Origin of the sequence: Alkalimonas sp. NCh-2, from assembly GCF_039631345.1 — a bacterium.
GTDB classification, from domain to species: domain Bacteria; phylum Pseudomonadota; class Gammaproteobacteria; order Enterobacterales; family Alteromonadaceae; genus Alkalimonas; species Alkalimonas mucilaginosa.
Genome location: NZ_JBDIUV010000006.1, coordinates 168,741 through 284,083, shown reverse-complemented (window position 1 = coordinate 284,083; position 115,343 = coordinate 168,741). Strand labels below are relative to the sequence as shown.

Genomic DNA, 115,343 nt, shown 5'->3' with positions numbered 1-115,343 from the left:
CGGTCTACCTGACGCAAACGGTACGGCTAAATGGCGACAACCAAATTTCGCGTGGCGATATCCGTAATGGCATGAACCCGGAAGTGAACAGCTTTGGATTTGAAGCCATCTTTGATCTGGACGATCACTGGACGCTGGAAAACCGTTTTCGCATCAATTCCGTTAGCGGGAATTTTATTACCTTGTTCCCGGCCGAAGTGGATAGCGCCCAAAGCATTGCCAACAGCATCGCCGGTGATGATGCGGTGGTGCGATACGCGGTCGGGCCAAATACCGGTGAGCGCTTCACGGCAGAAAATGCCATGCGCATTCACACCTTTGATGTGGAGCTGAATGACTTTGGCTCCATCGTCAATGATTTGAAGCTATCGCGCCGCTTTGGCGAAGTGGATGTCACCTTTGGCTACTATCTGGCCGATCAAAGCATTCGGATGTCCTGGTTGTGGAACTCTTACCTGATGGCGTTAAAAGGCGACAATGCCGAGCTGCTGGATGTGTATGCGGCCGATGGCACTGCTTTCTCCGAGCAGGGTCTGCTGGCATACGGTGTGCCGTTCTGGGACAACTGCTGTCAGCGCAACTACGATACCGACTACAGCATCAGAGCGCCGTACCTGACGGCCAGTTGGGCCATGGGCGAGCTGTCGCTGGATGCCAGTGTCCGCCGTGATATTGGTAAAGCGCGTGGCAGCTACGCCGGCGCCGTGCAAAGCAGCCGCGATATGAATGGCGATGGCATCATCAGCCAGGTAGAGCAAAGTGTCTCGGCCATTGATCTGGCCAATCCCAGCCTGGTCAATTACAGCTGGGGCTACAACTCTTATTCTGTGGGTGCCAACTATCAATTGGATAATGATTGGGCTGTGTTTGGCCGAATCAGTAAAGGTGGCCGCGCCAATGCTGACCGTTTGTTGTTTGGCAAAGTCAATGCCGATGGCAGCGTGGCCAGAGAAGACGCCATCGATGAAGTCAAACAGTACGAGCTTGGCAGCAAAAGCCGCCATGGCAATCTGAATTTGTTTGCCACGCTGTTTTTTGCGAAAACCGAAGAGCAGAACTTTGAAGCCACCACCCAGCTGTTTTTTGACCGGGTGTACCAGGCCAAGGGCATTGAACTGGAAAGCAGTTACCGCATCGGTGATTTTGACCTGCGCGGCTCGGTCACCTGGACCGACGCCGAGATCACCCGTGATGCGCTGAACCCGGATGTGGTGGGCAATACGCCACGGCGTCAGGCGGATTTTATTTACAGCCTGATTGCCCGCTACACCTTTGATCAGGCACAGCTTGGCCTGAGCCTGATTGGCACCACGGCCGCCTACGCTCAGGACAACAATGATCTGAAGTTCAGTGGTTATACTCAGGTTAATGCCTTTGCCAGTTACGACCTGGCAACCAACCTGACGCTGTCGTTAAACGTCAACAACCTGTTCGATACCATCGGCATTACCGAAGCCGAGCAGGGCAGTGTGCCAGCCAATGGCATTATCACGGCCCGCACCATCAATGGCCGCACCGCCTCCTTGGGGCTGCGTTATCAGTTTTAATGGATCGCAGTTGGACGGGTAATCGTTCTGATAAGGAACAAAAGAAAACGGGGCCTCACTAAGGCCCCGTTTTGTTTGATGAGGTGATAAGTAGGCGCTTAACCAGCCAAACCCGCATAGACATTTTGCACATCGTCATCGTTGTCGATGGCATCCAAAAAAGCTTCCACTTCGGCCAGCGCATCGCCGCTTAATTCAACCGGATTGTTGGCGCGGTACACCAGTTTGGCGGATTGGACTTCGTAGCCAAATTCCGGCAGGGCTTTGCTGACGGCATCCAAATCGGTCGGTTCGGTTAAAAACACCACGTCATTGCCTTCACCGGCTTCAAAATCCTGCGCACCGGCTTCAATGGCGGCCAGCTCTAAATCAGCATCGTCGCTGGTTGGGGTGGCCTCAATTTGCCCAAGATGCTTAAAGTCCCAGGATACAGCGCCTGAGGTAGCCAACTGGCCTTTACGAAACAGCAAGCGCATGCTTTGGGCCGAGCGGTTTTTATTGTCGGTTAAGCATTCGACAATCACCGGCACCTGATGTGGGGCGAAGCCTTCGTAGGTGACGGACTCGTAGTTGACCGGGCCATCCAGCAAGCCGGCACCTTTTTTGATGGCGCGCTCCAGCGTGTCTTTGGGCATCGAGGCCTTCTTGGCGGCATCAATGGCCGAGCGCAGCTTGCTGTTCATATCCGGATCGGCGCCGTTGCGTGCTGCCACCATAATTTCTTTGGCCAGCTTGGTAAAAATACGTCCTTTGGATGCAGCTGCATCCATTTTGTGTTTGGTTTTCCACTGCGCGCCCATAAATAGTCCTGTACGAAAGCTAAAAAAAGTGGCTTAGTCTAGCCAAAGCAGCCCTGTTCGCGCAAGTCAGACGCTCATCCAATCACGCAAGGACTAACAATGTCTCAATCCTCCACCGTTAACGCCACTGTCTCAAATAAGGCTGTATTGCCCTGGCTGTTGGCTTTTTTAAAGCCTTACCGCTGGCAGGTAGCGGCGGCGGTGTTTTTCCTGCTGGTGGGTTCCTTGGCCTGGCTGGCGCTGGGGCAGGGCGTGCGGCTGCTGGTAGACGAAGGCTTTGTCGCCGGCAATGCCGGGCGGTTGAATCAGCTGGTCGGCTGGGTGTTGCTTATCAGCGCCATCAGCGCCAGCGCGGTGTTTTGCCGCTTTTACCTGATGACCTGGCTGGGCGAGCGGGTCAGTGCCGATATCCGCAATCGGGTGTACCGGCATTTACTGAAACTCTCACCGGCTTTTTACAGCGAAACCCGTACCGGCGAAGTGATTTCCCGCTTTACTGCCGATACTACCTTGCTGCAATCGGTGGTGGGCTCCAGTTTGTCGATGGCACTGCGCTCAGGCGTGAGCGCCATCGGCGGCTTACTGATGATGCTGCTAACCAGTTTCAAATTGACGGCTTTGGTGCTGTTGGCAGTGCCTTTGGTGTTGGTGCCTATCATTGTGCTGGGCCGCAAAGTGCGGCGCTTATCGCGGGCCAGCCAGGATCGTCTAGCTGATATTGGTGCTCATGTCGATGAGAGCCTGCACGAAATTCACACCGTTCAGTCTTATGGCCATGAACGGCTGGATCAGCAGCTGTTCGCCGGCAAAATTGAGCAGGTGATCCAGGCAGCCAAAAAGCGCATTTTTTACCGTGCTTTGTTGATTGGGCTGGTGATGCTGCTGAGCGTCAGTGCCATCACCTTGATTGGCTGGGCAGGGGCGCTGGATGTGTTGCAAGGCCGAATGTCAGCCGGTCAGCTTACGGCATTCTTGTTTTATGCGGTCTTGGTGGCGGGCGCGACTGCGACCATCAGCGAAGTGATTGGCGAGGTGCAGCGTGCAGCTGGTGCGACCGAACGTTTGATTGAATTGTCAGAGGTGCCGGTGCACATTGAGACGGTCGCACTGCCTCAGGCATTGCCACAGCTGGTGCAGGGACGTTTGGAGCTGCAACAACTGAGCTTTTCCTACCCGCAGGCTGGCAGCAGCGCTGCATTGAGCGGACTTGATCTTAGCATAGCGCCAGGTGAGCGCATTGCATTGGTTGGGCCTAGCGGCGCCGGTAAAAGTACTTTGTTTCAGTTGCTGCAACGGTTTTATCAGCCGCAGCAAGGCCGCATTTTGCTCGATAACATCGATATTGCCGAGCTGGATCTGGCCAGCTTACGGGCCCAATTTGCCCTGGTACCCCAGGATGCGGTGATTTTTGCCGATTCGGTGCTGGAAAATGTGCGTTATGGCCGGCCAGAGGCAACCGAAGCTGAAGTGATAGCCGCCTGCAAAGCGGCCAGGGCGGATGCCTTTATCCAGGAATTGCCTGAAGGCTATCACAGTCAATTAGGCGAGCGCGGGGTGCGTTTATCCGGTGGGCAGAAACAACGGCTGGCCATCGCCCGGGCTATTCTGGCGGATAGGCCGGTATTGCTGCTGGATGAGGCAACCAGTGCGCTGGATGCGGTCAGTGAGCATGCGGTGAAAGAAGCGCTGCAGCACCTGATGCAAGGCAAAACCACCCTGATCATTGCGCATCGCTTATCGACGGTGCTGCATGTGGATCGCATCGTGGTGCTGGACAAAGGCCGGGTGATAGCCAGCGGCAGTCACAGTGAGCTGATGGCCAGTTGCCCGCTTTACAAAGAGCTGGCAGAGCTGCAGCTGCTCAATCCCGGCAGTGCAGATTAAGATTGTTGCTGTTGCAACTGCTCAATTTGTTGCCATAAGGCTTCGCTTTCATCGGTTAAATCGGCAAAGAGCCGCATATCGCCTTTGCGCTGTGCCAACATGGCTTGCTCCAGCTTTTGATCGTAGATTTTACGCAGTTTTTTGATAGGGTCGCGTTTAAATAATCCAAACATCGGCTTTGCTCCTGAGTGTTAAGTGTTTAAGTGCTAAAGTACAGGGTACGGCCTTATGCCGTATCCTGTTCACTTTTATTCACCAGCAGGCATCAAAAGTGCGTCAGCGCCAGAGCCATTTCTTCTCCAGCTCAATCAGCAGCATAATCGCCAGGCCCAGACCGATCGGGAGCAGCCAGTAAGCAAGGGGCAGGGCGCTGGTGCCGAATAATTGCTGCATAAAGGGCAGGTAGACGAATGCGAGCTGTAACAGCAGCAGAACTCCCATTGCCAGCCAGGCCACTTTGTTGGCAAACAACAAACCAAACCGTAAGCTGCACTCGGCCAGATAGCGGCTGTTGATCAAATAAAACGCCTGCGCCATCACCAGCGTATTGACCGCCAGGGTCCGGGCTGTACTGAGATCCACCTCAGCAGCCATGGCCGATAAAAACATCAAAATCGACACCCCACCAATCATCAGCGACACCAGACTGATGCGCCATAAAAACATCGCGCTTAAAATGGCTGCTCTGGGATCGCGTGGTGGCCGCTTCATCACGCCCGGCTCGGCCGGCTCAAACGCCAGCGCCAACGCCAGGGTTACCGCCACCACCATATTGACCCAGAGGATCTGCACCGGCGTTAGCGGCAAGGTCAGACCAAACAGCACCGCTGCCAGCATCACCAGACCCTGAGCACCATTGGTGGGTAAAATAAACAGGATGGCTTTACGCAAGTTGTCGTAGATGGTGCGCCCTTCGGCTATCGCTTGGGCGATGGTGCTGAAGTTGTCATCGGCCAGTACGATATCGGCCGCTTCTTTGGTAGCCTCGGTGCCCTTGATGCCCATGGCGATGCCCACATCGGCGCGCTTGAGCGCCGGGGCATCGTTAACACCATCGCCGGTCATGGCCACCACCTCGCCATTGGCTTGCAGTGCTTTCACCAACCGAAGCTTATGCTCAGGGCTGGTGCGGGCAAAGATGTTGCTGCGTTTGGCGATGGCTTGAAGTTCTTCATCGCTGGCGGCCTCAATTTCAGCACCTGTGACCACACACAAAGCACCATCGGCTGACAGCTGCATGGCTTTGCCGATGGCTTCGGCGGTGCCGGCATGATCGCCGGTGATCATTTTGACCCGAATACCAGCCTGATGGCACTGGGCGATGGCCTCAATAGCCTCGGGTCTGGGCGGATCGATGATGCCAATCAGGCCAATCAATGTCATCTCACACAATTCATCCAGCCCCAGCTCACTGTGCCCGGTGCTCTTACGGGCGGCAGCCAGCACCCGCAGGCCCTGGCTGCTAAGTGCATCCAATTGCTGTTGCCAGAAGTCGCTATCCAGCGCTTCGGTTTCCCCATTGGCATCCAGCTGGCTTGTGCAACGTTCCAGCAAGCGATCCGGTGCGCCTTTCAGCAAAATCTGCCGGCTGCCATCCGGCCGTTGCTCCAGGCTGGCCATAAACTTGTTTTCAGACTCAAACGGGATCACCGCCAGCCGCTGGTAGCGTTCACGTTCAAAGCCGGCTTTCTCTGCCAGGCACAGCAAGGCGCCCTCAGTTGGCTCGCCCTGGACGCCCCAGTGTTCATTCTGCTGGGTCAACTGGCTGTCGTTGGCCACTGCGACCACTTCAATCAGCGCGGCCAGAGTTGGCTGTTTAAGCGCAGTTAGGCGCTCGCCTTCCCGCTCGAAATCACCTTCCGGCTGATAGCCCAGGCCACTGATCTGGTAGTTTCCGGCGGTAGTGATCACCTGACTGGCGGTCATCTCATTACGGGTTAAAGTACCGGTTTTATCTGAACAAATCACGGTAATGGAACCTAAGGTTTCCACCGCATTTAACCTGCGGGTAATGGCATTGCGACGGGCCATTTGCTGCACGCCAAGCGCCAGTGTGATGGTTAAAATGGCCGGCAGGCCTTCAGGGATAGCGGCAACAGCAAAGCCGATCGCCGCTAAAAACAGTTCGCCAATGGCAAAATCATGCAGCAGATAGCCAATCAGTAGCATCAGCAGCGCCAAAGCAACAATCACCACCGATAGCCATTTACTGAACTGCGCCATTTGGCGGGTCAGCGGCGTCGCAATGGCCTGCACCGATGAAAGCATGGCGTTGATTTGGCCTATTTCTGTATGGGCACCAGTTGCAGTGACCACCGCGGTACCGCGCCCGGCGGCGACTAAGGTGCCGGAAAACGCCATGCAAAAACGGTCGCCGACACCGGCATCTGCTGCTACAGCCTGAGTATTTTTTTCGGTGGGCACCGACTCACCGGTCAGCGCCGACTCTTCAATCCGCAGGTTGTTAGTTTCCAGCAGCCGCATATCGGCCGGTACTTTGTCGCCGGAGCGAAGCCGCACTATATCGCCAACCACCAATTGCTCGGCTGCCAGCTGCTGCCAGCTGCCATCCCGCTTTACGGTGGCATGCAAAGACAGCATGTTTCGAATGCCGGCCAGTGCTTTTTCGGCTTTGCCTTCCTGCACAAAACCGATGCTGGCATTGATCAGTACCACCGCCAAAATCACCCAGGTGTCCAGCCAGTGCCCCAGCAAGGCGGTAATGCCGGCTGCTGCCAGCAAGATGTATATCAGCGTATCGTGGAAATGCTTAAAAAACCGCTGCATGATACCGGGCTGGGGGGGCTCGGGCAATGCATTGGTACCATGTTTGCTTAGCCGTTTGGCGGCTTCAGCCGTGCTTAGCCCCTCGATAGTACTGTGCTGGTGAGCAAGCAACTCTTTGGCGTCAACTGCATGAGCTGGCGGGCGGCCTGATTGCTCAGGTGAACCAGATGGTGTCTTGTTGGGCATACATTCTCCTGATAAATCAGTCGGAATCCCTTAGTGTGACGGCTCTGTTTCCAAACTGCAATGTGCTGGATCAAGCTTAGGTTTTAGCCTGACAGCTTGCCATCCGATGTTCGGACAAGGCAGGCTGCTCAGTTATCGGGTTGTAGTGTCTGCAGCTCGCCTTGCCGAATCTGGCTGGTTTTTGGGCAAAAAAACACACTAGAGTACTGCTGATAATAATAACGTCAGAACATTCATAGCTTTGCCTACACAATTTTTTTGCCCAAACAACAATAAGACGACAAGAGCCCGGGGAGGGTAGACATGTACAAGTTAAACGCCATTACACTGGCCATGCTGATGGCCGGTGCACTGCCGGCCATGGCCGCACAAAGTGCGAGCGATAATGACAATCAACCAGTGGCTGAAAGTGATCGCGCCATTGAGGTAATCTCAGTCACTGCCACCAAGCGCCGTACTGCCTTGATGGAAACGCCAGTGGCCATCATGGTATTGACGCAGGAGCAACTGCGGCAAAGCGGTATCCACAGCATCAAAGACATGGCCGATCTGGTGCCGGGGCTGGATATCTCCATGGCCACCGATCAAGCCGCGCCGGTTATTTCGATGCGCGGGGTACGTTCAACCAATATTACCGAGCTCGGAGATCCGGCAGTCGGCGTACACCTGGATGGCATCTACTCGCCCCGGATGCAGGGTGCTTTAGCGCTGATGTACGATGTCGAGCGGGTTGAAGCCCTGCGGGGGCCTCAGGGCACGCTATTTGGCCGTAACTCGACGGTGGGCAGCATTAATGTGATTTCTGCCAAGCCTGATTTTTCCGGTACTTTTGGCAACGTCAATCTGGAAGCGGGCCGCTTTAACACCCGAAGCGCCGGTGGTTTTGTCAATCTGCCGGTGAATGATGAGTTTGCTATTCGCATTGCCGCCAAGGGCTTAAAGCGCGATTCCTACCTGGAAGGGTACTGGGATCCAAATCAGTACGATACCCGCCGCTTAAGTCCGGAGGTGTTGAACGCACCAGTCATCTCAGAAAATTCCTATCAGGGCATTGGCTCTACCGTCACCCAGCGTGAGAACTGGTGGATTGATAGTGCTGGTACCGATCCAGAAGCGCAGCGGGTGCGGGCTTTAACGCCGGCCAACAAAAAAGATTTTTACCACAACGCCAATGAGTACTCTTACCGAATCAGTGCTTTGTGGGAACCCAGTCATGGCCGCTTTAGCAACCACACTGTGTTTCAGCAGTACAGCAACAACAGTGGTGGCAGCCTGGATTTGGTGAACTGCGATCAGTTGCGGGGCCGCCCCGACGAGTTTGGTGGTGATTGCAGCTCCTTTTTGCCCAGTGACAATACCTATCAGGCGGTGGTCAATGTGCCGGGTGAGTTGAAACTGGACATTACCTATTTACGCAATAACCTGAATTACAACCTGACCGATGAGCTGAGCCTGGTGTGGCAACTTGGCTACGAGAATATGGATCGCGCTTCGGCGCAGGACAGTGAAGTTGGCCTGGATCCCTGGGATGGCGCCATTTATTTCTTAAAAGGCACCGGGGCTAAGTCCTATTCCACTGAATTGCAGCTGCAATCCGATGAGTTTAGCGATCTGGTGTGGATTGCCGGGGTGAATTATTTCTTTGAAAAAACCACCACTCTGGGTTACTACGACAACCCGATGGATGACAAGGCGTTCTGGGATCAGCCGGATCGTTCCACCAAAGCCTATGCGGTGTTCGGGCAGGGCACCTACAAGCTGACCGATAATCTACACGGTACCCTGGCTATCGCTACAGCAATGAAACCAAGCAAGACAAGGGGGGCCGCACCTATCGTTGCTCCAATGCCGATGGTTGTGCGCCTGGCTGGTTTAACCGCACTGTGCTGAGCAACCTGCCGGTTGATTACTTTCATGATAGTTCTTTGTACGGCTCGTATTTTGAAAACGACAACAAAGGCCAGTGGCAAAACCACGATTTTCGCAAATGCGCCGGAGCATCGTGAGCTGGCACGGCGGGCAGTGCGCCAGTCGCTGGTCCTACTAAAAAATAATCAGCAACTGCTGCCATTGGCGCCAAACAGCCGGGTGTTGATTGCCGGGGATGGCGCCGACAACATTGCCAAGCAAGCCGGTGGCTGGAGCGTGTCCTGGCAGGGTACTGACAACACCAATGCCGACTTCCCCAATGCGACTTCCATCTATCAGGGGCTACGCCAGCAGATCATTGCAGCGGGTGGCAGCGCTGAGCTTAGTGTTGATGGGCATTTTGAAGAAAAGCCCGATGTTGCCATTGTGGTGATTGGCGAAGAGCCTTACGCCGAGTGGTATGGCGATATTCAGCGGTTGGAGTACCAGTACGGCAATAAGCAAGACTTGGCATTGTTGCAGCGGTTGCAAACCCAGGGGATCCCTGTGGTGACGGTCTTTTTGACTGGCCGGCCGCTCTGGGTCAATAAAGAGCTGAATGCATCCGATGCCTTTGTTGCCGCCTGGTTGCCAGGCTCGGAAGGTCAGGGCATTGCCGATGTATTGCTGCGTGATGCGAAGGGCAACATTCAGTACGATTTTAGCGGCACCCTCAGCTTTTCCTGGCCGAAATACGACGACCAGTTCTTGCTGAATGTGCACGATGACGACTATCAGCCACTGTTCGCGTACGGCTATGGTCTGACGTACGCCGATGCGGTGGAGCTTGAGCCTTTGCACGAAAAGACCAGCCCTGCGCCAGAGCCTGAAACGGGCACAGGTGTAGCACTGTTTGTCCGCAACCTGGCCGAGGGCCTGCGCTGGCAATTGAACGATGGCAGTGCCGATAAAGTGGCCACCACGGCTTCCTCAGCCGTCAGTGCCGACGGCCGCAGTCTCTCGATGCAGTCAGTAAACCTGGCTTATCAGGAAGATGGCCGCAAGTTTGTCTGGAATAGCCAGCAGCAACCAGCCGTGGCCAGCTTACAGTACAGCATGCCACAGCCATTTAGCGTGTTGCAGGTGTCAGGCGAGCCAGACAGCGCTCAATGGCTGCAAATGAGCATCCGGCTGGATCAGGCACCGACGGCCGCTGTGCAACTGGAACTGTTGTGTCAGCAGCAGGATTGCGCCCGCTCCGAGTCCTTGTTGCCACTGCTGGCTGGTCTTGAGCGTGGGCAATGGGTTAGGATGGCATGGCCGCTTTATTGCGATGCAGCAGCAGCTTCAGGTTCGGCAGCATCGCAAGCACCGGACAAAGTAGAAGATCTGCTGCGCATTCGTGCCGGTGGCACCTTTAGCCTGGCCATCGCCGAGCTTGCTTTGGTGCACAGCCCGGCAGAGTCGGCGCTGTTTCAGGCGTGTAAATAGTAACTAGTGCCCGTCCTGAAAGGCGGGCGAAGGAATACAGCAAGAGTGATAAAACTGGAGTCCAAAGATCAGTTGTTCTGGCTGTGCCAGTGCTGCGGCTGGGCGGCCTATGCGCTTTTAACTGAGTTATTGATAAAAATTCCAGGGTCAGAGCCCTGGAACATTCATCTTGGGCACTTGGTGCTCGATACCAGTTGCGGCTTTTTGATCACCCTGTTGCTGCGCCGGCTGTACGCCACTGCCCGGCGACACCAGGCCCGCCTAAGCATCGCGTTGCATCTGGGCTATTTGATGACCGCCTCTTTGCTGTGGACGCAGTTTAAATGGTTCACCCTGCAAGGGTTTTACGGCAGTTGGTGGCAGCCGATGACCTGGTTCGATTTTGGTACCTGGACCTCGGCCTCCTTGACCATGCTGGCTACCTGGACGGCAGGGTATTATGGCATCAAGATTTATCTGGACAATGTCGAGCAGCGGCACAAAGCAGCAGAAGCCATGCACCTTGCCAAAGAGTCACAGCTAAAAATGCTGCGCTATCAGCTCAATCCTCATTTTATGTTCAACAGCATCAACGCCATTTGCACCCTGATTTTAAAGCAGCACAATAGCCAGGCGGTGGGCATGCTGGAAAAACTGTGCGATCTGTTGCGCTACAGTTTGTATACTGATCCGCTGGCAAAAATTACCGTGCGTGAAGAAGTCACCATTTTGCAAACTTATGTCGATATAGAGCAGTGCCGCTTTCAAAGCCATTTGAATGTCCAGATTCACTGCGACACCGTTTGTGAGCAGTTGTTGATCCCATCCTTATTGCTGCAACCGCTGGTTGAGAATGCACTGAAACATGGCATGAGCCAGCAGAGCAGCATGGAGATTTCGGTGACCTTTGGCTGTGTTGGTGAGCATTTGCAGATTGATATTCGCGACAATGGCAGCGGTTTTGGTGATCCTGGTTCTGAAGTCGGCGGCATTGGCATGAAAAACTGTCAGGAGCGCTTGCAGCTGATTTACCCTGAGCACAGTGAATTTCACTGCGGCAATCAGCTTGAAGGTGGTGCCTGGATCCGTATCCGGCTGCCGCGTGAACAGGCATATCAGCAAAAAGCAGCAGCGCTGACCGCCAGAGAATCGCTATGAACACACTGAAAACCCTGTTGGTGGATGACGAACCCAGCGCCATTGAAGGGCTGGCTATTCGGCTTGCGGCTTTTGCTGAGGTTGAGATCATCGGTCAGGCCGGCACGGTGGATCAGGCCCTGACATTCATCAATCAGTGCGCTCCTGACTTGATTTTTCTTGATATTGAAATGCCCGGCAAATCCGGTTTTGAGCTGGTCAGGCAGCTGCAACCAGAGGCCTGTCCGGCGATTGTCTTTGTCACCGCCTTTCATCAGTATGCGGTGCAGGCGTTTGAAGTGCGGGCGCTGGATTACTTGCTTAAACCGGTGAAAACAGAGCGGTTGGCCGAAGCCATCGCCAGGGTCAGCGATAGCCTGTATCGGCCAGCCAGCAAGCAACAACTGCTGGCCGCGGTGGATCAGTTGCAGCAAAGGGAGCAACAAATAACGCCTGGGACAGAGCCAGACTATTCCATTCACCAGGACAAGCTGGTGATCCAGGATGGCCACCAGCCGGTGCAGTTGATACCTTATACTGATATTTTGTGGATAGACGCCGCAGGCGATTACATGTGTGTACACACTCAAAACGATACTTTTGTGATGCGTGCTCGAATGAAAAGCTTGATCAAAGAAACCCTGCCAGCCTGTTTTTTAAGGATCCACAAATCCACTATCGTCAATCTTAAGCACATTACTCGTTTAGAACCGCTTAACAACTCTGAATATCATGCCATCCTAAGCAACCAAAAGGCGCTTAAAGTCAGCCGAACTTTCAGCCGTGAACTCAAAGTTCGGTTAACATAATAGCAGCATAAATTAGCGTTGCATCATGTTGTGTGATTCTTGTACCATAGCCCTTGTTTGCAAAAGCGTTTCCGGCAATGCAAACCTATTTTGCAGTGTTGTTTGTAGTTCTGCTATCAGGACCCGCCGCATTGCTGTACAGCCCTTCCGTTCAGGTTTGGGTTTTCACCATCTGACAAGGAGAGATCCAGATGAAATTTCGCTTTTGCTTCACCGCCGCCGCTGTTTTGGCTGCATCCATGGTTAGCCAACAGGCCAGTGCAAGTCTGATTGTTGAAGCTAATTATGCGGACATGAATGGCCAGTCTGTGCAATTGAGGCATAAAGGGGCTAACTCAACCGTCGATGCTGGCTTGATGCAGTTTAATTTGCGCGCTGACACTGATCTTTCGGCGCTACCCTTTGATGTGAATGGTATGTCGGTTGATGCTTTTTGCGTTGAGTTTACACAAGGTGTCCGGTCCGGCTGGCATAGCTATAATCTGGTAGAAACTTCTCAGGTGTTTTCAGCGACTCAATCTCAAGCCATTGAGCGTTTATACACTGCCTATCATCCGGTAGTGGGTGATGCGACCAGCAATGCTGCATTTCAGTTGGCATTGTGGGAAATTGTGCACGAAACATCGGCTAACTGGAATCTTCGTACCGGTGATTTCAGAGTACGGACCGGTGGCGCAGTGCGCGATTTAGCCACGAATTGGTTAGCCAGCCTGGATAGCATTGAAAGTCAGTTTAGCCTGTATGTGCTGACCAATCCTTTGTCCCAGAATCAACTGGTGTTTTCGGGCGTGCCTTTAAATACACCAGATCCAGTGACGTCTGTACCAGTGCCAGCAACTCTGGGGTTATTCGGCTTGGGCGCTTTAATGTTATTCCGCCGTCGCAAAGCCTGATTCTTCTACCAAACAGAGACTTTGAGTGGTCTCTGTTTGGTGAGATCTGCTTTTGGTTGCAGCTAAAACGACAGTTACCCATCTTTGTAACTTTTCACTCCGTACCAACCAGTCACCATAAACGCCTGAAAAAATCGCACTGGTATTTCAATGCCGCATTGTCTCAGCAACTTTTCAGTTTCCTCTGGCGAAATAACGGTAAGCTCCTTGTGAAGAGCTACTGCAAGTTTTGCCAATGACTCAGGAGTGGCACCCATCAGGGATTGCACCGCTTCCCAGTTTTTTAGCATCAAGGGAAAGGCTTCGGCATGCAAGTCATAGCTGATTTCAGCACTCACAAAAAAACCTTTATTGAGCAAACGCTGCCACATCGCCTGATAAAAGCCGCTGCGGTCTTCGCGTGCCACAAAGTGTGCAACCAGAAAACTTAAAACAATGTCGAAACTTGCAAGCTGAGGCAGGTCCTGGACATAGCCATGAATCAACTCGCAGCGATCCAGCACGCCTGCCTGCTCAAGGCGTTTGCTGCAAACTTCAAGCATGCCTTTAGCAGGATCAACACCGACAAAGGACCAGCCTGGGTTTGCTTGTGCCAATGAAAGTATTTCAGCGCCGGTGCCAACCCCAACACACAATACACGAGCCTGCACTGGTGCTTGTTGTAAAATAAGACCAGTCAGAAAGTGCAGGGTAGTGGCAATGGCTGATAATGGCTGGTTCCTTTTATCGTAAACAGCTGCGGTTTCAGAAAAGTATTCAATCATTGGAGAATTGGCTTTCATACTCCACTATTCAGCGTGTCAACAAACATCGTCTGCTCCAGTCTATTAAGGTAACTTTTATTGTTACATGAGGTGTCAGGACAGCGCAATACATGTAACCTCAAAAGTTTCATGATAAAATATTGCCTTGTCAGCGCTTTTGAATACAAGGTGGCTCATGAGGAAAGACAGCAGACTGTCCAGGGTATTGCACATATTGGTGCATATGGAGGCCATTGGTAGGGCGGTGACGTCCGAAGAAATGGCAGAAATGATATCGACCAATCCTGTAGTGGTGCGCCGTACCATGGCGCTTCTGCGCACCGCTCATTACGTCTCATCAAGCAAAGGACACCATGGCGGCTGGCAACTAGCCATGCCTTTGGCCAGCATTACACTACTGGATATTCACCTGGCTCTTGGTGAGAGCAGTCTGTTCACCATTGGCTTAACCGATGAACACAGTCATTGTGTGATTGAGCACGCTGTGAATGCTGCATTGAAAGATGTGATGAATGAAGCCGAGGCGTTAATGTTGCAGCGATTTGGGCAAATCACACTGGATCAATTAGGCTCTGACAGGATATCCCGTTACTTAAATAAGGAGCAATAAATGACAAGGCCGGTAAACAATTCATCGACAAAAAAGCTCTCTGGCAGGTCGCTAGCCCAGGCAATTAAAGCCCAAATGGGCTCAGAATACCATGGTATTTTTCCTCCGTACTTTGCGATTGCGGCCATGGGATTCCTGGCTGCCATGGCATCCAGCTTTCTCATACTATTAATTTGTGGCATGGTGTGGTTTGGCGAGTCTCAACTCATGATGCTTGCCATGACGGCTGTATTGTTTGTGGTGATGTCACTGATGCTGAAACCGATTCAAGGACAGGCATCGCTAACAAGCATCACCTGGTTACAAGGTTATGCCGTTGTGTGTACCACTGCCGGACTGATTTGGGCGGCCGTTAGCTATTTTCTTTTGCATTCGCAGCTATTTACAGTGCTTGCACTACTGGCGAGTCTGGCAGGCCTGGTCGCTACGCTATTATTCAAGACCAGAGGTTTCAAAGAGTTGGTGCGATATCAGATAAAGGTTCGTCGTATTATGCTTGACTGCACAGCAAGAAATGAAAAACAGCTTTGAGTGGCCTGTTGTGATGTTTGTATCAGCAAGACAGTTTTAACCCCAACCAACGCAAGTGGTCAAATGCCTGGGCAAACGTGATGTCAGATAGTGACTTTGCCCACCATTGCTTTGGCAAATGATGGCGCTGCTAACGGGGCCTGAAAGGGAACAGGCGGCTAAAAGTAGGGCGCAGGTTTATACAGTACCAGCACTGTATTTGCCATTTTTGTCAGTTCAAAACCGCAAACAAAAACAGCACCGATTAAGGTGCTGTTTTTGTTTAGGAATTTGGTGCGTCCTAGTGGATTCGAACCACCGACCCCCACCATGTCAAGGTGGTGCTCTAACCAACTGAGCTAAGGACGCAGAGTGTTGTCGCTGACAACGGCCGCTATCTTAGTGGGCGGTCGGTAGCTTGGCAAGTGTTTTTTTAACAGACTGAACTGTTTGGCGGATTTTTGCCCGTGTCACCTTGGGGATTGTGAGGTTGGCAGCGCATCACTGCTGTTTATCCCGTGCTTTTGCTGCTTGATGGGGTTTTTCTGCCGGGTGGTTTTGGCCTGTGGTAAGGTTGAATCATGACTATTTATAAGAAAACATCATGAAAAAACACTTGCAACCTGGGCGTCGTTTGGCGCTTTGTTTGGCCCTGGCATTGGGTACCTTTGCCTGCAGCCAGTTACCAACCAGCGTAACGCCAGCACCCACTGCTGTGGTGATCCCATCCAGCGCTGTGGTGACCGATGCGCTTAAGCCGCTTAGCTTTAGCGATATCATGCAGTTTCGTGAAATCAAACAGCGTAGCGTCAGCAGCAACCAGCAGGCGATGGTCTATACCGCAGAACCGGACTATGGCGACAGTACCGGCTATCTGGTGAATGTGCTGACCGGGCAGCAATTTTCAGTGCCCTATGCCGATCGTGGTCAGTTGAATGCCGATGGCAGTTTTGCTTTGTTTCGTCAGCGCTCGCCCTTGCTGCTGCGCGAGCAAGCCACCGACAAAGCCGCCCGTGATGCCTTGGCGCATGATGCGGTGTTGCTAAATGCTGTGACTGGCGGGCAGCAGCTGTTTACCGCTATCGACCGCTTTGCCTTTACCGGCGATGGCCACCAGGCGCTGCTGCTGGCCCGTAAAGCCGACAGCAAAGACAAAACGCAGCTGCTTAGCGCGCTGCAGCTGACCAACACGGGCCGGATGGAGCAAGGCAAGACGGTTGAGCTGGGTCAGGTCAGCGAATTTGCGGTGGCTGAGCAGGGCACTCTGGTCGCCTATGTGCTGGAATTTACCGATAAAGACGATGACAGTCTGCAACTACAGCAAGTGATGTTGTGGGACGCGGCATTTGACCGCCGGTTTGAACTGACACCACCTTCTGCCGCCCGGTACCAACAGCTGACCTTTAGTGCGGATGGCAGCCAACTGGTGTTTTTTGCTGGTGACCGTGCTGAAAAAAATCAGCAAGTCGCGCAGCAGCTTTGGCATTGGCCGTCGGAGCAAAACCAAGCCGCCCCGCATGAACTAAAGCATGAAGGCTGGCAGCTCAGTGCACAGCAGGTACCGCGTTTTTCCGAGGATGGCAAGCGGGTTTTTGTCGGCTTTCGACCCGAGCCAGCCTCAGCAACGCAAGATATTGAACCGCCGCAAAGCGAAGCCGAGCTCTTTGATACGGAACGTTTGCTAAGTGACCGTCGCCTGCAGGTTTGGCATGGCCAGGACGATCGCATTAATTCGCAGCAAAAAGCCGAGCACCAGCAAGCACAGCGGCGCACGGCACCTGCGGTATTCTGGTTGCAAGACGAGCAGTTGGTGATGCTGGGAGAGGATGTGGAAGACCGGCTCTATGAGAGCGAGCACAGTGAAGCGGCACTGGTCAGCAATGGCCGGCCTTATCTGCAGGACATGACCTGGGATGGCCGCTTTCATGATGTCTGGCACGTCAATTTACGCACCGGAGCGCGCCAGCAGGTGTTCGCCCGTAATCGTACTGTTGAACGGGCCCATTTATCACCGACGGGCCGTTATGCGGCCTATCAGCAAGGAGGCAACTGGCAGTTGTTTGACAGCCAAACCGGTGAGCGGCGCACTCTGGGCATCGATGCAGGTGTTTCCTGGCTGGATGAAACCCACGATCGGCCAGAGCCTGCGGCCAGTTATGGCGTAGCCGGCTGGTTGGCCGATGAAACGGCCGTGTTTGTGTATGATCGGTTTGATATCTGGCAGTTGTCGCTTGATGGCAGCAGTACCAATCTGACCGCAATCGGCCGGGAGAACCGGCAGCGCTTTCGGGTTGAGCGCACCGATCCGAAAGCCTTTGCGATAGCACCTGATGCCGGGCTGCTGCTAAACCGCTTTGATGAAGAAGATAAAAGCTATGGTTTTTATCAGTTAAGTCTGAGCAATCAACACCTGCAGCAACTGCTGGCGGATAATAAACGCTTTGACCTGGTAGAGGCGCTGCCTGAGCTGGGTGGCTACTTGTTCACCGAGCAAAGCTTTCGGCAGTTCCCTAATATCTGGTTTGCCACTGCTGATTTTTCCAAGCGGCAGCAACTGACCGATCTCAACCCACAAAAAGCCCAGTTTGTTTGGGGCGACAGCCATCTGATTGACTGGTTTACTGAGGATGGTGAGCGCTTGCAGGGTGTGGTAATCACGCCGGATGGCTTTGACGCCAATCGTCGCTACCCGGTGCTGGTGTATTACTACGAGCAGTTTTCTCAGCGGCTGCATCACTTTAATCAGATGAAAGTCAATCACCGGCCGAATTTCCCGTTTTATCTGGGGCAGGATTATGTGGTGTTTTTACCGGATGTACGCTTTCGCGAAGGCGCGCCCGGGCCCAGTGCTACGGAGTCCTTGCTGCCGGGCATTGATCGCTTAATTGAACTTGGCATTGCTGATCCCAATGCCATTGGTTTGCATGGTCACAGCTGGTCGGGCTATCAAACGGCTTTTGTGGTGACCGAAACCGACCGTTTTGCTGCTGCTGTAGCCGGCGCTCCGGTATCCAACATGACCAGTGCCTACAGTGGCATCCGCTGGCAAACCGGTTTGGCACGTCTGTTTCAGTACGAAACCGGCCAGAGCCGTTTGGGAGTGTCGATGTTTGAAGATAGGGCGCCGTACATCAAAAATTCGCCGGTGTTCTTTGCCGATCGCATCAACACACCGTTGCTGATCCAATTTGGTGATAAAGATGGCGCTGTACCCTGGGAGCAGGGCATTGAGCTGTATTTAGCCATGCGCCGTTTGCAGAAGGATGTGGTGATGCTGCATTACGAAGGGGAGGGGCATCACTTGCAGCGCTTTGCCAACAAACTGGATTACAGCATCAAGATGCTGGAGTTTTTTAATCATTACCTAAAAGGTGAGCCGGCGCCGGAGTGGTGGCTGCAGGGCATGCCGTATCAGGCGTACGACTAAACTCACTTTGATGACTGAAGTTTTGAAACGGCATGGAAGCCGTTTCAAAATAAACATTAGCCGGGTCGGCAAATAATGGTCAGCACACCGCACCAGTCCAAACCGCGGGGCTTTCCCAGCACAGGTGCTATCTCTACACCGGAATAAAATCCCAGCAACGGGATCCCTGCTGCGGTTAATTGGCGTTGGATTTCCAGGGTTTCTGCCCGCTCATTTGGTTGGCCCAGTTCTATGCGACCGCCACAATTGATGTAAAGCGCAAATAAAGGTTTTTGACCACTTTGTTGTATTTTCCTGAGCAGTGTACTGGTTTTCTCGCCGACCGATGACAACATTGCTGCGGGATCATGGTGCATCAACAGCACTTTATCACCCAGTTGGTAATCATCTTCAAACAGGATCAGGCCATCATTTTCTGGGAGTAAGCCACTGATCAGCCGGTTGATATAATGCGTCTGGCCACTATCTGGATCTGTTATTTTGCGGCCCAGGCAGACGGTATGTACCGGAGAGCTCTGTCGCCACTCGCTGGTACCAAGAGCTTGCTCAATGACCTGTACTGCCGGTTGGTTGTCCAATGCATACAAAAACTGACCATGAATGTTGCTGATGGTGTACTCCGTATCAGCTACCGGGTGGCAGCCATGCAGTACCGTGGTATGACTGTGCAGGGGGCCAGAAAGCAGCAGACCCAATGCTTCTTGCTGGTTTACCCCGAAGCCCGTAAATTGCCAACAGCGTTGAAAGCTGTGGTCGCCCAGTAAGCCGGCGCCAATAATGGTTGAAACGTTTAACTGGCTCTCTGCCAGACCTTGTAGCAGCAGGTTGGATGGGTTTAATACGGCAGGGCATTGCTTAGTCGCTGGATGCTTGATTGAGTCATACAGCAGCAGCAAACAACTGGGATCGGCAATTGAAGACAACTGATTACCCAATGCTATGCCGCTAAGTTTGGCATCTTTAAACAGCGCTTTACTGCTGGCATAGTGACAACGCAGCTGATCGCTGCGAAGTGCTGCAACTAAGACAGCTGGGCCATCTGTTTGTACGAAATCATTGCCAATAATGCCAATGACAGAGCCGCCAATGATAGGGACCTGATCGCCTACTTCTGCTCGTATACCCAGATAGACATCATGTGGATTTAACTGGTGATTACAGAATGCCAGTATCAGCTCGGGGTGTTGCTGGAGCTGACCAGCAAGATTGGCGGCTTCTTGCCCGGCATGCAATGAGCTGGCCTGACAACTATAACCCAATCCTATATTCATTTGTTCCCTCAAATTTAGCTACAAAAGGCGTCTTGCCTGCTATGTAATTATTATGGCATGTAGACATCAAAATAAATACGACTATTGGTTAATTTCTTTGGGTTAGCCCCGCGGGGCACTCAGCATTAAGTTGCTGCCACCAGCCAATATGTGCCAGGATTTCCTGTTGTAATTGCGCTGCGCTGCCAGCATAGCGCTGCTCCAGGAGCGGCAGCAGCGGGCTGTGCCGATACAATTGTTGCAGCTCGGGCCAAAGTGCTTGCATATGACGTTGGTGCTGGTTGAAGTAAGGCTGCAGCTCTTCAGCAAAAAACTTCAAAAACACTGTGGTGAGGATGCTGAGCTGCTCTGTTGAGCGCTGGCTTGGGCAAAACTGTGTAGGCTTAAGTGCCAGCAGAGCTTCATTCAGACTGCTTAACCAGCCGCTTAAGTAACGCTGACTGTATTGCAGTACCGCCAGGGTATCGAAACGATGCAACACGCTGAGTGCCGCTTCAATGTCGATAGCGGCGGCCGCTGGCCAGTCTTGCGCTGTGATAGCGTTTTGCAGTTGGTTTAGCTGTCGCAGTGCTGCCTGAGTCTCAAGCAGTGCCTCCTGGCTGGCTATTGGCAACAGCAGAGTTTTGCCATGCAGTTGCTGGCGCAGAGTTTGCTCTGCATGCAGCATATTGAAAAAAGACAGCTCAATGCTGTTTCGTTTGCTGTGCAAAATATCGGTAAGTTGTTGTTGCAGTGAGGCGCTGATGCTGTTCTGTTGCAGGCAGAGCTCTAATTGCTGCAGTAACCGCAGTTCGTAGTTTAGCCGCAGGCTATGGCTTTGCACCCGGCCCAGGCTGGAGTTGCGTTCAGCGATTAATGCGTCCAGCCCGCACTGGCGGCTGGCCCAGGCATCCAGCAGATCCAGCCGCAGATCCGGCAACGGGTGCAGTAAATCACGGGCTGCAGGCAGCGTATCGACTTGCAAAGGCTGCCACCGCTCAGGGGCAATACCAGCAACCCGCTCCAACCGGCTTTGGTAATTAGTTAACTGGCGATCATTGGCCGGGCTGCATGCCAGCAGGGCCAGACTGATGCTGATCAGTAGGATCCAGCGGTAAGCCATCCCGTTCAAACCTCCGTAATGAATGCTGCAACAACCAGAATAGCAACACAGCTGCCACGGTCAAACCAACGATGATGCCGGTCCAGAAGCCTTTTACGCCCATGGCCGGTACCAGCCAGTCGGTTAATCCCAATACGGCGCCAAGGCCAAAGCCGATCGGCCAGTAGGCGATTAAGGTGATAAAGAGCACCGGCTTGGTGATTTTCATGCCGCGCAAAGCGCAGGCCGACACCACCTGAATGGCATCGGACAACTGATACAAAGCAGCCAGCACCATAATGCCTGCCGCCAGCGCCAGCACTTCAGCATCTTTGCTGTAAATTTGCGGTACCTGAAAACGCATCAAGTAGGTGAAAGCGGCAATACAGGCTGCTAGCAAAAAAGCAACTATGAGTATGGTACTGATAGCGGTGCGAAGTGCCTGCAGGTTGCGCTCACCGATCAGGTGGCCCACCCGAATGGTTGCGGCCATGCCAAGGCTGAGTGGGATCATAAAGACAATGGCGCTGTAGTTGTGCGCGACTTGATGGCCAGCGACTACCACAGGGCCAAGATGAACGATCATCAGCGGAATGCAGGCAAAGAGGGTCACTTCAAAGAAGATCGACATGGCTATCGGTGTGCCGATACGTATTACCTGCCAGATGGCTTTAAAATCTGGTGTAAGGCGAGCGGGCCAGAAACGGTAGGGAGCGGTACTTCGACTGAACCAGCCATAGACCAGCATGGCAATAAACATCGCCAACAGTACCAGGCTGGTGGCGATACCACAACCGGCACCGCCGTAGGCCGGCATGCCCAACTTGCCGTAAATAAACACATAGTTGGCCGGAATGTTTACTAAAATACCGACAAAGCTGATCCACATGCTGGCTTTGGTGTTACCAATGCCTTCAAACAGGTTGCGCATGACCATGTAGCCGGCGGCCGGGAACAGGCCGTAACTGACAAAGGTCAAGTACAAGCTGGTTTTCTCCCGCAGCTCTGCTTCCATATTCAGCAAGTCCAGCAAGTGATCGGCAAACTGCATCACTACGAATAAACTAGCTGCCAGCGCTAGCCCAAGATACAGGCCTTGCACGGTATAATGCGTCACTGGCTCGGTCTTTTTGCTGCCAAAATACTGGGCAATAATGGGAGTGAGCGCCAGCAGTAAGCCCTGCAAAGTCAGCATCACCGGTAGCCATAAGCCAGAAGCCACTGCGATTGCCGCCATATCCAGTGCACTGACCCGGCCGGCCATGACGGTATCGACAAAATACATCAGGGTTTGTGTCAGCTGCGCCAGCACAATGGGGCCGGATAATTTAAAAATTGTTCTGGCTTCAAAGCGGGAAAAAGGTAGCATAGTGATCAATGAGTTGCCCTTATCGGAACGGGCGCATACTTTAGCACAACCGAGGGTGTATGTTTACAGGTATTGTTCAGTGTCAGGCCCAAATTGCCGCCATAGCTTCTGCCCCCAATTTTCGCCAGCTAACTCTTGCTGTAGCGTCTGATAAATTGCAGCAGTTAACTTTGGGTGCCAGTATCGCCATCAATGGGGTCTGTTTAACGGTCACCGCCTTTGATGAGGCCGCTGGCAGGGTCACTTTTGATGTGATTGATGAAACCCTGGCAAGAACCAATCTGGGTGCCTTAGCACAGGGAGATTGGGTCAACTTTGAGCGCTCATTAAAGTTTGGCGATGAAATTGGCGGTCATCTGGTGTCTGGTCATATCCAAACCACTGCGGAGCTGATCGAGCTTGAGCGCACCAAGCACAACTGCCGTATGCGACTGCGGTTGGAAGCAGAGTATCTACCTTATGTTCTGGCCAAAGGTTTTATTACAGTGGATGGTGCCAGCCTGACGGTAGGAGTGGTGCATGCCGATGGTTTTGAATTGCACTTAATTCCGGAAACGCTCAGCATCACCACACTGGGGCAGCGTCAAGTAGGTGATCGGCTCAATATTGAGGTGGATCAGCAAACCGTCACCATTGTACAAACGGTTGAGCGGGTGATGCAGCAGCGGCAGCAGACTTAGTAGTATTGCTCATCATCGGCATCGACAAACAATTGCACACTGTGGTGCAGATCGTCTTTATGCACGCGTAAATGGATCGGATTGCAGCAATTGCTGCAGTCTTCGATGTAATCTTGATCCTCATCGGTCACCTCAAAACTAATGTGCAAATGGTGACCGCAAAAGGGACATTCAATGGTGCGACGTAATACCGACATACCGCCTCCAATTGTAACAGGCTGTTAGGCTTTTTTTGTTCCCCCCAGACTTCTGCCGCCATCGACCGCAATAATTTGTCCGTTCACATAACCCGATTCAATCAAAAACAAGGCGGTATCGGCAATATCGTCCGGAGTGCCGAGTGTCTCCAATGGGATTTGCTGCAGGATCATTTGTTTGTCTGTTTCTGCAATGTCGTTGCTGGGCCAGAGTATGGCGCCAGGTGCTATCCCATTCACTCTTATTGTAGGCGCTAATTCACGTGCCAGCGACTTTGTCAGCATCAAAAGTGCAGCCTTGGCCATGCAGTAGATCGGGTGTTCCAGCAAGGGGCGCTCGGCATGAATATCCACCATATTGATAATGCAGCCGTTTTGCTTTGAAAGCACTGGAGCCAATGCCTGGCTTAAGAAAAACGGTGCCTTGGCATTCGAACCCATCAGTTGATCCCAGTCGTCAAAGCTGGCGCTACCGAGCCGGGTAGGGTAAAAAGCCGAGGCATTGTTAATAAGTACATCCAGCCGGCCAAAAGCCTGCTCTGCTTCCCTGGCAATACGCAGCAAGCTGTTGTTGTCGGTCAGATCCCCTTGTACCAGATGGGCACTGTCCGGCCGCAGCTGATTCAGACTGGCTGCGAAGCTCTGTGCTTCGTGTTCAGAGCTGTGGTAATGAATAACGACGTTATAACCATGGCGATGCAGCCGTTCTATCATGGCGCGACCAAGCCGCTTGGCGCTGCCGGTGATCAGGGCTACCGGGGAAGTTGTTAAGCTCATTGAAACATCACTTTTGCTGGTAAAGGCAGTATTCTATCAGTCGAATCGTATTTTGGATCAATACAAAGTGATTAATAGAACAGGTGCTTTACCATATCCTGGGCTTGCAGCAGGTAACTGCCGCGGAACATATAGGCGTGGTTTAGTACATGGTAGAGGTTGTATAAATGTTTACGCTCACCGTAGTTTTTATCCAGCGGGTACTGATTTTGGTAGCTGTGATAAAAGTGCTCGGGGAAACGGCCAAACAACTCGCTAAAGGCAATATCGACTTCCCGGTCACCATAGTAGCTGGCCGGATCAAAGATGACGGCTTCATCAGCCATAAAGCCGACATTACCGCGCCAAAAATCGCCATGCACCAAGCTAGGGAGCGGTTCATAGTGGTGCAGTCGCTGCCGGCACTGCTCGACCAGAAAGTCTATTTTACCAAAGCCAAAGCCTTGCTCTTGCAGCAGTTGCAGCAACCAGCCAAGGCGCTGCTCCGAGAAAAAGCTGCTCCAGCTACCTTGCCACTTATTGGGCTGACTGGTACGCCCCAGGGAGCTGTCCCAATCAAAGCCATACATGGCCTGGCCACTGTCTTCATGCAGCCTGGCCATGGCAAGCCCCAAAGTCTCCCAACCCGCATTATGTTCATCGACTAAAGGCAGATATTCCAGTACCAGAAAAGCTTTGTCCAGCGTTTGGCCATAGCAAATCACCCTCGGCACCCGGATGGCGTGACGCTGCTCTATGCAGTGCAGGCTCATAGCTTCCGAGATAAATTGCTCCAATTGTTCTTTTTCGTTCAGTTTGATGAAAAAGTCGTGTTTATCATCCGATATATGGTAAGCCAGATTGATATCACCACCACTCAGTTGCTGTTTTTTTTCCACTTTAAAGTCGATATCCAGCTCACTGTTAATGTGTTCTGCAATGGCTTGCCACATAATTTTCGCTCCGGCTTGAATTTGGTGTATTGAGTATGGCGCAAAATCAAGAAAATTCACCCATGGCCATGACTTTGTATGGAGCTTAGCGGGTGCAGGTGTTATCATAACGCTGCTGAAAACAAGCGGTATTCCGCGTTGTGTATCAAATGGCTCTTTGTAGGGGTCATCGACTGGTCCGCAAGGCATATCGTCTCAGCTTTACCCGTTGTGTTTCATCCGATACGGGTAAACATTATATTGAATTCATATGTGACCCTTGGTATGGGCCACCACTGGAAAAAGGACAAGTCATGCCTGTTATTACTTTGCCTGACGGCAGTCAGCGCGTATTCGACCACTCAGTTTCTGTGATGGATGTTGCCAAAGACATTGGCCCTGGTTTAGCGAAGGCGACCATCGCCGGCCGTGTTAATGGTCAGCTGGTTGATGCATGCGATCTGATTGAGCAGGACGCAGAGCTGCAAATCATCACCGCCAAAAACGAGGAAGGCCTGGAGATCATCCGCCATTCCTGCGCGCACTTGCTTGGCCATGCCATCAAGCAACTGTGGCCCAATGTAAAAATGGCCATCGGCCCGGTGATTGACAAAGGTTTTTATTACGACGTGGATATGGAGCATTCGCTTAGCCACGACGATTTACAGCGGCTTGAACAGCGCATGCTGGAGCTGGCAAAAACCGAATACGACGTGATCAAGAAAAAAGTCAGCTGGCAGGAAGCGTTTGATACCTTCAAAGCCCGTGGCGAGAATTACAAGCTGCAAATCCTGCAGGAAAACGTCAGTAAAGACGATCAGCCAGGCCTGTATCACCACGAAGAATACATCGATATGTGCCGTGGTCCGCATGTACCCAACATGAAGTTTTGTCAGCATTTTAAAGTAATGAAAGTTGCCGGTGCTTACTGGCGTGGCGACTCCAACAACAAGATGCTGCAGCGCATTTATGGCACTGCCTGGGCGGATAAGAAACAATTAGCGGCTTATTTAACGCAGCTCGAAGAAGCGGAAAAGCGCGATCACCGTAAAATTGGCAAGGCATTGAATCTGTTCCACTGGCAGGAAGAAGCACCTGGCATGGTGTTCTGGCACGATGATGGCTGGAAAATCTACAAGACCATCGAAAACTACATGCGTGACAAGCTGGTGGAGTACGACTACGAAGAAGTCCGTGCACCGATGATCATGGATGTCTCAATGTGGGAAAAATCCGGCCACTGGGACAAGTACCACGACAATATCTTTGCCACCGAGTCGGAAAAACGCACCTACGCGGTGAAGCCGATGAACTGCCCGGGCCATGTGCAGATTTTTAATCAGGGCTTAAAAAGCTACCGTGACCTGCCATACCGCATGGCGGAATTTGGCATTGTGCATCGCAACGAGCCGTCGGGTGCTTTGCATGGCCTGATGCGGGTGCGTTCCTTTACCCAGGACGATGCCCATGTGTTCTGTACTGAAGCGCAAATCCTGGATGAAGTGACCAGCTGCATTAGCATGGTGTATGACGTCTACAAAGATTTTGGTTTTAGCGACAACATCGATATCAAGCTGTCGACCCGGCCGGAAAAGCGTATTGGGAGCGATGAAAGCTGGGATAAATCCGAGCAGGCATTGGCCGAAGCCTTGCAGCGCAATGGTCTGGAGTTCCAGTACCAGCCAGGTGAGGGGGCTTTCTATGGCCCTAAGATTGAATTTACTTTGTACGATTCCATTGGTCGGGCCTGGCAATGTGGTACCATACAGCTCGACTTTTCGATGCCAGCCCGTTTGGGCGCACAATTTGTCGATGAAGATGGCGAGCGTAAGCCGCCAGTAATGATCCACCGTGCCATTTTAGGCTCGCTGGAGCGTTTTATCGGTATTTTGATTGAAGAGTACGCTGGTTTATTCCCGGCCTGGTTAGCACCAACCCAGGTGGTGGTGATGAATATTACCGATCATCAGGCCGATTATGTGCAAAAATTGGTAAAAACTTTCAAATCTCAGGGCATTCGTGTGATAAGTGACTTGAGAAATGAGAAAATAGGCTTTAAAATCCGCGAGCATACCTTAAAGCGGATCCCGTACCTGATAGTTGTCGGCGATAAAGAGATGGAAGCCGGTGATGTGGCGGTGCGCACCCGTAAGGGGGAAGACTTGGGCAAAATGTCGGTAGAAAGCTTTATTGACAAGCTGCAGACAGAAATTGCTACTAAGTCGTAATTATTCTTTTCTTGGAGGAACGAACCATTAAAGTTGGAAAAAAGAATCAGGCAGCACCGCGGGCGAACCGCTTAAATGAAGAAATCAATGTACGTGAAGTACGTTTGGTAGGTGTCGAAGGAGAGCAGTTGGGTGTTGTGGTGACTGCTGAAGCTTTGACCATGGCAGAAGAAGCCGGCGTTGATCTGGTGGAAGTAAGCCCAAATGCGGAACCTCCTGTCTGTAAACTAATGGATTATGGTAAGTTCCTGTTTGAAAAAAGTAAGGCTCTGAAAGAGCAGAAGAAAAAGCAAAAGCAGATCCAGATTAAGGAAGTAAAATTCCGGCCTGGAACTGATGAAGGCGATTACCAGGTCAAACTACGCAACCTGCGTCGCTTTATTGAAGAGGGTGACAAAGCCAAAGTCACACTGCGTTATCGTGGTCGTGAAATGGCGCATCAGGAAATCGGCATTGAGATGCTAAATCGGATTAAAGCCGATATGGAAGACATTGCTGTGTGCGAATCTTTCCCCAGCCGGGTGGAAGGTCGCCAGATGACCATGATGCTGGCCCCAAATAAGAAGTAATAAGGCTTTCAAGCGCATGCCGCTGGCCCAGGTCAGTGGCTGACGCCTTATTATTCGTTGTTAACTACAATGCGAGTTTTAATACTATGCCAAAGATGAAAACCAACAAAGGTGCCGCGAAGCGTTTCAAAAAAACAGCTTCTGGTAGCTTTAAGCGCAAGCAATCACACCTTCGCCACATTCTGACGAAGAAAAGCTCCAAGCGTAAGCGTCAACTGGGTCCTAAAACCCTGGTTGCTAAAGTTGATATTGCCGGTCTTGACCGCTGCATGCCATACGCATAACGAATAGGAGCTTGACATGCCAAGAGTAAAACGTGGTGTAACGGCGCGCGCGCGTCATAAGAAGGTGTTAAACCAGGCCAAAGGTTACTACGGTGCCCGCAGTCGTGTTTATCGTGTTGCTTTCCAGGCGGTAATTAAGGCAGGCCAATACGCCTACCGTGACCGTCGTCAGCGTAAGCGTCAGTTCCGTCAACTGTGGATTGCCCGTATCAATGCGGCTTCCCGTCAGAACGGTCTGTCTTACAGCCGCTTCATTGCAGGCCTGAAAAAAGCCTCTGTGGAAATCGACCGTAAGATCCTGGCGGATATCGCTGTGTACGACAAGGCGGCATTCACCGCTTTGGTCAACAAAGCAAAAGAAGGTCTGGCTGCGTAAGCTAGCACCCATCTTTAAAAAAGCACCTTCGGGTGCTTTTTTTGTGTCCGGGTGTTTTTAGCAGATAAAGCACGGTTAACTGGTATAAAAAAGGGCAGCACAAGCTGCCCTGGTTTTATCAGTTTTACTTAATTACGGGCATCGGCACTGGCATCGCGGATGGCACGGAACTCATTGCCCTGGTACCAGTTCGGCCACTGGCGGCTATTTGCCAGCTCGTTGCCAACCCGGAAGTACAGGAACATGTCCTGCTGCGCACCGCGCAAGTCAAAATCATCGCTCCATTCATCCTGCACCTTGTGGTAGCAGCAGCGGTTGTATTCTGCGCGCTGGGCGGCACCCCATTCAGCACCATGCTGGTAGTGGTCATTGCCACCTTTGGCATACAAAATAGGCACGCCTTTTTTCGACAGGCTGAAGTGATCCGAGCGGTAGGCGATACCGGCTTCCGGGTTCGGCTCAGGCACGGCATAACGGCCTTGTTGCTCGGTGTACTTCACCAGAATTTCTTCCAGATCGGTGTTACCCAAACCGACGATGACCATGTCTTTCATCGGGCCATACACATTCATTACATCCATATTGATGGCAGCAACGGTGGTTTCCAGTGGGAATACCGGGTGCTCAGCATACCAGGCAGAACCCAGCAAGCCCCGTTCTTCAGCTGTGACCAATACAAAAGCAATACTGCGTTCAGGTTGTGGCTGCTGTACAAAGTACTCGGCCAGGGCCATCACGGCGCCTGTGCCACTGGCGTTGTCCTGGGCACCATTAAACACAGGGTTGCTTGGGTTGGAGAAGTCCATGCCAAGGTGATCCCAGTGCGCCATATAGACAATGGTTTCATCCGGGTAGGTACTGCCTTCAATGAAACCAACCACATTGCTGGAAGTCAGCTCCCGCAGATTGTTTTTCACCGAAATGGACGCTGTGGTATTCAGCGGTACCGGCTTAAATTCGCCTGATAAAGCCTGAGCCCGTAAGGCCTCAATATCGGTATTGTTGGCGGCAAATAAGCGGCCTGCGGTTTCGGCAGTGATCCAGCCTTCGATTTGCGAGCGGTCCATGTTTTTGTTTTCGCTGATCAAATCAAACTTGATTGGGGAACCATGCGCCACAACGCCCCAGCCATAACTGGCCGGTTCGGTTTCATGAATAATCAAAGCCCCGGCCGCGCCCTGACGGGCCGCTTCTTCGAATTTGTAGGTCCAGCGGCCGTAGTAGGTCATGGCATTGCCATTAAACAGCTCCGGGTTTTGGGTGGCGTAGCCCGGATCATTGACAAACATCACCACGGTTTTGCCTGCGACATCCAGGCCTTCGTAATCGTTCCAGTTGTATTCTGGTGCGACGATACCATAGCCAACAAACACCAGCTCGCTGTCCTTGAGTTCGACACCATCCACCACCCGGGTGGTCCAGGCCATCATATCATCCCGGTAGGCCAGGGTAGTATCCAGGGCGCCGCTTAAGGTCATACCGCTTACTTGTACCGGATCAATCTGCACCAGCGAGACAGGTTGTTTGTAGCTGTCGCCATCAATCGGCTTTAAACCAATGCGGCGAAAATGATCTTCCAGGTAAGCGACGGTTTTGGTTTCTCCTGCTGTGGCCGGTGCCCGCCCCTGAAACTCATTTGAAGCCAGGGTTTTGATGTACTCAGCCAGGCGAGGATTCATGTCGGTATCTTGCTGATACCAGGGGGTGTCGTCGGCTGCTGCGACGTCGGATTGCAGGGCTGGTTGACCACAGCCACTTAGTGCAAGGCAGCAACTGGCTGCCAGGGTTCCTGAAAACCAATGCGTAGGTTTCATAAATGGACTCCAGTGAAGTTCGTTGTAATTATAATGGGTGTACTGCAAAGCTATACTAACCTGAACGGGACAAAGGCGCCAACAACTCAGGCTGAGTTGCTGGCTCTGGGCGTTTTACTGGTAGCCCCATGGCGTTGGTGGCAGATCCACTGGCTTGGTTAAGTCGAAGTCAACACGGAACTCGCGGCCCTCACGGATCAGGCGGTAGGTAAATTGCTCCGGGTAAATGTACATTTGCCAGGTGTTGGTGTTGGATGCGGGTATGCCGGCTTTAACAAATTCTTCAATCGAATATTGGTCGACCGGGAAGGATTGCACCCGATCAAAGCCTGCATCCACCGTATGGCCACCGTACATGGTCATAGGGTCATTGCTACCATCTTCTAAGCGATGATCATGCTTTAAGCTGATGCCAGAGCCGGTCTTGGTTAAAATCCATGTCCGGGAGTGGTTATCACCGACATGAAAAGGGATCTGCAACTGATTGTCTTCACAGACCCGGACATGCATGATTAAACGGCCCTCAAATCCAGATGATGCCGGATTGTTAACTGTTACCTGACCTTCATAGGCTTTACCGCAGTGAGCGCGCAGATGATCAAAAAAAGCATCGTGGGTTGGAATGGAGACCAAGGGCGCTGGTGCAACAATGTTAGCCTGGGTTGCAAAGGATACGGCAAGAGCTGCAGCTGAAAGCAGCATAGGTTTGGTTGTTTTTTTTGTCATGGTATGTTCCATTGATTTGTAGGTTTGCAGGCACTATACCCAGAACTGCACTCAGGTTCAAATACAGGAAAACTGGTTGAACGACTTGCTCGTATCTTTGCCAAACAAAAAAGTTGTCACTATTGGAGTTGCCGATGGAACACAAAATAAACAGTAAATTCCTGATGGATGTTTACAGCAAAATTGAAAAGCATGGTTCGGCTACTGAAACTGAATGGGGTCAGGGGTATTTGCTGGATGGCGTGCAGGTATCCTCTGGTTTTGATGGTTACGAACTGTTTTTCGACAACAGTCGGGTGCAACTAACGTTAGGTTTTCACAATACCTGGCACAGCAATGCCGACAGTGAAAAGCTGCTGGATGAGTTTTTCCAGCAGCTTGAAAAGATTAAACAAAAATACGATTAGACTTAACCCTGGCTCAGGCCGGTTTCATCCAATGGGTTACGCTGGCTTAGAGCAAGGGCTTCAGGCTCAGCTTCTGTGGTCGGTGTTTGTTCTTGCTCGGCGGCAGTTGTTGTGTCAGGTGCATCACTTTCTGTCGCCGGGGCTACTTCAGGCTCGGCTGCAACAGCACGCTCCACTGGCTCACTGAGTTGCGCTTGCCGGTTGTCATTCAAACGCTCGGCCAGACTGTTTAATCGGGCCAGAGCATCGGTCAGGGATTGATTGCCGCTGCCGGCAGCATCATCAAACAAGCTAGCCACCAGTTGTGCCGGTTGTTGTGCACTTTGGTTGCGAAAATCCTGCAGAGCTTGTTGAAAGTCAGCATTGTCCTGTTCAAATGCGGCTCTGGCTTCTTGGCTGATATCGACCGAAGAAACATCGTTGTTGGTATTGGCGGTATCATTCGCCCTAAGGTCAGGCTGATTGGCTGGTTGCTCTGCGGTTGCCGAGCGCTCAGGCCGGGTGTTACCTAGCAATTGACTGGCTTCGAACGCGACCGGGTTGGTACTTTCCACCGTTGCCATGATAAACCTCCTGAGAACGACTTTGCTTGAACCTACAGTATACTTTTTGTACAGGTTAATTCAAGTTTACTGTGCTAACTGAGCTGCCAAGATTGATTTATGACAGCGTTTTCGTGGTGCTAACTTGTTATCTGATGTACTATTTTCACTGAGTTCAGCTTGGGCTCAGCTTGATTGGCATAACGTTGTGCACTGAGTTGATATGGAGTTGTATGCATGCAGACAAGTAGTCATCGGTTTTTTTTGATTTCTTCAGCTGTTTTTCTTGGTTTATCTACCATCGCTTGTTCACCCATTAATAGTGATGAAGCCAAAGCTCAGCAGGGTACACCTGTGAGAGTACAACCTGTGCACATCACAACGGTGGTAGAAACAGAGCGCTCCATGGCGCGCAGCGAGGCTTTTTCCAGCCCGCAGGTATCACCCGAGGTGGATGGTCGTGTGGTTGAAGTGCTGCATGATATTGGTGATGAAGTGGAAGAAGGGGCCATTCTTGCCCGATTGGATGATAGCTCCTATACCCTGGCGTTAGCAGCTGCTCAGGCAGATGAAGCAGCTCTGAAAACACGTGCAGAGCAGTTTGCCCGAGACCTCAACCGTCTGGAAATGGTAGGCGGTGGGCAGTACGTTAGCCAAATGGACTTGGAGTCTGCCCGGGCAGACTTGTATACCGCACGTCAGGAGCTGAAAGCGGCCGAAAGCCGGCGGGAAGCGGCACAGCGGAAGGTCGCTCACACCCGTATTCAGGCGCCTATTGCCGGGCGTATTGATGAGCGCCATATTTCCGAAGGCGATTTTGTCAGTGCCGGTGACCGTGCTTTTCGGATGATCCCGCAAAGCAGTGCCAGAGTGTCGTTGCCCTTTCCTGAGCGTGTTGGTGGTCGTCTTGAAACGGGCATGCGAGTGAAGTTACGCCGCTTAGGCAGCGATGATTACTGGATTGATGGCAAGGTAACCCGTTTGCGCCCATCGGTCGAGGATGGTATGGGTGTTACGGCTGTGGTCGAGTTTATTCCCCCATCATCCTGGCCATCCGGGACCATGCTGGAAGGTCTGGTTGAAGTAGCGCAGCGATCGAATGCTCTTCAGGTTCCATCCGTCAGTGTCGTCGACAGGCCAGGGCGGACCGTGGTGTATGTTCTACCTGGCCATGAGGATTACGGCAAGGTTGAAGAGCGTCGGGTCGAGCTTGGTCAGCGTTCAGCAGATCGCGTGGAAGTTTTGTCTGGTGTCAGTGCCGGTGAGCGCGTGGTGGTGGATGGAAGTGCCTATCTGACGCATGATGCCGAGGTGCGTATTCAGGGAGGGCGCTAATATGTCCCTACCTCAGTTTTTTATTCGCCGACATGTCATGGCGGTGATGATGAGCGCTGTGCTGGTGTTGTTTGGCCTGATTGCTTACCAGGATATTGGTAATGATCGGGTACCGAATGTTGACTTCCCGGTGATCTCGGTCAGTACCTCCTTATCTGGAGCCGATCCGGATACGGTGGATGCCAATGTGACTCAATTCATTGAGCGGGCTGTCAATACGGTGCCAGGCATCGATAATATAAGCTCAGTCTCCGCACCTGGAAGTTCGACGGTCAATATTACTTTTATGATGGGGCAGGACATCGATGTCGCATTTTCTGAAGTACAAACCCGGGTCAGTGAAGTGGTTGGCAGCTTGCCCAATGATGCCGACTCGCCTGTTATTAAGAAAGTAGAGGCGGACTCGCAGCCTGTTCTGTGGCTTATTGTCAAAGGCGATCGTACCATTCAACAATTGACGGAGTATGCCCGCACAACACTCAGACCTCAGCTTGAGCAAATCAACGGTGTCGGTGAAATTCGCCTTGGCGGCAGCCGTAATCGTCGGATCCGGGTTGAACTGGATGCTGATGCGATGAGTCGTGAAGGCGTTACTGTTGCCGATGTGCGTTCGGCGATAAACAACGAGCATGTGTTGGCGAGTGGGGGCTTTCTGGTTGGTGGCCGTCAGGAACGGATGTTACGGCTGGATTTGGAGTACCACAATGTTGATGCGCTTAACGAGCTGATTATCCGCCGCAGTGGTGAACGCTTGGTCCGCTTGCAGGATATCAGTACGGTGATAGATGGTCTGACCGATTTTCGGCGACTGGCTCGCTTCAATGGCCAGGAGAGCGTCGGGCTTGGAATTATTAAAGTTGCAGGCGCTAATACCCTGGAGGTGGTGCAGGAGATTGAGCGGCGATTGGCAGAAGAGATCAGGCCGTCATTGCCGGCCGGGATCGAACTGGCTGTGACCTCGGATCAGTCTACTTTCATTAAAAGCATGATTGACAATCTGGAGAGAACCTTATTGCTGGCCGTAGTGTTGGCAGGTTTGGTTATGTGGTTATTCCTAAAAAACCTGCGTTCAACACTGATCATTATCGTCGCCATTCCGGTCTCTTTACTGGCAGTAACTGCGGTGATGTATTTTGCGGGTTACACCCTGAATTCGATGACCATGCTGGCAATCCTGCTATTGATTGGTCTGGTGGTGGATGATGCCATTGTAGTGCTGGAAAATATCTGGCGACACCGCGAGCAGGGGGAAACGGATGCGGTTGCTGCAGCTGGTATTGGTGCCAATGAGGTCTTTACTGCGGTGATTGCATCCTCGTTGTCGCTTATTGCTATTTTTGGCTCGGTCATTTTCATGGAAGGCATTATCGGGCGTTTCTTTGAATCATTTGCCGTGGTGGTGGTGTTTGGCGTAGCGGTATCTACTTTCATTGCCCTTAGCTTAATTCCGATGCTGTGCGCTCGCTTTTTATCAGTCCCCAAAGTACATGGCAAAGCCTACCATCGTTTAGAAGCTGCGTTTCAGTGGCTGGATAATCATTACCAACGCATCCTTATCTGGGGGCTGGCCCATAGAAGCAAAGTGATTACCCTGTCCGGCCTTGCCATACTGGCCAGCTTATGGCTGGGTATGCAATTGCCAGCAGAGTTTGCTCCGGAAGAAGATGAAGGCCAGTTTGTGGTAACCATGCGGGCTCCTTTAGGCGTTTCTATCCATTATATGGATGAGAAAGTCGCTGAAATGGAAGCCATTCTGACGCAGGAAGCCTTGGTGGATAATTACTTTGTTTCCATTGGTACCGGCAGTGCCGGTGTCAATGAAGCGACGGCTTTTGTGAGGCTCTTGCCCTGGCAGCAGCGCAGTGTTAGCCAACAACAAGTGATGCAACGCCTGGACCGGGCATTTGCAGAAGTAACCGGGGTGCGGATTTTTACGTCTTCCCAGGGCTTGTTTGGTGGCCAGCGTGGCGAAGCATTACAATTCAATGTGCGCTCTACCAATCAGGAGCAGTTAGCTATTCAATCCGAGCGCTTGTTCGAGGCGTTGCAGCAACGAGGACTTGGCCGCATTGATATGGATTTGCGCCAGAATCAGCCTCAGCTGCAATTGCGGGTGGATCGGGAACGAGCCCACTTTATGGGGTTACAAACTTCTGATGTGGTGCAGGCAGTAAATATTTTCATTGGTGGGGCTGATGTTGCCCGCTTTGATGATGATTTTGGTGGTGGGGAGCGTTTTCGCATCCGTTTAAAAGGCCGCGATGACCAATTTACTACCCCTGCGGACTTAAGCCGGATTTGGCTGCGCAACAGCGAGGGACAGCGGGTTCGATTGGATGCAGTGGCGCATTTTGAACAAAGCCATGCACCTGCCGTGATCAGCCGATACAACTTGCAGTATGCAGTGCCCTTTTACATCGCCCCGGATATGCCGTTATCGGATGCGATTGAGCAGCTCTATACCACGGCAGCGACAACATTGCCGAATGGGTTCAGCATTGCATTGACCGGTCAGGCCGAAGAGTTAGGGCGAACCGTCAATGCCATGTTGTTTGTCTTTATGATTGCTATCGTCCTGGTCTACATGGTGTTGGCCAGCCAGTTTAATTCCTATTTGCAGCCGGTGATTATTATGACTGCGATGCCTTTGGCTGTGATGGGAGCTTTTCTTGGTTTGGGTTTGACCGGTTATTCACTGAATATTTATTCGATGATTGGGATGGTGCTGTTAATTGGTGTCGTGACCAAAAACTCAATTTTGCTGATTGACCTTACCAACCAATACCGGGAAACACATAGCATGAGCATCAATGAGGCGCTTAGAGCGGCTTGTCCGGTGCGTTTACGGCCTGTGCTGATGACATCCCTTACCCTGATCCTTGCCATGATCCCTGCCGCTTTCGATTCGGGGCCAGGTGGCAATGGCAACGCCTCTTTGGCCATTACGGTGATTTTTGGTATGTCGATAGCAACCGTACTGACTTTATTGCTGGTACCGGCTGCTTACAGTGTGCTGGAGGAGTTAAAACTGCGGTATTACCGCCCGGAAAGCACGGCGGAGTTAACCGGCTGAGGCTGTAAGTTCTGCCATTAAACCGCTATACTAACGGCCTGTAATTTACCAGGCCGTTTTCATGTCGCAATCAGCTCCTTCACTCCGCCCCCGCACTCAGGTAGCCCGCATGGCTCCAGAGCGTGATCTGTTTTCCTACCCGAAGTATTGGGCGGAGTGTTATGGCACAGCACCCTTTTTGCCGATGACACGCAAAGAGATGGAGCAACTGGGTTGGGACAGCTGCGATATTATTCTGGTGGTCGGCGATGCCTATGTCGATCATCCCAGCTTTGGCATGGCGGTGGTCGGGCGTATGCTAGAACAACAGGGGTTTCGGGTGGGTATTATTGCTCAGCCAGACTGGCACAGCAAAAGCGACTTTATGCGCCTCGGTAAGCCCAATTTGTTTTTTGGCGTTTCCGCCGGCAACATGGACTCGATGATCAACCGTTACACCGCCGATAAAAAACTCCGGCATGATGATGCCTATACCCCTGGCGATGTCGGCGGCAAGCGGCCCGATAGGGCGGTGCTGGTGTACTCGCAGCGCTGCAAAGAAGCCTACAAAGAAGTGCCAGTGATCATTGGCGGTATTGAGGCTAGCTTGCGGCGTATTGCTCATTACGATTACTGGTCGGAAAAAGTACGTCGCTCGGTGTTGTTCGATGCCAAAGCCGACTTACTGATTTATGGCAATGCCGAACGCCCTTTGATTGAAGTAGCCAGCCGGATTGCTGCTGGCGAGCCTGTTAGCAGCATTCAGGATGTGCGTGGTACCGCTGTCATTCGTAAAGAGCCGCTGCCTGGCTGGCGTGGCGTTGATTCCACTGCACTGGATAAAATCGGCAAAATTGATCCCATCCCAAACCCCTATGGTGCCGATGATGTTGGTTGCAGCAGCTACTCCGAATTTGCCAAAGCCGGTATTGACTTAACCAAGCCACAGTCCGTCGAGGCCAAAGCCGTGGTGGTGCAACCAGCCAAGCAAAAGCCGTGGGAGCTTACTTATGTCAAGCTGCCCGCCTTTGAGCAGGTCTCGGTCAATAAGCCACTCTATGCTCATGCCTCACGCATCGTGCATCAGGAAACCAACCCGGGTTGCGCCCGGGCCATTATGCAGCGCCATGGCGATCGCCATATCTGGGTTAACCCGCCGGCTTTTCCGCTGAGTACCGAAGAAATGGATTTGGTGTTTGGTTTGCCTTACCAGCGGGTGCCGCATCCAAGCTACGGCAAGGCGAAAATACCGGCCTATGAGATGATCAAAACCTCGGTCAATATCATGCGTGGCTGCTTTGGTGGTTGCAGCTTCTGCTCCATTACCGAACACGAGGGGCGGGTGATTCAAAGCCGCTCAAAAGACTCCATTATGCGGGAAGTCGAACAAATTCGCGATAAGGTACCGGGTTTTACCGGCGTGATATCGGATTTAGGCGGCCCAACGGCTAATATGTATCGGCTGCGCTGTAAAAACCCACGGGCCGAGCAAACCTGTCGCCGACCATCCTGCGTCTATCCCAGCATTTGTGAGCATATGGATACCGATCAGAGCCCGACGGTAGAGCTGTACCGCGAAGCGCGGGCTTTGCCGGGCATTAAAAAAGTGCTGGTGGCATCCGGTGTACGATACGATTTAGCGGTGGAAGATCCGAATTACGTCAAAGAGCTGGTGCAGCATCATGTCGGTGGCTACTTAAAAATTGCCCCAGAGCACACCGAAGAGGGGCCTTTGTCAAAAATGATGAAACCGGGCATGGGCGCTTACGACAAGTTCAAAGCCATGTTCGAGCAATACAGCAAAGAAGCGGGCAAAGAGCAGTACCTGATCCCGTATTTTATTTCGGCGCATCCTGGTACCACTGATCTGGATATGATCAATCTGGCATTGTGGCTAAAACAGCGCGGCTTTAAGTTGGATCAGGTGCAGAATTTTTACCCCAGCCCAATGGCCAATGCCACCACCATCTACCATACGGGCTTGAACTCGCTGAAGAACATCCACAAGTCCAGCACCGACGATGTACCGGTGCCTAAAGGCGAGCGCAACCGGCGCTTGCATAAAGCGCTGCTGCGTTACCACGATCCGGCTGGTTGGGGGCAAATCCGCGAAGCCTTAGTTGCGCATAAAATGGAGCATCTGATCGGTCGTGGTAAAGATTGCCTGGTTCCACCGGATGATCACAAGCCAGCGGTTCGCCGACCGGCCAAGCCCAAGCCTGGCCAGCAAGCCCTGACCCGCCATACCGGTCTGGATCCGGCAAAAAGAGTCGCAAGTAAGCACAAACTTGCTAAGGGTAAAGCCAAGCACCGTCCAGCCCATAAAGCCTAAGCTTACTTTTCCGACAATGCATCCTGTCTTTGGCCTTGTCCAGGGCAGGAGGCGCATCCGACGCACTTAAGGCTATAGCCAAGCCTGTATTTTTCGCCAAAAATCGGTATGATTGAGCAAAAAAGGAGCGCTAATGAAACAAGGCAGTTTGGTCTGTGTCGGTACTGGCATGACATTAGGGGCCCATATCAGCCCACGCAATCGAAGTTACATTGAACAGGCCGATGTGGTCTTTGTGCTGGTGGCTGATGGCATTACCGAGCAATGGATTGAAGGCATGAATGCCGATGTGCGCAGCTTGCAGCCGTATTACTGCGAAGGGCAATCCCGCATGATCACCTACCGGCAAATGGTGGCGGCTATGCTGGCTGAAGTGAGGGCTGGTAAGAAAGTCGTCGGTGCTTTTTATGGCCACCCTGGGGTCTTTGCCTGGGTGCCGCACAATGCCATTGTCACAGCGCGCGACGAAGGCTATCACGCTCATATGGAGCCGGGGATTTCAGCCGAAGATTGTTTGATTGCCGATCTGGGGATTGATCCAGGCACCTACGGCTGCCAGCATTACGAAGCCAGCCAGCTTATGTTTTATAAGCGTATTATTGATCCGTCTGCCTATCTTATCCTGTGGCAAGTCGGAGTTGCCGGCGATCGTTCTTTGACAAAATTTACCACTGGCCCGGCTTACAGACGGCTGTTAGTCTCGTTATTGACCGAGTATTATCCTGCCGAGCATGAAGTTATTCTGTATGAGGCTGTTTGTTTGCCTATCCAAACCCCCAGAATAGAGCGCTTAGCTTTGCATGCGCTGCCTGAGGCCTCAATGGATTTAAAAACCACCTTAGTTATTCCTCCTTGTCGAAAGATGGAACCCAATGATGTCATGCTGGCCAAATTAAAAGCTTTGTTGGGGCAGGAGTGCAAACTCTAATGTCTGAATCTTTGACTTTGGTCGAGGCTAGTAAGTTCTGTTTTGAAACAACCCACTTACGGTGCAGATTACTATCCGAAGATGATGAAGCACTTTATCGAGGTTTATACAGTAGCGATAGCATTATGCGTTACATTATGAAGCCGCTAACCAAAACCTCTGCAAATAAGAGCTTTCGTAGTGCTATGCGTTGCTTTGAGCAGTTCCCACTTCAGCGGTTATTTTTTGTAGTTGAACACAAAGCAGATGAAGTTGCTTTGGGGATCCTGGGTATCAGCTCGTTGGACTGGCAGCAGTACAGTTGCGAGTATGGGTTAATGTTAACGAGGTCAGGGCAAGGCAAAAATTATGCTTTTGAAATCACCCAGGCCTGCCTGTATCACCTTACTGCGGTGCTTGGTATGAAGAGGATCTGGGTTGATATCTCTGAGCAAAATAGTGCAGCTCTGAAAGTTGCCCATCGGGTCGGTTTTAAGCCATGCAGAACGAATTTACGCCTTCATGAATATCTTAGTGGATAGAGCAATCTTTTTCAGTAATACTTTTCAACAAGCTATGCGTTTTAAATTTACATAAAACCATTGATTCATTAGAAAGAATAAGGGTAGAGTAGCGAACTAAGAGCGAGTTGCAATCTATATAAGGAAACAAACTATGTCGGACGTTATTAGCTTTCTTGATAAAATCGCCGTTGATCCTATGCTAATACCCGATAGAGCCGGACTGCTTAATGCCGTCGGTAATACAGACTTTACGCCGGAGATGAAAAAAGCTCTTTTAGACGGTGATTTAGAGGTACTTGCCATCGAACTGAAAGCGAGACAGGATCTCGTCTGTGGGATCATGCCTGCTGAAGATCCTGAGAAACAACCTGACGAGGAACCGGAGCAAGACCCTCAGCCGGAGCCGGAGCAAGATTCTGTTGAAAGTATCAACACTGAGGGTTACTTACTAAAAATAGCTTAATACAAATGCGACTATGGGTTTTCAGCTTAAAGTGTGTTGCAACACTATTCACTTTATTGTTGAATGTGTCCTGCCATGTTGCTGCTTCAGAATCACCGCAATCACTGGTTACTCGGCTTGCGATTGCGGATGAGCTTAAAACTGCTGACTTTAGACGATTTTCCAGAGAGTTGGAAGCCCTCGAGCTAGAGCAAGATGTTTTTGAAAAAACTGAACGTCAGTATTTTTACTACCTAAAAGGGTATTACTATGCTTTTACTGGTAAATACCCTGAGTCTACTGAACGACTGCATCAAGCCATCGAACAATCAGCCGATCCTAAAATCACTTTGAAGGCTAAAACAACACTGTTAAATGTCTATGTAGTTGCAAAAAAGTATCACGAAGCCTTTATTTTATCCGATGATATCATTCGGCACCTTAACGAGAGCCATGACCCCGATTTATACGCATACTCAACATTAGCTATTGCAATGATTTACAGCAGTTCAGCACTGTATGAGGAAGCTCAATTGTATCTATACTCAGTTTTTAACGCCCCCCAATATTCCGCACGCTTTCAATGCATCGCTAGTCAGTTATTAATTGAGTCGTATTATTATTTAAATGAGTTTCATAACATGTTGGAACTTATGGATAAAAATGAACAAGCTTGCCTGTTGGCGAATGACTCTATTTTTCGAAATATTTCCAAAGTGTTCTACAGCCGTTATTTATTGGAACAGGGAGAATATAGCAACGCTTTGAATTTCCTGAAAGAGCTATATCCTGTTGTGATCGAAGAAAATTATATGATGCTGGTTTCAAGTGTTGAAGCTTTATTGGCGAAGGCATTATTGAATACTAAGCAACTGGACGAGGCTCGCTTATATGGAGTTAAAGCTCTGGAGAACGCATCATTCAGTGACTTTAATCAGGCAAAAATATTCTCTTTAGAAGCGCTTTATCTTGTAAGTAAAGCAGAGGGTGACTATCAGCAGGCACTGCAGTTTTTTGAGCAATTAAAAGACATCCAGCGTGGTTATCGCGATCAGCAACAACAACAACAGATATCGTACCATCTAGCTCGGGCTCAAGTTCAGACCAAAAATCAGCAAATTGAACTGTTAAGTAAAGACAATCAACTGCTATACCTGCAGCAGCAGGTATTGGGGCAAGAGGCTCAAAATGCCCGTTTATTGCTAGGCCTCTTTGTACTGCTGCTGCTGGTGCTTGGTTGTTTAGCCTATCAAGGCCTGATGGGGCGCCACCGCTTTAAATTTATGGCCGAAAACGACGAGCTGACAGGGATCAGTAATCGCTATCACTTCAACAAACTGGCAGAGCGGGCACTGCAGCACTGTAAAAAACGTGATATGACGGTAGGGGTCATTCTATTTGACCTTGATCATTTTAAACAAATTAATGACAAATTTGGCCATGCCACCGGTGACTGGGTACTGCAGCAAGTAGTACGTACTTGCCGCAACTTTATGCGATTGGATGATGTGTTTGGCCGCCTGGGGGGCGAAGAGTTCGCCATTCTGCTGCCTGGCTGCCATGCGGATAAAGCCCTGATGCTGGCAGAGATATGCCGTGATGCCATTGAGGAAATCAATACAAAACCAAGCAGTTATGAGTTTCGGTTAACAGCTAGCTTTGGGGTTACGTCCAGTGATAATTCAGGCTTTGAATTGAAACAGTTGTTGGCAGATGCGGATAAGGCGATGTACAAGGCTAAGCAAAGTGGGCGTAATCAAGTGCATTTTTTTAGTGGACCCAGCGAGCCATCTTCAGTTGCTGGAACAAGCAGCAGTTAGCCGACTTACTCTGTTGTTTTTATTTACCGCTGGTATAGTGGTTTGCGAAAACCTCGCCATAGCAACGCTGATTTGATTTCTAGGAGTAGCAGGCATGAGCCAGCAGTTAATCCCGAACGATGACTTTCTTCGTCATACCCTGAACAACCCAACAGGGCTTTCCCCTTGTGAATTTCGTCTGGATAATGGCGTAACCGTGCAGGTATGGGATACCGGCGTGATTTGTTTTGAGCCAGCTACGGCCGGTGACAAAGACATCGTGCTCTCATGTGGCGTGCATGGCAATGAAACGGCGCCTATCGAGATCTGTGCCGAGCTGGTACAAGACATACTGCAACAAAAACTAGCACCCAAGCAGCGTACTCTGGTGTTGATTGGCAACCCAGCCGCTATCAATGGCGGCAAACGCGAAGTGGAAGAAAACCTCAATCGCTTGTTCTCCGGCCATCACAGCAAAGGTGCTGGCCTGATAAACGATGAACGCAAGCGTGCACTGGCTTTGGAGCAATACGTCACGCGTTTTTATCAGCAGGCACCGAACGGCACGCGCAAGCGTTATCTGTACGATTTGCATACCGCCATTCGTGGCTCACGCTTTGAGAAATTTGCGGTGTATCCGTTTTTGCACGGCAAGCCATGGCAGAAAAATCAGTTGGAGTTTTTACAGGCCTGTGGTGTCAGTACTGTGCTGTTGATGCAAACGGCAGCTTCAACTTTTAGTTATTATGCCTCCAATACCCATGGTGCCGATGCCTTTACAATCGAGCTTGGCAAGGTGCGGCCTTTTGGCCAAAACGATATGAACCGTTTTAGCGAAGTACGCACCAGTTTGCGTGCTTTAGTGGCTGATGCAGCGCTTAAAACCCAAGATTTTGATGAAGCCAACTTTCATCTGTACGAGGTGTACCGCTCGATCCATAAGCAAACACAGGATTTTAAACTGCACTTTGCTGATGACGTGGAAAACTTTACTACTTATCCGGTGGGTACTTTGCTGGCGACTGATGGCGATACCGAATACCGGGTCGAGCAAGAGGGGGAGGCGCTGATTTTCCCCAATGCCAAAGTGGCGGTTGGTCAACGCGCTATGCTGATGGTGATCCCGCGCTCGGTCAAAGGGCAATTGGCCTAAGCAAGCCTCCATCTAAAGCACAATGCCCGGTTTTACCGGGCATTGTGCTATCTTGGGGCCGGGTTCGTACGTGCAAGAAACAGTACAGCAAAACTGACACTGAATCCGTTGTTTGCCACAGAAAAGGCGCTGGCCGGAGTTGCAATGCAGTTTACGTAAAGGTAAAGTTGGCGTCGACAATAACAACCATAACAGTGATCTGTTGCTTAAAGTAGCAGACGAAATGGGGAAGAGCAGGCCTGTACAGCTATACTATAGCCGCTTAATGTGAGTGGCTAATCGTTTCGTAGCTTTACTGGAGCTTGCTTAGCATGTTCAACCTCGGGCTTTGCTTTACGTCTACGTAAAGTCGGCTGGAGTAAACAACCAAGAGAAACCCTATGACCAACCCAAATAACGCCACCATTACCACGGTGCATTCGGCAGAATTCACCAGCGGTCATGCGTTAAGTATTCCCACGCTTCGCTTACTCAAAGACGATGGTACCTTGTATGAAGGGGCCAAAGAGCCCGAGCTGGATAAAGCCACCGCCTTAAAAATGTACGATACCATGGTATTTATCCGGGTACTGGATGAACGGATGTTAGCCGCCCAGCGCCAGGGCCGTATCAGCTTTTACATGCAGTGTCTTGGCGAAGAGGCCGCTGTCGTTGGCAGCGCTGCGGCGCTGGATGATAAAGACATGATCATGGCGCAATACCGTGAGCAGGGTGCTTTGCGCTACCGCGGCTTTTCGCTGGAGCAGTTTATGAACCAGCTGTTTTCCAACGAAAAAGATCTGGGCAAAGGCCGGCAGATGCCGGTGCATTACGGCAGTAAAGATATTTACTACATGACGGTCTCATCCCCGCTGGGTACCCAAATTCCCCAAGCCAGTGGCTATGCCTATGCTCAGCGCTTGCGTGGCCTGAAAAATGTCACTCTGTGCTACTTTGGTGAAGGGGCAGCGTCGGAAGGTGATTTCCACGCTGGCCTCAATATGGCTGCGGTGCACAAGGCTCCGGCGCTGTTTTTCTGCCGCAACAACGGTTATGCCATTTCAACCCCTGCCAATGAGCAGTTTGTCGGTGATGGCATTGCTTGCCGCGGTGTTGGTTATGGTATTAAAACCATGCGGGTGGATGGCGCTGATATTCTGGCGGTCTATCAGGCCACCAAGATGGCGCGTGAGCAGGCGTTGGCCGGCAACGAGCCTATCTTGCTGGAGTCGATGGCCTACCGCCTGGCGGCGCACTCCTCATCGGACGATCCAAGTGGCTATCGCTCGAAAGAAGAAGAAGAGTTGTGGCGCAAGAACGACCCCATCAGTCGTTTCCGTTTGTGGTTGATCAACAAAGGCTGGCTGGATGAAGCCGCCGATACTGAACAAACCAGTGCCTTGCGTCAGGAAATTCTGGATGCACTGAAAGTAGCCGAAAAAGTCGCTAAACCTGGTATTGAACACATGATCACCGATGTGTACGCCGAGCCCACTGTGCAGTTGCAGCAACAACTGAAGGAGCTAAAAGCGCACATTAAAAAATACCCGGATGCCTATCCGGTGACGGCGGGGAGAATCGACTGATGGCAAAAATGAATCTATTGCAGGCCATTAACAATGCGCTGGATTTGGCGATGGAAAAAGACGACAGCGTCGTCTGTTTTGGCGAAGACGTCGGCCACTTTGGTGGTGTTTTTCGCGCCACCAGCAAGCTGCAGGAAAAATACGGCCGTGATCGTTGTTTCAACACTCCGCTGACCGAGCAGGGCATTGCTGGCTTTGCCAACGGCATGGCGGCTCAGGGCATGAAACCGGTGGCTGAAATCCAGTTTGCCGACTACATCTTCCCGGCTTTTGATCAGATCGTCAACGAAACCGCCAAGTTCCGTTACCGCTCCGGCAATGAGTTCAATGTCGGTGGCCTGGTGTTCCGTACCCCTTATGGCGGCGGCATTGCCGGTGGTCATTACCACAGCCAGTCGCCTGAAGCCTATTTTGCCCATACGCCGGGACTGCAGGTAGTGGTACCGCGCGATCCCTATCAAGCCAAGGGCTTGCTGCTGGCTTCGATTAACAGCCCGGAACCGGTCATTTTCTTCGAGCCTAAGCGTTTGTACCGTGCCGCTGTGGGTGAAGTGCCGGAAGAATACTACGAGCTGCCGATTGGCAAAGCCGAGGTGGTGCAAGAGGGCAGCGATCTGACCTTGCTGGCCTGGGGTGCGCAGATGGAAATCGTGCAAAAGGCAGCTGATATGGCGAATGAAAAAGATGGCATTTCTTGTGAAATCATTGACTTGCGCAGCATTTTGCCATGGGATGTCGAGACAGTCGCCAACTCAGTGCTAAAAACCGGCCGCCTGGTGATCAACCACGAAGCGCCGCTGACCGGTGGTTTTGCCGGTGAAATAGCCGCCACCATCCAAAAAGAGTGCTTCTTGCATCTGGAAAGCCCGATTGAGCGGGTCTGTGGTTTGGATACGCCGTACCCGCTGGCGCTGGAAAAAGAATACGTCGCCGATCATCTGAAAACCTACGAAGCCATTGTGCGTTCAATGAACTTCTAAGCGAGGGCAGCATGAAAAAAGATTTTATTCTGCCAGATATTGGCGAAGGCATTGTCGAGTGTGAAATTGTCGAATGGCTGGTGGCCGAAGGCGATACCATCAAAGAAGATCAGCCGGTTTGTGATGTCATGACCGACAAAGCGCTGGTGCAAATTCCAGCAGTACATGATGGCGTGGTGTCCAAGCTGTACTACCAAAAGGGCGACATCGCCAAGGTACATGGCCCCTTGTTTGAAATGGAACTGGCCAGTGATGGTGCTGCTGATGCCAAAACCAATGAGCCAGCTTCCGGCGCTGCACCAGCCAGCAGCCAGGCCGAAGCCGAAGAAGACTTTATTCTGCCGGATATTGGCGAAGGCATTGTCGAGTGTGAAATTGTCGAATGGCTGGTGGCCGAAGGCGATAGCATCGAAGAAGACCAACCCGTCTGTGATGTGATGACCGACAAGGCGCTGGTGCAAATCCCGGCCAAATACTCCGGCACCGTCACCAAGCTGTATTACCAAAAAGGCGATATTGCCAAGGTGCATCAGCCGTTGTTTGGCATGCGTATCGCCGGCTCTGTGGCTGCGGCCAGTGTTAAGCCCGCAGCCAGCGCAAGCAGCAACGCCAGTTGCCCTGTGCAAAGCAGCGAAACGCAACAAGCCGAGCTGCGTCCGGGGAAAGCCGTGGCGAGCCCAGCAGTACGACGTTTGGCCCGTGAGCTGGATGTGGACATCAGCAAGGTACCAGGTTCTGGCGATAAAGGCCGGGTGTTTAAAGAGGATGTGCGTGCCTTTGCCGATGGCAAAACCACTGCGACCAGCTCCAGCAAAGCTGCTGCACCGGCTAAAGCCAGCAGCACGATTGTGGCAACGGCTACAGCTGAAGACAGAGTCGAGTCGATTAAAGGCGTCAAAGCGGCGATGGCCCGGCAGATGATGGAGTCGGTCAGCAGCATTCCACACTTTACCTACTGCGATGAGATTGATTTGACTGAGCTGAGTGCACTGCGCAACCAGCTGAAAGATCAGTACCGTGAGCAGGGCGTGAAACTGACCATGATGCCGTTCTTTATGAAAGCCTTGTCGATGGCCATTCGGGAATTCCCGATTTTGAACAGCCAGGTCAATGCCGATTGCAGCGAGCTTATCTACAAAGCAGCGCACAACATTGGTGTGGCGGTGGACTCTAAAGTGGGCCTGTTGGTGCCGAACATCAAGCACTGTGAGCAAAAATCCATTGTCGATATTGCCAAAGAACTGACTGAACTGACCGATCAGGCCCGTGTAGGGCGGGTTAGCCCGGATCAGCTCAAAGACGGCACTATCAGCATCTCCAACATCGGCGCCATTGGTGGCACGGTGGCAACGCCCATCATCAATAAGCCGGAAGTGGCGATTGTGGCGCTTGGCAAGGTGCAGACCTTACCGCGCTTTAATGCCAAAGGTGAGGTCGAAGCACGGCAACTGATGCAAATCAGCTGGTCGGGCGATCACCGGGTGATTGACGGCGGCACCATTGCCCGTTTCTGCAACCTGTGGAAACAGTACCTGGAGCAACCAGCAGCCATGCTGGTGGCGATGAAGTAACACCTGCACAGCTGCTGCAATCAAACCCATGCTCCGGCATGGGTTTTTTATTTCTGTGCGACTTACTGTACAAGTCAGAGCTGGCTATTTATACTTGTTCTGTTTACTGTACAGGTGATCTTTATGAAAATCGTCTCTTTTACTGAAGCTAGAAATAGCCTGAAATCGGTGTTGGATGAAGTGGTTAATAATGCCGATACCACGGTGATCACGCGCCGTGATGCGGACGATGCAGTGGTCATGTCGCTGGATTACTACAACAGCCTGATGGAGACGGTGCATTTACTGCGATCACCTGCTAACGCTGAGCACCTGCAGCGCTCGATAGCCCAATTTAAAGCAGGCAAAGCAAGCCAAAAAGAGCTTATGGATGACTAGCCGTTTGCTCTGTTGGACGGATGAAGCATGGCGCGATTACCTGTATTGGCAGCCCCAGGATAAGAAAACCCTCAAACGCATCAATAAGCTGATCCAGGATACAAAGCGCACTCCTTTTGCTGGCATTGGGAAACCCGAGCCATTAAAAGAAAACCTGGCTGGATTTTGGTCCCGCCGTATCGATGATACCAACCGATTGGTCTATGCAGTCGACGATACAGCTATTACTATCATTTCATGCCGTTATCACTATTAGCATTGCTAAATAAGGCTTAACACCAGGAGTTATCATGCCATTGCTATTTTCCTACGGAACCCTGCAGCAAACCGAAGTGCAACTGGCGAATTTTGGTCGTGTGTTATCCGGTCGGAAAGATTGTCTGCAAGGATACCGAGTTGGTGAAATCAAGATCACCGACGAGCGGGTGCTTAGGGAAAGCGGCAAAGCCATGCATCCGATTTTGCGTTTTACCGGTAAGATGCACGATGAAGTGGCTGGGACTGTGTTTGAGATAACGGATGCGGAGTTGGCGCAAGCAGACGACTACGAGGTATCCGATTATGTTCGCACCAAGGCCACCCTGAAATCCGGCATCGAGTGTTGGATTTACGCGGCACCAGTATCCAATTAACCAAACGCTACAGATGGCCGGCAGAGGAGCCTGAGGTTGACACATCGTACAAAAACCAAGTCAAAGTTTGCGTTGTTCTTGTTGTTAGGCTGTTTTGCCGGCTCTGCACAGCTATCCGCTGCTGAGCGCATGGTTTCCTTATTCGAGGAAGTTCAAGCGCATTTCGACCGGATGGTGCCTGAGTTGATGGAAAAATACCAGGTTCCAGCGGTTGCTATTGCCATTGTGGATGCAAATGGCCCCATTTACCAAGCTGGTTTTGGCTACAGTGATGCATCCAGGTCAAGAGCCGTTGATGAGACAACCCTGTTTGAAGGGGCATCACTGGGTAAGCCACTCTTTGCTCACACGGTGTTGCATCATGCTTCAGCGGCTTCTTTTGATGTGCAAAGCCCAGTAGCTGACTATTTGGCAAGGCCATTTATGGCTGAGCCCGAAGGAATGAAGATCAGCTCAAGTCAGTTGCTTAGTCACTCATCCGGCTTGGCATACTCTGAATCTGCAGGGCGACGCTATCTTGCTTTTTCACCTGGCTCACAGTGGCAGTATTCAGGATTAGGTTTCATCGTACTGCAGCAAGTTGCGGAGGAGCTTTGGCGGGGTTCTTTGCACGAGCTTGTCTCTCAAACCGTCACTGGCCCGCTCGGCATGGAGTCGACTTCGTATCTTCCTCCGAAAAATGATGCCTTGTTATTGGCTGAAGGCCATGATCGGCAAGGGCAGCGCCTACAACCAACCGCTTGGCCATCTGCAAATGCAGCATCGTCTTTGCACACAAGTGCCCGGGACTATGGGCGTTTTCTTAGTCTGGTATTGCGTGAGTATATCTCTGGTGAGAACAGCCGCGTAGCTCAAATGATGGACGTACAGGTCGAGGTGGATAGGGCGCGTCATCTTTGGTGGGGACTTGGCTGGGCTATTTCACAAGAGGAATCGCAGCCAATGTTCTTACACTGGGGCTCAAATCCAGGTTATAAATCCCTGGCTGTAGGTTCTTTGCAGCAAGGGATAGCCATGGTGGTACTGACCAATGGTGATAACGGACTAGACATCGCAAGGTCGCTGGTCCCCATTGTTTTTGGTAAAGACTACGCCTTTCTGGGTTTCTATATGCTCCATCCGGATGACTAAGCAGTTATGGTACGCAAAGCGCAATTAATCAGCACCAATGGCCAGCCTGAATTTGGCTATTTCCCGGATGGTGTTGAGACCATCAACTACCTTGATTATGACTTGCGCAGTACCATGGATAAGCCCTTGGGCGCTTTTGCCAAGCACTTCAAATTTAATCAGTTTCAATTCATCGGTTTTAGCAGCCAGAGTTTGCTGATTGGTGTGGCTATTGTGGATTTAAAGTGGCTTAGCAATGCTTTTGTTTATTGCTACGATGTGCAAACACAACAGTTCGAAGAGTTCAGTTTTCTGCAGCCCTTAGCGCTTAACACCCGGATAGAGACTCAGCCCGGTCAGGGTAAAGCCCTTTTTCGTAAAGGCGCGAACTACCTGAGCATAGATGCCTCGTCGCAGCCAGGCAGGCGCCTGGTCGAGGTGCAATTAAAACAGCTGCAACTCACAGCCTGCATTGATGAGAGCACCACTTATCAGCCTTTGGCTGTTTGTACCCGCGCCGGCTATCAGGGCTGGGTCTTTACCCAAAAAGCCACCGCCTTGTCTTGCAATGGTCAGCTGAAGTGGCAAAACCGTCGCTATGATTTGCAAGCCCTTAATACCCTTGCTTGCGTCGACTGGACGGCTGGCTATATGCGGCGGGAAACCTTCTGGAATTGGGGCAGTTTGTCGTGCTTTTTACCCGATGGTCGTCGCCTTGGTTTTAACTTAGCCGCAGGAGTCAATGAGACGGGCTTTACGGAGAATGCGCTTTGGTTGGATGGTCGCTTAATAAAAATTGCTATGGTTGATTTTCAGTTTGATCGCTATCAGCCCGACACACCTTGGTCGATGGTATCGAGCGACGGTATTCTCCGTTTGCAGTTTGAACCGCAAGGCCGGCGCCAGGAAAAAATCAATCTGGGGTTGCTGGCTTCCAATTTTACTCAGCATTTTGGCCGCTATTCTGGCCAGATCCAAGTCGCGGATGAAATCATTCAACTCGAAGGTGCCTGGGGTTTTAGCGAGGACCATTACGCCAAGTGGTGAGTCCTGGCAGGGGCCACTACCAAGTGAGAGCGCAATTGCTTGATGCAAGAGCCTTTTTAGACATAGTAGTCAGATGACGAGAAAAAGCATGAAGATAACCAAAAAATCATTAACGGATGCCGTGCAGCAACACATCATTTCATCTGAGCAAGCAGAGAAGCTGTATGATTTTCTACAAGCTAGCGCAGCAGACAGCCCACGTTTTACTTTCACGCATGTGCTTTATTACTTCGGGGGCTTTATTGCCATCGGCGCCATGACATTGTTTATGACTCTTGGCTGGGAAAGCTTTGGTGGTGCAGGCATTGTATCTATCGCAGTTTTGTACGCTGCAGTAGCTCTTATTATTACAAACCACTTTGCAGCGAAACAGCTGGCTATTCCGGCAGGTATCTGTGCCACTTTTATGGTGTGCTTAACACCACTGGCTATCTATGGCCTGCAGCAGTGGCTGGGGCTCTGGCCGGATGATAGCGTGTATCGGGACTACCATCGCTACATCAAATGGAATTGGCTCTATATGGAGCTCGGCACTTTAGCTATTGGAGCCATCGTTGCCTGGCGTTATAAATACCCTTTTTTATTGATGCCTGTTGCGGTAACTCTGTGGTATCTGAGTATGGATATTACGGTACTGATTTCAGATGAGTATTTTAGCTGGAGATTAAGGAAGCTGGTCTCAATGTACTCAGGGTTAGTCATCATCGCCTTGGCATTTTGGGTTGATCTGCGAGCTAGGGGGAAAGCTGATTATGCTTTTTGGTTGTATCTTGTCGGTGTGTTAGCGTTCTGGGGCGGACTGAGCTTGCAAAACTCGGATAATGAGTGGTCAAAGTTTTTCTATTTCTGCATCAATCTGTTGATGATAGGAGTAGGTGTAATGCTGATTCGTCGGGTTTTTGTGATTTTTGGCGCTTTGGGGGTTTTTATTTACCTGAGCTACCTTGCATCCGATGTACTCAAAGACAGTTGGCTGTTTCCAATAGCGCTGACTGCGATCGGTCTGGGTATTATCTATGCGGGGGTGCTATGGCAAAAGCATGAGAAGTCGCTGACTGAAAAACTGCGAAAAATCTTACCAGCGCCTTTAAGAGAGCTGCTTGAGCATAAAGTGTAGGTAGTGAAAGGCTACCAAGGTAAGTTTTCGTGATCAGCTGGGATGATCAAACGTTGTGTGCTTTGAAAGCCATGGTGCGCAAAGCTATCTGTCAGGTGGGTAAGGTAACCAGGCATTATCACAGCAGTAGCTGAGCGGCATCTCCGGGTGATGCCGCCTTAAAGCCTGCGCAATGGAAAGACCACCTACACCAGAGTCAAAAATCAATACGGGTCCTATCATAAGCTGCTACCTGAGCTGAGCAGGCTGGCGCTGATAACTGACCAGCCAAAGTGCCAGTAGCATGATGCCTGCTCCTACCGACAGGCGCAGTAAGTCGGTATCCCGGTTCCACAATAGTAAATTGACGATAAGTCCTGCCGGGATCAGCACATTGTTCATGGTTGCTAACTGGCCGCTGTTGACCTTGGTAGCTCCAAGGTTCCACAGAAAATAACCCAGACCGGATGCTACTACTCCCAGCCAGAGCAGGATGCTCCATTGCAATACTGTGGTTGGGTATTGAGGGGTACCGAGCAGCAGCCAGGCTGGCAGAGCAATCAGCAGAGCACCTAGATAAAACCAGCCAAAAATCGTATGCTGCGCAGGTTGTGTTGCGGCAGGCCAATGTGCCAGCCGGTATTTGTACAGTACCTGGCCGCTGGCAAAGCAGAGGTTGGCTCCTTGCACCACCAGAAAGCCCAGCCAGAAATCGTCTGTCAGGCTGTTCCAGCGCATCACCGCAGCACCAGTGATGGCCAGCACAGCGCTGAGCAAATAGCGGCGATGAAAGCGTCCCTCCAGCAGATCATGCAGCAAAGTAATGTAGACCGGCGTGAAGATGGTAAACACCAGCACCTCGGGCACACTCAGCAGCAAAAAAGACTGATAATAGAACAGATACATCAGTCCAAGCTGAATGGCACCAATAGCCATCAGTTGAGCGGCTATGTGCGGGGCAACTTTATGGCGCAGTAACCAAGGCAAAAACACCACCGCAGCCAGCACGACCCGGCTTAGTACCGAGAAATATGCATCCACCTGACCGGCCAGGTAGACCCCAATCAGCGAAAATGAAAAAGCCCAGAGCAGGGTAACGACCCAAAGGTACAGCATGCTATGTGTTCCGGCATGGTTAAAGTGCGGGCGCTAGCATGCCGTAAAGCCGGCTTTAGATCCAGCACCAAATTGTATCACGCTGTCCCGCTGTACCGGAACTTACGTTGTGGTTACCAGTTGGTATCGGAGCAAACGGAAGGACGGCGCCCTTGGGCGCCGTTGTTACGGGCGGAGTGCGCTGTTATTGCTTCGGTAGTTCCTCATACCCCATGTTGTACAGGATAAAGGAAAATACATCGGCGGCCTGATCGATGATCATCGATACCGGCATACCCGCACCATGGCCGGCATTAACATCTACCCGGATCAGTTGCGGGTGCTTACCACCGTCTTTGGCTTGCAGCTCTGCCACGTACTTGAACGAGTGGGCAGGGACCACTCGATCATCATGATCAGCCGTGGTGACCATGGTAGCCGGATGATTCACACCTGCCCGCACATTGTGTACCGGCGAGTAACCAAGCAAGTATTCGAACATGGCCTCACTTTGATCCGCGGTACCGTAATCGTATGCCCAGCCGGCGCCGGCAGTAAAGGTGTGGTAACGCAGCATATCCAGCACTCCAACTGCCGGGATAGCGACTTTGAACAGTTCAGGGCGCTGGGTAGAAGCTGCAGCAACCAGCAGGCCTCCATTGGAGCCACCACGAATCGCCAGCTTTTCGGCACTGGTGTACTTACTGTCAATCAGGTATTCAGCGGCAGCAATAAAGTCATCAAACACATTTTGCCGGTTCATCTGACGGCCTGCATCGTGCCAGTCTTTGCCATACTCACCGCCACCACGGATGTTGGCGACGGCATAAATACCGCCCATATCCATCCAGACCGCATTGGAAACACTGAAGGAGGGAGTAAGGCTGACATTAAAACCACCGTAACCGTACAGAATGGTCGGGTTGTTGCCATCGCGCTGCAGATCAGTACGGTAGCTGATGATCATTGGGATGCGGGTGCCATCTTTCGAGCTGTAAAATACCTGCTCCGAAGTGTAGTTGGCAGGATCGAAGCTGGTGTCTGGTCGGTTATACAAAGCGGTTTCACCGCTGTGTGGATCCAGTTGATAGATGCTGCCAGGGCTGATGTAGTTGGTAAAGCTAAAATAAAGCGTTTCAGCATCGGTTTTGCCGTTAAAACCGCCGGCACTGCCAACGCCAGGCAGTTCAATTTGGCGAACCAGTTTACCCTCGTAATCAAACTGCTTTACCTTAGCGACAGCATCGACAATGTAATTGGCGAAGATGAAACCGGCGCCGGTAGAGGCTCGGAGTACATGTTCGGTTTGCGGGATCAGTTCCTGCCAGTATTCAGGCTGAGGTTTGGCCGCTTTTGCAACCACCACACGGCGATTTGGTGCATCACGGTTGGTCACTAAAAACAGTTGATCGCCTTTTGATGTCAGGAAGTTGACATCGTGTGTGGGTGTATCAACAATCGCTGTAAAGCCGTCGGCTGGTTTGGTTAGATCTTTGATGAAAAGCTTATTGCCCGAGGTAGATACTGCTGCTGAGACCAGCAAGTAGCGATCATCTTCCGTCACGGTGGCACCGACATAGCGGTGTTGCTCTGCTTCGGCAGCGCCAAAAATCACCTGATCGTCTGATTGTGGTGTCCCAAGCTTGTGGTAGTACAACTTGTGCTGATCGGTCATGGCAGAGAGCTCGCTGCCATCCGGCTTGTCGTAGCTGGAGTAGTAGAAGCCTTCATTACCAAACCAGCTGATACCACTGAATTTGATATCGACCAGTACGTCGCCGATTTGCTGGCCGGTCTTGGTATCGATTACAATAATTTTACGCCAGTCGCTGCCGCCCTCGGAGATAGCATAAGCAGCCAGACTGCCATCACGGGAGAATCGAATCGTAGCCAGTGAGGTGGTGCCATCTGCACTGAATGTGTTGGGATCGAGAAACACTTCTGGTTCACTACCATCTTTTTGCCGGTAGAGCACAAACTGGTTTTGCAGGCCATCGTTGCGGTAAAAATAGGTATAGTCTCCTTCCTGAAAAGGAGCACCTAAGCGTTCAAAGTTCCAGGAGTCCTGCAGGCGTTGTCGGATGTTGCTTCGATAAGGGATGTGTTCCAGATAAGCGAAGGTCAGTTCATTCTGGGCTTTTACCCAGGCTTCGGTTTCGCTGCTGCGATCATCTTCCAGCCAGCGGTATGGATCGGCGACTTGCCGGCCAAAGTAGTGGTCTACCACTGAGCCGCGATTGGTCTCTGGGTAGCTTAGATTGTGTGGACTTTGGCTGTTGTGGTGTTGGGATGCATCGGTAATGGATTGGCCTCCACTGCAGGCGGTTAACAGCGCAGCTGTAATCAAGGGCAGGGTGTATTTCATGCAGGTATAAACTCCAATGATTGTTGTTATTTTTTAGCAAGGTTAACAAAATAAAGGCATAAAGCCCATGCTGGTTGGGTGCTGCTGGCCGCAGAAAGTCTACGGACTATGGCTTTGTGGCTACCTTGGTGTAAAAAAGCCGGACCATCAAAGCATGTCCGGCTAGCTGAGAGAGGCTAGTGGTAGCCTTTACTCTTCATCTTCTACCAGCGTCATCAGCGAGGTATTACCACCGGATGCAGTGGTATCGATGCTGATGGTCTTTTCTGTGACCAGGCGTTTGATCAAAGTATCGTAATATTCGGCACTGATCACCGGCAAAATGGCACCCTGGCGTTGAGCCAGTTGCTGGCTGAAGTAGCCCAAGCGTGAGGAGCGGGCGGCAACCACAGCCCCTGCCAGGTGTGGGTGGGCCAAAATAGCTTGCAACTGATTGGGCCTGGCAACCTGAAAGACGCCCTCAGCAACACCGGTGGCGATAAACTTGTCTTTAAAGGCAACGGCTTCTTCGTAAAACAATTCTGATGCAACAGTGATGACTGTATTACCGGCCGCAAGGGCGGTGATAATAGATATCGCCCAGAAGTTAAAAGAAGTACTCTTATCGGCATAGCAGACCACACAACCACGAGGTTCAATATGCAGAGTATTCGATTCGCCGGTCGGTCCTGGCAAGGTGATAGACTTGCGCATGTGTTTTTCCAACCGGTTGAGCTGTGCGCGGGCATCGGCCAGCGTCATGGCCAGATCATCCGCCAGCTCGTCGATTATATCTACCGTCGCGATTTTTGCTAAAAGCTGGCGAACAGCGGAAACCCGGTCATTCAAGGGGGTGGAGCGCCAGATTTTTTCATCACGCAGCGAGTTTGCCATCAGAATAGCTACCTGCTCATCCGCATCCTCGGTATGGTGCAAGTCCAGCTCGTCTGGAGTCAGGCTGGTCATTTGTACATTATCCGGTGAGGCTTTCTCTTTCACCAGTCGCTGCAGGTAGTTCGGGCCGCCGGCTTTGGGGCCAGTACCGGATAAACCACGGCCACCAAAAGGTTGCACGCCGACAATGGCACCAATCATATTGCGGTTGATATAAACATTACCAGCCCGTGACATCCTGGCCAGGTATTCGCAACGGTCTTCAATCCGTGAGTGCACACCCATGGTAAGTCCGTAGCCGGTACCATTGATTTGATCAATCACCTGGTCCAGCTCATTGGCTTTGTATCGAATGATGTGCACGCAAGGACCAAATACTTCCCGCTTCAGGACAGACAAGTCCTTAATTTCATACAAGCGGGGAGCAAAAAAGAAGGCGCCATTGGTGGTGTTGTCCGGGATAGGGCATTGGTAAAGCAACTTGGCTTTGTCTTGCAGGTCATTGACATGCTCGGTCAGGCTTTTTAATGCCTTGGCATCAATGACTGGGCCAATATCGGTCGATAATAAAGACGGATCGCCGACATTAAGCTCTTTCAAAGCTCCTATCAGCATGGCAATAATGCTATCGGCCACATCATCCTGGATAAACAGCACCCGCAGTGCAGAGCAGCGCTGACCTGCACTTTGGAAACCGGAGCTAATCACATCATCTACCACCTGTTCCGGCAGGGCGGTGGAATCGACAATCATGCAGTTTTGACCGCCGGTTTCGGCTATCAGTGGCACTTGCGTATCGCTACGGGCAGCCAGTGTTTGCGAAATAATGGTCCCTGTCTCGGTGGAGCCGGTAAACATTACAGCCTGAATCCGGGGATCGGGCACTATCACTTTCCCCACCTCACTGCCGCGGGCAATCACCGGCTGGACAACGTGCTCTGGCATACCAACTGACAGCATCAATTCTATGGTTCGCAGTGCAATCAGGCTGGTTTGCTCGGCCGGTTTTGCTATCACCGTATTACCGGTAACGATGGCAGCAGCAACCTGCCCCAGGAAAATCGCCAGCGGGAAGTTCCAGGGGCTGATACACAGAATAACGCCCCGTGCTTCAAAGCGCTCATCGGTAGCCAGCTCTTCAGCCCTGGCTGCGTAGTAGCGACAAAAGTCAACGGCTTCCCGCACTTCATCGATCCCATCCTGGGCAACTTTACCTGCTTCTTTGATGCAAAGTGCTACCAACTCATCATGATGCCGCTCCAGAATATCAGCAATACGGCGCAATAGGTTGGCCCGTTCTTTAACATCCGTGGCAGACCAGCTTTGAAAGGCAGCTTCGGCATTGGCAAGCAAAGCCTGCATTTCATCCGCGCTGTGCAGCCGGACAGAACCTATCACTTCCTGGTGATTGGCGGGGTTTTTTACCGGCAAAGCATCTTCAGCTAGCTGGCTGGCATCAATACGGTGTTCTTCAAACCAGCGCGCCAGGTTCTCTTTAAAGGGCGTGATGGTATTGATATCGGTCAGATCCATGCCTTTGGAGTTGGCACGCTCCGCTCCGTACAAATCGATGGGCATTCTAATCTGGTTATTATGCTTATTGCGCAGGCCTTGCAGGGTTTCAACCGGGTCGGGCAGCAGAGCTTCTACCGGCTTGCTGGTATCCACAATAGCGTTAACAAAAGACGAGTTAGCGCCATTTTCCAGCAAACGCCGCACCAGATAGGCCAGCAAGTTTTCGTGTTGACCAACAGGTGCGTAAACGCGGCACTGAATTTTTTCTTCTTGCACAATTTGATCGAACAGCGATTCTCCCATACCATGCAGGCGCTGGAACTCAAAGCCGACATTATTGCCTTTCGCTACTTCCAGAATAGTGGCTGCAGTGTAGGCATTATGGGTGGCAAATTGCGGGTAGAGCACATCGCGGGCTTCCAGCAACTTTATTGCGCAGGCTTTGTAGCAAACATCGGTGGTCGCTTTGCGGGTAAAGACCGGAAAATGCGCTAAACCAAGCTGCTGGGTTGTTTTAATTTCAGTATCCCAGTAGGCTCCTTTTACCAGACGGACCATCAGTTTACGGCCCACTCTGCGGGCCAGCTCCGTGACCCATTCAATAACGAAAATAGCCCGCTTTTGATAGGCCTGAACTGCTAAACCAAAGCCATTCCAATCACCCAGTGCATCGTCACTGAAGACGGCTTCAATTACATCCAGTGACATATCCAACCGATCGGCTTCTTCGGCATCCACGGTAAAACCAATGTCGTACTGTTTGGCGATCAAAGCCAGAGCTTTTAACTTGGGTACCAACTCATTCATCACCCGATCGCGGTGGCTGAACTCATAGCGCGGATGGATGGCGGACAACTTAACGGAAATTCCCGGACTTTTAATGGGCCCCCGGCCATTGGCAGCTTTGCCAATGGCATGGGTTGCGTCCAGGTAGTTTTGGTAGTAAAAGTCGGCATCCTTCATGGTGCGGGCCCCTTCGCCCAGCATGTCGTACGAGTAGACGTAGCCTTTTTGCTCTTTGTCCGCGGCTCGTTCAATGGCGTCTTCAATGGTTTGGCCCATCACAAACTGCTTGCCCATGATTTTCATGGCAAAGTTGACCGACTTGCGGATCACTGGCTCACCAAGGCGACCAATGGTTTTTTTCAGGATGCCAAATTGCTGAGCCTTGGTTTTATCGCTGTAATTTACCATCTTGCCGGTGACCAGCAGGCCCCAGGAGGATGCATTGACAAATAAGGAGTCGCTGCTACCGAGATGTGAGCTCCAATCGCCTTTGGCCAGCTTGTCGCGGATCAGCAAGTCCTGAGTACGTTTATCCGGCACCCGTAACAGGGCTTCGGCCAGACACATCAATACCACTCCTTCCTCACTGGAGAGGGAAAACTCATTCAATAAGGCATCAATACCGCCCTGGCCATCCTGATCTTTACGGATGTTGTGCACAATTTGTCGTGCCCGCTCCCAGGCTCGGCTGCGGGCTTTTACACCCACCTCGGCCAGCGGCAGGATATGGTTGATGACTTCGTTCTCATCAATGCGGTAAAAATCACGGATTTTTTGTCTGATGGGGCAATCGGTGGTCAGGTCACCATGAAATAGCATAGCTTGGTCCTTTCATTCTGCGGCGCAGACGCTTGCAACACGACTGCAGTTTTTCGTGACGTATGGCTGGTATTCTAAAGAAAAATACACAGTAGATGTTGGTTTAATCGCTACTTTGGCCATGACATTACAGGGCATAACTGCTGATTTACCCTATAAAATACTGCCTGTATGGTGGCAAGCATAGCCTATCCAGCATAAAAATGACGTCTAAACCAACACCAACAGGTGTTAGTTTATACAGGGCAAGAGGGGAAAAGCTTAGGCTGCCTGCTCTTTGGCGGTCGTTGCCGGTGAGCTTGGCGTGGCTTTTGTTTTGGTGGGTGCTGCTTTGCGTTTATTGCTTAGCAGGCTTATCAGCTCATCCTTATGTTGTGCCAGATACAAGGCCAAAGCTTCCTGGGTTGCCTGCTCAGGGATGAGAGTGCTGTGCTCGAGAAATTCGGTTAACTCATCTGCAATATCCAACATTTTATCGTAGGCATCTGCTTCTGCTTTTGAGCTAAAAGTCATCTTTTCTTCTCCGTTTCGCTCGACCACGTACTTGACGATAACCGCCATCTTGTCTCCTTAGATAGGTTGATGATAACGAACTGTCTATTTATACAGTTGTTGGTGGCCAATGTCCAGCCATTGGCCGCTTTTTGTTTGTTGCCGCATCTGGTGGTAGATTAGGCATCATCCGTTGACCAATGACAGGAAGACAAGATGTGGGAGAGCAGGCGCAGTTATCAGCACGGCAATGCACCGAAAGCTTTTAATTCAAATTCTGCAGATAAGGACGCGCAACGTGATCGTGCCCGTATTATTCATTCGGAAGCTTTTCGACGCCTGCAGGCTAAAACCCAGGTGCTTGGTGTTGGCGAGCATGACTTTTATCGCACGCGATTAACACACTCGCTGGAGGTTGCCCAGATTGGCTCTGGTATTTGTGAGCAGTTGCGCGAACGCTATGCGGATCATGCCGATTATCTGGAATGGTTGCCAAGCCTGAGCCAGATTGAAGCAATCTGTCTGGCGCACGATATGGGACATCCACCTTTTGGTCATGGTGGAGAGGTAGCGCTGAATTACTACATGCATGCAAAGGGTGGCTTTGAAGGCAATGGCCAGACTTTGCGCATTATGGCCCACCTTGGGGAGTACTCTCCCCAGCATGGCCTGGATTTAACCCGGCGTACCATGTTGGGTGTACTCAAGTACCCGGTGTTGCATCGTGACGTGGCTTGCTACCCGATCGAACTGGCTGAGTGCAGCAGCAACATTGACAGCTACAAGCCCCCTAAGTGCATTCATGATGATGATGACAGCGTGCTGGCCTGGGTACTGTCTGCTTTGCCGCCTGAAGATGCACAGTTGTTTCGCAGCATCAACACTGAAGGCAGTAGGCCCAAGGCTTGTTTCAAAGGTTTTGATACCGCCATTATGGAGCTGGCCGATGATATCTCTTACGGGGTGCACGATCTGGAGGATGTGTTGGCATTGCGTTTGGTCACAGAGCGGGCCTGGCAAGAGGATGTGCTGAATAAACTCAGTGGCAATGATGTGATTTCAAAAGCGTTGGACTTCTACAATCGTAAGTTGTTTTCTGAGTCGAGCACCGATCGTAAGCATGCCATCAGCCGGTTGATCGGTTATTTTTTGCCGGAAATATCCATTGTCAGACAGCAGCGTTTTGCGACGCCTTTGCTGGATCTGCAGGTGCAGTTATCGGCGGAAGCCAGCGCGCCGTTGCAAATCTTAAAAGACTTTGTTTACAAACATGTGATCCGCCGGCCAGAGGTGCAAACCCTGGAATACAAAGGACAGCAACTGGTGATGAAACTGTTTGCGGTGCTTAGGGATAATCCGGAGCGGTTGTTGCCGCCTGTGGTGTTGGCGCGTTATCAGCAGACAGCCCAGCAAGATCGCGTAATTTGTGACTATGTAGCTGGCATGACGGATAGCTATGCCATTAAGTTGTACCAGAAAATTTTCAGCCCGGATATGGGCTCGGTGTTTGATCGGCTGTAAAACGATAAAGGGGGCGCGAGCCCCCGATGTGAACAGGCTTTAGAATTGAAGCCTGGTTTGCAAGTACCAGAAACGGCTGCCAGGCATCTCGTAATTGGAAGGATCATAACCATTCAGGGTACAGGATAGGCAAATAGGTGGCTCTTTGCCAAACAGGTTGTTCAGTCCAATCACAACCTGCAAACCACTGAGTAGCTCATCCGTCTGCCAGCTAAATTGCACATCATGGTAGACCACAGAGCCAAGGCGGTTTTTGCCTGTTTCCGGACGATTTTGGCAAACGGCAAAGCTGGCAGCGCGGCCACAACTTTCTGTTAATTCACTCAGGTAACGCATGGTCCAGCTGGCATTGAGGATGTCGTTGCCCCAGTTAAAGTTCAGGTTGCTGCTAAAACGGGGAATACCACTGTTGTTTACTTCCACAGCCACGGTTCTTGGTTGACGCTCATTGTTGGCATCAAATACCCGATGATAATTCATCATGGTGGTGCGCCAGTCGACCCGGAGTTGGCCATAGTCGGTGGCTGGCTGCAGCCAGCTGATGTCAAAATCCACACCTGAGGTGTCGATTTTACCGATGTTGGTCAGGGCATTGCTAAAGTTATCAATGGCACCTAAGGCATTGCGCTGAATACCCCCACAGAAATCATCACGCAGGGTTTGTACACAAAGATTGAGCTGGGTTTGTGCATCCAATGCCTGAATCGCCCCTTTCAGTTTGTGCCGATACCAGCTGACACTGAAATCCAGGCGCTCCGACCAACTGGTTTGGCTGGCAAACTCGGGGCTATAGACCAAGCCGAAGTTGTTACTGGTAGAGGTTTCCGGTTCTAACTCCCGGTTACCGCCTGTGATGATGCCGATCTGTGGGTTGGGTTGTTCATAGCTGGCAGGGACTCCCAGCGCAGCACAATTGGCTTGAATGCCCGCATCAGTTGGTGCCGAGCAAGGATCGGTCAGTACAGCATCGAAACCACTGGCAGAGCCAAATAATTCACCAATATTAGGTGCCCGAAATCCTTCAGCCCAGCTACCCCGTAACAACAGTTGGCTCGATAGTTGCCAGCGCAGGCCAGCTTTACTGGTTAGCTCGCTGCCAAAGGTAGAATAATCCGAGAAACGGCTTGCCAGGCTCAGATCCAACTGGTCGGCAAATGCCAGGTCACGCAACACAGGAATGCTGAGTTCTGCATAGACTTCATTAACATGGTAGCTTCCCGAGGTGGGGGAGGAAACGACGCCATTGTATTCACCAGCTACGGTTAAGCCATCAGGGCGATAGTTACCGCGGTATTTGCGGTACTCCCAGCCGGTGGCAAAAGCCAGCTCGCCGGCAGGTAAGCTGACGAGCTCACCGCTCAGGTTGGCCGAGAACAGATTCAGAGTGTTTTCACTGTTATCCCGCACCACTGGTTGGATATAAGTCAACATGTCCGGAGTCAGTGCATTGGCACCAAACAGGTTCAGGGGGACACAGCCCGCTTCGGCCTGGCAGTTGGCTATAGGGCCTAAACCAGTCGCCAAGCGTCTGGCATTGTAACTGCCAAAGTTAAGCTGTTCGGCCCGGTTGGTACTATAGGCGGCATTGATATCCCAGTTAAACCAACGGTCGCTGTGAATAAAATCACCACTGAAACCAGTTGATAGATAAAAGGTATCGACGGTTTGCTCAAAACGGCGCGGGCCGCCCTCTAACGGACGGTAAGCCAGCATCAGCAGGTTTGGATCCTCACCGCCAGCCACCAAATCAAAACCAAAGGGGTTGTAGGGGTTGTCGGCTGCAATGGTCAGATTATCGGCCCAGAAATTGGTAGGGTTAGCCGTGCCGATAAAGAGTGGCTCTGCGGCGGCCTGGTTGGTGCTCTTGCGTTGGTTATAAAGACCACGAAGATACCACTGGGTCTGTGCTGTTAGCTGGTAACGCTGTTGTGCGAATAATGACGAGCGTTTGTTTGGTGTTTGTAGCAAGTTGTACTCGGCATAATTAAAGCGATCATCGTCGCTAAAGCAGCTGAAATTATCGCTACGCTCACAGCCAGTTAATGCTGGATCATAGGCTGGGCTGCTGCTGGTAGGAAATAGCGCTTGTCGTTGGTTGGTGTTCGGATCAATAAAATCGATCAAACCTGCTGGTATGGCCGCGCTACCCAGCGCATTGCCCGTACCAGGGTAGGGCAGGCTGGATTGGGCACGTGTATTGGATGCTACCGCTTTTTGGTCAAAAAAGCTGGCCGCAATGAAAAAGCTGTGCCGTTCAACCTCGCCGCCAAAGCTAAGCTCTAGCTGGCCTTGATCACCATCCCCTTTGGTAAACTGCCCAAAGCGTGCATTCAATGCTGCCCCGTTTTGTGATTGACGGGTAATGATATTGACCACGCCGGCAATGGCATCGGAGCCGTAAATGGATGATGCACCATCTTCCAGCACTTCAATGCGATCAACAATCGCCATTGGGATGGTATTTAAATCAACAACGCCGCCAACACCCGACGCAGAGCTTTCATTGACCCACCGCAGGCCGTCGACTAAGACCAGCACCCGCTGGGTACCCAGATGCCGTAAGTCTACAGTACTGGCACCGGCACCAACACCACCACCGTCGGGTGGAAAACCAAAGTTTCCGCTGGAATTAAAGCGGGTATTTAATGCTGAACCAGAGGCTGTAATGGACTGCAGTAAGTCACCGATCGAACTCATGCCCGAGCGATCGATGTAATCCCTGTCCAATATTTGCACCGGATTGTGTCCTTCCAGTTCGGATTGCCGTATCCGGCTACCGGTCACCTGGATGCGCTCGACATCCGTTGCTTGTTCCCTTTGTTGTGCCTGTAGACTGGCGGGCAGAGTACTGAGTGCACTGAGTGCCAGAAAGATCCCACTGTAGTGATAACGCATAATTCCTCCGTAGTTGTTATCATTATTTATTGTTTTAAATTTAATTGATGTTTTAGTGTCACCTTATTGGTGCACCAGGTTTCATACTAGACAAAGGAAACAATATGGCAATAAATTGGGTGTTTACCTGTTAATTTTTTTGTATTCATAAATTTACAATGTTTTTTATCGTAACAGTGGCAGGCTGGAAGGCAGCAAAAAAATGTGCTTATTTGGTCGGCAACGTTGAAAAAACGCCGGTTTCTGTTTAGATTGAATCTACAGCAATAAGATAGGGATGACGTAGGATGAAAAAGTGCTTGATAGCGATTGTATTCAGTGCAATTGCAGCCAGCTCCTGGCAGTTGGATGCTTCGACCAAGGATTACCGCTTACTGACGGTTGCGGGTTATCTGAACTTTTATTTACTCAATCTAAATGCCTGCCAGGATTTTCATCCGGCAGTGCGGCAATCGGCCTATCAGGCGGAAGCACAACTGTACCCCTGGTTGAATAAACTTCAAACGAAGATTGAAGCATCCAATGATTTTGATTCCGCCATGCTGGCTGGTATTGTGCTACGTCGTCGTGCCATGCTGAACGATCAAATTGAAGACAATGATTTCACGGTGGATCATTGTCAGGCCATTGTGCAGATTCTTAGTACTGAAGGTCTGGATGAGACCCTGCTATCCGTCTTAAATTAAACCGGATCTGCAGCAAGTGAAACCAGCTACGGCTGGTTTTGTTGTTTCTGAAAACCGCAATCCATTTCTATGATTTTCTGTTACAATCCGTCAACTTACCTCAATCGTGGATCCTAAGGTGGCATCAGCTGTATTGCAATTGCAAAATGTGTCCTTGCAATTAGGGCAGCGTACCGTGCTGGACCAGATATCCTGCAGTGTTGCTGCTGGCCGGGTGCTTGGTGTCGTTGGCCCCAACGGGGCCGGCAAGAGCTCTTTGTTGCGATTGTTGTATGGCGAGTTGCAGGCCAGCCAGGGCCAGGTATTATTTCACCATAAAGCCATCAGCAGTTATCGGCGGGCTGAACTGGCGCGGCAGATGGCGGTGGTGATGCAAAGTCCTATGCCTGTGTTTAGTCTAACCACCGAGCAAATGGTGATGCTGGGACTGGTACCGCACAAACGCTGGTTTGATCCAACCACCAGCCAGGATTACCATCAACTGGAACTGGCTTTGTTAAAAACCGGTTTGCTGGCGTTGCGTCATAAAAAGCTGGCAGAACTCTCCGGCGGTGAGTTGCAACGGGCTTTTATTGCCAGGGCTTTGGTACAAAATGCCCGGGTGCTGCTGCTGGATGAGCCGACCAACCATCTGGATGTGCACTATCAACACCAAATTTTGCAGTTGATCCGCCAACTTAATCTGACCATTGTTTGCTGCCTGCACGATTTGAATCTGGCAGCCAGTTATTGCGATGACATTTTGCTGCTTGATAACGGCCGTTTGCAGGCCTTTGGTACTGCACAGCAGGTGCTGACCGCTGAGCGGTTGAGCCAGGTGTTTCAGCAGCCATGTCTGATGCTGCCTCATGCGCAGCTGGAAAGACCGGTGATCCATTTTTATGCTAAAAAGCCCGGAGAGCACCATGGCTAGGGCTGGCTATTTTCGTTGGCTGCTGGCACTCGTTGCCTTGCTGTTCACTTTATTGATGAGCATCCGTCTTGGCAGTGCCGCCCTGTCTTATGGTCAAATCTGGCATATTCTGACTACGTCAGATAGCAATGCCACCTTTCAGGCGATTATTTGGCAAATTCGCTTACCACGCATAGCCATGGCCTTTTTTGCCGGGGCAGGCCTGGCCATCTGCGGGGCTTTGTTGCAAAACATGAGCCGAAACCCCTTGGCGGACCCCTATTTATTTGGCCTGACAGCCGGTGCCGGTCTTGGAGCCAGCTTGTCGATGATTGTTTTTCCCGAGCAGCAGTTGCCCTTGGCGTTGTCGGCTTTTGTGGGAGCCAGCCTGGCTGTGCTGCTGGTGGTATTGGTTTGTATTCGTCATGGCTGGCAGCAATTGCAGGTGATGTTACTGGCCGGGGTTGCTGTGTCTTTTATGCTGAGTGCGATCAGCAGCTTTATTTTGTATTTTGCAGAGCCTTTTGCTGCCAACAGGGTGATCTTTTGGTTGATGGGGAGCTTAAGCCGGAGTGACTGGCACGGTGTGGCAGTGGTAGCTCCAGCTGTGCTCTGTCTCTTGCTGGTGGCACTCGCTTTTCGCCGGCAGTTGGATGCCATGTTACTGCATGACGAGAGTGCCCGTACTTTGGGTGTGTCGGTAGAGCGGGTGCGATTGTTTTTCTTACTTGGCACCTCTGCAGTCACTGCTTTTATTGTGGCGCAATGCGGTGGTATCGCTTTTGTCGGCTTGATGATTCCTCACCTGGTACGACAATGGTTTGGAGTGACCATGCTGCCTCTGTTGCTGGGTTCTGCCCTGGTGGGAGGCATTTTTTTAATCTGGGTGGATAACTTTGCGCGCAGTTTGTTTATGCAGCAAGAAATTCCCCTGGGTGTTATTACTTCCTTACTGGGGAGCGTGTTTTTTCTGCTGCTACTACGGCGGCAACAAGCGGGATGAACCATGACAGACGATTACAAAGCAAAGCGGCATCGAGCCCGGCAACAGCAACTAAAGGAGCAAGTAGACCAGGCGGTTGCTAAAGCCGATCAGGATAAAGGCCTGCTATTGGTGCTTACCGGTAATGGCAAGGGCAAATCAACGGCTGGCTTTGGCACAGTGACACGTGCCGTCGGCCACGGTTACAAAGCGGCTGTGGTGCAGTTCATCAAAGGCGACTGGCCGTGCGGGGAGCGTAACCTGCTGCAGCAGCATGGCGTGCCTTTCGCTGTTATGGCCACTGGCTTTACCTGGGATACGCAGGATAAAACTGCTGATATGGCCGCTGCAAACAGTGTCTGGCAGCAAGCAAAAGCTTTTTTAACGGATGAAAGCATTGACTTGGTGTTGTTGGACGAGTTGACGTACATGTTGAGTTATCACTATCTGGATTTGGATGAAGTCCTGACCTGTATTCGCCAGCGGCCAGCTGGTCAACATGTGGTGGTGACTGGTCGGAATTGCCATCGCCGCTTGCTGGAGCTGGCTGATACGGTGAGCGATATACAGGTGGTTAAACATGCGTTTGATGCCGGCATTCGTGCGCAGCAGGGGGTGGATTGGTGAAGTGGTTTGCACTGTTGCTGTGTTTTCTACTGCTGGCACCTGTTGCAGCAAAACCAGAGCGTATTATTTCGCTGGCTCCCCATATTACCGAGTTATTGTATGATATAGGAGCGGGTGATCAGTTGGTGGCGGTCAGTGACTTTAGCAACTACCCTGAGGCTGCTCAAGCCTTACCCAGTGTTGCTAACTACGCGCATATTCAGTTGGAGGCGGTTTTGGCCCTGCAGCCTGATTTGGTGATTGCCTGGCGAACGGGAAATCCGCAATCCGATCTTGCGCGTTTGAAACAACTGGGTGTGCGGGTGTTTTACTCCGATCCGTTGCAACTGGACGACATTGCGCCTGAGTTACGCCGTTTAGGAGCCATCACCGGCAACGAACAACTGGCCGAACAGCGGGCTGCTGCTTATGAACAGGCTTTGGCAGCACTGCGGCAGCAGTACCAGCAATTGACCCCGGTACGGGTATTTTTTGCGATGTCACAGCAACCACTGTCTACCGTAGCCAATGCCGCCTGGCCCCAGTTGATGCTGGAGGTCTGCGCTGCCGAGAATCCCTTCGCAGTCAATAGCGCTGATTATCCACAATTAGGGCCGGAGCAATTGCTGCTGGCAAATCCTGAATTGATCATTCAACCTTCGGTAGGTGCGCAGGCTATCCGGCCTGAACAATGGCAGCAGTACGCCAGTCTGATTGCGGTACAAAAACAGCAGTTTCTGGCGGTCGATGCTGATCTGATGTATCGCTTTACCCGGCGGAGTCTGGATGGGATCCAAGCGCTTTGTGAGGGCATAGACCAGGTTCGTCAACACAGGGTCGATTGATTTTACTGCAATCACCAGGTTTTTTTTGCTAAGCTTTTGGCTGGCCACAGGCCGTTACCCGATAATAAAAGCAACAGGGTATCCAAATTACAAAGATAACAATGGAGCAAAAAAAGTGAAGTATTCAATCCTAATGCTGGTCGCCTGCCTGGCGATAATTGGTTGTTCAAAAAAAGATCCCGAACCCCGTATCACTGAGAAAGGTGCACTGGTGATAGTAGGTGGGGCACTCAGTACCAGTAATGCAGCAGTCTACCAACGGTTTATAGAGCTGGCGGGTGGACCTATTCAAGCGCGCATTGCGGTAATCCCGGCAGCCAGTGGCCAACCTGTGCACTATTTTGAGCAGTTCCGAGATGACATGCTGCATTACGGCCTTACCAAAGATCAAGTGACCTTATTACCTATCGCTGTGATGGATGATCGCAGTACCGCCGATGTCGATGAAAGCAGTTGGGCACAGGGTGGGCATGATAAGCAGTTGGCGAAATCTTTGGAGCAATACACCGCCGTCTGGTTTCTGGGAGGCGATCAGACCCGAATTACCAAAACGCTGTTGCCTGATAACAAAGCCACGCCGGTATTGACGGCTGTACGTGACTTGTATCAGCGTGGAGGGGTGGTAGCGGGCACCAGTGCCGGTGCAGCGATGATGAGTGATGTGATGATTGCCGGTGGTGATTCCTGGCATGCCCTGATGCAGCCGCCAGCTGAGCGCTATGAGGGCATGCAGGATCAGGAAGCCGGCCCTCTGATTTTGCGTACCGGTCTTGGCTTTTTTAAAGACGGCATCATCGACCAGCACTTTGATCGCAAGTCGCGCTTTGGCCGCTTGCTGGTTGCCGTGCAGCAAAATCGTGCCCTATACCCGGTAGGTTATGGCGTTGATGAAGACGCTGCTCTGATCTATTACCCACAACGTCGTGAAATTGAAGCCCTGGGCTATGGTGGTGTCACCATTATCGATGTCCGCGAAGCACGTAAAATCAACAATTCGCATGGTTACCATATGGAAGACGTCCGTATTAGCTTTATTCAGGGTGGTGACAGATACCATGTTGGTGAGCATCGTTTTATTCCGCACCCGGCTAAATCTGCGACCATTGGCCGTGAGTACCTGGATCTTGCTGAGCCAGTAGTGGTCTCGGGAGTGTTCAGCCGGAACAGTCGTTTAAAGGATTTAATTGGCTTTGATTTGGTGGATAACAAAGGAGCCAGTGAAGTAGTGAGCTATCTGCACCAAGGCGAGGGACTGGGTTTCACACTGCGCTTTCGTCAGGATGACAAAACACAGGGCTACTGGCAGTACCTGGATGGCATGAAAGACAACAGCAGTGCTGCTTTTGTGCTGCTGGATGTGGTGCCAAGCCGCTTTAGTATTACCGAGCTCAGCCCTGGCAGCCCATAACTTTGCGTCTCATGGTTGGAGCTGCAGATGCAATGACTAGCAGAGTGGCTCCAACTGGTAATGGCCTGCTTTAAAATCCTCTGCCAGCTCGTGAGAGCGGGCAATCACTTCCCGCCAGTCATGGATCCGTGCTTTATCCGGCCGATTAAAATCCTTGCGATCAGGGATTTTTGCACCAGGCAGAGAAGCCACCCAGTCAGCAGTAGGGCACAGTAGCACGACATTGTGGTAGTGAGCAGAGAACTTACGCCGCCATGGCAGCGACTTGTCGAACCAGCCTGGGGCAATGTAAGGATAAAAGTGTGGATAAAGCACCAGACCGTGCTGGCTGAAAGGCCAGTCAAAATGATAATCGGTGACGCCACCATCGTAAAACAGCCCCCGACCTGCGCCGGGGATATCCTGCACTGGGTCCAGCACCAGCGGTATGGAGCCACTGGCCTGCAATGCCGGTAACAGATTTTGTTCACTCAGTTGAATGGTGCGGGTAGGTAAGTCCTGCAGTGGGTTTTTGGCTAACTGACTGTCGGGTGCATAAAACAAGCAGCGCTCAAAGAAAAAGCGTAAATGTCGACGGCTGGCTAAGTTAGCAGCTGCAGTCAGGCTTAAGCCTGCCAGTTGCCCAACTTTATGACGTGAACGTGTCAAAGCTCTGGCGCGTGCTACCGTGAAGTTCAGCTTAAATAGCGGGTTGTTGATGACTTCATGGATTTTATCGGGATCCGGGAAAACGCGCTTAATCACCGTCATCGAAATATCAGTAATTTCTTTGCTGCTGGCTTTGGCCGGGTAACACAAGGTGGAGTAGGCATCGCAAAAGCGCTGGCTGGCTGCAACCGGATCTTGCTGAGCATAACAGGCAAAGCGCCAGGCACCGGCCGAACTGCCCAGCAGCTGCAGTGGTTGCTGACGACCTTGGAAAAACTCACCGGTCAGGTACTGGTCCAGCCCAAATAAACTAAACCACTTGGGTCCGCCACTGGCACCAACCAAGGTGGTGATGTCGTTGGCATTCAAGCCATGCTGCTGAATATGGGCCAGAGCAGTGGGCCCGGCTAAAACACGTAACCTCATAAAGCGCCAAACAACTTCTGGTACATGGTTTCGGCGTATTCATCGGTCATACCCGACAAATAATCGCAGATCACCCGCAAACCAAGGCCATCCTTTTGTGCCTGTTGCCAGCGTTGCTGGGTATTTTGTGGCAGCAAACGGCTCGGATCCGAGGCAAAGGCGTCAAACATCTTTAGCAGCATGTTCTGGCAACGAAAGCGGGCTTGTTGAATATCGGGTTGGCTGATGACATTGCGAAACACGAAACCTTTCAGCAGTTCCAGCAGTTGTTGCTGTGGTGCTGGCAGCCTGGCATTAAAACGGATCAGGGGTTCGCTCGCATCCGGCAGGCATTCATACAACTCTGCCGAGGTAATAAAGGCATTGACCAAAGCGCCGATGGCATTTTTACGCAGATGATGCTCAGGCCGGAACAGCGCATCCGTGACCGGTTGCATTAGTTGCTGCATGGCTTGTGGTAAGGCAGCAACCGCGGCCGGGATCTGAGCGCGCCACTGCTCTTCGCTGGCATAGCCGGTGACGATGGCATCTTCCAAATCATGCACACCGTAGGCAATGTCGTCGGCCAGCTCCATAATGGAGGCATCCAGCGATTTATAGCACGACTTTTGCCAGGGGCTTTGCCCAAGCCGTTCCAGTTGCTGAAACAAAGCACGATCAGTGGCGCTAAGCGGAGCCAGCACCCAATCCAGCACATCGGAGTCTTCATGGAATACCGATTTCACCGCTTTCCATGGGGTCAGGCTCAGCGGTGACGGTTCGCTGTTATCCCCCAACTGCTCAGGCGGCAGCACCGGGTATTTCAGCAAGCCAAGTAAAGTACGGCGGGTCAGATCCATGCCATGCTGTTCGGTGTAGGGTTCCAGTTTGCTGACAATACGAAAGGTCTGGCCATTGCCTTCAAACCCCCCGGCATGCAGCATTTTGTAATTCAGCGCCGTTTCGCCGCCATGGCCAAAAGGTGGATGGCCAATATCATGTGCCAGGCATAAGGCTTCCATCAGACTTTCTTCTGGCAACTGTTTGGCCAGCTCTGGCTGTTGCTGGTACCGGCGCTTTAGCTGATTGACCAGGCCGGTGCCGATCTGAGCCGCTTCCAATGAGTGCGTCAGGCGGGTGCGGTAAAAATCATTCTGGCCGACTCCCATGATCTGGGTTTTTGCCTGTAAACGGCGAAAAGCCGCTGAGTGCAAAATGCGAGCGCGATCGCGCTGCCAGGGAGTGCGTTGATCATGCTGCCGGTTCAACGAGCGGTCAGAGCGCCGCTCCAGCCAGGGTGTACTCATGCCATCTTCCTTATGTTCAAACACTATCTTACGTTAAAGCCTACTTAGGGTCGAGCCCTCCATCAATTAGGACTTTAACTGGCGCAAGTATTCTTTTAAGTCGCGTTTCACCTCGGGCATCAGCAGGTAAATAGCCAGAATATTGGGTACTGCCATCAGGAAAATCATCGAGTCGATAAAATTAAACACCGCCAGGATATTGGGTACGGCGCCAATGGAGACCACCAGGCAAAACAGCACTTTAAACAGGTTTTGTACCCGGCTGGTTTCACCAAAGATATAGCTCCAGGATTTCAGGCCGTAGTAAGACCAGCTGATGACGGTGGAAAAGCCAAACAGCAGCAGTGCGACCATCAGCACCAGTGGAAACCAGTCAAATACGCTGGCAAAAGCACTGGAAGTAAGGCGCACGCCATCCAGATCACTGCCGAGGTAAGCACCGGTTAAAATGATCACCAGAGCAGTGATGGTGCAGATCACCACGGTATCAATAAAGGGTTCGAGCAGGGCGACAAAACCCTGTGACACCGGGTGCCGTGTTTGTGCCGCTGCATGGGCAATCGGTGAAGAGCCAATCCCTGCTTCGTTGGAGTAGGCAGCCCGGCGAAATCCCTGAATAAGCACCCCAATAAAGCCACCATAGGCGGCTTCAGGGGCAAAGGCGCCATAGACGATGGTCATCAAAGCCGCGGGCACGGCATCCAGGTGGCTGCCAATAATCACCAGCGCCGCCAGCAGGTAGATAGCGCACATCAGGGGTACTAGCCGGCTGGTAACATTGGCAATGCTTTTGATCCCGCCGATAATTACTACCGCCACCAGCAGGGCGTAGATAGCACCAAACAGCCAGGCATTGTCAAAGCCCGTGACGCCTTTGACCTGAGCATAGCCCTGATTGACATGGACAAAACCGGCCGAGCCAAAGACACAGGCCATGGCAAAGAAAATCGCCAGGGCCTTACCAAGACGTGGCAGCTTGAATTTGCGAAGTGCCACTTCAATGTAGTACATAGGGCCGCCAGAGTAGCTGCCATCGGCTGCCTGATGGCGGTATTTAACGGCCAGGGTACATTCGACAAATTTCAGCGACATCCCCAGTAAGCCAGCCAGGATCATCCAAAAAGTGGCGCCTGGACCTCCCAGTGTAATGGCCACAGCAACACCGGCAATATTGCCAGTACCAACGGTCCCCGATAAGGCGGTGGATAACGCCTGAAACGGAGTGATATCGCCTTGCTGGCGTGGGTCCTTGTAACGGCCGGAGACTACGTTTAATGCATGGCCAAAACCACGCACATTGATAAAACCCAGATAAAAGGTACTGAACAAAGCGCCGGCCATCAGCCAGAGCACCACCACTGGCAGCTCGGCGCCGCCAACCGGGATGGCATAGAATACCGCGGACGATAACTGGTTGGTAAACCACTCAAAGGCGTGACGAAAGCCGGGCTCAGTAGTCATGGCAAACCCTATTGTTGGTAGCTGCCTAAAAACTGCTGTAAGCGGTCAATGGCTTGTTCCAGCTGCTCTTTGTGTGGCAAAAAAACAATACGAAAGTGATCCGGTTCTGGCCAGTTAAAAGCGCGACCATGCACCAACAGAACTTTGTGCTGCCGCAAAAAATCCAGCACCATCAACTCATCGTCTCTCACTTTTATTTTACTGCGATCGATCTTCGGGAACAGGTACATGGCCCCTTTGGGGCGGGTGCAGCTTAGCCCGGGTATTTGATTGATCTGTTGCCAGGCGGCATCCATCTGTTCGTAAAGACGGCCTCCCGGGGCTGTTAACTCAAAAATACTTTGGTAACCACCGAGTGCGGTTTGCACTGCGTGCTGGCATGGCACATTGGCACAAAGACGCATAGAAGCCAGAATACGCAGGCCATCGACATAGTGCTGAGCCTGACGTTTGGCACCGGAAATAAATAACCAACCAACGCGAAAGCCGGCGATACGGTAATTCTTTGATAAACCACCAAAGGTGAGCAGCAGCAAGTCATCGCATAACGCCGCTGTGCTGGTATGCTCGGTCCCATCGTACAGAATTTTGTCGTAGATTTCGTCGCTAAGCACCACCAGCTGGTGCTGACGGGCAATTTCCAGCAAGGCCAGCAGCACTTCGTTTGAATAAACCGCTCCGGTGGGGTTGTTTGGGTTAATCAGCACCAGCGCTTTGGTTTTTTTGCTGATTTTGCTGCGCAAGTCATCCAGATCCGGCGCCCAATCCTGTTGCTCATCGCAGCGATAATGCCGGGCTTTGCCACCGGCTAAGTTCACCGCCGCTGTCCAAAGCGGGTAATCAGGCGAGGGGATCAAGACTTCATCGTCGTTATTGAGTAATCCCTGCAGTGCCATCAGGATGAGTTCTGACACCCCATTGCCAATAAACACATCATCGGCATCGGCACCACGAATTCCACGTTGTTGATAATATTGCGCCACAGCAACCCGGGCCGGATAAATACCCTGAGAGTCGGAGTAGCCCTGGGCTGTTGGCAAGTTGTGTATCACATGCTTTAGAATTTCATCCGGTGCTTCAAAGCCAAAGGGGGCAGGGTTGCCGATATTGAGTTTTAAAATACGGTGGCCTTCTTCCTCCATCCGTTTGGCTTCCTGTGCCACAGGGCCGCGGATATCGTAACAGACCCCTTCGAGCTTGCTTGAGCGTTGGATGGGCTTCATAAGGGCTACTTTGCTTCTTGGTTTATACGTCTGGATAGCCAGATACTACCTGATCTGAACCGGCAAAAGAAAGCCAAAAGCAGGGCTTTTGGCTGCAAAATGATTATTTTTTTCGCGTAACCGCTAAACCCATTACTTCAGTAAAACTAGTTCAGATGCGTCAGGCTGATATCACCGACACCAACATTGGCTTTGAACTCTGTGTTACCTTGCCCGGTCCATTCCAAGGAGCCGCCGACCAAATGGCGGTCTGCTTTGAAGTTACTGGGAGCATTGTGCAGGTTGACATTACCAACACCAGCCGATAATTCAATACGCTGATACTGCTCAGCATTCAAGCTGCTACTGATTTGGCCGACCCCAACATCAATTTCATAACTGCTGCTGATGTTGTTGGCATAAAATTGGCCTACCCCAAGATCAGCTTTTACAGCCAGTTCAGCAGGTACGGTCAATTGCCAGTGTTGTTTGGTGTTGTCTTTAGGAATGCTCAGGCGCAAAGTATTGCCTTCTCGCTGTTGACGCAGCTCGGCATTGCCAACTTTGTAGCTAAAGAACCACCAGCGCTTTTCTCCACGCACATCCACCGTGAGTAGAATGCGATCAGTATTTGCCGGCGTGATCTGAATCTGACCAACACCCACTTCGATCAGCAGCTGTTGCAGTGATGAGGCATCCAGCTCAAGTTCAAGCCGCTTTTCGTCTGCATGGCTGGGACTTAGCGCACTAAATAGCAGGAGCATGGTGATTAAAAGCACTTTTTTCATGGTAATTTCCTTTCGTTTGCATACATAAAAGCAAGGTTTTACAGCTTTAAAGCACTAATTATGCCAAAAAATATTTGTTATTTATTATCAAGAACTTAGCTCTGTATAAGGCTGGAATGTGCACATCAAGTGTACAGAAAAGTTCGTGCATTTGATGATTTAAGGGTAAAATACACTATAAAAGGTGGTTGCAGATGGCTTTTACGTTAAAGCAAAAGAGCCAGGCTGGCAAGCAGGCCCATCGGCAAGCCAAAAGAATGAAAGCAGCTTACAGGTGATAGATGCGATTTTTGAAGTTCCCACTACTAACGGCCGTTACAATGTTAGTGCTGTATGCACTGTATTATCCTTTTATGGAATCAACAGTGACTGAGCCAGAGGTTGTTGTATCGCAAGAACCAATCGAACACCCCTTACGCTCGGATGTGATCAGTTATGCGCGATCTGAGCAGGTGCGTAAACGTTTGGCTTATCCAACATCGGCACCGGCCAAAAAACCATTGCCGGATTTTGATGCCATTGCCGATATAAATGAAAAGAAGCAAGCGTTTTTTGCCTATCTTGGCCCTCATGTCGCACGGGAAAATGCCCGTTTGCGGTTTCTCAGAAAACAACTGCTAGAAATGAAAGCACAACTGACGAATCGTCAGCCATTAACCGTGCAGGATTATGCATTCTTGTATGCATTGTACGATGAGTTTCGCATGGACGTTGCTCAAACGGATGACGACAGTTTCACTGAACTCTTGAAGCGGGTCGATATATTGCCTGCATCTTTGGTATTAATGCAGGCGGCCAATGAGTCGGCATGGGGGACCAGCCGCTTTGCGGTGGAGGGGTTGAACTTCTTTGGTCAATGGTGTTTCCGTGAAGGCTGTGGTTTGGTGCCATTGTACCGTGGTGAAGATCAGTTTCATGAGGTCGCTCGCTTTGATTCGGCCGGTGCCAGTATCCGCAGCTATTTCTACAACCTGAATACCTTCCATAGCTATGAAGAGCTGCGGGATATCCGGGCCGAGCTGCGCAGCCATAACAAGCCGGTTCGAGGCGAGGAGCTGGCCCGGGGCTTACTCCGCTACTCGGAGCGAGGGGAGGATTACATTGCCGAAATCAGTGGCATGATCCGCTTTAACTGCCCGATTTTGCAGGAAGTGGAACACATTGTTACCATCTCGCCGGCTTGCTAGTCAGCCATGCAGGTACAAAAAAATAGCCAGTGCAGACTGGCTATTTTTATTTTATTTCGCAGCAAAGCACTGCACTAAACTGCAGTGGTCGGCCGGTACTAACTCAGTTCGACCACCTGGACGGCTGCAGCGGCCTTTTCGTGCTCTTCATCGTCGGTTATCGGTAGCTTTGCCGGTAAACTAACCGGGTCAAAGGCAGTATCGCTGGCATAAGCTGCATCGTCTTTGGACAGTTGTTTAAAATCAAACAAACTTGCATCAGCCAGATGCGAAGGAACGACATTTTGCAGTGCCTGAAACATGGTTTCAATGCGACCAGGAAAGCGTTTATCCCAGTCTTGCAGCATCTCTTTCACGACCTGGCGCTGTAAACCATCTTGCGAGCCACACAGGTTGCAGGGAATGATAGGAAAGGCTTTGGCTTCGGCATAACGGCTAATGTCCTTTTCCCGGCAATAAGCCAGAGGTCGAATCACCATATGTTCACCATTATCACTCAGTAGTTTGGGTGGCATGGATTTCATCTTGCCGCCATAAAACATATTCAGAAACAAGGTTTCCAGCATATCATCGCGGTGATGGCCAAGCGCAATCTTGGTAGCGCCCAGCTCTTTAGCTGTACGGTACAAAATACCACGGCGTAATCGCGAACACAGTGAGCAAGTGGTTTTGCCCTCGGGGATTTTTTCTTTCACAATAGCGTAGGTGTCTTCGGTGACAATTTTATAGTCGACACCAAGCTGGCTTAGATAGTTGGGCAACACTTCAGCCGGAAAGCCTGGTTGTTTTTGATCCAAATTTACCGCCACAATGGAAAAGTCGATTGGGGCCGACAATTGCAGATTCAGCAGGATGTCCAGCAGGGTATAACTGTCTTTGCCGCCGGATAAGCAGACCATGATTTTATCGCCAGCTTCAATCATATTGAAGTCGGCAATGGCCTGGCCAACTCCACGGCGAAGTTTCTTATGCAGCTTATTCAGGCTGTACTGAGCTTTGGCTTGAGCAGAATGCGACATAACACCACCCTGAAAAAAAACGGCGCTCAGTATAGCGGATCCGGCGCCGTTTCCATAGTGCTCAGCAAGGCTTAATTAAGACTTCTGCAACGGACTGACAAAGTCCTCTGGTTTTACTGCCAGTACATCGCAGTCCAGCCGATCAATAACATGCTCAGCTGTGTTGCCAATGATGGCTGCGGAAAAGCCGGTACGGCCAATGGTGCCTATCAGCACCATTTCAGCATCCAGTTCACGGGCAACTTTTGGGATCACATCCTCGGGCATACCTTCAAGTACATGGGTATGATCATCGCCTATGTTATGCTGACGAGCCAAGTCTTTTACGGCATCGACGTGATGACGCTTCATGGTGCTGTTGTATTCCTGTGGATTGAACTCTGGAATTTCAATGGCAATATTGACCGGAGTGCCCGGATAAGCATTGACCAGGTGCACCTCTGCAGACAGCATGCCTGCCACTTTTTTGGCTTTGTTGATCAGGCGGCTATTCAGCGATTTATGGTAGTCTTGTTCACTGCCAGCATTGACCGCTACCAGCACATTGCCACCTTCCGGCCAATCGTGGTCTTTGACCAGGAGTACAGGGCAAGGACACTTTCGCAGGATATGCCAATCGGTTGGTGTGAAAATCATGGACTTGAGCACATCGTGGTCATGGGTACCTTTAAATACCATGTCGTAACCCTCGTCCAGTACGGCTTTGACAATGGCTTCAAAGGGCCTGTTGTGCCATTCGACATGAATATCAACGACCAGACCTTTGTCGCGGTAGGGGGCAACCAGTTCGCTGATCCACAGTTCACGATCTTTAATCACCGCCTGACGCATAGACTCTCGCTCTTCGCCAGACAGCATGGTAGTCATTTCGTAGGAAAAGTCATATATCGATAAAAAGGCGGTAAGACTACAATCCTGATAGCGGGCGTACTCAACAGCCCGGTTGAGTGCTTTTTGTTGTTCGGTAGTGGGATCAATCACTACCATGATATGTTGGGGTTTGGACACAGCATCGCTCCTTATGGTGCTTTGACTTCATTCAGTGTAGTCAAAAAACACAGCGATGCCGAGTGAAAAACATGCGTTGTATCAAACAGAAACAAAATAAAGTGCAGCGGCCTGGCTGCCGCCTTGCTAGCTGGCGATGCCGGCCATACCACCCAGGCTTGCTAAGGCTGCTGCATTACTGATGCTGATAAACTTACCATCAACGTGGATAAGCTCTTCTTTATGAAAACGCCCCAGGATCCGACTGATGGTTTCCACCGTTAAGCCCAGGTAGTTGCCAATTTCACCCCGTGTCATGGTAAGGCGAAACTCTTTGCCTGAGAAGCCACGGCTGTGAAAACGTTGCGCCAGATTGGTTAAAAAGGCGGCCAGCTTTTCTTCAGCATTTTTTCGATTGAGCAGCAACATCAGTTGCTGATCGGCGGAGATGTCCTGACTCATCAGACGCATCAGCTGTTGACGCAGTTTGGGCAGTTCGCCCAGTAGTTGCTCCAGGTTCGCATAAGGGATCTCACAGACCATAGCTGTTTCCAGCGCCTGAGCGTAGCTGACGTGTTGCTCGGTGTTGATGGCTTCAAAGCCCAATACATCGCCAGGTAAGTGAAAACCCGTGATCTGTTCTTCGCCCTGCTCGGTCAGGGTAAAGGTTTTGAAGGATCCGGTACGAATGGCATAGAGCGCCTGAAAAGGCCGGCCAGCTTCGTACAGATAATCGCTTTTGTGCAAAGGTTTTTTGCGTTGAATAATGTCATCCAGCGTATCCAGCTCGTTGTCGTTTAATGTAAAAGGCAAGCAAAGCTGACTGAAACCACAATCCTGACAGTTGATTGACGAGTGGGCCATAACAGATCCATAGTTGTCGCTATATTGGTGATAGCTTAAGAAACTAGCCGCGCCAAGGCAAGATAAACCGTATAAAAACCGTAACCACCGAGCAGCAGGGCGGTGCCATACCGGAACCAACCTTGTTGTTTCAGCTGGGTGAGTCGTGTTGCCAGAGTCGCGGTGAGCAAAATAGCGGGCAGGGTGCCTGCACCAAAAGCCAACATAATACCGGCGCCGGCTGTGGCACTACCACTGGCCAGGCTCCAGCTCAGGGTGCTGTACACCAGTCCGCAGGGCAGCCAGCCCCAGCACAGACCATAGCCAAAGGCCTTGTAAGGGCTATTCAGTGGCATTAGCCGGCTGCTAAGGGGTTGGATCCGCCGCCAGACGCCTTGCCCCAACCGTTCCAGATGCAGTAGCAGGGTGGATAATTTTGCTATGTACAGCGCCATAGCAATCAGCAATAAGCCGGCCAGCAAGCGCAGCCACACCATTGAGGCCCCTGTCACTTGCAGTGCAACAACACCAAAATAGCCCACGACAGCACCGAAAAAAGCATAGCTGGTTAACCGGCCAAGGCTTAGTAGTAGTTGGTAACCAAAGCGACGGCTTGGCGACATAGCGGGCATGGATAGTTGCAAAGCAGCTACAATACCGCCACACATTACCAGGCAATGGCTACTGCCTATCAGGCCAATCATCAAAGCTGCAGCCAGGTCAGCGGGGTTCATGGTCACTGCTGTTGGTTGTGTGGTCAGGTTGCTCGGTTGGTTCGGTTTTAGCCGGAGCCTTGGGCTCGTCATCGAACAAAATGCTAAAGCCCTGTTTATCGAGATCGTCGAATTGTTTGCTTTTCACTGCCCAGAAAAAAATAGCCAGCCCTATCATGACAAAAAGTACTGCTATTGGGATCAGAACATAAATAACACTCATGATTTGAGTAACCTTAGTGAGTTGGATACCACCAACAAGGAGCTGAATGACATCCCCAACACGGCAATGTAAGGGGAGACCAGACCGACCACCGCCAGTGGAATGATGATCACATTGTAGCCCACCGACCAGGCCAGATTTTGTTTGATGGTGCGGGCGGTTTGCTCTGCGCCTGCCAAAAGCGTGGTCAACAGGCTTAAATCATTGCGCAGGATCAGCACATCGGCCTGATTCTTCGCCAGATCAGTACTGCCTTGCAGTGTGACTGAGACGTCGGCAGCATGAAAACAGGCGCTGTCGTTAATACCATCACCAATCATCATAACTTTCTGTTGTTGAGCGGTCAGTTGCTGGATCACGGTTACTTTCTGCTCCGGGCTACAACCTTTCTCCAGCCAATCAAAGCCTAACTGCTGCGCTACCCGCTCCGCCTGGCTGGAACTATCGCCGGTTAACAGACCCAGTTGATAGCCTTTGGCTTTGAGGGTTTGCAGCAACGCTGGAACTTCTGGCCGTAATTCGTCCTGCAATTCAATGGCGGCCTGCAGTTCGTGGTTAATGGTCAGGTACACCATTGCACCCCGGATTGGTTTCGCCCGACAGAATGCGGCATTGCCTACCTGAATGAGCTGACCTTGCCACAAAGCTGATATACCGGCGCCTATGCTGATTTGTACCTTGCTAAGTGTCAACTCCTGTTGCAGATAAGGTTGAAAGGCTTTGCCAATTGGGTGCTCGGAATGCCGTTCCAGATTGGCGATCAGGTTCAGCAAGCTGGCTTTATCCTGCTTTGTCTGCAGCAGATGAACCTGATGCACACTAAAACGCCCTTGGGTCAGGGTGCCGGTTTTATCAAATACGATTTGTTGAATATCGGGCAATCGATCCAATACCTGATTGTTTTTAATCAGGATATGCTTGCGGTTTAACTGTGCCAGTGAGCAGGTGATGGCAGTAGGGGTCGCCAGTGCCAGCGCGCAGGGGCAGGTAGCAACCAAAACCGACAAAGTGACCCAAAAAGCACGACTGGCATCAATCCAGAAGAACCACACCAAAAAGGTGGCCAGCGCTATCAACAGTAAGCGCTCGACAAAATACTGAGCCAGTTCGTCGGTTTTTTCAGCCAGTTTGGGTTTTTGATTCAGCGTCTCTTGTTGCAACGCAATGATCTGGCCAAGCCGTGATAATGCCAGTGGTTGACCGACTTTAACCTGCAACACACCATCATGATTAACGCTGCCTGCCAGTACAGTACTGCCTGCAACTTTTGCGATAGGCTGGTATTCGCCAGTTAACATGGATTCATCGACGCTGCTGGTGCCGTCGATCACTTCGCCGTCGGCTGGCAGGGTTTCACCGGCTTTCACCAAAATCAGGTCGCCTGGTTGCAGTCGCCTGGCTGAAGTGCTCTGCGGCTGACCATCGATCAATTGGGTGGCCGTGACCGGCATGATTTTTAATAGATTACTGGTGGCATCCCGAGCTTTTGCTCTGGCCCTGTATTCAAAAAATTTGCCCAGTTGCAAAAAGAATACAAACATGCAGACCGACTCAAAATACACTTCACCGGTTTCGGTGACCGTGGCATAGGCGGAGGCAAAGTAGGTGTAGTAGATGGCCAGGCTGACTGGCACATCCATATTCATTTTACGATTGACAATGCTACGCCAGGCGCTGGTGACGAAGGGCAGGGCAGCATAAAAGGCCACCGGAGTGGTCAGTAGCAGGCTGATCCAGCGCAGGTAATCCTGATGCTCGGGATCAATGCCGGTCCATTCGCCAAAGTAGAGCGCTATTGCCAGCATCATCACCTGCATCGACAAGATACCAGAGACGGCCAACCGCTTTAAATAACGGCTGAGCTCTGCTTTATGGGTTTTTTCTTCCTGATCGGCGGCAAAAGGGCTGGCCTGATAACCCAGTCGGGCAATGTCTTGCAGGATATGACTGAGCTTCAGCTGTTCAGGCAGCCATTCGATCTGGGCGCGCTGCGTGCCTGAGTTCACACTGATACTGGCGATCCCCGGCAGTTGCTTCAGGCGTCGTTCAATCAGCCAGGCGCAAGCGGCACAACTAATACCACTAATGGACAACTCAATTTTACTGCGCTCTCCCTCGATGCTGCTTAGATCAGCCAGCACATCCGGGCTGTCGTAACTGGCCAATTCTGCGGCCAGATCAGCGGGCATCGCATCGGCTTTGGTGGCGGGTTCTGTTCGAAAACGGTAATAGTCAGCCAACCCCTGTTGAATAATGGTATCGGCTACCGCCTGGCAACCCGCGCAGCAAAAAGAGCGTTGTTCACCTTCAAAGGATAATACAAATTGCTGACCGGTCAGAACCGGCTCGTGGCAATGAAAGCAGCGCTCAGTACTCATAGTGTGGTTAATAGCCTAGCTTCACTTCCTGCTCGGCAGGGATATCCAGCGTTACCCGCAAACGCCACTCCTGACTGTCGTCAGACACCACTAAGCGAAAACGTCCACGCGGGGTGTGCGGCAGGGTGGCAACATAGAGCAACTCGCCACTGCGCTGTGCATCCACTTCAAAGTCATTGGCACCTAAGGTGGTATGATAGAAATCCAGATGGATGCTTTCACCCAGAACGGCGTTCTCCTCAAAGCGCACCACGGCACGATTACCAATCACCAGTACATGGGCTTCCAGATTGCGCAGTGCCGCTTCACGGTATTTTTCCAACCGGTTATTGATGGTCCGGCCTTCCCGGTAGTAGTCATCGACTACCATTTCCGGCTGGTTTTGCAGCATGATGTAAAAGGCCCAACCGCCACGGGCAAAAGCAATTACTGGCAGCAGAATTAAGATCCAGGGCCAGAGTTGTTTGTACCAGGGTTTGGTATCTGTATGCATGAAAGCGTTCCTCGTAAAAATAAACCCCGAAGCCGGGGTTTATTCTATCTTAATCCAGCCAGGGGATCAGTCTTGTTTTGGCTCGGGGTTGGATAAGCGGTAGACATAAGCGGTCAGAATATGCACCTTATCTTCGCCCAGAGTGTGACGGAAGGCTGGCATTTCGCCAAAGCGCCCCTGCGTCAAGGTTTCGGTGATATCGGCAGCAGAGCCACCATACAACCAGATGTTGTTGGTCAGGTTCGGGGCACCAAAAGGTAAATTGTGGGCCACACTGCCTTTACCGTCATTGCCGTGGCAGGCTGCACACATAGCAAACTTGGCCTGGCCTGCTTCAGCATCCCGTTGATTGACGGTACGGCCAGATAAGCTCAGTACATAAGCCGTCATTTCACGGATACCTTGCTCACCCAGTGCATCTTTGAAACCTGGCATGGCAGCTTTACGGCCATACAACAGCGTTTCTTTGATTTTCTCTGGCGTACCACCCCACAACCAGTCATTGTTGGTCAGGTTTGGAAAGCCACGCTGACCACGGGCATCTGAGCCATGGCACTGCGCACAGTTTTGCAAGAACAAGCGTTGGCCGATACGTAAGGCTTCCGGATCGTAGGCCAGATCCAGTACATCACGTTCAGCAAATTGCCGGAACACCGGGCCATAGACTTCATCAGCCCGGGCAACTTCCCGATCCAGCTGCACATTCATGCCGGCTTCACGCGCCGCGATAACTGCTTGCTCAGACTGTTCCAGCGACAAAATACCCTGATTGGAACTGGTCCAGTTTAAAAAACCTTTGTAATTGCCAAGGCCAGGGTAGGCCGCCAGGTACAGCAGTGACCAGGCTATGGTGATATAGAACATGTAGGTCCACCACTTTGGCAGTGGGTTGTTCAGTTCCGAGATGCCATCGTGCTCGTGGCCGGTGGTTTCATCTTCGGAAACACCAACATAGTTCTTCAGGTTCCAGGTCAGCAATACGAAACAACCAACCAAAACCACCAGGGTGAAAATTATGATCCAAGCGCTCCAGAAGCTACTCATGATCGGACTCCTGTTTTTGTTTTTGTTTAGGCTTTATCTGCTCAGGCTCGTCGTCGAACACCAGGTTCGCCGCTTCGTCGAAGTCTTTTTTCCGACCTTTGCCGTAGGCCCAGATAATCAGGCCGACAAAACCTACAAATAAAATGACGGTTAATATGCTGTGTAAGGTTGCAAATTCCATCGTAATCACTTCAAGTGTGTGCCCAGCGATTGCAGATAAGCAATCAGAGCATCCATTTCGGTTTTACCTTGAACGGCTTTTGCCGCACCAGCGATGTCTTCGTCGGTGTAGGGCACGCCCAGGTTACGGAAGATTTCCAGCTTACGGGCTGTGTAGCGACCATCCAACACCCGCTCTGCTAACCAGGGATACGCCGGCATATTGGATTGCGGTACTACAGAGCGTGGATCCATCATATGCGCATAGTGCCAATCGTCGCTGTAGCGTTCGCCAACACGTGCCAGATCAGGCCCGGTCCGCTTCGAACCCCACAAGTGAGGGTGTTCCCACACATGCTCACCAGCGACTGAGTAATGACCATAACGCTCTACCTCTGAGCGGAACGGACGGATCATCTGGCTATGGCAGTTATTACAGCCTTCACGGATATAGATATCACGGCCTTCCATCTCCAGTGCAGTATAAGGGCGTAAGCCATGGACCGGAGTGGTGGTTTCCTCTAAGTACATCAGCGGCGTGATTTGTACCATGGTGCCAAAGCTAATGGCAATGATGGTGAAAATACCCAGCAAGCCAACGCTTTTTTCAATTTTTTCGTGATGATTTTTATTCGACATTGCTTGCTCCTTACGCCATGGCTTCAGCAACAGGCTTCAGAGAGTGGTTCTCTGCACGCAGGGTTTTGTAAGCGTTGTAAGCCATCACAAACATCCCAACCAGCACGAACACACCACCAATAAAGCGCATCAGATAGAACGGCATAGAGGCTTCGACACTTTCTACAAAGCTGTAGGTCAGGGTGCCATCGGTGTTGACCGCGCGCCACATCATGCCTTGCATAATACCGGAGATCCACATGGCCACAATGTAGAGTACGACACCAATGGTATGCAGCCAAAAATGGGTGTTTACCAGCTTAATGCTGTACATACGGCCCTGATTAAACAGCGTAGGGATCAGGTAATAGGTGGCACCAATGGTAATCATCGCAACCCAGCCAAGAGCACCTGAGTGCACGTGACCTACGGTCCAGTCGGTGTAGTGCGACAGAGCATTTACTGATTTGATCGCCATCATTGGGCCTTCAAAAGTGGACATGCCATAGAAGGACAGAGAAACGATCAGGAAGCGTAGGATAGGATCGGTTTTTAGCTTATGCCAGGCACCAGACAGCGTCATAATGCCGTTGATCATACCACCCCAGCTCGGCACGAACAGGATTACTGACATTACCATACCCAATGACTGGGTCCAGTCTGGCAGGGCTGTGTAATGCAAGTGGTGCGGACCGGCCCAGATGTACAGAGCAATCAGTGCCCAGAAGTGTACAATCGATAAGCGGTAGGAATAAACCGGACGGCCTGCTTGCTTGGGCACAAAGTAGTACATCATGCCTAAGAAACCAGCAGTCAGCAGGAAGCCTACGGCGTTGTGGCCATACCACCACTGGATCATGGCATCGACAGCACCCGCATAAATCGAGTAAGACTTCACCAGGTTCAGTGGTATCACCATGTTATTAACCAGGTGCAGGGCTGCTACCGTAATAATGAAAGCACCATAAAACCAGTTAGCGACATAAATGTGGCTGGTTTTACGCTTTACCAGCGTACCAAAGAACACCACAGCAAAGGCAACCCAGACTACGGTAATCAGAATATCAATAGGCCATTCCAGCTCAGCGTATTCTTTGGATTGGGTAATACCAAGCGGTAGCGTAATGGCCGCCAGTAAAATCACTGTTTGCCAGCCCCAGAAAGTGAACATCGCCAGCTTTTCCGCAAAAAGGCGGACCTGACAGGTACGTTGAACGATGTAGTAAGCCGTTCCCATTAAGGCACTGGTACCAAACGCAAAAATGACTGCATTGGTATGAAGGGGACGGAGGCGGCTGTAGGTCAGCCATGGAATGTCAAAGTTCAGGGCAGGCCAATACAATTGGGCTGCAATCAGTACACCTATCCCCATACCCACAATACCCCAAAGAATGGTAGCGAGGGTAAAGAGACGGACAACGCTATAGTTGTAGTCAACTTCTAACGATTTAGTCTGGCTCATATCGAGTTCCACTGCAGTTTCGCTGGTTACAAATTATCCACTTGCGGGAAGTGGCCCTTTTTTTATCACCCCAAGCCGGTACGTACCTCACTGTACCCACTCTGGGCTATTCTGGTTGCGGATGATAAAGTGTTCACTTTCTAAAAGATAGTTGAATCCGCGGGTTTTATGATTTAGAACAAAGTCCTTGTTTACTAAGTAAACAAGTGTAGGTTGTCTTTGCCCATTTTGCTGTCTTCCATGTAGAATTGTTCGTCTTGTCAGGATTAAAAGGTTTGATTCACTTATGCTCAAAGCCAGACAGCTTCGATGGGTGTCTTTGCTGTTTCTGTTGTCTTGTCAACTGGGGTGCCAGCCTGCGCAACACACTGATCAATCCGAGCTTTTGCTCTATGATAGCACAGCCGAGCGCCTGACGATAAGCCCTGCAACTGTTCCGGTGGAGTCTTTGTTAACTATGCAACTGCAGGCTTTGGCAGCTATAGCTGACATCAGTGCGGAGGTGACCGGTGATTCGATGTATATGGGACGGGTACCTGTTCGCTTTGATCCGCTGACTGATAATTTGTGGCAGGCGGAGTTTCTATTAGGCGCCTGCACCGATCCGAACATGCGGTGGCGATTGATGGTTAAGATACGCTATCAGGATGGCCGTGAGGTGCTGATTCATCAAACCTTTCAAAGCAGTTGGCGTTAAGTTAGCGGCGGGAGATGCGCTGGACTAAGTGCAGGGGAACCGCTTGCCAATGGAGTCTGGCGGTTTCCACACAAACAAACTGCTGATAACCATCATCTGCTACATCACTCAGTTGCTTACTTTTAACCGGGCCAGGATTCCATAACACCGAGCTGTCATGGCCTGCCTGCTGCAGACTAACAGCTACTTCGCCATCTTGAAGGAGTAATTTGTCCGTTGGCTGCTGATAAATACGATCGGTTTCACCGTAAAGCTGGGCACCTTGCAGGCCATCGTTGCCAGGTCGCTGCTGTACTTTATCCAGATATGGTCTTCCAAGGCCGTGGACTTTCAGTTGCCCGGGCTGATGGATCCGAAAATAGCTATGCAAAGCCGCTTGTTGGGGCAAGGCTTGTGCACAGCGCAATGTCAGTTGTAGCTCCTGGCTGGTTAAACGCAGTTCAAGTTGCAGTTCGGTAGCTGCCGCTTGCTGCGGTAAACGGTCAAACAGACAGTGTAAATGCAGTATGGCTGCGGTGGCGGTGCATTGCTGTTGCAGCAACTGCCAATGACGGGTTCGGGCTAATCCATGGCTGGGATGCTGGTTTGCCTCAGGGATATGCTCCGGTTGTGCTGGCCCAAACCAGGGCCAGCAGATAGGGATGCCCCCACGAATGGCCTGGTTGTTCCAGCCAGCCTGTTCAGAGAGCCAGAGCAGTTCGTCTCCGGCACTGGGTTGGTAGGATAAAACCTGCGCACCGTAGCTGCTGATCACGGCACGGGCTGGACCGCAGTGCAGCAGCCAGCACGGCAGGTCGTGCAGGTGGGCAAAACCAGTCTGTTGCCGGATACTGCTTAGCATAGGGCGGCGCGGCCTGTTATTTCATCATCTGTACAGTATTGTCCAGCATACGGTTGCTAAAGCCCCATTCGTTGTCGTACCAGGACATGACTTTGACCAGCCGGCCATTGACACGGGTTTCGCTGGCATCAAAAATGGATGACATCGGGTTGTGATTGAAATCTACCGATACCAGCGGTAAGTCGTTCACGGCCAGGGCTTCATTCAGCGGTGAGGTTGCAGCCGCTTGCCGAATGATGTCATTGACTTCGTCCACTGAGGTTTGACGACCGGCAATAAAAGTTAAATCGACCAGTGAGACGTTCAGGGTTGGTACCCGTACCGCCAGACCATCGAACTTACCTTGCAGTTCAGGCACCACCAGACCAACAGCGGCAGCTGCACCGGTTTTGGTTGGGATCATCGACATGGCCGCAGCACGGGCCCTCCGAACATCGGTATGGTAAACATCGCTCAGTCGCTGATCGTTGGTGTAGGCATGGATAGTGGTCATCAGGCCGGACTCAATGCCCAATGCATCGTTTAGTGGCTTGGCAATAGGAGCCAAACAGTTGGTGGTGCACGAAGCGTTGGAGATAATGGTCATATCCGGAGTGATGATGTTATGGTTTACACCATAGACAATGGTTGCATCCACATTCTTAGCTGGTGCTGAAATAATGACTTTTTTGGCGCCGGCTTCAAGGTGCGCACCTGCACTGTTGCGATCGGTAAAGAGACCGGTACACTCCAGCACCACATCGACCTGCAGTTCTTGCCAGGGAAGTTTGGCTGGGTTACGCTCGCTTAACGTCAGGATTTCATCCTGATTGACATAGATGGCACGGTCTGAATGCTCGACCTGGGCCTGAAAAATGCCATGAGCTGTGTCATACTTCAGCAAGTGCGCATTGATGGCGGCATCGCCCAAATCGTTGATTGCGACAATTTTTATGTCGTACGACTTATTCGTTTCATACAAAGCCCGTAAAATATTACGGCCGATACGGCCAAAGCCGTTGATAGCAACACGAATGGTCATAAGCACCCCTTGGTTAAACGTTATTTTGTAGTAAAATTACATTGTTTGGCGAAATTTTCAAGCGATAAATGCAATTGCATACGAATTCTTGTAATTAAATAACGCAAATCGCCCGGGTTCAAGGTAATCTCAGCATAGCAAATAAAAACTCAGCAGGAAGGACGCCATGAATACAGTGCTTATGCAACAGGCTTTGCAGTTTGCTGGTATTGAAGCCAGTTACACTGATGCTTACGGTCAGCCACAGCAGGTGAGTGAACAAAGCTTGTTAGCCTTGCTGGCTGCGCAGGGTTTTGACACCCGTGATGAGGCGGGGCTGGCTGCTAGTCTGCAGCAACAGGAGCAGGCGTTATGGCAACAATTGCTATTGCCGGTGTCGGTGCAGCAGCAAGATCAACCGTTGCATCTGGAGCTTCGCGTACCCCTGGCGCTGGCAAACGAGCCTCTGAAACTGAACCTGATCACTGAAGATGGGAAGCAGCATCGCTTTACGCTAACCCCGGTAGATGGTGAGCTGTTGCAGGTGTATCAGCAGGATGAGCACGAGTACCAGCTTTACCAGCATGCGATTGTACCTCACCTCAAACCTGGTTATCACCGCTTGCGGCTGACCAGCCCGGCCACACTCAAGTGCGAGCAGTCTTTGATCGTCACTCCACCTCATTGTTATCAGCCAGCGGCATTTGCAGAAAAAAAACAGTGGGGCGTCAGTGTGCAATTGTACGGCCTGCGTTCAGAGCGTAACTGGGGCATTGGCGATTTTGGCGATCTGCAGCAACTGATTCGGTTACTTGCAGGCCAGGGTGCTGATTTTGTCGGTTTGAACCCCATCCATGCTCTGTACCCGGCCATGCCGGAACATGCCAGTCCGTACAGTCCTTCGTCCAGGCGTTGGCTGAACTGTATCTACCTTGATGTGACCGCCATGCCTGGTTTTACGGAATCAACCGAATGCCAGCAATGGGTCAAGTCAGCAGCTTTTCAGGAGCAACTGGCGCTGCAGCGTAGCCTGGACTGGGTGGATTACACTGGCGTGATGCAGTTAAAGTTGCCTGCGCTGCGTGCTTTGTATCAATGGTTTGTGCAGCATGCTACGGCGAAGCAGCAGGCTGCTTTTACCAACTTTAAGCAGGCTGGTGGGGATAGCTTGCAGCAACAGGGCTTGTACGATGCTTTGCATGCACACCTGTATGCGATGGATAGCAGTTACTGGGGCTGGCCAAACTGGCCGCAGGAGTACAAGGCTGCGGATTCTGCTACCGTAAAAGCCTTTAGCAAAAGCCATGCTGCTGATCTGGATTTTTACTGCTACCTGCAGTTTTGTGCCGAACAGCAACTGGCTGCGGCGCAGCAATTGGCCACAGCATCTGGCATGCTGCTGGGGCTCTATCGTGATCTGGCGGTAGGCGTTAGTGAAGCATCCATGGAAATTTGGGCTAATCCGGCTTTGTACTGTCGCGATGCCAGCGTTGGTGCACCGCCGGATCCGCTGGGACCGCAAGGGCAAAACTGGGGCTTACCTCCGATGTCGCCGCTGTCATTGTTTCAGCAGGGCTATCAGCCGCTGATTGATCTGTTTCGCAGCAATATGCAACATGCTGGTGCACTGCGCATTGATCATGTGATGGCATTGCTGCGGTTGTGGTGGGTGCCCAAGAGCGCGGCTGATGCCAGAGGCGGTGCCTATTTGTATTACCCCATTATGGACTTGCTGGGCATACTGGCGCTGGAGAGTCAGCGCAACCAGGTGGTGGTGATTGGTGAGGATCTTGGTACAGTGCCAGATGGTATTCGCGATTTATTGCAGCAGCATGGCGTTTATTCGTACCGGGTGTTTTTCTTTGAACAGGCCGCCGATGGAGGTTTTATTTCACCGGCGCATTACCCTTTACAGGCCATGGCTACTCTTTGCACGCATGATTTGCCGACTTTAATCGGCTTTTGGCATTGCGATGATTTAAAGCTGGGCGAGCAGTTAGGCCTTTATCCGGATGCAGCCCAGTTGCAGCAATTGTTTGAGCAGCGCCATCGCAATAAACAGCGCATTCTGGATTCGTTGCATGGCCATGGCGCTTTACCGCAGGACTATCCAAGGCAGGTGGATCAGGTTGGAATGGAGCCGGTGTTGGCCCACGCCTTGCAGTTGCATCTGGCGAAGGGACACAGTCAGTTGGTGTCTTTACAACTGGAAGACTGGATGCATATGACGCAACCGGTCAATGTGCCAGGCACCAGTGATGAGTACCCGAACTGGCGACGCAAGCTTAGTCAGACAATCGAGCAGTTAAGCCAGCAACCAGAACAGCTGGCTTTAATGCAGCAACTTAGCCAGGCCCGTTGCGATTGGCTGTACCGGTAACCACAGGAATAACGCAAAAGGAAGCAGGATGACTCAAGTGCAAGACTTGGCAGCAGTACGCTGTGCACAACCATTTTCTTTGCTGGGCTGGCAGCCCAATCTGGTGAATGGGGAGCAAAAGGGCTGGTTGGTTCGTTGTTTTCTGCCAAAAGCAGAGCAGGTCGAGGTGCTGGATTTAACCACGGGAAAATCCCTTGGCGTGTGCCAGCCGGATCCTGCGGTGGCGGGTGTTTTCACACTACGAATGCCCCGTAAACGAAAAACGACGCCTTATCAGTTGCTGGTCACTCGGGGCAAGCATCAGTACCGCTGCATCGATCCGTACCAGTTTCAGGACGAGGCCTACCATGCGGTACATTTTGTTCATAGCCAGCCGCAAAACCTGTACCGGCAGTTGGGGGCACAACTGATACAACTGGATGTTGGAAAACACCAGCTCCACGCAACCCGTTTTGCTGTGTATGCCCCCAATGCCAGCAGTGTCAGCCTGATTGGAGATATGAATGATTGGGATGGCCGTTGCCACCCGATGCAAAAAACCGACTGCGGGCACTGGGTGTTAGTGATGCCGGATAGTGCGGCCGGTGTTCGCTACAAATTTGAAATCAAAGACAGTCAGGGACATTTGCTGCCACACAAGGCAGATCCGGTCGGCTTTCTGGCCGACCAATACCCATCGCACGCTTCTCAGGTATACGATCACAGTCGCTATCAGTGGCAGGATCAGGCCTGGCAACAACGTGAGGCCGAGCCGCTGTACCGTTCGGCGATGAGTGTGTACGAGCTGCACTTAGGTTCCTGGCGACGCAAAGAGAACAACGAACCGTTAAGTTACCTGGAACTGAAAGAGCAGTTAATCCCTTATCTACTGGATATGGGTTATACCCATATTGAGTTGTTGCCGGTGATGGAGCATCCTTTTGATGGCTCCTGGGGCTACCAACCGCTTGGTTTATTTGCACCCAGCTCACGTTTTGGCAGCCCGGATGATTTTAAAGCACTGGTCGATTCCTGCCATCAGGCTGGTATTGGGGTTATTTTGGACTGGGTACCGGCACACTTTCCGGACGATGGCCACGGCCTGGCCCGGTTTGATGGTACAGCATTGTATGAGTATGAAGATCCACGCCGGGGCTGGCACCCGGACTGGAATTCCTGCATTTATGATTTTGGCAAAGACACTGTCCGGCACTTTCTGGTGGCCAGTGCGCTGTATTGGCTGGAGCATTTTCATATTGATGGTTTGCGGGTTGATGCTGTGGCTTCCATGCTGTACTGGGACTACTCGCGTAAGGCCGGAGAGTGGGTGCCCAACGTGGATGGGGGCAATCACAACTACGAAGCCATCAGTTTGTTGCAATGGCTGAATACCGAGGTTTACCGGCATTTCCCGAAGGCCATCACCATTGCTGAAGAGTCGACTTCCTTTGCTGGTGTGTCCAGGCCGGTTGATCAGGGCGGCCTTGGTTTTGGTTTTAAATGGAACATGGGCTGGATGAACGACAGCCTGCGTTACATCAGCAAAGATCCGGCGTATCGTAAGTTTCACCATAACGATCTGACCTTTGCCATGGTGTATCACTACAACGAAAACTTTGTGCTGTCGTTGTCGCACGATGAAGTGGTGCATGGCAAAGGCAGCTTGCTGCATAAAATGCCTGGCGATGAGTGGCAGCAAGCGGCTAACCTGCGAGCCTACATTGCTTATATGTTTGCACACCCGGGCAAAAAGTTGCATTTTATGGGCATGGAGTTTGCGCAGGCGGCAGAGTGGAGCCATCAGCGCAGCCTGGATTGGCACCTGCTTGATTACGACAAGCACCGTGGTGTTCAACAGCTGTTTCGTGATTTGAACCTGAGTTACCGGCGTTGTCCGCCACTGTATCAATTGGATTATGAGCAGCAGGGGTTTGGTTGGCTTGATCACGACGATGCAGCGCATTCAGTGCTAAGCTTTTACCGGCAGGATGCATCAGCGGCCCGTATTTACGTGGTCAGTAACTTTACGCCGGTACCGCGTAACCAATATCGGTTAGGTGTTGCTGCCGCTGGAGACTATGAAGTGATCCTCAATACCGACAGCAGCTACTACTGGGGCAGCAATTACCATGTTGGGGCTGCGCTGCTGGCTGAAAACCTGCCGCATCAAAATCAGCCAGCCAGTCTGAGCTTGGATTTGCCTCCATTGTCTACCTTGTATATCCGGTGCAGGAACTGAACATGGGCTTACAGGTACCGCTGTTAAAAACCTCGGTTGGCCAGCCAAAGCCGCTTGGCCCAAGCCAGGCTGGCCCGCAGTTGTGGAATTTTGCCGTCTATGCACCGGATGCGCAGCTGGTTAGTTTGTGCCTGTTTCAGCCGGATACCGAGGAGCTTATTGCAGAACTGCCATTTGCAGGGCGCACCGGTGAGGTCTGGCACCTGCAGGTCGATGGCATTGCCAACAACACTTTGTATGCGCTGTCGGTCGATGGCGAGAATAATCCGCAGCAAGGTTTGTGCTTTGATGCAAGCCGGTTGCTGATTGATCCTTATTGCAAGCAGTTAAACCGGCCTCAGCGTTTCCAGGCCCACTTGTACCAGGAAAAGAGCCCCCTGTTTATCAGCAAGGGAGTCCTTAGTAGCTGCCCGTTTGACTGGCAAGGCATAACCAAGCCTCAGATACCGGCTGAGCAAAGCATTATTTATGAAGCCCATGTCAAAGGCATGACCATGCAGCACCCCGAGGTGCCTGAAAAGTTACGCGGAACCTATCTTGGCTTATGCCATCCTTCTATTATCAATCACTTAAAGACGCTTGGTGTCACCAGCATCCAGTTACTGCCGGTGGCCAGCTTTATGAGTGAACCCCGGTTGGAGCAGATGCAACTGAGCAACTACTGGGGCTACAATCCGGTGAATTTTTTTGCACCGGATCCACGTTATCAGTCGGAAGATGCTGTGCTGGAATTTAAAACCATGGTGCGGACTTTCCATCAGCATGGCATAGAGGTTCTGCTGGATGTGGTGTTTAACCACAGTGCCGAAGCCGGGGAGGATGGGCCTGCGCTAAGCTTTCGAGGCCTGGCCAACCGACAGTATTACCTGTTCCATAATCATGCAGATATTACCGACTACCAGAGTTACTGCAATTTCACCGGCTGTGGTAACACACTAAATGTGGCACACCCGGTCACACAAAAGCTGGTGATGGATGCTCTGCGGTACTGGCTTACTGAAATGCAGGTGGATGGTTTTCGCTTTGACTTGGCGGTCACCCTTGGACGTGAGCACAAACGCTTTAATCCGTACGCTGCTTTTTTCCAAATCATTGCTCAGGATCCGGTGCTTAGTGAAGCCAAACTAATTGCAGAGCCCTGGGATGTTGGACCTTTTGGCTATCACTTAGGCCAGTTTCCAGCCAACTGGGCCGAGTTGAATGACAAATGCCGCGACAGCTTCCGTTCTTTTTGGCGCGGGGATAAAGGCAGCCTGGCTGAATTTACTACCCGGCTGCTTGGTTCACGCGATATTTTTCAAAAACACCGCATGCCGGCTAGCTGCAGCGTGAATTATCTGTGTTACCACGATGGTTTTACCCTGCAGGATCTGGTGAGTTACCAGCAAAAACACAATTGGCTGAATGGCGAAGAAAACCGCGACGGTCATGGTCATAACCTCAGCTGCAACCATGGTGTGGAAGGCCCGAGCCGGGATCCTGCGGTGGTAGCGGCACGCTACCAGCACAAACGTAATCTGGTAGCGACCTTGCTGCTAAGTCAGGGCATGATCCACTGGCTGGGCGGGGACGAGCTTAGCCATAGCCAGCGGGGCAACAACAACGCCTATTGTCAGGACAACGACATTAGTTGGCTGAACTGGCAGTTGGATACGGAGCAAAAAGACTTTCTGCAGTTTGTGCAGCAACTGATGGCACTGCGTAAGCGTTACCCCTGTTTGCAGCAATTGTCTTTACTGGATGAGCGCTACCAATTGCACGGTGATAAACACCTGGTGCAATGGTACTTGCCAGACGGTGAGCTAAAACAAAGCCACGACTGGCACGATCCGGAGCGGGCCTGCTGTTTGTTCAGCATTCAGAACACCCGCACCGACGAAACCTTGTTCTTTGTGTTCAATGCCGGCCAGAAGGAACAACCGATCCAACTGCCAGCAGGGGACTGGTGCCAGTTGTTCGATACTGCCCGCGACAAAGGCCTGCTGCAAGCTCCCAACCAACAACAGGGCCATTATCAGCAAGCGGCTTTTAGTAGCTCGTTGTGGCAATTGCACCAGGCCGGGTAACACCGCATAAGCTGCACTGCTGCTTTAGAGCAGCCGTTATGGCAACGCGCTAGTTGCCAGCAGCAAGTGGAGTACTGCTTTTGTTGCGCCAGCCCCTTAAGTCATAAAAAACTGTAAATAAGCTGTTCCCTTAAAAAACAAATTCCATTAGCATCAGTGATACCAACAATGAAGTGAACCGGCCCGTTCAACAGGCGTTTAGCTATCACTGAACAACGTGCTGGATAAAACAGTAAGATGTTAGGCATCAACAGGATTTACACATGGAACCTGACAGAATTTACTTCAAGGACAATCCCTGGCCAGAAGGCCATCCAATTAAAGCGTTCTCATGGTCGGCGAAAGTGGTGGGTGAAGATGTGTGGTTCGATCTGCATCTTAAATCAGCCGATTATTATGCGGAGCGCGACATAGAAGATGATGAGGATGTCGACTATACATCTGACTGGGCGGCCCCGATCGTCTGGGGTAATTATCACTCATGCACACTGTCTTCCAATTATTGGCACGATGGTGGATTTAGAGTATGCACCGTCGCCGAATATACACCGGAGCTGCTGGATGGTCTTGAGGTACTAGTTGATCCGAACCCCGAAACCATAAAGGACTGGGATGACCTTGCATTTCATATCTACCTGCTTGGCCATGATGCGGTCGGCAAGCACCGGATCAGGTTTGAGCGGATCGGCAAGTCTATGCAATTCAAGATTAGGTGGTTGGGTGCGATTGCCCAGGCCTATGTGGGCGACTATGAGTTCAGGCACGAGTTTACAGCCTTGGTAGCTGCAGCAGAGTTTCCAGAGCTATCCAGCAAAAATGAATAACAAATTACTGCATGCGGGAAAATTACTCGCTAAGCTCCCGATTTTCTGGTGAGCAAGGTGCTATACAACTTAAGGATGATTTGTGAAAATCTGGCGAAATGGAAAAACAGAAAAGATCTCTCTCTTTAAATCTATTTTCCTGCATATTTGGCTGGTTCCTGCGGTTCCTTTAGGCGTCTATGCTTTTGCTTTTTATATAGATGCTCGAGGCAATCGTTGGGGAGCGGAAAAGGAATATTTCCTACTCTCTATTTTAAATATCGAACAGTCGTTTACAGTATTATCACTCTCAGGCGTAGGATGCTTACTGTGGCTGCTAACTATCAAAGCTTTAACTATGCCTGTTTTTGTCCTTTCCAAAGAAAAACTGACGCTTTATAGCTATGGCTTTTTTCCTGATCACTTAGCACTTGCATCTCTAGCTGAAATTAGGCCTTATAATCTTGGCCCTATTGGCACTCTGATTGATTTCAAATCAAACGTAGGTACAAACTTCAGAGAGTTTGCTTTTCTTGCAAAGATAAATAAAGACGTCTTACAAGAATTTGTTGGTGAGCATGGTGTTAGAATTGTATAAAAAGATATCGAGGTCTGGTCCGGTGTGCGCTTTGAGCGTAACAATATGATCACATGTATTGCGAGCTTTGAAGGGGGAAGAAATGAAAAATATCATTGCAGCAGTGACTTTAGTTTTTTTCGTCACAACTTTGAATGCTGCTGAGCTTATCTCGAAGTTAGACTTCACAATGCGATACGTAGCGAAGGTTGAAGCAACTTATCCTGGTGTCAAAGGTCAAATAGTTGGTCCGCTCGAAATCAGCTTTACACGCAACGATGGTACAGAGTCAAAAGCATTCTTAGAAAACGCCTACATTCAATACTCAAATGAACCATATGCCTTAGATGAAACTATCAGCAAGTATGTAGACTCCTTGCAATCACTTTATGTGCCTGATGAGTTGGAAATAAAACAGGTGGTCGAGAATATATACCCTATTATAAAAAATAGAAAATACATCACCGAAATTCAACGACTGCAAGATAATTTTGACAGCGATGAAAAAACGGGACAATTTCCTTATTACTACGAACAATTAAATCCAGAACTTGTTGTCTTATATGCGTTCGACTCAGAGAAATCTATGAGCCTAGCTCAACTAAAAGATATCGAAGCTCTTGGAATCCATCCAAGTCAGTTGAGAAAAATCGCGGCAGAAAACCTGAGCCGTTATCTTCCTCCAATACAGAGACAAGGCGATGAAACGCTATCTATGTTAATCGCGGACGGGAATTACGAAGCGTCATTACTATTGTTGGATGATATTTGGACGAAAGACAACTTTAGTGTCAGAGGTGAAATAGTTGTCTTCGTACCATCGCGCGATATCATACTAGTAACAGGTTCAGATGATAGAGAGGGACTTCGAAAGGCCCAGGAAATAATTCGAAATAACGAATGGTCTTATTTTATTTCAGAGATTGCGTATGTACGGAAAAATCATAGTTGGGTCCTGCTTGAGCCCTAACACATATGAGCCTGTGCGACACGAAGTCGTGCAATGAAGCTGTTCCGCCAGGATTGGACGGAACCACCCGTATCACCGGGTGAACCTACGAGCCTGAATAAAGAAGCGGCTCGGACAACGTAACGAAGCACCTCTGGGTCCGGGACGCAAATCGTGAGAGGCGTATCCCTATCCCGATTAGGCATTTTAAAGGGACGTAATGACGGCATACTTTTCATCAACTGTTAGCTCTTTCATCAAAATTCCCGAGAATGAAATTTCGGCTGCTTTGCATGCCAAATACGCCGCCGATGGCTTTTCTTCGCAATACACGACTCAGACTGAAGCCTGGAATATAACTATTCCAATACTTCAAAGAGAGTTTAAATCGCTGCTGCAGATGAGTCCAAATGCGGCTGAATGGGTTGTATTACTCGAGTATCCCCTTTACAGGTTGCGACGTCGTATAGATGTCTTGATCTTATGTCCGGCCGCGATTGTCGTTGTAGAATTAAAGGTTGGAGAGACAAGCTTTCGATCCTTAGATCGACGGCAAGTCGAAGAATATGCTCTCGACCTGAGAGATTTTCATGCTAAAAGCAGGGGGCTATGTTTGTTGCCAGTGCTTTGGTGTACGGAGGCGGACATCACATCATATCTTCCAAAGATCAATGCAGGGGAAGTTACAGAAGTGTGTGTCGTTGGCAGGTACGGCTTAGCTGGATTTCTGACCCAGCTAAGCCGTATTGCCTCTACAAAACACTATGAAGTTCATGAATGGGAGGCTGGTCAATATCGGCCTGTACCTAACGTTGTTGAAGCTGCGACGACTCTTTTTGCGGGGCATGGAGTTCGTGAAATCGCTCAAGCCGACGCAACGAATCTTGATGCGTCAGCGAGGCGCGTGGTCGAAATTATTCAAGAATCGAAACAAAACCAACGCCGGTCAATAATTTTTGTTGCGGGTGTTCCCGGTTCAGGTAAAACGCTCGCTGGATTACAGGTAGTTCACGGTGCAGTGGAGTCAGGAGCCGAAGACAAGGGGGATATTGTTTATCTCTCTGGAAATACGCCGTTAGTGGTGGTCCTACGCGAGGCGCTAGCACGCGATGAAGCACGACGCAGAAAGGCGAGGGGTGAAAAGCCTCAGCTTGCTGAGGCGAGGAGTTCGGTACGAACCCGAATCCAGCACATAATTGACTTCCTAAGAGAATACTTAACGAACGATGATGGATCTGCTCCTCATGAACACGTTATAGTTTTCGACGAGGCTCAACGCGCTTGGGACGAGGAGTACGGACGAAAAAAATTTGGGCGAGCAGCATCTGAGCCTAGCTTGCTACTAGACATAATGGGACGGCATCCCGATTGGTGTTCAATAGTTGCACTGGTCGGCGGAGGGCAAGAAATCAATACCGGAGAGAACGGAATCGCAGAGTGGGGCAAAGCATTGCGAGGCTTATCCCCGACCGAACTTGCGGATTGGCGCGTGTATGGTCCGCCAAACTTTGTTGAAGGATCCGCCGCCACTGCCAACCTTGGAGCTGGTCGCCTCCCAGGAGTTGATGGAGTAGTTATAGAGCCTGATTTGGAACTCGCCGTTCCTTTACGCAGCTTTCGTTCGCCGTCATTGAGTCAATGGGTTTCATTAGTCCTCGATGGCGATGCTCCGAAAGCTAAGGCATTGGCAAGTGAACTTGGCGAGTATCCAATCATTATTGTTCGCTCGCCAGATCTCGCCCGACAGTGGCTAAGAGATAGCTCTCGCGGGGAGCGACGATTCGGACTCGTGGCCAGCTCAGGAGCCCGCCGTCTTCGAGCAGAAGGGCTCGGCGTCACCTTAAACGCCACGGATGGTAGTGCTATTGCTCAGTGGTATCTTAATGAGCCCGGAGATGTTCGATCTTCTTTCGCACTAGAAGTCCCTGCCAACGAATATACAACACAAGGACTTGAGCTCGATTTCGTGGGATTGTGCTGGGGTGGAGATTTGATCTGGAATGACGACTCCTGGAAGTGCCGACAATTCCGCGGTAATAGTTGGGCCAATGTAAGTGGTGAGCGCCAGCGCTTTATTAAGAATTCCTACCGGGTCTTAATGACTAGAGGTCGTGAGGGGTTGGTCATATGGGTGCCCTCCGGATCGAAAGAAGACCCTACACGAAATCCAAAGCACTTCGATCGCACGGCCGAGTTTCTGGTGAAATGTGGGGCGCAGCATGAATTGGTCAAAGATGCCTAACAAGCGCTATCAAAAACACGCCCGCTCAGCGCGCAGCTCGCAACAAGTTGCTCGCGTTTGTGGCGGGCGTTATGTCTAAGGAGAATTTAGTGTCAAACGATAGCCCTGTTTATACCGAAATTGCAGCTCTTAAATGGATTGTTGAAGTGCATGAATCAAACGGTGCTTTAGCCTCATGCTCTCGTTGCAGAATGATCTGGCTCATTGTAATGCTTGTTAGCACAGTTTTTGTTGTCGTCGCATATAAGTACCAACTCATTGATACAATTTTCCTATTTTTAGGTGCCGCTTTAGCTGGTGCAGCGTTCATGGCTGCAGGAATGTTTTCGCAAAGTAATGCGAGCATGTCAGTTCTAAGTCAGTATGTTGACATTGAGTCAGTAAAAAAGCGCTTAGATGAGCTGCAAGCATAACATGCACAACGCGCCCGCTGGGCGCTCAGCTCGTAACAAGTTGCTTGTTTTTGCAGCGGGCGTTATATTTTTGGAGTAATTCGTGCCACATTGCATAGTTGAACATTCGGCATCCTTGGATAGTGAGTTGATATTGCCGCTGGTATTCTCAGGAGCCCTGAAGTCAGAGCTATTTGAGACTGATGGGAGTGATATAAAAGTGAGAGCAATTACTTATTACAGCTATGTAACTGGGCCAGAGAAAGCTGATTTTGTGCATGTGGTTGTAAAAATATTGTCAGGTAGAACCCTCGAGCAGAAGCAATTGCTTTCAAAGTCAGTATTAGCTCAACTTCAAAAGCTTGAGCTTCAAACTTGCTCTTTAACCGTTGAAGTCGTGGATATTGAACGAGCCAGCTATGCAAAGTTGGTTAGTTAGACAGTACAAGCAAAATAACTCTTCCGCCGGGGTCTGAGCTTGGGGCTGCCGACCCTGGCAGTACGATTAGGGTTATGCAAATGAACTACCGCGTACGTGATCCGTATCCACGGTGCTGTGGGAGGAGAGGTGCTGTGAAGTGTCTCCCGATCCCGAATATGAGTAATGACATGAAACAGTTAGCAACGATAGTTTTGCTCATATTCTTTTCTTGGCCTGCATTTTCATGCTCTGCCAGGATGCACGGCGCTATGTTAAGTCATGAAGAGCTTATTGATACAACGGATACCATTGTGTTGGCTGAACTAGTTGATACTGCCATGTTGTCCTATTTCAGGACTATTGAGGTAATAAAAGGCCAGCCACCAGTTGAGTTTCAGTGGGTAAAGTTTAGAGCGAGGCAATCGCACATCGTGAATGACTTTGATCAACACCGTTCACCAGAGTTTTGGAGCCAAGAGGCATATCGAGCTCCGTATCCAAATGGGAGCTGCTCACCATCATTAACATTTACTACTGGTGAACGGTACTTAATTTTTGTCGAATCACCAGGACATGGGCACTCGGCGGAAATCATAAAGAGTGAGAGTGATCTGTGGTATCTTTTTGTGAAAGAAAGGGTAGCTCATAAACAAGTAAAGGCTGCCGATGCTGAACAGCGCGCAGTTGCTTTGAGTTTTAGGCAATTCCATGACCATTTTTGAAGATGATATCGAGCGCTGGATAAAGGAAAACTATACGGACGTAATCCGAGCAAAACAGGCATTGGAACCTGTACTTACCATTGAAACCGCAATCAGCATCGGATGGAAAGCCTGCAGACATGGCGTACTGGATTGGAAAGCGTATTGCTGAGGCTTATTACCATCATTCTGAGGACAAAAGCCAAGCCATACGTGAGCTTGTGGGGTTTTCCGATGCCCATCAAATACTCAACAAAAGCCGCTATGGAGAAAGTTTTTGATGGAGGATTGCGTCCGCAGGTGTGCCACCGTTTCACAGGCTGTGTCGCGGGCGGCAGCTATCGTAGCGTCGTTAGTCTGCAACATACAGTCGCGGTTTGAAATGAAAAGCGTTGTTGTTATCTTTTCTTTGGTGTTTGGAACAAGCGTATACGGACAAGCACGCTCTATAACCGCAAATTTACCTATCGAGTTTGTTCCTGCTGGATATGTTGTTCTCGAACAAATTCAGGGCGATCTGAATAATGACAACCAACAGGATTACGTTTTAATTATCAAGGATATGGAGAAGGCTAACTTTGTTATTGATGAGCGGGGTAGGGAATTAGATCGCAATTAGTTTTTGCGCAATCGGATCGATGCAAAGAAGAACTAAGCCTTTAACCCATTGCTTCATCAAAGCCATTTGGACGTTATTGCTGTGGACGATATCTTACTCTGTCGTGGTTTGGAATATCGCAGTACAGTGTGCCACGAATAGCTCGATTCACCTGAATGTTTTGAGAAATACCATTGCGTAACTGATTCTGTGTGGCTGCGACATTGGAGCAGTCACGGTTGTTGAGGCGGCACACTCGTATATTGGCACCATTGTAGGTCAATTCGGTGGTGATACTGCGGGTAGGGCGGCCTTGTTCCGCAAAACTGACTGTTTGTGTGTAATTGCGCAGTAACGAAAAGCCAACCGGCTCGGCGGGATGCCAACTACTGCCATAATAGCCTTCGCCGTTTTGCAGTACGCATTGCACAATGTCACCTGGCCCGGCATTTGCCAGCATAGCTTGATAGCGTTGTTGTTCTTCACGTTCCTGTTCAGCTTTGTGTCTTGCGGCTTCAGCACGCCGGGCATGCTCAGCCTGGTTTAACAGGGCTTGACGCTCGCGTGCATCAAGTTGTTGTTGGGGTGATAGTCGGTTCCATTCATCTTCAGTCATGCCAAGTGGGTAGTTGGCACAAGCTGCAATGAGAGCAAAAGTAACTAGCTGCAAGCTAACCCGCAATAGGCACTGCATGGCATATCCTTGATGAAAAGGTAAGACTCTAATTGCATAATATGTTACATATACCCGCTACGAGTGCAAGGGGAAATATGTTTTGAAAATCATCATACTAGCATTTTTAGTATTCTGCATGGTTATGCTCAGCCCTGCTTCGATGGCTCAAACACGCCAGCAAACACCCTTTGATATAGCCGAACTTTTGGTTCAGGGGGCAAGTGCTGACGAGATCTTTCAGCGAGCTGTTGGCTCAACTATTCGGGTTGAACCCGAGTACCTTGGGGTGCGATTTTACAATACCAACACCAATACAGAACTGGCAAATGATGACATTCGTGTTTTGATGGGCCCGTTACGTCAGGATGGAGCCTATCAAGTCATCGAGATAGCGCTTGCCTTGTCAAGCAACCGTTTGGGTCTCAACCAAAGCCAACTTGAACAATTAGTCGATGCTGCCTTTATTGCAACAATGCGACGACCGCCAGAGTATATCTCAATTGAGTTTTATGATACCCGTGTTGGTCCTGCTGGCACGGGCGGTGGGTCATCAGGTCGTGTACCCGATGCTTTGTATAGCGAAGCTGGAGTGAAAGTCACAGACTCTCAGTCTGAATCATTCCATCAAGCCATACAAGAAAGTCACGAACTGGTGGCAAGCCTGTTGCCAGTTGCTGAAGACGAGCTTCGAAACCTGCTGCGTGCTTTGGATATTAAGATCGAACGGCGGGATGGGTATATTGCTTTGCCTGCGATGGCTGCCGCCCGCTCAAAAGATGGGCTGGAGCATATTCTTAATGCAAAGCGGACAGAGCTGGAAGTTCAATTTGGTGTTTCTCATATTGAACATATTGATTGGCGTATGTCTGAGCCCAGCCCTGGCGTCTATTTCATGATAGAGGTTGGCTATTATGTGGGGCCAGCGGCTACTTTGCGGGAACTTGAGCGCGAAATGGACGGGGTGTTCTACCGTTAACCATAGAGAGGCGTGATAGACGTTAGCAGGCACAGGGGTACCATTGAGAGTGGCCTTGTGGTGCGGTAGAAAGCTGCCAAAGTACAGGAAAAGCAACCTCAAGGGTCAATGGCAGCTGTCAAAAGATCCGACACAAGACGGAGACTGCATTTATGGCGTGAACTTGCTATACTTCGCGCCGATTTCTCCGGTTGAAACAGGACCTCTCATGTCAGAACCAGTCATTCACTGCGATATCGGCTTCGTTGGAGCCGGCGTTATGGGCAAAAACCTTATTCTTAATCTGGCCGATAACGGTTATCGGGTGGCCGCTTTCGATCTGGATCATCAGCGGCTGGAGGCTTTGCTGGCGCAGGACGCTGCTGAGCGTGGCGACCAGCCAGCGCGGGTGGTTGCATGTAGCTCGTATACTGAACTGCTAGGGCGCCTGACGGCTCCGCACCTTATTGTCTTGTCGGTGCCAGCAGGTAAGCCAGTCGATGATATTTGCCATAAACTGATTGATGCCGGCATCCAGGCCGACGATATTGTGGTTGATACCGGCAACAGCCTTTGGACCGATACGGTAGAACGGGAAAAGTCCTACGAAGGGAAATTTATCTTCTTCAGTACTGCGGTGTCTGGTGGGGAGGAAGGAGCTCGCTTTGGCCCTTCACTGATGCCAAGTGGCGATCCCTACGCCTGGACCCGCATCAAACCCGTGTGGCAGGCCATTGCTGCCAAAGTCGATCCGGTGAGCGGTAAACCAATTGAGCGCAAAGTACCTGGTCAACCGGTGCAGGAAGGCGAACCTTGTGCCAGTTACATAGGCCCGACGGGCTCTGGCCATTATGTCAAAATGGTGCACAACGGTATTGAATACGCGGATATGCAATTAATTTGCGAAGCCTACCAGGTGATGCGCGATCAATTGGATATGAATCCGCAGGAAATAGCCCGGGTATTTAAAGGCTGGAATCAGGGCATTTTAAACAGTTACCTGATGGAAATCAGTGCAGAGGTACTGGCGACAGCGGATTCCGAAACTGGTTTGCCGCTGGTGGATGTGATCCTGGATAAAGCCGGCCAAAAGGGCACCGGCCTTTGGACGGCGGTTAGCAGCCTGCAGTTGGGCAGCCCAGCGCCGAGCATTGCTGAAGCGGTCTATGCCCGTTCGTTGTCGGCGTTAAAAGCCGAGCGGGTGAAAGCTTCCAGCGTATTAGCGGGGCCAAGCCCGCAGCTACTGGATGAGGCACAAAAGCAAGCAAGGGTGGCAGCGCTGCACGATGCGCTGTACTGCGCCAAAGTTTGTGTCTATGCCCAGGGCTTTCACCTGATGAAAACCGCCGCAGCCGAACAAGGCTGGGAACTGAATTTTGCCGAGATCGCCAAAATTTGGCGGGCAGGCTGCATTATCCGGGCAGTATTTTTGCAGTCGATTACCAAAGCCTACCAGCGCAATGAAGAGCTGGATAATCTGTTGGTGGATCCATTTTTTGCCAAGCAAATCTCCAGTTTTCAGCAGCACTGGCGTCAGGCGGTTGCCAATGCAACCTTGGCCGGCATTCCGGTGCCTGCCCTAAGCTCAGCCCTGAGTTATTACGATGCGTACCGTACTGCGGTCTTGCCGGCCAACTTGCTGCAGGGCCAGCGTGACTTTTTTGGGGCTCATACCTTTGAGCGCACCGATCAGCCCAAAGGCAAAACTTTCCATGTTCTGTGGAGCGAGCAGGGCCGGCCAATGACGAGGATCAAATAATGAATACAACCATTGGAACACCCGGTAGTTGCAGTGCTACCAAAGTACTGCTGCTTGGAAGTGGTGAGTTGGGTAAAGAGCTGTGTATTGAATTAAAACGTTATGGCTGCGAAGTCATTGCCGTGGATCGCTACCCGAATGCCCCGGCCATGCAGGTGGCAGACAAAGCGGTGGTGATATCCATGCTGAACAATGCCGCCTTGCGGCAGCTGGTGATCAAAGAAAAGCCTACTTTTATTGTGCCTGAACTTGAAGCCATTGCTACCACCGAGTTGTTGGAACTGGAGCAGGCTGGTTTTACCGTGGTACCCAGCGCCCGGGCCGCTAATTTAACTATGAACCGTGAAGGGATCCGGCGTTTAGCGGCCGAAGAGCTGCAACTGCCTACGTCGGCTTATCGTTTTGCCCAGGACAGAGCCAGCTTTGAAGCCGCGGTAGCCGCTATTGGTTACCCTTGTGTGGTCAAGCCTATCATGTCCTCTTCCGGTAAGGGACAGACGGTGTTGCAAAGTGCAGAGGATCTGGATGCTGCCTGGGACTATGCGCAAGAAGGCGGCCGGGCCGGCAAAGGGCATGTCATTGTTGAGGGCTTTGTTGATTTTGATTACGAAATCACATTGCTCACCGTGCAATCGGTAGCTGGTATTCAGTTTTGTGCACCTATCGGCCATCGCCAGGAAGATGGCGACTACCGCGAAAGCTGGCAGCCGCAGGCCATGTCCGCAGCTGCGTTGGAAAAATCGCAACAGTTTGCCAGCCAGATAGTGCAGGCATTGGGGGGCAACGGCATTTTTGGCGTTGAACTTTTTATTAAAGACGAACAGGTGTGGTTCAGTGAAGTCTCGCCGCGTCCGCACGATACCGGCTTGGTAACCCTGATTTCGCAGCAATACAGTGAGTTTGCCTTGCATGCCAGAGCTATTTTAGGCTTGCCTATTCCTCAGATCCGCCAGTATGGCCCGGCTGCGTCTGCAGTGCTGCTGGTAGAGGGACAGAGTGACGATATTCGATACCAGGGCTTACAGGAAGCACTGGCTAAGCCGGATACCGAGCTACGCTTATTCGGCAAGCCGGAAGTACAGGGCAAGCGCCGAATGGGGGTGGCGCTGGCGCTGGATGAGAGCATTGAAGCGGCGGTAAACAAAGCCAAGGCCAGTGCAGCAAGCATTCGGACAGAGCTACGTTAAGGCCGTTATCTTTTGGCTTGAGCCTGTCGTTGTTGAAACGGCGGTAGCGACATGATTTCCAGCTCACTTTCATGCTAGAGTGAGCTGGACACATCATCATCTGAGTGCTTTATGACACCCCAACAGCTGGCACCGAAGCGGGAAATCTTTGGCTGGGCGATGTTTGATTTCGCCAATCAGGCATACACTTTGCTTATTATTACCGTGATCTACGGCGATCTCTTTACCCGCATTGTGGTTGGGGATGCACCGGATTACCGTATGGGCAACTTGCTATGGAGTGTGTCGCTGGCCATCAGCTACCTGTTGGTGGTACTGACCAACCCGATTTGCGGTGCTGTGATGGATTATTCAGCCAGCCGCAAACGCTTTTTGTTTATCAGTTACCTGCTCACTGTTGGCGCCACTGCTTTGCTGTTTTTGGTAGAACCAGGCTGGATAGTGCCAGCTATGCTACTGATTATTATCTCTAATTTTGCTTACGCCATTGGTGAAGGCTTTATTGCCAGCTTTCTGACTGACTTAGGGCCACGTAAAGCTTTGGGCTGGATCTCTGGCCTTGGTTGGAGCCTGGGTTATGTTGGTGGTCTTATTGCCACAGCGTTTACCCTGTTTTTCCTCGGAGAGGTCTCGCTGGAGAACTATGCCACTATCCGTTATGTCGGGCCTTTTGCTGCGGTGTTTTTCTTGTTGGCGGCAATCCCTACGTTTTTGTTTGTGCGTGAGCGCGGAAAAAAGCGTGCTTTACCTGAGGGGCAGGGGTTGCTGACTGTCGGCTTGGGGCGGTTAAAGCAAACCTGGCGGCACTTACCTCAGTTTCGCGATCTGCGTACATTGTTGACCTCTGTGTTCTTTGCGATGGCAGGTATTTACATTATCATCGCTTTTTCCTTTATCTACGGCGCTCAGGTGATTGGCTGGGATGAAGAAGTACGGGTTCTGATGTTCGTGACTGTGCAAATCACCGCAGCACTTGGAGCTCTTGGTTTTGGTTTTTTGCAAAGTGCGCTGGGTGCCCGTCTTACCTATGTCTGCACGCTGCTGCTGTGGTTGTTGGCTATTCTGGCCATTTGGCAAACGCCCTGGCTGACCGCCTTGTGCCGGCAATGGTTTCATGTTGATTGGCAGGCACAGTATGTGTTTTTATTTGCCGGTGTGCTGGCCGGAGCTAGTCTGGGGGCCTCGCAATCAGCTGCACGGGCTTTGGTGGGAGTCCTGACACCAAACAGCAAAGCCGCGGAGTTTTTTGGCTTCTGGAGTATGACAACCAAACTGGCGGCTGTGTTTGGCATGGTTGGGCTTGGCCTGATGCAATGGGCCTTTGGCCTGGCCGATGCCATCATTTTTTGCCTGTTGCTTTTTGTGCTGGCGATAGTGGCGGTATTGCCGCTGAATGAAAGCCGGGGCAGCGCAGTGGCAGAAGCCTGGCAAGAAGAAGAGCAGGAGCCACTGGGTGACTGATAAGTGGTATCAGCCACCCAGACAGCAACAGCACTTATTGGTGTTGTGCCTGATACAGCTTAACCCACTCGGTTAGTAACCGCACACCATGGCCGGTGCTGCCTTCCGGGTGAATGCCGCTGGCACTGGCCGTAAAGGCTTCACCTGCCATATCGATATGCACCCAGGGGGTCTCGCCGGCAAAATGCTGCAGGAAAATTGCCCCGGCCTGAGCACCAGGTGAGCCGGTATTGATACGATCGGCTATCCGGCTTCTGACAATGCCTTCATAACCATCCAATGGCAAAGGCCAGACACGCTCTTCGACCAGCTCTCCGGCTTCGCGCAGTGTGTTCTCAATGGCTGCATGCTTGGTAAAGATGGCTGAATAGGCATTGCCAAGAGCGCCAACTTTGGCCCCGGTTAAGGTGGCGATATCGGCGATGACTCTGGCATTTAAGTGCTCACGGGCGTACCAGATGCCATCCGCCAGAATCAACCGGCCTTCGGCATCGGTATTGCCTACCTCAATGGTGGTACCGTCTCCGGCGGTCACGACATCGCCGGGCAAATAGGCATCACCGGAAATCATATTGATTGACAGTGGCACTACGCCAACAACGTGTACGGGGGCTTTTTGGCCTGCCAGCGCTTTAACGGCACCAACCACCGCAGCGCCACCGGCTTTGTCGGTATGCATCCGTAAAATAGAGGCTGCCTGGGTTTTTAAGTTGTAACCACCGGTATCAAAGCTATTGCCTTTACCTACCAGGGCGATTGGTGCTTCATCGTCGGCACCGCGCCAGCGTGCAACCAGTAAATGAGCTTTCATATGGCTGCCCTGACTAACACCATACAAAGAGCCCATACCCAGTGCTTTGACCTGCTCGGGTCCTAAAATCGTGACTTCTACTCCTAATGGCTCCAATACAGTCTTAGCGTAACGGGCAAAAGCTTCCGGGTAGCCATCGCTCCCAGGCAGGTTGGTGAGCTCACGGGCGGTAAATACACCTTGAGCCAGAGCCTGCTTCTGTTCGAACTTAGCACGGGCATCTGTTGCCAGAGCAACTTGCCAGCTGTAGCGTTGAGCAGGGCGGGCGTCCGGTGTGCTTTTGTAGCGGTCAAAACGATAATTGCGCAGCTCAACGCCATGCGACAAGGCTGCAGTGATACGATGATTGTCGTTGGCATTGGCAATTAACTGGCTATGCACATGGACGGTGTCAGCCTGGGTTCCATTCACCCACTGACTTAAACTTGCTCCCATCTCTTCTGCTGAAGCCCGGCTTAGTTCGGCTGCATTGCCAACACCCAGCAGCAGTAGGCGGCCATAGTTCAAACCAACCGGCGCCACAATTTCCAGTTGGGAGCCGGCTTGACCGCTAAAAGCAGCGATGTTGATGGCCCGATTAATATGATTGCGGGTAGCGCGATCCCAGCCTGCTAAACGCAGCTCGCCGGAGTCTTGTGGTACCAGCACTACCAGTAAGTCTGCCTGTTGCAGAGACTCAGTGACATTAAACTGGGTATGAATGTAAGGAGCTGGCGTGACCGCTATGGCCGAATTGCTCAGCAGTGGGCTGGCAGCTAACAGAGTGCTGATACTAAGCGCGAGCAGGGTTTTCATGCTAAACCTCATAGTTATGGTTGGTGGTCGGTAGACTTTGGTAAGTTGTTGTTTTCGACAGCCTATTATCGGAACTTTTACGCGTATTGCAAGCGAAGTGGCTGGTCGGTGAAAATCCAGTCAATGCCGCGATTGGCTTCACGGTTTAGAATTGCCGGGTGATTCACCTGGCCGGTGCCGGTTTGTTTACCAGCCGCTTGCAATTGTTTGAGCACTGCGGTGGACAAAAGGGCAAAAGAACCGGCTACAGCACCATGACCAAGCGCGATGTTCTGACGGATAATCTGTCTGGTGTTGGTTAACGCCACATCGACCAGAGTCGTATGCGGCAAATGACGAAAACCTTCCAGATGATCTGGCTCAAGACTAAGCAGATGAAAGTCTTTAGCCGGCTCCAGTTCTGCCAGCAGTGGTTTGAGACTGCGAACCAGGTCAGGGCGTTCACGCCAGGACTCTTTAATCTCAAGCATCAGATGCAGTTGTCGGCCATAGCGTGCAATGACGTCTTGCAAATGCGGGATGGCTGGCAATTCGCGTTGCAGCACATCAAAACGGGTTTCGGCAATAACCAGATCCGGCCGGCCAAATAAACGGCCACAAGCTGGATCATGATGTACCACCGGCTCACCATCCAGAGTTAAACGAATATCAAGCTCAATGCCCCAGATGCCATGCAGCAGACAGCGGTCGAATGCGGCCAGGGTATTCTCCAGAACATTGTCGCCATGGTTTCCGGTTTGTCCGTGGTGAGCCCCTCGGTGGGCAACCAGCCTGACCATGCTGGGATCTACCCCGGTGCGGCAGCCAGGGCTCAGTCGCCACAAGTGGTTGGCCAGGCTGTTAAGATGATCGGTCCAATCGGTCACGTTCAGGATCCTATGTTGCAGCAGGTGATTGGTTTTACGGTAAAATCATAGCAGTTGCAGTGTTGCTGCACTACTATTAAGGCTTTCAGTTTATTCGATAAGTTGGCTTGGGAGAAACCTGATGTTGATTACTGCAAAGGGCTACAAACTGCTGCTGCATTTTATCTGGACCTTATTGCTGGCGGTGGTGCTCAGCACGCTGGCGCAAACGCAACTGAATTTACTGGCGTTGCAGCAACTGGGTGTTGTTATTCCTGCAAGCGAGCGATGGGCCACCAGTTGGCACGATATCCGTCATTTTGCGCCAGTCTATGCGGCTTTGTTGTCCGTCAGTTATGGCATTTCTCAGGGGGTGGCACTTGGCTTGCGTCGTTTTATTGTCTTGCGCTGGCAGCCGGCTTTATTCGCGCTGGCTGCAGGATCCGGCCTTTGGTGTACCTTGCTGCTGGTGAACGCTGTAGCACCGATGCCTACGCTGATTGCAGCCAGCAGAAGCCTGATGGGCATGCTGGTGTTGTTGCTGATTGCTGCTCTGGCAGGGGCACTTTTTGGCCGGGCAGTTGCAGCTAGATCGTGCCTGCAAAACAGCCGCGGCGGGCCCGCGCGTCCGACATCTACGGCGGTATGGCTGCTACCATGCCTGTTGCTGACAGTGTTAAATACCGAGCCTGCCAGTGCCAATAGCGATTATCGGGTAGATACGGTTGTTCAAGGGCTGGAGCATCCCTGGTCACTGGCTTTCCTTCCAGGTGGCACTATGCTGGTGACAGAGCGCCCGGGACGGCTCCGCCTGGTGCACGCCGATGGCCGGCTGGAGCCAGAACCCATTGCTGGCTTACCGGAGGTGTTTGCCTCGGGCCAGGCCGGGTTATTTGAGGTGTTGCCGGCACAAGACTTTGCCCGCTCGCAACAGATCTTCTTAAGTTATGCCTGTGGCAGCAGACGCGCTAATCATAGCTGCCTGGCGAGTGCCCGTCTGGATCTCAGCCGGCTTGAGCTCACCGGCTTAACCGAGATCTTTCGCAGTTATCCGGCGAAAAGCGGCAATGCGCATTACGGTGGTCGTCTGGTATGGCTGGGTGATGGCAGTATCGTGCTCAGCCTGGGGGATGGTTTTGATTACCGCGAAGAGGCACAACGTTTGACCAGCCATCTTGGCAGCCTGGTTCGTTTGTGGCCAGATGGAACGGTACCTGCAGACAATCCTTTTGCCGCCAAGCGTGGTGCTTTAGCAGAAATCTACAGTTATGGTCATCGAAATGTGCAAGGACTGGTGTATGATAGCGCCAACAATCAGCTGCTAAGTCATGAGCATGGCCCCAGAGGCGGTGACGAACTCAATCGCATCGAACCAGGGCGCAATTATGGCTGGCCAGTCGTTACCCAAGGCATCGATTACACCGGTGCCCGCATCACACCTTTTACCGCCTACCAGGGCATGGAACCTCCGTTGCTGGACTGGACACCTTCGATAGCGCCTTCAGGTCTTGCGCTGTATCAGGGTGATTTATTTCCTCAGTGGCAAGGTGAGCTGTTGGTTGGAGCCTTGGCTGCCCGCCAGGTACAACGGGTGCGATTGACTTCACAAGGCGCTGAGGTGGTGGAGGTATTATTTACCGAGTTACAGGTGCGGTTTCGAGATGTGCGAACCGGGCCGGATGGTGCTGTTTATCTGCTGACCGATGAGCCCCAGGGGCGCCTGCTAAGAGTGGTGCCGGCAGCGTTGCCAGCAATGCAATAGGGAGCAACAACTCTTGAACAAGTCTGATGTAAAAGCCCGGCCAATTGGCTGGCGGGAATGGGTTGCACTGCCAGAGCTGCAGATCCCTGCGATTAAGTGCAAAGTGGATACGGGGGCACGGAGCTCTGCGTTGCATACTTTCTCTGTGGAGCCATTTCAGAAAGAGGGTGAGGAATGGGTGCGTTTTGGGATGCACCCACGGCAACACGATACAGAGCAGGTTGTCTGGTGTGAAGCCAAAGTGCATGACAAACGAGCTGTTACTGATTCGGGCGGGCATACTACCGAACGGTATTTTATTAAAACAGAGGTGGTGGTCGGGCAGCAAAGCTATCCGATTGAAGTTTCTCTGACTAGCCGTGACAGCATGTTATTTCGAATGTTGTTAGGGCGGGAAGCGCTGCGTCACCGTTTTGTGGTGGTGCCGGAAGCGTCTTATTTGCAACCATTGTCACCGATTGAGCAGTGTTCTGAGAAGGTTAAGCCGGTATGAAAATCGCAATATTATCCCGTAATCCCAAGCTGTACTCGACCAGGCGGCTGGTTGAAGCAGCGCAGCAACGTGGTCACGAAGTGCGGGTGATTGATGCGCTGCGTTGTTACATGAACATCACCTCCCATAATCCGGAAATTCATTACAAAGGGGAAGTCCTGACCGGCTTTGATGCAGTGATCCCAAGAATTGGTGCTTCGATTACCTTTTATGGCACGGCTGTATTGCGTCAATTTGAGATGATGAATGTGTATCCACTGAATGAATCGGTTGCCATCAGCCGTTCGCGTGACAAACTGCGTAGCTTGCAGTTGTTATCACGGCGCGGTATTGGCTTGCCGGTCACCAGCTTTGCCCACTCGCCGGATGACATTGAAGATCTGCTCAGTATTGTCGGTGGTGCACCGGCCGTTATCAAACTGCTGGAAGGGACTCAGGGCATAGGGGTGGTGCTGGCAGAAACCAATCAGGCAGCAGAGAGCGTGATCCAGGCATTTATGGGGTTAAAGCAACATATTCTGGTTCAGGAGTTTATTAAAGAAGCGAAGGGCTCTGATATTCGTGCTTTTGTCATTGGTGGCAAGGTGGTGGCGGCCATGAAGCGTCAGGCCAAGGAGGGGGAGTTCCGCTCCAACCTGCATCGTGGCGGGACTGCTCAGTTGTGCCGCATTACGCCGGAAGAACGCGCCACTGCCATTCGGGCGGCAAAAGTGATGGGATTAAACGTCTGCGGGGTTGATTTACTGCGCTCGAATCATGGCCCTGTGGTGATGGAGGTGAATTCGTCTCCTGGCCTGGAAGGCATTGAGGGGGCTTCCGGCAAAGACATTGCTGGCTCTATCATTGACTTTATTGAGAAAAATGCCAAACCCAATCGTACGAAAACCAAGGGACGTGGCTGAATGAGTACACAGGTTCGCAGTCGTAACAGCAGCATTTGCATTGGTGGGATTGAGGTGAGGCCTGGGGAGCGCAAAACCATAGATGTGCGTGGCAGCAAGCTCTATACCCATACACCAGTGATGATGCCGGTACAGGTACTCTGTGGTCGTCAGCAAGGACCTGTGCTCTTTATCAGTGCAGCCATTCATGGTGATGAAATCAATGGAGTCGAGATCATCCGCCGTCTGCTGAAAGTGCCAGCATTAAAGCGTTTAAAAGGAACTTTACTGGCGGTGCCTGTGGTGAACTTGCATGGCTTTATCAACCAAAGCCGCTATCTGCCGGATCGGCGTGACTTAAACCGTAGCTTCCCCGGCTCAAACAAAGGATCCATGGCGGGACGGCTGGCGCGCCTTTTTATGAGTGAAGTGGTAAGCCAGTCAACGCATGGCATTGATCTGCATACAGGTGCTTTGCACCGCTTTAACTTACCACAAATCCGGGCCGATCTGGACGATCCGGAAGCTCTGCGTCTGGCCAAAGCCTTTGGCACCCCGGTGATCCTTAATTCCGAGTTGCGTGAAGGTTCACTGCGGGAAGCCGCAGGTCAAAACAAGATCCCAACCTTGTTGTATGAAGCCGGCGAAGCGTTGCGTTTTGATGAAGTGGCTATTCGCGGTGGGGTTGAGGGCATTTTACGGGTGATGCGGGCGCTTGATATGCTACCGCCATCAAGGCGCCCGCAGCCGAAAGAGCCGGTAATGGCTCGCTCCAGTGCCTGGGTACGAGCACCTCAAAGCGGTATTTTCCGGGCCTTTGTACGTGAAGGAGGCCGGGTGCTGAAAGACCAGACGGTGCTGGGAGTGGTGTCGGATCCTTTTGGCGAGTCGGAGCAGGAAATCCGTGCCCCTTACAGTGGGATTATCATTGGTTTGCTGAAGCTGCCACTGGTGAATGAAGGCGATGCGGTATACCACATTGCTCAGTTTTACCGCACCGATATTGTTGCTGATCGGGTTGAAAGCTATCAGGAAAGTCTGGAAGCGCATGATTATCCATACAGCGACCATGCATTGAATATTTAACCAATAAAAGGGCAAGCTGATGCTATTTGTTATGCCATCAGTCGATGTTGTGACGGGCTGAAGTTATTCAGCGAGCCGGTTTTTTGTGGCGTGATCTGGTGTCGCTGTTGCTCGGTATACTGCTGTTCTGGCTGTTTGCTTTTTATTTGCATCAGTTGTTGATTGGAGCGAAACCTTTCGGTGCTTAATACGGGAGTGAAGTA

The 115,343-nt window shown here is 51.3% G+C and carries 102 protein-coding genes, 1 tRNA gene and 1 pseudogene (2 of these 104 cut by a window edge); 62 read left to right on the top strand and 42 right to left on the bottom strand.

Features of this window, described 5'->3' with window-relative positions; all coding sequences use genetic code 11:
- On the top strand, nucleotides 1–1,547 hold the 3' portion of the coding sequence (locus tag ABC502_RS15690; RefSeq protein ID WP_345916573.1) for a TonB-dependent receptor. Its footprint begins 859 nt before the window's first position; the window shows 1,547 of its 2,406 coding nt (coding positions 860–2,406); the start codon falls outside the window, past its left edge; its stop codon occupies nucleotides 1,545–1,547.
- Between the two features lie 98 nt (nucleotides 1,548–1,645).
- Here ABC502_RS15690 and ABC502_RS15685 read toward each other — a convergent pair whose 3' ends face one another.
- Complete coding sequence (locus tag ABC502_RS15685) at nucleotides 1,646–2,347, bottom strand: YebC/PmpR family DNA-binding transcriptional regulator (protein WP_345916572.1); 702 nt, start codon at nucleotides 2,345–2,347, stop codon at nucleotides 1,646–1,648.
- 99 nt (nucleotides 2,348–2,446) lie between these two features.
- On the opposite strand from ABC502_RS15685, the gene ABC502_RS15680 reads away from it, so the two are divergent.
- Nucleotides 2,447–4,231, top strand: coding sequence for an ABC transporter transmembrane domain-containing protein (locus ABC502_RS15680; protein ID WP_345916571.1), 1,785 nt, complete (start codon nucleotides 2,447–2,449; stop codon nucleotides 4,229–4,231).
- Here ABC502_RS15680 and ABC502_RS15675 read toward each other — a convergent pair.
- Complete coding sequence (locus ABC502_RS15675; RefSeq protein ID WP_345916570.1) at nucleotides 4,228–4,404, bottom strand: DUF6435 family protein; 177 nt, start codon at nucleotides 4,402–4,404, stop codon at nucleotides 4,228–4,230. The genes ABC502_RS15680 and ABC502_RS15675 overlap by 4 nt on opposite strands.
- Before the next feature lie 103 nt (nucleotides 4,405–4,507).
- Nucleotides 4,508–7,204 carry a cation-transporting P-type ATPase gene (locus ABC502_RS15670; protein ID WP_345916569.1) on the bottom strand — a complete coding sequence of 899 codons (2,697 nt, stop codon included), beginning with the start codon at nucleotides 7,202–7,204 and terminating at the stop codon, nucleotides 4,508–4,510.
- A gap of 303 nt (nucleotides 7,205–7,507) precedes the next feature.
- On the opposite strand from ABC502_RS15670, the gene ABC502_RS15665 reads away from it, so the two are divergent.
- The 5 genes from ABC502_RS15665 to ABC502_RS15645 all read left to right on the top strand — a co-directional run bounded on the left by ABC502_RS15665 (nucleotide 7,508) and on the right by ABC502_RS15645 (nucleotide 13,361).
- Nucleotides 7,508–9,094, top strand: a complete 1,587-nt coding sequence (locus tag ABC502_RS15665) for a TonB-dependent receptor (RefSeq protein ID WP_345916568.1) — start codon at nucleotides 7,508–7,510, stop codon at nucleotides 9,092–9,094.
- A 51-nt stretch (nucleotides 9,095–9,145) separates the two neighbouring features.
- Nucleotides 9,146–10,543, top strand: a complete 1,398-nt coding sequence (locus ABC502_RS15660) for a glycoside hydrolase family 3 C-terminal domain-containing protein (protein WP_345916567.1) — start codon at nucleotides 9,146–9,148, stop codon at nucleotides 10,541–10,543.
- Nucleotides 10,544–10,588: 45 nt separating this feature from the next.
- Nucleotides 10,589–11,680 carry a histidine kinase gene (locus ABC502_RS15655; RefSeq protein WP_345916566.1) on the top strand — a complete coding sequence of 364 codons (1,092 nt, stop codon included), beginning with the start codon at nucleotides 10,589–10,591 and terminating at the stop codon, nucleotides 11,678–11,680.
- Nucleotides 11,677–12,468 (top strand): LytTR family DNA-binding domain-containing protein, encoded by a 792-nt coding sequence (locus ABC502_RS15650; RefSeq protein WP_345916565.1) that lies wholly within the window; start codon nucleotides 11,677–11,679, stop codon nucleotides 12,466–12,468. Before ABC502_RS15655 ends, ABC502_RS15650 begins: the two co-directional genes overlap by 4 nt.
- Nucleotides 12,469–12,659: 191 nt before the next feature.
- Nucleotides 12,660–13,361 carry a PEP-CTERM sorting domain-containing protein gene (locus ABC502_RS15645; protein ID WP_345916564.1) on the top strand — a complete coding sequence of 234 codons (702 nt, stop codon included), beginning with the start codon at nucleotides 12,660–12,662 and terminating at the stop codon, nucleotides 13,359–13,361.
- Between the two features lie 74 nt (nucleotides 13,362–13,435).
- Here ABC502_RS15645 and ABC502_RS15640 read toward each other — a convergent pair whose 3' ends face one another.
- Nucleotides 13,436–14,143, bottom strand: a complete 708-nt coding sequence (locus ABC502_RS15640) for a class I SAM-dependent methyltransferase (protein ID WP_345916563.1) — start codon at nucleotides 14,141–14,143, stop codon at nucleotides 13,436–13,438.
- A 157-nt stretch (nucleotides 14,144–14,300) separates the two neighbouring features.
- On the opposite strand from ABC502_RS15640, the gene ABC502_RS15635 reads away from it, so the two are divergent.
- Nucleotides 14,301–14,735: an Rrf2 family transcriptional regulator gene (locus ABC502_RS15635; protein ID WP_345916562.1), complete on the top strand. Its 435-nt coding sequence runs from the start codon at nucleotides 14,301–14,303 to the stop codon at nucleotides 14,733–14,735.
- Nucleotides 14,736–15,266 carry a hypothetical protein gene (locus tag ABC502_RS15630; RefSeq protein ID WP_345916561.1) on the top strand — a complete coding sequence of 177 codons (531 nt, stop codon included), beginning with the start codon at nucleotides 14,736–14,738 and terminating at the stop codon, nucleotides 15,264–15,266.
- Between the two features lie 271 nt (nucleotides 15,267–15,537).
- Here the strand turns inward: ABC502_RS15630 and ABC502_RS15625 are convergent.
- Nucleotides 15,538–15,614: transfer RNA gene (locus ABC502_RS15625), tRNA-Val, on the bottom strand.
- Nucleotides 15,615–15,849: 235 nt separating this feature from the next.
- Here ABC502_RS15625 and ABC502_RS15620 point away from each other — a divergent pair.
- Nucleotides 15,850–18,672, top strand: a complete 2,823-nt coding sequence (locus ABC502_RS15620; RefSeq protein WP_345916560.1) for a prolyl oligopeptidase family serine peptidase — start codon at nucleotides 15,850–15,852, stop codon at nucleotides 18,670–18,672.
- Between the two features lie 56 nt (nucleotides 18,673–18,728).
- On the opposite strand, the gene ABC502_RS15615 is transcribed toward ABC502_RS15620, so the two are convergent.
- The 3 genes from ABC502_RS15615 to ABC502_RS15605 form a co-directional block, all read right to left on the bottom strand.
- Nucleotides 18,729–19,943: an FIST N-terminal domain-containing protein gene (locus ABC502_RS15615; protein ID WP_345916559.1), complete on the bottom strand. Its 1,215-nt coding sequence runs from the start codon at nucleotides 19,941–19,943 to the stop codon at nucleotides 18,729–18,731.
- An 88-nt stretch (nucleotides 19,944–20,031) separates the two neighbouring features.
- Complete coding sequence (locus ABC502_RS15610) at nucleotides 20,032–21,045, bottom strand: DUF3080 family protein (RefSeq protein WP_345916558.1); 1,014 nt, start codon at nucleotides 21,043–21,045, stop codon at nucleotides 20,032–20,034.
- Nucleotides 20,978–22,393, bottom strand: coding sequence for an MATE family efflux transporter (locus tag ABC502_RS15605; RefSeq protein ID WP_345916599.1), 1,416 nt, complete (start codon nucleotides 22,391–22,393; stop codon nucleotides 20,978–20,980). The genes ABC502_RS15610 and ABC502_RS15605 overlap by 68 nt, the downstream gene beginning before the upstream one ends.
- A gap of 59 nt (nucleotides 22,394–22,452) precedes the next feature.
- On the opposite strand from ABC502_RS15605, the gene ABC502_RS15600 reads away from it, so the two are divergent.
- Nucleotides 22,453–23,073 (top strand): riboflavin synthase subunit alpha, encoded by a 621-nt coding sequence (locus tag ABC502_RS15600; RefSeq protein WP_345916557.1) that lies wholly within the window; start codon nucleotides 22,453–22,455, stop codon nucleotides 23,071–23,073.
- Here ABC502_RS15600 and ABC502_RS15595 read toward each other — a convergent pair.
- The 3 genes from ABC502_RS15595 to ABC502_RS15585 form a co-directional block, all read right to left on the bottom strand.
- Nucleotides 23,070–23,270 (bottom strand): CPXCG motif-containing cysteine-rich protein, encoded by a 201-nt coding sequence (locus tag ABC502_RS15595; protein ID WP_091340082.1) that lies wholly within the window; start codon nucleotides 23,268–23,270, stop codon nucleotides 23,070–23,072. The genes ABC502_RS15600 and ABC502_RS15595 overlap by 4 nt on opposite strands.
- 24 nt (nucleotides 23,271–23,294) lie before the next feature.
- Complete coding sequence (locus ABC502_RS15590; RefSeq protein WP_345916556.1) at nucleotides 23,295–24,047, bottom strand: pteridine reductase; 753 nt, start codon at nucleotides 24,045–24,047, stop codon at nucleotides 23,295–23,297.
- A 71-nt stretch (nucleotides 24,048–24,118) separates the two neighbouring features.
- Nucleotides 24,119–24,979, bottom strand: a complete 861-nt coding sequence (locus ABC502_RS15585; RefSeq protein WP_345916555.1) for a fructosamine kinase family protein — start codon at nucleotides 24,977–24,979, stop codon at nucleotides 24,119–24,121.
- 293 nt (nucleotides 24,980–25,272) lie between these two features.
- Here ABC502_RS15585 and thrS point away from each other — a divergent pair, with 293 nt between their 5' ends.
- The 4 genes from thrS to rplT all read left to right on the top strand — a co-directional run bounded on the left by thrS (nucleotide 25,273) and on the right by rplT (nucleotide 28,415).
- Nucleotides 25,273–27,186: a threonine--tRNA ligase gene (gene thrS / locus ABC502_RS15580; RefSeq protein WP_345916554.1), complete on the top strand. Its 1,914-nt coding sequence runs from the start codon at nucleotides 25,273–25,275 to the stop codon at nucleotides 27,184–27,186.
- An 11-nt stretch (nucleotides 27,187–27,197) separates the two neighbouring features.
- A complete protein-coding gene (gene infC / locus ABC502_RS15575; RefSeq protein ID WP_330087140.1) occupies nucleotides 27,198–27,755 on the top strand; it encodes a translation initiation factor IF-3 in 558 nt (185 codons plus the stop codon).
- A gap of 86 nt (nucleotides 27,756–27,841) precedes the next feature.
- On the top strand, nucleotides 27,842–28,039 hold the full coding sequence (gene rpmI, locus ABC502_RS15570; protein ID WP_091341054.1) for a 50S ribosomal protein L35: 198 nt from the start codon (nucleotides 27,842–27,844) through the stop codon (nucleotides 28,037–28,039).
- Between the two features lie 16 nt (nucleotides 28,040–28,055).
- A complete protein-coding gene (rplT, locus tag ABC502_RS15565) occupies nucleotides 28,056–28,415 on the top strand; it encodes a 50S ribosomal protein L20 (RefSeq protein ID WP_091340064.1) in 360 nt (119 codons plus the stop codon).
- 128 nt (nucleotides 28,416–28,543) lie between these two features.
- Here rplT and ABC502_RS15560 read toward each other — a convergent pair whose 3' ends face one another.
- Both ABC502_RS15560 and ABC502_RS15555 read right to left on the bottom strand, forming a co-directional pair.
- Nucleotides 28,544–30,229: a M28 family metallopeptidase gene (locus ABC502_RS15560; protein WP_345916553.1), complete on the bottom strand. Its 1,686-nt coding sequence runs from the start codon at nucleotides 30,227–30,229 to the stop codon at nucleotides 28,544–28,546.
- Between the two features lie 114 nt (nucleotides 30,230–30,343).
- Nucleotides 30,344–30,955, bottom strand: a complete 612-nt coding sequence (locus ABC502_RS15555; RefSeq protein ID WP_345916552.1) for a hypothetical protein — start codon at nucleotides 30,953–30,955, stop codon at nucleotides 30,344–30,346.
- A gap of 134 nt (nucleotides 30,956–31,089) precedes the next feature.
- Here ABC502_RS15555 and ABC502_RS15550 point away from each other — a divergent pair, with 134 nt between their 5' ends.
- A complete protein-coding gene (locus ABC502_RS15550) occupies nucleotides 31,090–31,362 on the top strand; it encodes a DUF3081 family protein (RefSeq protein WP_330087133.1) in 273 nt (90 codons plus the stop codon).
- Nucleotides 31,363–31,364: 2 nt separating this feature from the next.
- On the opposite strand, the gene ABC502_RS15545 is transcribed toward ABC502_RS15550, so the two are convergent.
- Nucleotides 31,365–31,925 (bottom strand): hypothetical protein, encoded by a 561-nt coding sequence (locus ABC502_RS15545; RefSeq protein ID WP_345916551.1) that lies wholly within the window; start codon nucleotides 31,923–31,925, stop codon nucleotides 31,365–31,367.
- A 333-nt stretch (nucleotides 31,926–32,258) separates the two neighbouring features.
- On the opposite strand from ABC502_RS15545, the gene ABC502_RS15540 reads away from it, so the two are divergent.
- The 17 genes from ABC502_RS15540 (at nucleotide 32,259) to ABC502_RS15460 (ending at nucleotide 51,848) form a co-directional block, all read left to right on the top strand.
- Entirely contained in the window at nucleotides 32,259–33,239 is a 981-nt protein-coding gene (locus ABC502_RS15540; protein WP_345916550.1) for an efflux RND transporter periplasmic adaptor subunit, read from the top strand.
- Nucleotide 33,240: 1 nt separating this feature from the next.
- The gene (locus ABC502_RS15535) at nucleotides 33,241–36,312 is read left to right on the top strand and encodes an efflux RND transporter permease subunit (protein WP_345916549.1); all 3,072 of its coding nucleotides are present in this window, start codon (nucleotides 33,241–33,243) and stop codon (nucleotides 36,310–36,312) included.
- A 109-nt stretch (nucleotides 36,313–36,421) separates the two neighbouring features.
- Nucleotides 36,422–38,623 (top strand): YgiQ family radical SAM protein, encoded by a 2,202-nt coding sequence (locus tag ABC502_RS15530; protein WP_345916598.1) that lies wholly within the window; start codon nucleotides 36,422–36,424, stop codon nucleotides 38,621–38,623.
- Between the two features lie 133 nt (nucleotides 38,624–38,756).
- Nucleotides 38,757–39,551: an SAM-dependent methyltransferase gene (locus ABC502_RS15525; protein ID WP_345916548.1), complete on the top strand. Its 795-nt coding sequence runs from the start codon at nucleotides 38,757–38,759 to the stop codon at nucleotides 39,549–39,551.
- Nucleotides 39,551–40,072, top strand: a complete 522-nt coding sequence (locus ABC502_RS15520; RefSeq protein ID WP_345916547.1) for a GNAT family N-acetyltransferase — start codon at nucleotides 39,551–39,553, stop codon at nucleotides 40,070–40,072. Before ABC502_RS15525 ends, ABC502_RS15520 begins: the two co-directional genes overlap by 1 nt.
- Before the next feature lie 133 nt (nucleotides 40,073–40,205).
- On the top strand, nucleotides 40,206–40,517 hold the full coding sequence (locus ABC502_RS15515; protein ID WP_345916546.1) for a hypothetical protein: 312 nt from the start codon (nucleotides 40,206–40,208) through the stop codon (nucleotides 40,515–40,517).
- Nucleotides 40,518–40,522: 5 nt separating this feature from the next.
- Entirely contained in the window at nucleotides 40,523–42,316 is a 1,794-nt protein-coding gene (locus tag ABC502_RS15510) for a GGDEF domain-containing protein (protein ID WP_345916545.1), read from the top strand.
- 94 nt (nucleotides 42,317–42,410) lie between these two features.
- The gene (gene astE / locus ABC502_RS15505; RefSeq protein ID WP_330087125.1) at nucleotides 42,411–43,448 is read left to right on the top strand and encodes a succinylglutamate desuccinylase; all 1,038 of its coding nucleotides are present in this window, start codon (nucleotides 42,411–42,413) and stop codon (nucleotides 43,446–43,448) included.
- A gap of 380 nt (nucleotides 43,449–43,828) precedes the next feature.
- Nucleotides 43,829–45,013, top strand: coding sequence for a thiamine pyrophosphate-dependent dehydrogenase E1 component subunit alpha (locus tag ABC502_RS15500; protein ID WP_345916544.1), 1,185 nt, complete (start codon nucleotides 43,829–43,831; stop codon nucleotides 45,011–45,013).
- Nucleotides 45,013–45,993 carry a transketolase C-terminal domain-containing protein gene (locus ABC502_RS15495; RefSeq protein WP_345916543.1) on the top strand — a complete coding sequence of 327 codons (981 nt, stop codon included), beginning with the start codon at nucleotides 45,013–45,015 and terminating at the stop codon, nucleotides 45,991–45,993. Before ABC502_RS15500 ends, ABC502_RS15495 begins: the two co-directional genes overlap by 1 nt.
- 11 nt (nucleotides 45,994–46,004) lie before the next feature.
- On the top strand, nucleotides 46,005–47,564 hold the full coding sequence (locus ABC502_RS15490; RefSeq protein WP_345916542.1) for a dihydrolipoyllysine-residue acetyltransferase: 1,560 nt from the start codon (nucleotides 46,005–46,007) through the stop codon (nucleotides 47,562–47,564).
- Nucleotides 47,565–47,687: 123 nt separating this feature from the next.
- Nucleotides 47,688–47,942: a type II toxin-antitoxin system prevent-host-death family antitoxin gene (locus tag ABC502_RS15485; RefSeq protein ID WP_330087121.1), complete on the top strand. Its 255-nt coding sequence runs from the start codon at nucleotides 47,688–47,690 to the stop codon at nucleotides 47,940–47,942.
- Nucleotides 47,935–48,198 carry a Txe/YoeB family addiction module toxin gene (locus ABC502_RS15480; RefSeq protein WP_345916541.1) on the top strand — a complete coding sequence of 88 codons (264 nt, stop codon included), beginning with the start codon at nucleotides 47,935–47,937 and terminating at the stop codon, nucleotides 48,196–48,198. Before ABC502_RS15485 ends, ABC502_RS15480 begins: the two co-directional genes overlap by 8 nt.
- A gap of 34 nt (nucleotides 48,199–48,232) precedes the next feature.
- A complete protein-coding gene (locus ABC502_RS15475; RefSeq protein WP_345916540.1) occupies nucleotides 48,233–48,574 on the top strand; it encodes a gamma-glutamylcyclotransferase family protein in 342 nt (113 codons plus the stop codon).
- Between the two features lie 36 nt (nucleotides 48,575–48,610).
- Entirely contained in the window at nucleotides 48,611–49,705 is a 1,095-nt protein-coding gene (locus ABC502_RS15470) for a serine hydrolase domain-containing protein (protein ID WP_345916539.1), read from the top strand.
- A gap of 6 nt (nucleotides 49,706–49,711) precedes the next feature.
- Nucleotides 49,712–50,731 carry a DUF2804 domain-containing protein gene (locus tag ABC502_RS15465; protein ID WP_345916537.1) on the top strand — a complete coding sequence of 340 codons (1,020 nt, stop codon included), beginning with the start codon at nucleotides 49,712–49,714 and terminating at the stop codon, nucleotides 50,729–50,731.
- Between the two features lie 88 nt (nucleotides 50,732–50,819).
- Nucleotides 50,820–51,848, top strand: coding sequence for a DUF2157 domain-containing protein (locus ABC502_RS15460; protein ID WP_345916535.1), 1,029 nt, complete (start codon nucleotides 50,820–50,822; stop codon nucleotides 51,846–51,848).
- Between the two features lie 99 nt (nucleotides 51,849–51,947).
- Here ABC502_RS15460 and ABC502_RS15455 read toward each other — a convergent pair.
- The 5 genes and pseudogenes from ABC502_RS15455 to ABC502_RS15435 all read right to left on the bottom strand — a co-directional run.
- Nucleotides 51,948–52,070 (bottom strand): annotated as a pseudogene (locus ABC502_RS15455) (glutamate racemase); the annotation flags it as partial.
- 6 nt (nucleotides 52,071–52,076) lie between these two features.
- A complete protein-coding gene (locus ABC502_RS15450; protein WP_345916534.1) occupies nucleotides 52,077–52,943 on the bottom strand; it encodes an EamA family transporter in 867 nt (288 codons plus the stop codon).
- Between the two features lie 184 nt (nucleotides 52,944–53,127).
- The gene (locus ABC502_RS15445; RefSeq protein ID WP_330087116.1) at nucleotides 53,128–55,287 is read right to left on the bottom strand and encodes a prolyl oligopeptidase family serine peptidase; all 2,160 of its coding nucleotides are present in this window, start codon (nucleotides 55,285–55,287) and stop codon (nucleotides 53,128–53,130) included.
- Between the two features lie 189 nt (nucleotides 55,288–55,476).
- On the bottom strand, nucleotides 55,477–59,280 hold the full coding sequence (gene putA / locus ABC502_RS15440) for a bifunctional proline dehydrogenase/L-glutamate gamma-semialdehyde dehydrogenase PutA (protein ID WP_345916533.1): 3,804 nt from the start codon (nucleotides 59,278–59,280) through the stop codon (nucleotides 55,477–55,479).
- A 261-nt stretch (nucleotides 59,281–59,541) separates the two neighbouring features.
- Nucleotides 59,542–59,841 carry a YebG family protein gene (locus tag ABC502_RS15435; RefSeq protein WP_330087114.1) on the bottom strand — a complete coding sequence of 100 codons (300 nt, stop codon included), beginning with the start codon at nucleotides 59,839–59,841 and terminating at the stop codon, nucleotides 59,542–59,544.
- A gap of 147 nt (nucleotides 59,842–59,988) precedes the next feature.
- Between ABC502_RS15435 and ABC502_RS15430 the strand changes: the two genes are divergently transcribed.
- Nucleotides 59,989–61,293: an anti-phage deoxyguanosine triphosphatase gene (locus ABC502_RS15430; RefSeq protein WP_345916532.1), complete on the top strand. Its 1,305-nt coding sequence runs from the start codon at nucleotides 59,989–59,991 to the stop codon at nucleotides 61,291–61,293.
- Between the two features lie 39 nt (nucleotides 61,294–61,332).
- Here ABC502_RS15430 and ABC502_RS15425 read toward each other — a convergent pair whose 3' ends face one another.
- Nucleotides 61,333–64,188 carry a TonB-dependent receptor gene (locus ABC502_RS15425; protein ID WP_345916531.1) on the bottom strand — a complete coding sequence of 952 codons (2,856 nt, stop codon included), beginning with the start codon at nucleotides 64,186–64,188 and terminating at the stop codon, nucleotides 61,333–61,335.
- A 287-nt stretch (nucleotides 64,189–64,475) separates the two neighbouring features.
- Between ABC502_RS15425 and ABC502_RS15420 the strand changes: the two genes are divergently transcribed.
- The 6 genes from ABC502_RS15420 (at nucleotide 64,476) to ABC502_RS15395 (ending at nucleotide 69,607) form a co-directional block, all read left to right on the top strand.
- Nucleotides 64,476–64,874, top strand: a complete 399-nt coding sequence (locus ABC502_RS15420; RefSeq protein ID WP_330087111.1) for a hypothetical protein — start codon at nucleotides 64,476–64,478, stop codon at nucleotides 64,872–64,874.
- A 118-nt stretch (nucleotides 64,875–64,992) separates the two neighbouring features.
- The gene (locus ABC502_RS15415) at nucleotides 64,993–65,787 is read left to right on the top strand and encodes an ABC transporter ATP-binding protein (RefSeq protein ID WP_330087110.1); all 795 of its coding nucleotides are present in this window, start codon (nucleotides 64,993–64,995) and stop codon (nucleotides 65,785–65,787) included.
- Nucleotides 65,780–66,769, top strand: coding sequence for an iron ABC transporter permease (locus ABC502_RS15410; RefSeq protein WP_345916530.1), 990 nt, complete (start codon nucleotides 65,780–65,782; stop codon nucleotides 66,767–66,769). The genes ABC502_RS15415 and ABC502_RS15410 overlap by 8 nt, the downstream gene beginning before the upstream one ends.
- Nucleotides 66,770–66,772: 3 nt before the next feature.
- The gene (gene cobO / locus ABC502_RS15405) at nucleotides 66,773–67,375 is read left to right on the top strand and encodes a cob(I)yrinic acid a,c-diamide adenosyltransferase (protein ID WP_345916528.1); all 603 of its coding nucleotides are present in this window, start codon (nucleotides 66,773–66,775) and stop codon (nucleotides 67,373–67,375) included.
- Complete coding sequence (locus tag ABC502_RS15400; protein ID WP_345916527.1) at nucleotides 67,372–68,199, top strand: cobalamin-binding protein; 828 nt, start codon at nucleotides 67,372–67,374, stop codon at nucleotides 68,197–68,199. Before cobO ends, ABC502_RS15400 begins: the two co-directional genes overlap by 4 nt.
- A 115-nt stretch (nucleotides 68,200–68,314) precedes the next feature.
- Nucleotides 68,315–69,607: a cyanophycinase gene (locus ABC502_RS15395; RefSeq protein ID WP_345916526.1), complete on the top strand. Its 1,293-nt coding sequence runs from the start codon at nucleotides 68,315–68,317 to the stop codon at nucleotides 69,605–69,607.
- A 36-nt stretch (nucleotides 69,608–69,643) separates the two neighbouring features.
- On the opposite strand, the gene ABC502_RS15390 is transcribed toward ABC502_RS15395, so the two are convergent.
- From ABC502_RS15390 to ABC502_RS15370, 5 genes are all read right to left on the bottom strand, one after another.
- The gene (locus ABC502_RS15390; RefSeq protein ID WP_345916525.1) at nucleotides 69,644–70,681 is read right to left on the bottom strand and encodes a patatin-like phospholipase family protein; all 1,038 of its coding nucleotides are present in this window, start codon (nucleotides 70,679–70,681) and stop codon (nucleotides 69,644–69,646) included.
- Complete coding sequence (locus tag ABC502_RS15385) at nucleotides 70,678–71,967, bottom strand: anti-phage deoxyguanosine triphosphatase (protein WP_345916523.1); 1,290 nt, start codon at nucleotides 71,965–71,967, stop codon at nucleotides 70,678–70,680. Before ABC502_RS15385 ends, ABC502_RS15390 begins: the two co-directional genes overlap by 4 nt.
- A 66-nt stretch (nucleotides 71,968–72,033) precedes the next feature.
- Complete coding sequence (locus ABC502_RS15380; RefSeq protein ID WP_345916522.1) at nucleotides 72,034–73,428, bottom strand: alanine/glycine:cation symporter family protein; 1,395 nt, start codon at nucleotides 73,426–73,428, stop codon at nucleotides 72,034–72,036.
- A gap of 8 nt (nucleotides 73,429–73,436) precedes the next feature.
- Nucleotides 73,437–74,651: a pyridoxal phosphate-dependent aminotransferase gene (locus ABC502_RS15375; protein ID WP_330087102.1), complete on the bottom strand. Its 1,215-nt coding sequence runs from the start codon at nucleotides 74,649–74,651 to the stop codon at nucleotides 73,437–73,439.
- A gap of 146 nt (nucleotides 74,652–74,797) precedes the next feature.
- The gene (locus ABC502_RS15370; RefSeq protein ID WP_330087101.1) at nucleotides 74,798–75,418 is read right to left on the bottom strand and encodes a hypothetical protein; all 621 of its coding nucleotides are present in this window, start codon (nucleotides 75,416–75,418) and stop codon (nucleotides 74,798–74,800) included.
- A gap of 281 nt (nucleotides 75,419–75,699) precedes the next feature.
- Between ABC502_RS15370 and ABC502_RS15365 the strand changes: the two genes are divergently transcribed.
- Nucleotides 75,700–76,605, top strand: coding sequence for a glucosaminidase domain-containing protein (locus tag ABC502_RS15365; protein ID WP_345916521.1), 906 nt, complete (start codon nucleotides 75,700–75,702; stop codon nucleotides 76,603–76,605).
- Between the two features lie 98 nt (nucleotides 76,606–76,703).
- On the opposite strand, the gene ttcA is transcribed toward ABC502_RS15365, so the two are convergent.
- The 11 genes from ttcA to ccoN all read right to left on the bottom strand — a co-directional run bounded on the left by ttcA (nucleotide 76,704) and on the right by ccoN (nucleotide 86,544).
- Nucleotides 76,704–77,624, bottom strand: coding sequence for a tRNA 2-thiocytidine(32) synthetase TtcA (gene ttcA, locus ABC502_RS15360; RefSeq protein ID WP_330087099.1), 921 nt, complete (start codon nucleotides 77,622–77,624; stop codon nucleotides 76,704–76,706).
- Between the two features lie 75 nt (nucleotides 77,625–77,699).
- Complete coding sequence (gene uspE / locus ABC502_RS15355) at nucleotides 77,700–78,632, bottom strand: universal stress protein UspE (protein WP_345916520.1); 933 nt, start codon at nucleotides 78,630–78,632, stop codon at nucleotides 77,700–77,702.
- A 126-nt stretch (nucleotides 78,633–78,758) separates the two neighbouring features.
- Nucleotides 78,759–79,475: a fumarate/nitrate reduction transcriptional regulator Fnr gene (gene fnr, locus ABC502_RS15350; RefSeq protein WP_330087097.1), complete on the bottom strand. Its 717-nt coding sequence runs from the start codon at nucleotides 79,473–79,475 to the stop codon at nucleotides 78,759–78,761.
- 35 nt (nucleotides 79,476–79,510) lie between these two features.
- Nucleotides 79,511–80,188 (bottom strand): sulfite exporter TauE/SafE family protein, encoded by a 678-nt coding sequence (locus tag ABC502_RS15345; RefSeq protein WP_330087096.1) that lies wholly within the window; start codon nucleotides 80,186–80,188, stop codon nucleotides 79,511–79,513.
- Complete coding sequence (ccoS, locus tag ABC502_RS15340; RefSeq protein WP_345916517.1) at nucleotides 80,175–80,390, bottom strand: cbb3-type cytochrome oxidase assembly protein CcoS; 216 nt, start codon at nucleotides 80,388–80,390, stop codon at nucleotides 80,175–80,177. The genes ABC502_RS15345 and ccoS overlap by 14 nt, the downstream gene beginning before the upstream one ends.
- Nucleotides 80,387–82,768, bottom strand: coding sequence for a heavy metal translocating P-type ATPase (locus ABC502_RS15335; RefSeq protein ID WP_345916515.1), 2,382 nt, complete (start codon nucleotides 82,766–82,768; stop codon nucleotides 80,387–80,389). Before ABC502_RS15335 ends, ccoS begins: the two co-directional genes overlap by 4 nt.
- A gap of 7 nt (nucleotides 82,769–82,775) precedes the next feature.
- Nucleotides 82,776–83,261, bottom strand: a complete 486-nt coding sequence (locus ABC502_RS15330) for a FixH family protein (protein ID WP_345916514.1) — start codon at nucleotides 83,259–83,261, stop codon at nucleotides 82,776–82,778.
- Between the two features lie 66 nt (nucleotides 83,262–83,327).
- Nucleotides 83,328–84,305 (bottom strand): cytochrome-c oxidase, cbb3-type subunit III, encoded by a 978-nt coding sequence (ccoP, locus tag ABC502_RS15325; RefSeq protein WP_330087092.1) that lies wholly within the window; start codon nucleotides 84,303–84,305, stop codon nucleotides 83,328–83,330.
- Nucleotides 84,298–84,486, bottom strand: coding sequence for a cbb3-type cytochrome c oxidase subunit 3 (locus ABC502_RS15320; RefSeq protein ID WP_330087091.1), 189 nt, complete (start codon nucleotides 84,484–84,486; stop codon nucleotides 84,298–84,300). Before ABC502_RS15320 ends, ccoP begins: the two co-directional genes overlap by 8 nt.
- A 5-nt stretch (nucleotides 84,487–84,491) precedes the next feature.
- A complete protein-coding gene (ccoO, locus tag ABC502_RS15315; protein WP_330087090.1) occupies nucleotides 84,492–85,103 on the bottom strand; it encodes a cytochrome-c oxidase, cbb3-type subunit II in 612 nt (203 codons plus the stop codon).
- Between the two features lie 10 nt (nucleotides 85,104–85,113).
- Nucleotides 85,114–86,544, bottom strand: a complete 1,431-nt coding sequence (gene ccoN, locus ABC502_RS15310; protein ID WP_330087089.1) for a cytochrome-c oxidase, cbb3-type subunit I — start codon at nucleotides 86,542–86,544, stop codon at nucleotides 85,114–85,116.
- Nucleotides 86,545–86,830: 286 nt separating this feature from the next.
- Here ccoN and ABC502_RS15305 point away from each other — a divergent pair, with 286 nt between their 5' ends.
- Nucleotides 86,831–87,241 carry a hypothetical protein gene (locus ABC502_RS15305; RefSeq protein WP_345916513.1) on the top strand — a complete coding sequence of 137 codons (411 nt, stop codon included), beginning with the start codon at nucleotides 86,831–86,833 and terminating at the stop codon, nucleotides 87,239–87,241.
- Nucleotide 87,242: 1 nt separating this feature from the next.
- Here the strand turns inward: ABC502_RS15305 and ABC502_RS15300 are convergent, their stop codons facing one another.
- Together ABC502_RS15300 and gap are read right to left on the bottom strand one after the other, a co-directional pair.
- The gene (locus tag ABC502_RS15300; protein ID WP_345916512.1) at nucleotides 87,243–88,082 is read right to left on the bottom strand and encodes a D-hexose-6-phosphate mutarotase; all 840 of its coding nucleotides are present in this window, start codon (nucleotides 88,080–88,082) and stop codon (nucleotides 87,243–87,245) included.
- Between the two features lie 16 nt (nucleotides 88,083–88,098).
- Nucleotides 88,099–89,103 (bottom strand): type I glyceraldehyde-3-phosphate dehydrogenase, encoded by a 1,005-nt coding sequence (gene gap, locus ABC502_RS15295; RefSeq protein WP_330087086.1) that lies wholly within the window; start codon nucleotides 89,101–89,103, stop codon nucleotides 88,099–88,101.
- Between the two features lie 166 nt (nucleotides 89,104–89,269).
- Between gap and malQ the strand changes: the two genes are divergently transcribed.
- From malQ to ABC502_RS15240, 11 genes are all read left to right on the top strand, one after another.
- Nucleotides 89,270–91,462 (top strand): 4-alpha-glucanotransferase, encoded by a 2,193-nt coding sequence (gene malQ / locus ABC502_RS15290; RefSeq protein ID WP_345916511.1) that lies wholly within the window; start codon nucleotides 89,270–89,272, stop codon nucleotides 91,460–91,462.
- 28 nt (nucleotides 91,463–91,490) lie between these two features.
- On the top strand, nucleotides 91,491–93,680 hold the full coding sequence (glgB, locus tag ABC502_RS15285; protein WP_345916510.1) for a 1,4-alpha-glucan branching protein GlgB: 2,190 nt from the start codon (nucleotides 91,491–91,493) through the stop codon (nucleotides 93,678–93,680).
- A 2-nt stretch (nucleotides 93,681–93,682) separates the two neighbouring features.
- Nucleotides 93,683–95,746 carry a glycogen debranching protein GlgX gene (glgX, locus tag ABC502_RS15280; protein WP_345916509.1) on the top strand — a complete coding sequence of 688 codons (2,064 nt, stop codon included), beginning with the start codon at nucleotides 93,683–93,685 and terminating at the stop codon, nucleotides 95,744–95,746.
- Nucleotides 95,747–96,009: 263 nt separating this feature from the next.
- Nucleotides 96,010–96,570, top strand: coding sequence for a hypothetical protein (locus ABC502_RS15275; protein ID WP_330087082.1), 561 nt, complete (start codon nucleotides 96,010–96,012; stop codon nucleotides 96,568–96,570).
- Nucleotides 96,571–96,652: 82 nt separating this feature from the next.
- Entirely contained in the window at nucleotides 96,653–97,147 is a 495-nt protein-coding gene (locus ABC502_RS15270) for a hypothetical protein (RefSeq protein WP_345916508.1), read from the top strand.
- Nucleotides 97,148–97,229: 82 nt separating this feature from the next.
- On the top strand, nucleotides 97,230–98,096 hold the full coding sequence (locus ABC502_RS15265; RefSeq protein ID WP_345916506.1) for a DUF1444 family protein: 867 nt from the start codon (nucleotides 97,230–97,232) through the stop codon (nucleotides 98,094–98,096).
- 199 nt (nucleotides 98,097–98,295) lie between these two features.
- Nucleotides 98,296–100,317: a DUF2075 domain-containing protein gene (locus ABC502_RS15260; protein WP_345916504.1), complete on the top strand. Its 2,022-nt coding sequence runs from the start codon at nucleotides 98,296–98,298 to the stop codon at nucleotides 100,315–100,317.
- An 89-nt stretch (nucleotides 100,318–100,406) separates the two neighbouring features.
- Nucleotides 100,407–100,730: a hypothetical protein gene (locus tag ABC502_RS15255; RefSeq protein ID WP_345916503.1), complete on the top strand. Its 324-nt coding sequence runs from the start codon at nucleotides 100,407–100,409 to the stop codon at nucleotides 100,728–100,730.
- Between the two features lie 82 nt (nucleotides 100,731–100,812).
- Nucleotides 100,813–101,148, top strand: a complete 336-nt coding sequence (locus ABC502_RS15250) for a 5-carboxymethyl-2-hydroxymuconate Delta-isomerase (RefSeq protein ID WP_345916501.1) — start codon at nucleotides 100,813–100,815, stop codon at nucleotides 101,146–101,148.
- Nucleotides 101,149–101,318: 170 nt separating this feature from the next.
- Complete coding sequence (locus ABC502_RS15245; protein WP_345916499.1) at nucleotides 101,319–101,852, top strand: hypothetical protein; 534 nt, start codon at nucleotides 101,319–101,321, stop codon at nucleotides 101,850–101,852.
- 361 nt (nucleotides 101,853–102,213) lie between these two features.
- Entirely contained in the window at nucleotides 102,214–102,450 is a 237-nt protein-coding gene (locus ABC502_RS15240; protein WP_330087078.1) for a hypothetical protein, read from the top strand.
- Nucleotides 102,451–102,523: 73 nt separating this feature from the next.
- Here the strand turns inward: ABC502_RS15240 and ABC502_RS15235 are convergent, their stop codons facing one another.
- Nucleotides 102,524–103,123, bottom strand: a complete 600-nt coding sequence (locus ABC502_RS15235; RefSeq protein WP_345916498.1) for a hypothetical protein — start codon at nucleotides 103,121–103,123, stop codon at nucleotides 102,524–102,526.
- Nucleotides 103,124–103,205: 82 nt separating this feature from the next.
- On the opposite strand from ABC502_RS15235, the gene ABC502_RS15230 reads away from it, so the two are divergent.
- The 4 genes from ABC502_RS15230 to ABC502_RS15215 all read left to right on the top strand — a co-directional run bounded on the left by ABC502_RS15230 (nucleotide 103,206) and on the right by ABC502_RS15215 (nucleotide 108,467).
- Nucleotides 103,206–104,081, top strand: a complete 876-nt coding sequence (locus tag ABC502_RS15230; RefSeq protein ID WP_345916497.1) for a hypothetical protein — start codon at nucleotides 103,206–103,208, stop codon at nucleotides 104,079–104,081.
- Between the two features lie 208 nt (nucleotides 104,082–104,289).
- Nucleotides 104,290–105,819, top strand: a complete 1,530-nt coding sequence (gndA, locus tag ABC502_RS15225; RefSeq protein ID WP_345916496.1) for an NADP-dependent phosphogluconate dehydrogenase — start codon at nucleotides 104,290–104,292, stop codon at nucleotides 105,817–105,819.
- The gene (gene purT, locus ABC502_RS15220) at nucleotides 105,819–107,006 is read left to right on the top strand and encodes a formate-dependent phosphoribosylglycinamide formyltransferase (RefSeq protein WP_330087074.1); all 1,188 of its coding nucleotides are present in this window, start codon (nucleotides 105,819–105,821) and stop codon (nucleotides 107,004–107,006) included. Before gndA ends, purT begins: the two co-directional genes overlap by 1 nt.
- A gap of 111 nt (nucleotides 107,007–107,117) precedes the next feature.
- Nucleotides 107,118–108,467 (top strand): MFS transporter, encoded by a 1,350-nt coding sequence (locus ABC502_RS15215; protein ID WP_345916495.1) that lies wholly within the window; start codon nucleotides 107,118–107,120, stop codon nucleotides 108,465–108,467.
- Nucleotides 108,468–108,501: 34 nt separating this feature from the next.
- On the opposite strand, the gene ABC502_RS15210 is transcribed toward ABC502_RS15215, so the two are convergent.
- Nucleotides 108,502–110,073: a leucyl aminopeptidase gene (locus ABC502_RS15210; protein WP_345916493.1), complete on the bottom strand. Its 1,572-nt coding sequence runs from the start codon at nucleotides 110,071–110,073 to the stop codon at nucleotides 108,502–108,504.
- Nucleotides 110,074–110,150: 77 nt separating this feature from the next.
- Nucleotides 110,151–110,939 carry a glycerophosphodiester phosphodiesterase gene (locus ABC502_RS15205; RefSeq protein ID WP_345916492.1) on the bottom strand — a complete coding sequence of 263 codons (789 nt, stop codon included), beginning with the start codon at nucleotides 110,937–110,939 and terminating at the stop codon, nucleotides 110,151–110,153.
- A 121-nt stretch (nucleotides 110,940–111,060) separates the two neighbouring features.
- Here ABC502_RS15205 and ABC502_RS15200 point away from each other — a divergent pair, with 121 nt between their 5' ends.
- Genes ABC502_RS15200 through ABC502_RS15185 form a run of 4 tightly spaced genes read left to right on the top strand, consistent with a single transcriptional unit; the run spans nucleotide 111,061 to nucleotide 115,140 of the window.
- Nucleotides 111,061–112,680 (top strand): PQQ-dependent sugar dehydrogenase, encoded by a 1,620-nt coding sequence (locus tag ABC502_RS15200; protein WP_345916491.1) that lies wholly within the window; start codon nucleotides 111,061–111,063, stop codon nucleotides 112,678–112,680.
- A gap of 13 nt (nucleotides 112,681–112,693) precedes the next feature.
- Nucleotides 112,694–113,173, top strand: a complete 480-nt coding sequence (locus tag ABC502_RS15195) for an ATP-dependent zinc protease (RefSeq protein WP_330087069.1) — start codon at nucleotides 112,694–112,696, stop codon at nucleotides 113,171–113,173.
- A complete protein-coding gene (gene rimK / locus ABC502_RS15190; protein WP_330087068.1) occupies nucleotides 113,170–114,075 on the top strand; it encodes a 30S ribosomal protein S6--L-glutamate ligase in 906 nt (301 codons plus the stop codon). The genes ABC502_RS15195 and rimK overlap by 4 nt, the downstream gene beginning before the upstream one ends.
- On the top strand, nucleotides 114,076–115,140 hold the full coding sequence (locus ABC502_RS15185) for a succinylglutamate desuccinylase/aspartoacylase family protein (RefSeq protein ID WP_330087067.1): 1,065 nt from the start codon (nucleotides 114,076–114,078) through the stop codon (nucleotides 115,138–115,140).
- 29 nt (nucleotides 115,141–115,169) lie between these two features.
- Here the strand turns inward: ABC502_RS15185 and ABC502_RS15180 are convergent, their stop codons facing one another.
- Complete coding sequence (locus ABC502_RS15180; RefSeq protein WP_345916489.1) at nucleotides 115,170–115,292, bottom strand: hypothetical protein; 123 nt, start codon at nucleotides 115,290–115,292, stop codon at nucleotides 115,170–115,172.
- A 50-nt stretch (nucleotides 115,293–115,342) separates the two neighbouring features.
- On the opposite strand from ABC502_RS15180, the gene msrB reads away from it, so the two are divergent.
- Nucleotide 115,343 carries a 1-nt sliver of a peptide-methionine (R)-S-oxide reductase MsrB gene (gene msrB, locus ABC502_RS15175; RefSeq protein WP_330087066.1) on the top strand. The gene runs 389 nt beyond the window's last position, so just 1 of its 390 coding nucleotides falls inside the window; its start codon straddles the right edge of the window (only 1 of its three bases is visible, at nucleotide 115,343); its stop codon lies beyond the right edge, outside the window.

Excerpts from the sequence above, each read along its gene's own strand:
- ABC502_RS15685 (WP_345916572.1), bottom strand. The coding sequence starts at position 2,347 with ATGGGCGCGCAGTGGAAAACCAAACACAAAATGGATGCAGCTGCATCC.
- ABC502_RS15680 (WP_345916571.1), top strand. The coding sequence starts at position 2,447 with ATGTCTCAATCCTCCACCGTTAACGCCACTGTCTCAAATAAGGCTGTA.
- ABC502_RS15675 (WP_345916570.1), bottom strand. The coding sequence starts at position 4,404 with ATGTTTGGATTATTTAAACGCGACCCTATCAAAAAACTGCGTAAAATC.
- ABC502_RS15670 (WP_345916569.1), bottom strand. The coding sequence starts at position 7,204 with ATGCCCAACAAGACACCATCTGGTTCACCTGAGCAATCAGGCCGCCCG.
- ABC502_RS15665 (WP_345916568.1), top strand. The coding sequence starts at position 7,508 with ATGTACAAGTTAAACGCCATTACACTGGCCATGCTGATGGCCGGTGCA.
- ABC502_RS15650 (WP_345916565.1), top strand. The coding sequence starts at position 11,677 with ATGAACACACTGAAAACCCTGTTGGTGGATGACGAACCCAGCGCCATT.
- ABC502_RS15645 (WP_345916564.1), top strand. The coding sequence starts at position 12,660 with ATGAAATTTCGCTTTTGCTTCACCGCCGCCGCTGTTTTGGCTGCATCC.
- ABC502_RS15640 (WP_345916563.1), bottom strand. The coding sequence starts at position 14,143 with ATGAAAGCCAATTCTCCAATGATTGAATACTTTTCTGAAACCGCAGCT.
- ABC502_RS15635 (WP_345916562.1), top strand. The coding sequence starts at position 14,301 with ATGAGGAAAGACAGCAGACTGTCCAGGGTATTGCACATATTGGTGCAT.
- ABC502_RS15630 (WP_345916561.1), top strand. The coding sequence starts at position 14,736 with ATGACAAGGCCGGTAAACAATTCATCGACAAAAAAGCTCTCTGGCAGG.
- ABC502_RS15620 (WP_345916560.1), top strand. The coding sequence starts at position 15,850 with ATGAAAAAACACTTGCAACCTGGGCGTCGTTTGGCGCTTTGTTTGGCC.
- ABC502_RS15615 (WP_345916559.1), bottom strand. The coding sequence starts at position 19,943 with ATGAATATAGGATTGGGTTATAGTTGTCAGGCCAGCTCATTGCATGCC.
- ABC502_RS15610 (WP_345916558.1), bottom strand. The coding sequence starts at position 21,045 with ATGGCTTACCGCTGGATCCTACTGATCAGCATCAGTCTGGCCCTGCTG.
- ABC502_RS15605 (WP_345916599.1), bottom strand. The coding sequence starts at position 22,393 with ATGCTACCTTTTTCCCGCTTTGAAGCCAGAACAATTTTTAAATTATCC.
- ABC502_RS15600 (WP_345916557.1), top strand. The coding sequence starts at position 22,453 with ATGTTTACAGGTATTGTTCAGTGTCAGGCCCAAATTGCCGCCATAGCT.
- ABC502_RS15595 (WP_091340082.1), bottom strand. The coding sequence starts at position 23,270 with ATGTCGGTATTACGTCGCACCATTGAATGTCCCTTTTGCGGTCACCAT.
- ABC502_RS15590 (WP_345916556.1), bottom strand. The coding sequence starts at position 24,047 with ATGAGCTTAACAACTTCCCCGGTAGCCCTGATCACCGGCAGCGCCAAG.
- ABC502_RS15585 (WP_345916555.1), bottom strand. The coding sequence starts at position 24,979 with ATGTGGCAAGCCATTGCAGAACACATTAACAGTGAGCTGGATATCGAC.
- thrS (WP_345916554.1), top strand. The coding sequence starts at position 25,273 with ATGCCTGTTATTACTTTGCCTGACGGCAGTCAGCGCGTATTCGACCAC.
- rpmI (WP_091341054.1), top strand. The coding sequence starts at position 27,842 with ATGCCAAAGATGAAAACCAACAAAGGTGCCGCGAAGCGTTTCAAAAAA.
- rplT (WP_091340064.1), top strand. The coding sequence starts at position 28,056 with ATGCCAAGAGTAAAACGTGGTGTAACGGCGCGCGCGCGTCATAAGAAG.
- ABC502_RS15560 (WP_345916553.1), bottom strand. The coding sequence starts at position 30,229 with ATGAAACCTACGCATTGGTTTTCAGGAACCCTGGCAGCCAGTTGCTGC.
- ABC502_RS15555 (WP_345916552.1), bottom strand. The coding sequence starts at position 30,955 with ATGACAAAAAAAACAACCAAACCTATGCTGCTTTCAGCTGCAGCTCTT.
- ABC502_RS15550 (WP_330087133.1), top strand. The coding sequence starts at position 31,090 with ATGGAACACAAAATAAACAGTAAATTCCTGATGGATGTTTACAGCAAA.
- ABC502_RS15545 (WP_345916551.1), bottom strand. The coding sequence starts at position 31,925 with ATGGCAACGGTGGAAAGTACCAACCCGGTCGCGTTCGAAGCCAGTCAA.
- ABC502_RS15535 (WP_345916549.1), top strand. The coding sequence starts at position 33,241 with ATGTCCCTACCTCAGTTTTTTATTCGCCGACATGTCATGGCGGTGATG.
- ABC502_RS15530 (WP_345916598.1), top strand. The coding sequence starts at position 36,422 with ATGGCTCCAGAGCGTGATCTGTTTTCCTACCCGAAGTATTGGGCGGAG.
- ABC502_RS15525 (WP_345916548.1), top strand. The coding sequence starts at position 38,757 with ATGAAACAAGGCAGTTTGGTCTGTGTCGGTACTGGCATGACATTAGGG.
- ABC502_RS15520 (WP_345916547.1), top strand. The coding sequence starts at position 39,551 with ATGTCTGAATCTTTGACTTTGGTCGAGGCTAGTAAGTTCTGTTTTGAA.
- ABC502_RS15515 (WP_345916546.1), top strand. The coding sequence starts at position 40,206 with ATGTCGGACGTTATTAGCTTTCTTGATAAAATCGCCGTTGATCCTATG.
- ABC502_RS15510 (WP_345916545.1), top strand. The coding sequence starts at position 40,523 with ATGCGACTATGGGTTTTCAGCTTAAAGTGTGTTGCAACACTATTCACT.
- astE (WP_330087125.1), top strand. The coding sequence starts at position 42,411 with ATGAGCCAGCAGTTAATCCCGAACGATGACTTTCTTCGTCATACCCTG.
- ABC502_RS15500 (WP_345916544.1), top strand. The coding sequence starts at position 43,829 with ATGACCAACCCAAATAACGCCACCATTACCACGGTGCATTCGGCAGAA.
- ABC502_RS15495 (WP_345916543.1), top strand. The coding sequence starts at position 45,013 with ATGGCAAAAATGAATCTATTGCAGGCCATTAACAATGCGCTGGATTTG.
- ABC502_RS15490 (WP_345916542.1), top strand. The coding sequence starts at position 46,005 with ATGAAAAAAGATTTTATTCTGCCAGATATTGGCGAAGGCATTGTCGAG.
- ABC502_RS15485 (WP_330087121.1), top strand. The coding sequence starts at position 47,688 with ATGAAAATCGTCTCTTTTACTGAAGCTAGAAATAGCCTGAAATCGGTG.
- ABC502_RS15480 (WP_345916541.1), top strand. The coding sequence starts at position 47,935 with ATGACTAGCCGTTTGCTCTGTTGGACGGATGAAGCATGGCGCGATTAC.
- ABC502_RS15475 (WP_345916540.1), top strand. The coding sequence starts at position 48,233 with ATGCCATTGCTATTTTCCTACGGAACCCTGCAGCAAACCGAAGTGCAA.
- ABC502_RS15465 (WP_345916537.1), top strand. The coding sequence starts at position 49,712 with ATGGTACGCAAAGCGCAATTAATCAGCACCAATGGCCAGCCTGAATTT.
- ABC502_RS15460 (WP_345916535.1), top strand. The coding sequence starts at position 50,820 with ATGAAGATAACCAAAAAATCATTAACGGATGCCGTGCAGCAACACATC.
- ABC502_RS15450 (WP_345916534.1), bottom strand. The coding sequence starts at position 52,943 with ATGCTGTACCTTTGGGTCGTTACCCTGCTCTGGGCTTTTTCATTTTCG.
- ABC502_RS15445 (WP_330087116.1), bottom strand. The coding sequence starts at position 55,287 with ATGAAATACACCCTGCCCTTGATTACAGCTGCGCTGTTAACCGCCTGC.
- putA (WP_345916533.1), bottom strand. The coding sequence starts at position 59,280 with ATGCTATTTCATGGTGACCTGACCACCGATTGCCCCATCAGACAAAAA.
- ABC502_RS15435 (WP_330087114.1), bottom strand. The coding sequence starts at position 59,841 with ATGGCGGTTATCGTCAAGTACGTGGTCGAGCGAAACGGAGAAGAAAAG.
- ABC502_RS15430 (WP_345916532.1), top strand. The coding sequence starts at position 59,989 with ATGTGGGAGAGCAGGCGCAGTTATCAGCACGGCAATGCACCGAAAGCT.
- ABC502_RS15425 (WP_345916531.1), bottom strand. The coding sequence starts at position 64,188 with ATGCGTTATCACTACAGTGGGATCTTTCTGGCACTCAGTGCACTCAGT.
- ABC502_RS15420 (WP_330087111.1), top strand. The coding sequence starts at position 64,476 with ATGAAAAAGTGCTTGATAGCGATTGTATTCAGTGCAATTGCAGCCAGC.
- ABC502_RS15410 (WP_345916530.1), top strand. The coding sequence starts at position 65,780 with ATGGCTAGGGCTGGCTATTTTCGTTGGCTGCTGGCACTCGTTGCCTTG.
- cobO (WP_345916528.1), top strand. The coding sequence starts at position 66,773 with ATGACAGACGATTACAAAGCAAAGCGGCATCGAGCCCGGCAACAGCAA.
- ABC502_RS15390 (WP_345916525.1), bottom strand. The coding sequence starts at position 70,681 with ATGAGGTTACGTGTTTTAGCCGGGCCCACTGCTCTGGCCCATATTCAG.
- ABC502_RS15385 (WP_345916523.1), bottom strand. The coding sequence starts at position 71,967 with ATGAGTACACCCTGGCTGGAGCGGCGCTCTGACCGCTCGTTGAACCGG.
- ABC502_RS15380 (WP_345916522.1), bottom strand. The coding sequence starts at position 73,428 with ATGACTACTGAGCCCGGCTTTCGTCACGCCTTTGAGTGGTTTACCAAC.
- ABC502_RS15375 (WP_330087102.1), bottom strand. The coding sequence starts at position 74,651 with ATGAAGCCCATCCAACGCTCAAGCAAGCTCGAAGGGGTCTGTTACGAT.
- ABC502_RS15370 (WP_330087101.1), bottom strand. The coding sequence starts at position 75,418 with ATGAAAAAAGTGCTTTTAATCACCATGCTCCTGCTATTTAGTGCGCTA.
- ABC502_RS15365 (WP_345916521.1), top strand. The coding sequence starts at position 75,700 with ATGCGATTTTTGAAGTTCCCACTACTAACGGCCGTTACAATGTTAGTG.
- ttcA (WP_330087099.1), bottom strand. The coding sequence starts at position 77,624 with ATGTCGCATTCTGCTCAAGCCAAAGCTCAGTACAGCCTGAATAAGCTG.
- fnr (WP_330087097.1), bottom strand. The coding sequence starts at position 79,475 with ATGGCCCACTCGTCAATCAACTGTCAGGATTGTGGTTTCAGTCAGCTT.
- ABC502_RS15345 (WP_330087096.1), bottom strand. The coding sequence starts at position 80,188 with ATGAACCCCGCTGACCTGGCTGCAGCTTTGATGATTGGCCTGATAGGC.
- ccoS (WP_345916517.1), bottom strand. The coding sequence starts at position 80,390 with ATGAGTGTTATTTATGTTCTGATCCCAATAGCAGTACTTTTTGTCATG.
- ABC502_RS15335 (WP_345916515.1), bottom strand. The coding sequence starts at position 82,768 with ATGAGTACTGAGCGCTGCTTTCATTGCCACGAGCCGGTTCTGACCGGT.
- ABC502_RS15330 (WP_345916514.1), bottom strand. The coding sequence starts at position 83,261 with ATGCATACAGATACCAAACCCTGGTACAAACAACTCTGGCCCTGGATC.
- ccoP (WP_330087092.1), bottom strand. The coding sequence starts at position 84,305 with ATGAGTAGCTTCTGGAGCGCTTGGATCATAATTTTCACCCTGGTGGTT.
- ABC502_RS15320 (WP_330087091.1), bottom strand. The coding sequence starts at position 84,486 with ATGGAATTTGCAACCTTACACAGCATATTAACCGTCATTTTATTTGTA.
- ccoO (WP_330087090.1), bottom strand. The coding sequence starts at position 85,103 with ATGTCGAATAAAAATCATCACGAAAAAATTGAAAAAAGCGTTGGCTTG.
- ccoN (WP_330087089.1), bottom strand. The coding sequence starts at position 86,544 with ATGAGCCAGACTAAATCGTTAGAAGTTGACTACAACTATAGCGTTGTC.
- ABC502_RS15305 (WP_345916513.1), top strand. The coding sequence starts at position 86,831 with ATGCTCAAAGCCAGACAGCTTCGATGGGTGTCTTTGCTGTTTCTGTTG.
- ABC502_RS15300 (WP_345916512.1), bottom strand. The coding sequence starts at position 88,082 with ATGCTAAGCAGTATCCGGCAACAGACTGGTTTTGCCCACCTGCACGAC.
- gap (WP_330087086.1), bottom strand. The coding sequence starts at position 89,103 with ATGACCATTCGTGTTGCTATCAACGGCTTTGGCCGTATCGGCCGTAAT.
- malQ (WP_345916511.1), top strand. The coding sequence starts at position 89,270 with ATGAATACAGTGCTTATGCAACAGGCTTTGCAGTTTGCTGGTATTGAA.
- glgB (WP_345916510.1), top strand. The coding sequence starts at position 91,491 with ATGACTCAAGTGCAAGACTTGGCAGCAGTACGCTGTGCACAACCATTT.
- glgX (WP_345916509.1), top strand. The coding sequence starts at position 93,683 with ATGGGCTTACAGGTACCGCTGTTAAAAACCTCGGTTGGCCAGCCAAAG.
- ABC502_RS15275 (WP_330087082.1), top strand. The coding sequence starts at position 96,010 with ATGGAACCTGACAGAATTTACTTCAAGGACAATCCCTGGCCAGAAGGC.
- ABC502_RS15265 (WP_345916506.1), top strand. The coding sequence starts at position 97,230 with ATGAAAAATATCATTGCAGCAGTGACTTTAGTTTTTTTCGTCACAACT.
- ABC502_RS15260 (WP_345916504.1), top strand. The coding sequence starts at position 98,296 with ATGACGGCATACTTTTCATCAACTGTTAGCTCTTTCATCAAAATTCCC.
- ABC502_RS15245 (WP_345916499.1), top strand. The coding sequence starts at position 101,319 with ATGAAACAGTTAGCAACGATAGTTTTGCTCATATTCTTTTCTTGGCCT.
- ABC502_RS15240 (WP_330087078.1), top strand. The coding sequence starts at position 102,214 with ATGAAAAGCGTTGTTGTTATCTTTTCTTTGGTGTTTGGAACAAGCGTA.
- ABC502_RS15235 (WP_345916498.1), bottom strand. The coding sequence starts at position 103,123 with ATGCAGTGCCTATTGCGGGTTAGCTTGCAGCTAGTTACTTTTGCTCTC.
- gndA (WP_345916496.1), top strand. The coding sequence starts at position 104,290 with ATGTCAGAACCAGTCATTCACTGCGATATCGGCTTCGTTGGAGCCGGC.
- purT (WP_330087074.1), top strand. The coding sequence starts at position 105,819 with ATGAATACAACCATTGGAACACCCGGTAGTTGCAGTGCTACCAAAGTA.
- ABC502_RS15215 (WP_345916495.1), top strand. The coding sequence starts at position 107,118 with ATGACACCCCAACAGCTGGCACCGAAGCGGGAAATCTTTGGCTGGGCG.
- ABC502_RS15210 (WP_345916493.1), bottom strand. The coding sequence starts at position 110,073 with ATGAAAACCCTGCTCGCGCTTAGTATCAGCACTCTGTTAGCTGCCAGC.
- ABC502_RS15200 (WP_345916491.1), top strand. The coding sequence starts at position 111,061 with ATGTTGATTACTGCAAAGGGCTACAAACTGCTGCTGCATTTTATCTGG.
- rimK (WP_330087068.1), top strand. The coding sequence starts at position 113,170 with ATGAAAATCGCAATATTATCCCGTAATCCCAAGCTGTACTCGACCAGG.
- ABC502_RS15185 (WP_330087067.1), top strand. The coding sequence starts at position 114,076 with ATGAGTACACAGGTTCGCAGTCGTAACAGCAGCATTTGCATTGGTGGG.
- ABC502_RS15180 (WP_345916489.1), bottom strand. The coding sequence starts at position 115,292 with ATGCAAATAAAAAGCAAACAGCCAGAACAGCAGTATACCGAGCAACAG.